Source organism: Pseudomonas sp. LBUM1662 (genome assembly GCF_059695915.1).
In genome coordinates this window covers 1495000-1608360 of the sequence record NZ_CP166793.1, presented here as the reverse complement: position 1 = coordinate 1608360, position 113361 = coordinate 1495000, and the positions used below count along the sequence as shown (strand labels likewise).

Annotated in this window: 112 protein-coding genes, 2 tRNA genes, 1 pseudogene and 1 riboswitch (2 of these 116 cut by a window edge); of the genes and pseudogenes, 52 read left to right on the top strand and 63 right to left on the bottom strand. The window is 59.2% G+C overall.

The window, feature by feature from the left end; genetic code table 11:
- From ACA049_RS07210 to ACA049_RS07165, 10 genes are all read right to left on the bottom strand, one after another.
- Positions 1-279: the start of an acetate--CoA ligase family protein gene (locus tag ACA049_RS07210; RefSeq protein WP_497334235.1), read on the bottom strand. Its footprint begins 1821 nt before the window's first position; only the first 279 of its 2100 coding nucleotides appear in the window; it begins with the start codon at positions 277-279; the stop codon falls past the left edge of the window.
- A gap of 18 nt (positions 280-297) precedes the next feature.
- Positions 298-1458 (bottom strand): acyl-CoA dehydrogenase family protein, encoded by a 1161-nt coding sequence (locus tag ACA049_RS07205; RefSeq protein WP_497334233.1) that lies wholly within the window; start codon positions 1456-1458, stop codon positions 298-300.
- 52 nt (positions 1459-1510) lie between these two features.
- Positions 1511-2302: an enoyl-CoA hydratase/isomerase family protein gene (locus tag ACA049_RS07200; RefSeq protein WP_497334231.1), complete on the bottom strand. Its 792-nt coding sequence runs from the start codon at positions 2300-2302 to the stop codon at positions 1511-1513.
- A 1623-nt stretch (positions 2303-3925) separates the two neighbouring features.
- Positions 3926-5338, bottom strand: coding sequence for an amino acid permease (locus ACA049_RS07195; RefSeq protein ID WP_497334229.1), 1413 nt, complete (start codon positions 5336-5338; stop codon positions 3926-3928).
- Between the two features lie 194 nt (positions 5339-5532).
- On the bottom strand, positions 5533-7794 hold the full coding sequence (locus ACA049_RS07190; RefSeq protein ID WP_497334227.1) for an ATP-binding protein: 2262 nt from the start codon (positions 7792-7794) through the stop codon (positions 5533-5535).
- The gene (locus ACA049_RS07185) at positions 7791-8564 is read right to left on the bottom strand and encodes a substrate-binding periplasmic protein (protein ID WP_497334225.1); all 774 of its coding nucleotides are present in this window, start codon (positions 8562-8564) and stop codon (positions 7791-7793) included. Before ACA049_RS07185 ends, ACA049_RS07190 begins: the two co-directional genes overlap by 4 nt.
- A 5-nt stretch (positions 8565-8569) precedes the next feature.
- The gene (locus ACA049_RS07180; protein WP_497334223.1) at positions 8570-9286 is read right to left on the bottom strand and encodes a response regulator; all 717 of its coding nucleotides are present in this window, start codon (positions 9284-9286) and stop codon (positions 8570-8572) included.
- Between the two features lie 92 nt (positions 9287-9378).
- Complete coding sequence (locus ACA049_RS07175) at positions 9379-10026, bottom strand: TetR family transcriptional regulator C-terminal domain-containing protein (RefSeq protein WP_497334221.1); 648 nt, start codon at positions 10024-10026, stop codon at positions 9379-9381.
- Positions 10027-10129: 103 nt separating this feature from the next.
- The gene (locus tag ACA049_RS07170; RefSeq protein WP_497334219.1) at positions 10130-11437 is read right to left on the bottom strand and encodes a Xaa-Pro dipeptidase; all 1308 of its coding nucleotides are present in this window, start codon (positions 11435-11437) and stop codon (positions 10130-10132) included.
- Between the two features lie 38 nt (positions 11438-11475).
- Entirely contained in the window at positions 11476-12756 is a 1281-nt protein-coding gene (locus tag ACA049_RS07165; RefSeq protein WP_497334217.1) for an OprD family outer membrane porin, read from the bottom strand.
- A gap of 330 nt (positions 12757-13086) precedes the next feature.
- Between ACA049_RS07165 and ACA049_RS07160 the strand changes: the two genes are divergently transcribed.
- Together ACA049_RS07160 and ACA049_RS07155 are read left to right on the top strand one after the other, a co-directional pair.
- Complete coding sequence (locus tag ACA049_RS07160) at positions 13087-15048, top strand: oxidoreductase (RefSeq protein ID WP_497334215.1); 1962 nt, start codon at positions 13087-13089, stop codon at positions 15046-15048.
- A 67-nt stretch (positions 15049-15115) separates the two neighbouring features.
- Positions 15116-15715, top strand: coding sequence for a cupin domain-containing protein (locus ACA049_RS07155; protein ID WP_497336791.1), 600 nt, complete (start codon positions 15116-15118; stop codon positions 15713-15715).
- A gap of 90 nt (positions 15716-15805) precedes the next feature.
- Here ACA049_RS07155 and ACA049_RS07150 read toward each other — a convergent pair whose 3' ends face one another.
- From ACA049_RS07150 to ACA049_RS07135, 4 genes and pseudogenes are all read right to left on the bottom strand, one after another.
- A complete protein-coding gene (locus ACA049_RS07150) occupies positions 15806-16183 on the bottom strand; it encodes a hypothetical protein (RefSeq protein ID WP_497334213.1) in 378 nt (125 codons plus the stop codon).
- Complete coding sequence (locus tag ACA049_RS07145; protein WP_497334211.1) at positions 16176-16541, bottom strand: hypothetical protein; 366 nt, start codon at positions 16539-16541, stop codon at positions 16176-16178. The genes ACA049_RS07150 and ACA049_RS07145 overlap by 8 nt, the downstream gene beginning before the upstream one ends.
- A gap of 249 nt (positions 16542-16790) precedes the next feature.
- Positions 16791-17114: a hypothetical protein gene (locus tag ACA049_RS07140; protein WP_497334209.1), complete on the bottom strand. Its 324-nt coding sequence runs from the start codon at positions 17112-17114 to the stop codon at positions 16791-16793.
- A gap of 41 nt (positions 17115-17155) precedes the next feature.
- Positions 17156-17362 (bottom strand): annotated as a pseudogene (locus tag ACA049_RS07135) (type II toxin-antitoxin system HicB family antitoxin); the annotation flags it as partial.
- Positions 17363-17908: 546 nt separating this feature from the next.
- Here ACA049_RS07135 and ACA049_RS07130 point away from each other — a divergent pair.
- Positions 17909-18205: a DUF3077 domain-containing protein gene (locus tag ACA049_RS07130; RefSeq protein ID WP_497334207.1), complete on the top strand. Its 297-nt coding sequence runs from the start codon at positions 17909-17911 to the stop codon at positions 18203-18205.
- Between the two features lie 126 nt (positions 18206-18331).
- Here ACA049_RS07130 and ACA049_RS07125 read toward each other — a convergent pair.
- The 5 genes from ACA049_RS07125 to dapA all read right to left on the bottom strand — a co-directional run bounded on the left by ACA049_RS07125 (position 18332) and on the right by dapA (position 22021).
- Positions 18332-18421, bottom strand: a tRNA-Ser gene (locus ACA049_RS07125).
- A gap of 83 nt (positions 18422-18504) precedes the next feature.
- Complete coding sequence (purC, locus tag ACA049_RS07120; RefSeq protein ID WP_008034929.1) at positions 18505-19218, bottom strand: phosphoribosylaminoimidazolesuccinocarboxamide synthase; 714 nt, start codon at positions 19216-19218, stop codon at positions 18505-18507.
- A 28-nt stretch (positions 19219-19246) separates the two neighbouring features.
- Positions 19247-20005, bottom strand: coding sequence for an MBL fold metallo-hydrolase (locus ACA049_RS07115; RefSeq protein WP_008153089.1), 759 nt, complete (start codon positions 20003-20005; stop codon positions 19247-19249).
- Between the two features lie 4 nt (positions 20006-20009).
- Positions 20010-21125 carry an NlpB/DapX family lipoprotein gene (gene bamC, locus ACA049_RS07110; RefSeq protein ID WP_497334205.1) on the bottom strand — a complete coding sequence of 372 codons (1116 nt, stop codon included), beginning with the start codon at positions 21123-21125 and terminating at the stop codon, positions 20010-20012.
- A gap of 17 nt (positions 21126-21142) precedes the next feature.
- Positions 21143-22021 carry a 4-hydroxy-tetrahydrodipicolinate synthase gene (dapA, locus tag ACA049_RS07105; RefSeq protein ID WP_497334203.1) on the bottom strand — a complete coding sequence of 293 codons (879 nt, stop codon included), beginning with the start codon at positions 22019-22021 and terminating at the stop codon, positions 21143-21145.
- A 328-nt stretch (positions 22022-22349) separates the two neighbouring features.
- Here dapA and ACA049_RS07100 point away from each other — a divergent pair, with 328 nt between their 5' ends.
- A complete protein-coding gene (locus ACA049_RS07100) occupies positions 22350-22910 on the top strand; it encodes a glycine cleavage system transcriptional repressor (protein WP_109628402.1) in 561 nt (186 codons plus the stop codon).
- A 10-nt stretch (positions 22911-22920) separates the two neighbouring features.
- Positions 22921-23394, top strand: a complete 474-nt coding sequence (locus tag ACA049_RS07095; protein WP_497334201.1) for a peroxiredoxin — start codon at positions 22921-22923, stop codon at positions 23392-23394.
- Positions 23395-23494: 100 nt separating this feature from the next.
- Here the strand turns inward: ACA049_RS07095 and ACA049_RS07090 are convergent, their stop codons facing one another.
- Entirely contained in the window at positions 23495-24565 is a 1071-nt protein-coding gene (locus ACA049_RS07090; RefSeq protein ID WP_461957629.1) for an AI-2E family transporter, read from the bottom strand.
- A gap of 31 nt (positions 24566-24596) precedes the next feature.
- Entirely contained in the window at positions 24597-24836 is a 240-nt protein-coding gene (locus tag ACA049_RS07085) for a sulfurtransferase TusA family protein (RefSeq protein WP_497334199.1), read from the bottom strand.
- A gap of 98 nt (positions 24837-24934) precedes the next feature.
- On the opposite strand from ACA049_RS07085, the gene ACA049_RS07080 reads away from it, so the two are divergent.
- Entirely contained in the window at positions 24935-26368 is a 1434-nt protein-coding gene (locus ACA049_RS07080) for a M48 family metalloprotease (RefSeq protein ID WP_497334197.1), read from the top strand.
- 78 nt (positions 26369-26446) lie between these two features.
- Here ACA049_RS07080 and ACA049_RS07075 read toward each other — a convergent pair whose 3' ends face one another.
- From ACA049_RS07075 to rpoE, 4 genes are all read right to left on the bottom strand, one after another.
- A complete protein-coding gene (locus tag ACA049_RS07075; RefSeq protein ID WP_497334195.1) occupies positions 26447-27874 on the bottom strand; it encodes a DegQ family serine endoprotease in 1428 nt (475 codons plus the stop codon).
- Between the two features lie 182 nt (positions 27875-28056).
- Entirely contained in the window at positions 28057-29013 is a 957-nt protein-coding gene (locus ACA049_RS07070) for a MucB/RseB C-terminal domain-containing protein (RefSeq protein ID WP_497334193.1), read from the bottom strand.
- A gap of 8 nt (positions 29014-29021) precedes the next feature.
- Positions 29022-29609, bottom strand: coding sequence for a sigma-E factor negative regulatory protein (locus ACA049_RS07065; protein WP_497334191.1), 588 nt, complete (start codon positions 29607-29609; stop codon positions 29022-29024).
- 30 nt (positions 29610-29639) lie between these two features.
- The gene (gene rpoE, locus ACA049_RS07060) at positions 29640-30221 is read right to left on the bottom strand and encodes an RNA polymerase sigma factor RpoE/AlgU (RefSeq protein WP_007944079.1); all 582 of its coding nucleotides are present in this window, start codon (positions 30219-30221) and stop codon (positions 29640-29642) included.
- Positions 30222-30778: 557 nt separating this feature from the next.
- Here rpoE and nadB point away from each other — a divergent pair.
- A complete protein-coding gene (gene nadB, locus ACA049_RS07055) occupies positions 30779-32395 on the top strand; it encodes an L-aspartate oxidase (protein WP_497334189.1) in 1617 nt (538 codons plus the stop codon).
- Here the strand turns inward: nadB and ACA049_RS07050 are convergent.
- Positions 32364-32816, bottom strand: a complete 453-nt coding sequence (locus tag ACA049_RS07050) for a protein YgfX (RefSeq protein WP_497334187.1) — start codon at positions 32814-32816, stop codon at positions 32364-32366. The two genes, nadB and ACA049_RS07050, sit on opposite strands and share 32 nt — an antisense overlap.
- Positions 32800-33054, bottom strand: coding sequence for an FAD assembly factor SdhE (locus tag ACA049_RS07045; RefSeq protein WP_007944081.1), 255 nt, complete (start codon positions 33052-33054; stop codon positions 32800-32802). The genes ACA049_RS07050 and ACA049_RS07045 overlap by 17 nt, the downstream gene beginning before the upstream one ends.
- Positions 33055-33203: 149 nt before the next feature.
- On the opposite strand from ACA049_RS07045, the gene ygfZ reads away from it, so the two are divergent.
- Both ygfZ and ACA049_RS07035 read left to right on the top strand, forming a co-directional pair.
- Entirely contained in the window at positions 33204-34145 is a 942-nt protein-coding gene (gene ygfZ, locus ACA049_RS07040; RefSeq protein WP_497334185.1) for a CAF17-like 4Fe-4S cluster assembly/insertion protein YgfZ, read from the top strand.
- 34 nt (positions 34146-34179) lie between these two features.
- Positions 34180-35001: an HDOD domain-containing protein gene (locus ACA049_RS07035; protein WP_497334183.1), complete on the top strand. Its 822-nt coding sequence runs from the start codon at positions 34180-34182 to the stop codon at positions 34999-35001.
- An 88-nt stretch (positions 35002-35089) separates the two neighbouring features.
- Here the strand turns inward: ACA049_RS07035 and ACA049_RS07030 are convergent, their stop codons facing one another.
- Both ACA049_RS07030 and ACA049_RS07025 read right to left on the bottom strand, forming a co-directional pair.
- Positions 35090-36478, bottom strand: a complete 1389-nt coding sequence (locus tag ACA049_RS07030; RefSeq protein ID WP_403098955.1) for a sensor histidine kinase — start codon at positions 36476-36478, stop codon at positions 35090-35092.
- Positions 36471-37142, bottom strand: a complete 672-nt coding sequence (locus ACA049_RS07025) for a response regulator (protein ID WP_007898613.1) — start codon at positions 37140-37142, stop codon at positions 36471-36473. The genes ACA049_RS07030 and ACA049_RS07025 overlap by 8 nt, the downstream gene beginning before the upstream one ends.
- Before the next feature lie 391 nt (positions 37143-37533).
- Here ACA049_RS07025 and ACA049_RS07020 point away from each other — a divergent pair, with 391 nt between their 5' ends.
- From ACA049_RS07020 to ACA049_RS07005, 4 genes are read left to right on the top strand one after another with little or no spacing between them, the layout of a single operon-like run.
- Positions 37534-38511: a Bug family tripartite tricarboxylate transporter substrate binding protein gene (locus ACA049_RS07020; RefSeq protein WP_109628390.1), complete on the top strand. Its 978-nt coding sequence runs from the start codon at positions 37534-37536 to the stop codon at positions 38509-38511.
- 59 nt (positions 38512-38570) lie between these two features.
- Positions 38571-39029: a tripartite tricarboxylate transporter TctB family protein gene (locus tag ACA049_RS07015; protein ID WP_497334181.1), complete on the top strand. Its 459-nt coding sequence runs from the start codon at positions 38571-38573 to the stop codon at positions 39027-39029.
- A 1-nt stretch (position 39030) separates the two neighbouring features.
- Positions 39031-40545, top strand: a complete 1515-nt coding sequence (locus ACA049_RS07010) for a tripartite tricarboxylate transporter permease (protein WP_497334179.1) — start codon at positions 39031-39033, stop codon at positions 40543-40545.
- Positions 40538-41581 (top strand): AbrB family transcriptional regulator, encoded by a 1044-nt coding sequence (locus ACA049_RS07005; RefSeq protein WP_497334177.1) that lies wholly within the window; start codon positions 40538-40540, stop codon positions 41579-41581. Before ACA049_RS07010 ends, ACA049_RS07005 begins: the two co-directional genes overlap by 8 nt.
- 84 nt (positions 41582-41665) lie before the next feature.
- Here ACA049_RS07005 and ung read toward each other — a convergent pair whose 3' ends face one another.
- On the bottom strand, positions 41666-42358 hold the full coding sequence (gene ung / locus ACA049_RS07000; protein WP_497334175.1) for a uracil-DNA glycosylase: 693 nt from the start codon (positions 42356-42358) through the stop codon (positions 41666-41668).
- A 132-nt stretch (positions 42359-42490) separates the two neighbouring features.
- On the opposite strand from ung, the gene dspII reads away from it, so the two are divergent.
- Positions 42491-43603 carry an enoyl-CoA hydratase/isomerase DspII gene (gene dspII / locus ACA049_RS06995; protein WP_497334173.1) on the top strand — a complete coding sequence of 371 codons (1113 nt, stop codon included), beginning with the start codon at positions 42491-42493 and terminating at the stop codon, positions 43601-43603.
- Between the two features lie 119 nt (positions 43604-43722).
- On the opposite strand, the gene ACA049_RS06990 is transcribed toward dspII, so the two are convergent.
- A complete protein-coding gene (locus ACA049_RS06990) occupies positions 43723-44163 on the bottom strand; it encodes a hypothetical protein (protein WP_497334171.1) in 441 nt (146 codons plus the stop codon).
- Between the two features lie 166 nt (positions 44164-44329).
- Complete coding sequence (locus ACA049_RS06985; RefSeq protein ID WP_497334169.1) at positions 44330-44572, bottom strand: hypothetical protein; 243 nt, start codon at positions 44570-44572, stop codon at positions 44330-44332.
- A gap of 277 nt (positions 44573-44849) precedes the next feature.
- Positions 44850-44950: riboswitch (guanidine-I (ykkC/yxkD leader) on the top strand.
- A 62-nt stretch (positions 44951-45012) separates the two neighbouring features.
- On the opposite strand from ACA049_RS06985, the gene ACA049_RS06980 reads away from it, so the two are divergent.
- From ACA049_RS06980 to ACA049_RS06875, 22 genes are all read left to right on the top strand, one after another.
- On the top strand, positions 45013-46080 hold the full coding sequence (locus ACA049_RS06980) for a putative urea ABC transporter substrate-binding protein (protein ID WP_497334167.1): 1068 nt from the start codon (positions 45013-45015) through the stop codon (positions 46078-46080).
- 15 nt (positions 46081-46095) lie between these two features.
- Positions 46096-46911, top strand: a complete 816-nt coding sequence (locus ACA049_RS06975; RefSeq protein ID WP_497334165.1) for an ABC transporter permease — start codon at positions 46096-46098, stop codon at positions 46909-46911.
- Entirely contained in the window at positions 46908-47696 is a 789-nt protein-coding gene (locus tag ACA049_RS06970) for an ABC transporter ATP-binding protein (RefSeq protein ID WP_497334163.1), read from the top strand. Before ACA049_RS06975 ends, ACA049_RS06970 begins: the two co-directional genes overlap by 4 nt.
- A 12-nt stretch (positions 47697-47708) precedes the next feature.
- On the top strand, positions 47709-48434 hold the full coding sequence (locus tag ACA049_RS06965) for an urea amidolyase associated protein UAAP1 (protein WP_497334161.1): 726 nt from the start codon (positions 47709-47711) through the stop codon (positions 48432-48434).
- An 11-nt stretch (positions 48435-48445) separates the two neighbouring features.
- On the top strand, positions 48446-49087 hold the full coding sequence (locus ACA049_RS06960) for an urea amidolyase associated protein UAAP2 (RefSeq protein WP_077749606.1): 642 nt from the start codon (positions 48446-48448) through the stop codon (positions 49085-49087).
- A gap of 284 nt (positions 49088-49371) precedes the next feature.
- On the top strand, positions 49372-53013 hold the full coding sequence (gene uca / locus ACA049_RS06955; RefSeq protein WP_497334159.1) for an urea carboxylase: 3642 nt from the start codon (positions 49372-49374) through the stop codon (positions 53011-53013).
- A gap of 25 nt (positions 53014-53038) precedes the next feature.
- Positions 53039-54811, top strand: coding sequence for an allophanate hydrolase (gene atzF / locus ACA049_RS06950; RefSeq protein ID WP_497334157.1), 1773 nt, complete (start codon positions 53039-53041; stop codon positions 54809-54811).
- A 217-nt stretch (positions 54812-55028) separates the two neighbouring features.
- Positions 55029-56516, top strand: coding sequence for a sensor domain-containing diguanylate cyclase (locus tag ACA049_RS06945; RefSeq protein WP_497334155.1), 1488 nt, complete (start codon positions 55029-55031; stop codon positions 56514-56516).
- A gap of 6 nt (positions 56517-56522) precedes the next feature.
- Positions 56523-56717 carry a cysteine-rich CWC family protein gene (locus ACA049_RS06940; RefSeq protein ID WP_094468699.1) on the top strand — a complete coding sequence of 65 codons (195 nt, stop codon included), beginning with the start codon at positions 56523-56525 and terminating at the stop codon, positions 56715-56717.
- Positions 56718-56773: 56 nt separating this feature from the next.
- A complete protein-coding gene (locus tag ACA049_RS06935; RefSeq protein WP_497334153.1) occupies positions 56774-57466 on the top strand; it encodes a pseudouridine synthase in 693 nt (230 codons plus the stop codon).
- 313 nt (positions 57467-57779) lie between these two features.
- A complete protein-coding gene (locus ACA049_RS06930) occupies positions 57780-58664 on the top strand; it encodes an alpha/beta fold hydrolase (RefSeq protein WP_109628374.1) in 885 nt (294 codons plus the stop codon).
- A 180-nt stretch (positions 58665-58844) separates the two neighbouring features.
- Positions 58845-58918 (top strand) — tRNA-Gly (locus ACA049_RS06925).
- Between the two features lie 176 nt (positions 58919-59094).
- Positions 59095-60381, top strand: coding sequence for a tyrosine-type recombinase/integrase (locus ACA049_RS06920; protein ID WP_497336789.1), 1287 nt, complete (start codon positions 59095-59097; stop codon positions 60379-60381).
- A gap of 84 nt (positions 60382-60465) precedes the next feature.
- Positions 60466-61182, top strand: coding sequence for a hypothetical protein (locus ACA049_RS06915; RefSeq protein ID WP_497334151.1), 717 nt, complete (start codon positions 60466-60468; stop codon positions 61180-61182).
- A 90-nt stretch (positions 61183-61272) separates the two neighbouring features.
- The gene (locus tag ACA049_RS06910) at positions 61273-61575 is read left to right on the top strand and encodes a hypothetical protein (RefSeq protein WP_497334149.1); all 303 of its coding nucleotides are present in this window, start codon (positions 61273-61275) and stop codon (positions 61573-61575) included.
- A 3-nt stretch (positions 61576-61578) separates the two neighbouring features.
- Positions 61579-61719 (top strand): hypothetical protein, encoded by a 141-nt coding sequence (locus ACA049_RS06905; protein ID WP_169856181.1) that lies wholly within the window; start codon positions 61579-61581, stop codon positions 61717-61719.
- The gene (locus tag ACA049_RS06900) at positions 61710-62108 is read left to right on the top strand and encodes a CHC2 zinc finger domain-containing protein (protein WP_497262387.1); all 399 of its coding nucleotides are present in this window, start codon (positions 61710-61712) and stop codon (positions 62106-62108) included. Before ACA049_RS06905 ends, ACA049_RS06900 begins: the two co-directional genes overlap by 10 nt.
- Positions 62105-63763: an AICE element replication initiation protein gene (locus ACA049_RS06895; protein WP_497334147.1), complete on the top strand. Its 1659-nt coding sequence runs from the start codon at positions 62105-62107 to the stop codon at positions 63761-63763. The genes ACA049_RS06900 and ACA049_RS06895 overlap by 4 nt, the downstream gene beginning before the upstream one ends.
- A 1-nt stretch (position 63764) precedes the next feature.
- A complete protein-coding gene (locus ACA049_RS06890; RefSeq protein WP_497262385.1) occupies positions 63765-64316 on the top strand; it encodes a hypothetical protein in 552 nt (183 codons plus the stop codon).
- Positions 64317-64372: 56 nt separating this feature from the next.
- Positions 64373-64579, top strand: a complete 207-nt coding sequence (locus tag ACA049_RS06885) for a ribbon-helix-helix domain-containing protein (protein WP_497262384.1) — start codon at positions 64373-64375, stop codon at positions 64577-64579.
- Between the two features lie 384 nt (positions 64580-64963).
- The gene (locus ACA049_RS06880) at positions 64964-69841 is read left to right on the top strand and encodes an NACHT domain-containing protein (RefSeq protein WP_497334145.1); all 4878 of its coding nucleotides are present in this window, start codon (positions 64964-64966) and stop codon (positions 69839-69841) included.
- Positions 69790-71241 (top strand): hypothetical protein, encoded by a 1452-nt coding sequence (locus ACA049_RS06875; protein WP_497334143.1) that lies wholly within the window; start codon positions 69790-69792, stop codon positions 71239-71241. Before ACA049_RS06880 ends, ACA049_RS06875 begins: the two co-directional genes overlap by 52 nt.
- 247 nt (positions 71242-71488) lie before the next feature.
- On the opposite strand, the gene ACA049_RS06870 is transcribed toward ACA049_RS06875, so the two are convergent.
- From ACA049_RS06870 to ACA049_RS06850, 5 genes are all read right to left on the bottom strand, one after another.
- Complete coding sequence (locus tag ACA049_RS06870; protein WP_497334141.1) at positions 71489-71824, bottom strand: hypothetical protein; 336 nt, start codon at positions 71822-71824, stop codon at positions 71489-71491.
- Between the two features lie 74 nt (positions 71825-71898).
- Complete coding sequence (locus tag ACA049_RS06865) at positions 71899-72459, bottom strand: SCO family protein (RefSeq protein WP_497334139.1); 561 nt, start codon at positions 72457-72459, stop codon at positions 71899-71901.
- 3 nt (positions 72460-72462) lie between these two features.
- Complete coding sequence (locus tag ACA049_RS06860) at positions 72463-73599, bottom strand: hypothetical protein (protein WP_497334137.1); 1137 nt, start codon at positions 73597-73599, stop codon at positions 72463-72465.
- 12 nt (positions 73600-73611) lie between these two features.
- Positions 73612-75144 carry a multicopper oxidase family protein gene (locus ACA049_RS06855; protein ID WP_497334135.1) on the bottom strand — a complete coding sequence of 511 codons (1533 nt, stop codon included), beginning with the start codon at positions 75142-75144 and terminating at the stop codon, positions 73612-73614.
- Between the two features lie 290 nt (positions 75145-75434).
- A complete protein-coding gene (locus ACA049_RS06850; protein WP_497334133.1) occupies positions 75435-75671 on the bottom strand; it encodes a hypothetical protein in 237 nt (78 codons plus the stop codon).
- A gap of 1119 nt (positions 75672-76790) precedes the next feature.
- On the opposite strand from ACA049_RS06850, the gene ACA049_RS06845 reads away from it, so the two are divergent.
- Entirely contained in the window at positions 76791-77054 is a 264-nt protein-coding gene (locus ACA049_RS06845; protein ID WP_010462435.1) for a hypothetical protein, read from the top strand.
- Positions 77055-77484: 430 nt separating this feature from the next.
- Positions 77485-78213: a class I SAM-dependent methyltransferase gene (locus ACA049_RS06840; protein ID WP_497334131.1), complete on the top strand. Its 729-nt coding sequence runs from the start codon at positions 77485-77487 to the stop codon at positions 78211-78213.
- A gap of 261 nt (positions 78214-78474) precedes the next feature.
- Here ACA049_RS06840 and tam read toward each other — a convergent pair whose 3' ends face one another.
- The gene (tam, locus tag ACA049_RS06835; RefSeq protein ID WP_497334129.1) at positions 78475-79245 is read right to left on the bottom strand and encodes a trans-aconitate 2-methyltransferase; all 771 of its coding nucleotides are present in this window, start codon (positions 79243-79245) and stop codon (positions 78475-78477) included.
- 394 nt (positions 79246-79639) lie between these two features.
- Between tam and ACA049_RS06830 the strand changes: the two genes are divergently transcribed.
- The 3 genes from ACA049_RS06830 (at position 79640) to ACA049_RS06820 (ending at position 81448) form a co-directional block, all read left to right on the top strand.
- Complete coding sequence (locus ACA049_RS06830; protein WP_497334127.1) at positions 79640-80143, top strand: inclusion body family protein; 504 nt, start codon at positions 79640-79642, stop codon at positions 80141-80143.
- 124 nt (positions 80144-80267) lie between these two features.
- The gene (locus ACA049_RS06825) at positions 80268-80807 is read left to right on the top strand and encodes an AidA/PixA family protein (RefSeq protein WP_497334125.1); all 540 of its coding nucleotides are present in this window, start codon (positions 80268-80270) and stop codon (positions 80805-80807) included.
- Between the two features lie 230 nt (positions 80808-81037).
- Positions 81038-81448, top strand: a complete 411-nt coding sequence (locus ACA049_RS06820) for a low affinity iron permease family protein (RefSeq protein WP_438660524.1) — start codon at positions 81038-81040, stop codon at positions 81446-81448.
- A gap of 65 nt (positions 81449-81513) precedes the next feature.
- Here ACA049_RS06820 and ACA049_RS06815 read toward each other — a convergent pair whose 3' ends face one another.
- The 6 genes from ACA049_RS06815 to ACA049_RS06790 all read right to left on the bottom strand — a co-directional run bounded on the left by ACA049_RS06815 (position 81514) and on the right by ACA049_RS06790 (position 85697).
- Positions 81514-82017, bottom strand: coding sequence for a DUF4142 domain-containing protein (locus ACA049_RS06815; protein WP_497334123.1), 504 nt, complete (start codon positions 82015-82017; stop codon positions 81514-81516).
- A 75-nt stretch (positions 82018-82092) separates the two neighbouring features.
- Entirely contained in the window at positions 82093-82251 is a 159-nt protein-coding gene (locus ACA049_RS06810) for a KGG domain-containing protein (protein ID WP_010462447.1), read from the bottom strand.
- 117 nt (positions 82252-82368) lie between these two features.
- A complete protein-coding gene (locus ACA049_RS06805; RefSeq protein WP_497334121.1) occupies positions 82369-83718 on the bottom strand; it encodes a sensor domain-containing protein in 1350 nt (449 codons plus the stop codon).
- 84 nt (positions 83719-83802) lie between these two features.
- On the bottom strand, positions 83803-84441 hold the full coding sequence (locus ACA049_RS06800; RefSeq protein ID WP_497334119.1) for a LysE family translocator: 639 nt from the start codon (positions 84439-84441) through the stop codon (positions 83803-83805).
- A 44-nt stretch (positions 84442-84485) separates the two neighbouring features.
- Positions 84486-84923 carry a fosfomycin resistance glutathione transferase gene (gene fos, locus ACA049_RS06795; protein WP_497334117.1) on the bottom strand — a complete coding sequence of 146 codons (438 nt, stop codon included), beginning with the start codon at positions 84921-84923 and terminating at the stop codon, positions 84486-84488.
- 3 nt (positions 84924-84926) lie between these two features.
- Positions 84927-85697, bottom strand: coding sequence for a PA3715 family protein (locus ACA049_RS06790; protein WP_497334115.1), 771 nt, complete (start codon positions 85695-85697; stop codon positions 84927-84929).
- A gap of 119 nt (positions 85698-85816) precedes the next feature.
- On the opposite strand from ACA049_RS06790, the gene ACA049_RS06785 reads away from it, so the two are divergent.
- Both ACA049_RS06785 and ACA049_RS06780 read left to right on the top strand, forming a co-directional pair.
- Complete coding sequence (locus ACA049_RS06785) at positions 85817-86056, top strand: CopG family ribbon-helix-helix protein (protein WP_497334113.1); 240 nt, start codon at positions 85817-85819, stop codon at positions 86054-86056.
- Positions 86046-86330 carry a type II toxin-antitoxin system RelE/ParE family toxin gene (locus tag ACA049_RS06780; protein ID WP_497297783.1) on the top strand — a complete coding sequence of 95 codons (285 nt, stop codon included), beginning with the start codon at positions 86046-86048 and terminating at the stop codon, positions 86328-86330. Before ACA049_RS06785 ends, ACA049_RS06780 begins: the two co-directional genes overlap by 11 nt.
- Positions 86331-86361: 31 nt before the next feature.
- Here the strand turns inward: ACA049_RS06780 and ACA049_RS06775 are convergent, their stop codons facing one another.
- Positions 86362-87273 (bottom strand): LysR substrate-binding domain-containing protein, encoded by a 912-nt coding sequence (locus ACA049_RS06775; protein ID WP_497336787.1) that lies wholly within the window; start codon positions 87271-87273, stop codon positions 86362-86364.
- Between the two features lie 77 nt (positions 87274-87350).
- Here ACA049_RS06775 and ACA049_RS06770 point away from each other — a divergent pair, with 77 nt between their 5' ends.
- A complete protein-coding gene (locus tag ACA049_RS06770; protein ID WP_497334111.1) occupies positions 87351-87839 on the top strand; it encodes a DMT family transporter in 489 nt (162 codons plus the stop codon).
- A gap of 120 nt (positions 87840-87959) precedes the next feature.
- Here ACA049_RS06770 and ACA049_RS06765 read toward each other — a convergent pair whose 3' ends face one another.
- The 4 genes from ACA049_RS06765 to ACA049_RS06750 all read right to left on the bottom strand — a co-directional run bounded on the left by ACA049_RS06765 (position 87960) and on the right by ACA049_RS06750 (position 92736).
- Positions 87960-89291, bottom strand: a complete 1332-nt coding sequence (locus ACA049_RS06765) for an MFS transporter (protein ID WP_497334109.1) — start codon at positions 89289-89291, stop codon at positions 87960-87962.
- A 188-nt stretch (positions 89292-89479) separates the two neighbouring features.
- The gene (locus ACA049_RS06760; protein ID WP_497334107.1) at positions 89480-90406 is read right to left on the bottom strand and encodes a hydroxymethylglutaryl-CoA lyase; all 927 of its coding nucleotides are present in this window, start codon (positions 90404-90406) and stop codon (positions 89480-89482) included.
- Positions 90403-91596, bottom strand: coding sequence for a CaiB/BaiF CoA transferase family protein (locus tag ACA049_RS06755; RefSeq protein ID WP_438660515.1), 1194 nt, complete (start codon positions 91594-91596; stop codon positions 90403-90405). The genes ACA049_RS06760 and ACA049_RS06755 overlap by 4 nt, the downstream gene beginning before the upstream one ends.
- Before the next feature lie 231 nt (positions 91597-91827).
- Positions 91828-92736: a LysR family transcriptional regulator gene (locus tag ACA049_RS06750; RefSeq protein WP_497334105.1), complete on the bottom strand. Its 909-nt coding sequence runs from the start codon at positions 92734-92736 to the stop codon at positions 91828-91830.
- A gap of 197 nt (positions 92737-92933) precedes the next feature.
- On the opposite strand from ACA049_RS06750, the gene ACA049_RS06745 reads away from it, so the two are divergent.
- Complete coding sequence (locus ACA049_RS06745; protein WP_497334103.1) at positions 92934-94100, top strand: MFS transporter; 1167 nt, start codon at positions 92934-92936, stop codon at positions 94098-94100.
- Here ACA049_RS06745 and yiaY read toward each other — a convergent pair.
- The gene (yiaY, locus tag ACA049_RS06740) at positions 94097-95245 is read right to left on the bottom strand and encodes an L-threonine dehydrogenase (protein WP_497334101.1); all 1149 of its coding nucleotides are present in this window, start codon (positions 95243-95245) and stop codon (positions 94097-94099) included. The genes ACA049_RS06745 and yiaY overlap by 4 nt on opposite strands.
- A gap of 156 nt (positions 95246-95401) precedes the next feature.
- Here yiaY and ACA049_RS06735 point away from each other — a divergent pair, with 156 nt between their 5' ends.
- A complete protein-coding gene (locus ACA049_RS06735) occupies positions 95402-96421 on the top strand; it encodes a DUF4917 family protein (protein ID WP_497334099.1) in 1020 nt (339 codons plus the stop codon).
- Between the two features lie 102 nt (positions 96422-96523).
- Here ACA049_RS06735 and ACA049_RS06730 read toward each other — a convergent pair whose 3' ends face one another.
- Positions 96524-97066, bottom strand: a complete 543-nt coding sequence (locus tag ACA049_RS06730) for a helix-turn-helix domain-containing protein (protein WP_219095235.1) — start codon at positions 97064-97066, stop codon at positions 96524-96526.
- Positions 97067-97175: 109 nt separating this feature from the next.
- Between ACA049_RS06730 and ACA049_RS06725 the strand changes: the two genes are divergently transcribed.
- Entirely contained in the window at positions 97176-97958 is a 783-nt protein-coding gene (locus ACA049_RS06725) for an aldolase (protein ID WP_109628350.1), read from the top strand.
- Positions 97959-97987: 29 nt separating this feature from the next.
- Entirely contained in the window at positions 97988-98875 is an 888-nt protein-coding gene (locus tag ACA049_RS06720; protein WP_497334097.1) for a dihydrodipicolinate synthase family protein, read from the top strand.
- Positions 98876-99006: 131 nt separating this feature from the next.
- Here ACA049_RS06720 and ACA049_RS06715 read toward each other — a convergent pair whose 3' ends face one another.
- The 3 genes from ACA049_RS06715 to ACA049_RS06705 all read right to left on the bottom strand — a co-directional run bounded on the left by ACA049_RS06715 (position 99007) and on the right by ACA049_RS06705 (position 100410).
- Positions 99007-99351: a YegP family protein gene (locus tag ACA049_RS06715; protein ID WP_497334095.1), complete on the bottom strand. Its 345-nt coding sequence runs from the start codon at positions 99349-99351 to the stop codon at positions 99007-99009.
- Positions 99352-99508: 157 nt separating this feature from the next.
- Entirely contained in the window at positions 99509-99814 is a 306-nt protein-coding gene (locus ACA049_RS06710; RefSeq protein ID WP_497334093.1) for a ribbon-helix-helix domain-containing protein, read from the bottom strand.
- A gap of 14 nt (positions 99815-99828) precedes the next feature.
- Positions 99829-100410, bottom strand: a complete 582-nt coding sequence (locus ACA049_RS06705; RefSeq protein ID WP_497334091.1) for a DJ-1/PfpI family protein — start codon at positions 100408-100410, stop codon at positions 99829-99831.
- A 277-nt stretch (positions 100411-100687) separates the two neighbouring features.
- Between ACA049_RS06705 and ACA049_RS06700 the strand changes: the two genes are divergently transcribed.
- Positions 100688-101578 (top strand): DMT family transporter, encoded by an 891-nt coding sequence (locus tag ACA049_RS06700; RefSeq protein ID WP_497334089.1) that lies wholly within the window; start codon positions 100688-100690, stop codon positions 101576-101578.
- An 83-nt stretch (positions 101579-101661) separates the two neighbouring features.
- Here ACA049_RS06700 and ACA049_RS06695 read toward each other — a convergent pair whose 3' ends face one another.
- The 4 genes from ACA049_RS06695 to ACA049_RS06680 form a co-directional block, all read right to left on the bottom strand.
- Entirely contained in the window at positions 101662-102876 is a 1215-nt protein-coding gene (locus ACA049_RS06695; RefSeq protein ID WP_497334087.1) for a class I SAM-dependent methyltransferase, read from the bottom strand.
- 245 nt (positions 102877-103121) lie between these two features.
- Positions 103122-103739, bottom strand: a complete 618-nt coding sequence (locus ACA049_RS06690; protein ID WP_497334085.1) for a TPM domain-containing protein — start codon at positions 103737-103739, stop codon at positions 103122-103124.
- 28 nt (positions 103740-103767) lie between these two features.
- A complete protein-coding gene (locus ACA049_RS06685; protein ID WP_497334083.1) occupies positions 103768-104529 on the bottom strand; it encodes a TPM domain-containing protein in 762 nt (253 codons plus the stop codon).
- A gap of 34 nt (positions 104530-104563) precedes the next feature.
- A complete protein-coding gene (locus ACA049_RS06680; protein WP_497334081.1) occupies positions 104564-105172 on the bottom strand; it encodes a LemA family protein in 609 nt (202 codons plus the stop codon).
- A gap of 237 nt (positions 105173-105409) precedes the next feature.
- Here ACA049_RS06680 and bglX point away from each other — a divergent pair, with 237 nt between their 5' ends.
- Positions 105410-107701, top strand: coding sequence for a beta-glucosidase BglX (gene bglX, locus ACA049_RS06675; protein ID WP_497334079.1), 2292 nt, complete (start codon positions 105410-105412; stop codon positions 107699-107701).
- A gap of 278 nt (positions 107702-107979) precedes the next feature.
- Here bglX and ACA049_RS06670 read toward each other — a convergent pair whose 3' ends face one another.
- From ACA049_RS06670 to ACA049_RS06650, 5 genes are all read right to left on the bottom strand, one after another.
- The gene (locus ACA049_RS06670; RefSeq protein ID WP_497334077.1) at positions 107980-109137 is read right to left on the bottom strand and encodes a phospholipase D-like domain-containing protein; all 1158 of its coding nucleotides are present in this window, start codon (positions 109135-109137) and stop codon (positions 107980-107982) included.
- A gap of 1 nt (position 109138) precedes the next feature.
- Positions 109139-109729, bottom strand: a complete 591-nt coding sequence (locus ACA049_RS06665) for a YceI family protein (protein WP_497334075.1) — start codon at positions 109727-109729, stop codon at positions 109139-109141.
- Between the two features lie 147 nt (positions 109730-109876).
- On the bottom strand, positions 109877-110206 hold the full coding sequence (locus ACA049_RS06660; protein ID WP_497334073.1) for an amidase: 330 nt from the start codon (positions 110204-110206) through the stop codon (positions 109877-109879).
- The gene (locus ACA049_RS06655; protein WP_497334071.1) at positions 110203-111297 is read right to left on the bottom strand and encodes a serine hydrolase domain-containing protein; all 1095 of its coding nucleotides are present in this window, start codon (positions 111295-111297) and stop codon (positions 110203-110205) included. Before ACA049_RS06655 ends, ACA049_RS06660 begins: the two co-directional genes overlap by 4 nt.
- A 163-nt stretch (positions 111298-111460) precedes the next feature.
- The gene (locus ACA049_RS06650) at positions 111461-112342 is read right to left on the bottom strand and encodes an acyl-CoA dehydrogenase middle domain-containing protein (RefSeq protein ID WP_497334069.1); all 882 of its coding nucleotides are present in this window, start codon (positions 112340-112342) and stop codon (positions 111461-111463) included.
- 155 nt (positions 112343-112497) lie between these two features.
- Between ACA049_RS06650 and olsB the strand changes: the two genes are divergently transcribed.
- Complete coding sequence (olsB, locus tag ACA049_RS06645) at positions 112498-113253, top strand: L-ornithine N(alpha)-acyltransferase (protein WP_208671639.1); 756 nt, start codon at positions 112498-112500, stop codon at positions 113251-113253.
- Positions 113253-113361 carry the 5' end (the start) of a lysophospholipid acyltransferase family protein gene (locus tag ACA049_RS06640; RefSeq protein ID WP_438660628.1) on the top strand. It continues 683 nt past the right edge of the window, so only the first 109 of its 792 coding nucleotides appear in the window; the start codon lies at positions 113253-113255; the stop codon falls past the right edge of the window. Before olsB ends, ACA049_RS06640 begins: the two co-directional genes overlap by 1 nt.

Below are 113361 nucleotides of genomic sequence, written 5' to 3'. Positions count from 1 at the left end.
GCCCGCCTCCTTGGCGGCCAGTTCGGCGACGCAGGTCAGGGTCAGTTCGCGGTTGGTCGCGATAAACACCGCGTCCGGGCCGCACGGCAGTTCGGCGATGCTGCGCACACACGGCACGCCTTCAAGGGTGTCGTGCTGCGGATTGACCAGCCACATTTCACCAAGGTAGCCGCCTTCAGCGCAGCGCTTGAGCGCTCGGGCCATGCTGCGGCCACCGACAAACGCCACGTGGCGCGGTGCGAGCATGCGTTTGAGATTGTCACGAATCGTCTGCGACATTGGAGTTCTCCGGCCTGATCAGCGCAGCAGCGGCCGCAGCAATTCGCGGGAAATGATGTGACGCTGGATCTCCGACGTGCCTTCCCAGACACGCTCGATCCGCGCGTTGCGCCAGATGCGTTCCACCGGGCATTCATCCATCAGGCCCATGCCGCCAAAAATCTGCACCGCTTCGTCGGCGACCTTGCCGAGCACTTCGCTGGCGAACAGCTTGGCCATGCCGGCCTCGCCATCGGTCATCGTGCCCTGGTCCAATTTCCAGGCAGTGTGCAAGGTCAGCAGTTCGGCGGCGCGGATCTGCGTGACCATGTCGGCGAGCTTGAACGAGATGCCCTGGTAGGTGCCGATCGGCTGGCCGAACTGCTTGCGATCCGCCGCCCATTGCAGCGACACGTCGAGCGCACGTTGCGCCTGACCGACGCAGTTGGCGGCGACCATCACCCGCCCGGCAGTGAGCCAGGCGTTGGCCACGTCCCAGCCCTTGCCGACTTCGCCCAGCACTTTATTGGCGGGGACGCGGCAGTCGTCGAAGAACATTTCAAAGGTGTGGTAACCGCGGTTGCTCACGCACTTGGGACCACGGCGGATGGTCATGCCAGGTGTGTCGCGGTCGACCAGGAACGAGGTCACGGCGTTGCGCTGTTTGCCGTTGTGCTCGTAGGTGTCGGTGACGGCGAAAACGATGGCGAAATCGGCGTGCCCGGCGTGGCTGATGAAGTGCTTGCTGCCATTGAGGATGAAGTCATCGCCATCGCGCACGGCGCGGGTCTTGATCGCGTTGGCGTCGGAACCGGCGCCCGGTTCGGTCAGGGCGAAGCAGTCGATCTTCTCGCCCTGGATGCACGGCAGCAGGTAGTCGTTGATCTGATCACCGGTGCAGGCCATGAGGATTTTCGACGGCCGCGCGACGAACACATGCAGCGCCCACGAGACCTTGGACAGTTCACGTTCGATCAGCGCCTGGGACAGGTAATCGAGGCCGCCACCGCCGACGTCTTCCGGCATGTTGAAGGCATAGAAACCCGCCGCGATCGCCTTGCCGCGAATCTGTGCCGCCAGCTCGGGGGAGACTTCGTCGGCGCGGTCGACCGCTTCCTCATGAGGCAGCAGTTCCTTGGCGACAAAGCTGCGTACCGCGTCCACCAACATTTCTTGTTCTTGGGTCAGTTGGAAATTCATGGCGCTACCTGTTGTTCATGTGCTGAGTAGGTGTACGGGCAAGCCGGCGGGCCTATTGGCCGCTGAAGCGTGCCGGGCGTTTTTCGATGGCAGCGCGCAAGGCTTCGGCGCCGTCTTTGCTGCGACCGCAGAGCAGGCCGGCGGCGAGCTCGGCTTGCAGTTGCTCCGGCAGGCTGCGATTGGCGCCTTCGCGCATGAGCTTTTTGGTCTGGGCGAAAGCGAACGTCGGACCGTTGGCCAGGCGCGCGGCCAGTTCAGTGGTCACGTCAAGCAACTGTTCATCGGCGCAGACTTCGCCGACGAGGCCAGCCGTCAAGGCACGATCGGCGCCCCACAGCTCGTCGAGGAACAACAGGCGCTTGGCTTGCTCGGTGCCGATCAGGCGCGGCAGATGCCAACTGGCACCGGCGTCCGGCGAGTAGGCCATGCTGGTATAGCCGGCCTTGAAACGTGCCGATTGCGCGGCGATGCGCAGGTCGCAGCACAGCGTCAGGTCCATCCCGGCGCCGACGGCGGTGCCGTTGATGGCGGCGATGGTCGGTTTTTCGAGGCTGTACAAACGGCTCATCAGTGCGTGAGCGGTTTCGGTCCAGCCGTAGCTTTCTAGGGCGCCACGGGCTTCGGCTTCGGCCCACTCGGCAAGATCCGCGCCGGAGCAGAAACTGCGACCGCTGCCGGTCAGCACCACGACCCGAACGGCAGGATCGGCGTTGAACTCATCGAGCAAGGCGTGCAAGTTTTTCAGGGTCGGAATGTCCAGCGCGTTTCGCTGAGAAGGGCGATCAAGCGTGATCCAGGCCACGCCGGCTTTTACCTGGCAGAGCAGAGAAATGTGAGTAGTCATGCGAATCCTCGAATTATTGTGTTTGGCATGAGGTGATGCGACTTGAGGCCATACTAAACGAGTGTTCAGTAAGGCGGCAATCTGTGATTGATTGGGCTGTAACAGCCTCAAAATCTATCTAAGTTATTGGTTTTAAAAGATTTGTTTTTTCAGCGGGGTTTGGCGAGGGTGGCTTTGTTACAACTTTGAACAACTGGGGACAGGATGGGATGGGATTGGGGACATATCCGTTTCCGCCCTACCGGCCGACTTGGCTCAGGCACACACATTCCCCTGTAGGAGCTGTCGAGTGCAACGAGGCTGCGATTTTTTGATCTTGTTGTGGCTTTTTATCTGCGCAGGCCGAACGCACGCAGCGTAGGGCGGACAAAAGCAACGGCAGGATCAAAAGATCGCAGCCTCGTTGCACTCGACAGCTCCTACAAAGAATGCGGAGTGAGGGGGAAACAAGCCAGCTTCTCACCACTCAACAGGCCGAGCGTTAGCTCGCCTGCCGCTTTTGATCTTGACGCACCACCCCTCGAGGTACCGAATGACAGGGGCAGCGAGGCGGCCTGGCTCACGCACACGCGCTCCCCTGTAGGAGCTGTCGAGTGAAACGAGGCTGCGATCTTTTGATCTTGTTGTGGCTTTTTATCTGCTCAGGCCGAACGCATGCATGGCGCAGGGCGGGCAAAAGCAACGGCAAGATCAAAAGATCGCAGCCTCGTTGCACTCGACAGCTCCTACAAAGAATGCGGAGTGAGGGGACACACCTGCTCCTCACCACTCAACAGGCCGAGCGTTAGCTCGCCAGCAGCTTTTGATCTCGACGCACCGCCCCCTCGAGGCACACGCGCTCCCCTGTAGGAGCTGTCGAGTGAAACGAGGCTGCGATCTTTTGATCTTGTTGTGGCTCTTGATCTGCGAAGGCCGAACGCACGCATTGCTCAGGGCGGACAAAAGCAACGGCAGGATCAAAAGATCGTAGCCTCGTTGCACTCGACAGCTCCTACAAAGAATGCGGAGTGAGGGGACACGCCTGCTTCTTACCACACAACAGGCCGAGCGTTAGCTCGCCTGCAGCTTTTGATCTTGATGCACCGCCCCCTCGAGGCACACGCGCTCCCCTGTAGGAGCTGTCGAGTGAAACGAGGCTGCGATCTTTTGATCTTGTTGTGGCTCTTGATCTGCGAAGGCCGAACGCACGCATTGCTCAGGGCGGACAAAAGCAACGGCAAGATCAAAAGATCGCAGCCTCGTTGCACTCGACAGCTCCTACAAAGAATGCGGAGTGAGGGGACACGCCTGCTATTCACCACTCAACAGGCCGAGCGTTAGCTCGCCTGCAGCTTTTGATCTTGATGCACCGTCCCCTCGAGAGGCCGAGTGGAGGTTCTGCGCAGTGGGCAACCCGGCATGGATGCCGGGTTAGCCGCCCCCGGCCAGGGATGGCCGATGGCGGCGGGCCCACGGAGCAGGACCGGAGCGAGGGCATGCCGAGCCTGGGCGAGGCACCGAACGACAGGGGCAGAAGCGCTTTGGTTACTTTCGCGCTTTTCGAAAGTGACCCGCCGTAAGGGCGGAACCAATAGCCGCCTTTACCGAAGAAACGGATATGTACACCCTCACACCCTCACACCCTCACACCGCCGGCAAGCTCCGCGCCAACGCTCCCTGACGCTTGCGTTGAGTCAAGAAATACGCGGCGTAGCACACCGCAATAAACCCAAAGCCCCAATACAGCGAAGGCCGTTGCGTCTCATCCAGCGCCAAAAACACAAACAACGAACAGCACAAAACAATGCACGTCAGCGGCACCAACGGAAACCACGGCGCGCGGTACTTCAGATCGCTGAGCTTGCCGCCATCACGCAGGTACGCCTTACGGAATTTGTACTGCGCCAGCGCAATCACAATCCAGGTCACCGTGCCCGACATCCCACTCACCGCCATCAGCACCATGAACAACGTGTCCGCCGCGACAAAACTGGTCATCAACGACACCAACGCAAAGCACAAAGTGATGCTCAACGCCCGCAACGGCACGCCGCGCTTGCTCAACGGCGACAGACTTTTCGGCGCCATGCCGGTCTTCGACATCGCCCACAGAATCCGCGTCGAGGCATACAGACCGGAGTTACCCACCGACAGAATCGCCGTGAGAATCACAAAATTCATCAGGTCAGCCGCATAAGGAATGCCGACCATGTCGAACACCTGCACAAACGGACTCTCCATCAACCCGGCCTGCTGCCACGGCACAATCGCCGACAGCACCACAATCGCCAGCACGTAAAAAATCAACACGCGAAACACCACGTTGCGAACCGCACGCGGGATGCTTTTTTCCGGCTGATCGGTTTCGCCGGCGGCCACACCCATGATCTCGCAGCCCTGGAAGGCGTAGACCACGGTCATCATCACCGCGAACACCGCCGACAAGCCGTTGGGGAACAGTGAGTCGCCAATCAGATTGGTCATCATCGGTGCCGGTGCGCCGCTGGTCAGCGGGATCGCGCCGAAAATCACCAAAACGCCAACCACAATGAACCCGAGAATCGCCGCGACCTTGATCCCGGAAAACCAGTATTCCGCTTCACCAAATGCGCGCGTCGCCAGCGCATTCAGGCCGAACAGCACCACCACGAACAGCGCCGACCAGTACCAGATCGGAATGGTCGGGAACCAGCGCTCCATCAGCATGCCTGCCGCCGTGAACTCAAGGCCCACAGTCGTCGCCCAACTCATCCAGTACACCCAGCCGATCATGAACCCGGTGGCCGGCCCGATGAACTTGGTCGCATGGGTTTGAAAAGAGCCGGAGACCGGCATTTGCACGGACAGTTCGCCCAGGCACACCATCACCAGGTACATCAGGAAACCGGCGACCAGGTAGGCCAGAATCGCCCCCACCGGTCCGCCCTGATTGATCGTCAAACCAGAGCCCATAAACAGCCCGGTGCCAATCACGCCGCCCAGCGACAACATGAAAATATGCCGGCTCTTAAGGGCGCGAGTCAGGTGGATGCCATTACGTTCGGTAGTGTCATTCATGGTCCGCGCCTCAGTACTTGATGAGGAGCGCGCCACGGCGCAAGGAGGGATGTGCTTTACGGCGGTTCATTATTATTATCTCCAATAAGCTTCGAAGACCGCGCTGTGGCGGTTGTCTCGATTATTGGAAGACCATGTAAGCTCACGTTGACCGTAGAGATCGAAGTTGTAAAAAGTCGTAACGAACTTGTAGGTCAGGTGTGCAACAGATCGGCCAAGGTCTTCTGAGAATGCTGCAATTGCGCATGAACCTGCGGCGCCAATGCCCGCAACCTTGACTCGTCATTGACCAGCGCGGCTTCTTCCAGTGCGCGCAGCACAGTGGCCAATGCCCGAAAGCCCAATGAGTCGCTGCTGCCAGCCAGGCGATGCGCCAGATGAGCGACTTCAGTGCAATCGTCGGCCTCGATCGCTTCCGTGAGCGCTTCGCGATGCTGACGGATGGAATCGCGCAACACCGCCAGCAACCCCTGCAGTTTCTGTTCACCGAGCAAGGTGCGATGAGTGTCCAGCAGCGGCCAGTCCATCGTTTCGTCATCAGGCTGCGGCGCCGGTGTGGGTGAGTTCCCGGCCAGTGCCTGACGCAGATTGTCGAGCTTCAGCGGTTTGGCAAGAATGCCGTCCATCCCGGCATCCAGATAACCGCGTACCAGCGCCGGTTGCACGCTGGCGGTCAGGGCGAAGATTCGGCAGTGGCGGTTCGGGCCTTCGGTGCGGCGGATCAGTGTGCACAACTCGACACCGCTGATGCCAGGCAGGTGCACATCGAGCAAGATCAGATCGAAGGCCTGCCCGGCACATTGCATCAGCGCCTGCTCGCCGTCTTCAGCGAGCCAGACCTGATGCCCGTCCCGTTGCAGCAAGCCGCTGACCACTTCCCGGTTCAACGCCACGTCCTCGACCACCAGAATATTCAGCGCCCTGCCGGGTTCGCTGCTGGACGCCACATCGGGGGTGCCGGTGGATGCCTGCAACGTCACTTCGAACCAGAAACAACTGCCCTGCCCGACGTCGCTTTCAACGCCCATCTGCCCGCCCAACTGCTCCACCAGATGTTTGCAAATGGCCAAACCAAGACCGGTGCCACCGAAGCGCTGCGCCACTTCCTCGCTGGCCTGAGTGAAGCGCTCGAAAATCTTCTCCTGCACCGCCGGAGCAATGCCGATGCCGTTGTCGGTCACACTCACGCGCAGCCGTTGCCCGGTCTGTTGCGGGATGGGAGCCAGCAGCACGACCTCGACTTTGACCTCCCCGCCCTCGGTGAACTTGATCGCGTTGGCCAGCAGGTTGCTCAATACCTGACGCAAGAATTGTTCGGCGCCGTGGTGCCGATCAGCGACCTGCGGATCCATCCGGCAGTGCAGCGTCGTGTCGTTGCTCAACGCACGCGGTTCCAGCAACGTCAGCACCTCGTCCAGCAACTGTCGAAGCGAAAAGTCCACAGGTTCCGGGTGGCTGACCCCTTCCTCCAATCGAGCGAAATACAGCACTTCATTGAGAATCGACAGCAACCCTTCGCCCGCCTTGTACAACGCATCCAGACGCTTGCCGTCGCGCTCATCCAGACTCGCGCCGCGCAGCAATTGCGCCATGCCGAGGATGCCGTTCAGCGGTGTGCGCAACTCATGGCTCATGGTCGCGAGAAAACGCGATTTGGCGAGATTGGCCGCCTCGGCTTCGTCCTTCGCGCGCATCAGGCTGGCGGTGCGGCGCTCGACCATTCGCAGCAGTTCATCGCGGTTATCTTGCAGGGCCAGCCGATCGGATTCCCGGCGGTCAATGTCACTGAGGATCGCCCGGCGCATGTCGTCCAGCGCGTAGGCGACGGTGTCGATCTCATCCGGGTGGGCGCTGCGGCGCTTGTCCAGATGCATCGGCTCGTACCAGTCACCGGCGGCGATGCGTCGTGCGAACTCGGCCATGACTTTCAGGTGTCGGGTCACCAGGCGGTAAAACAACCACGACAGGGCAACCGCCAACCCGCACAGAAACACGCTCATCCACAGCAAACTGGTCAAGCCGGTGGCATACAAACGCTGACGCACAGCACCCAGATCGGTGCTGACTTCCAGTTGCCCGAGATGCCGTCGCGCCCCGGACGGTGGTTGATAGTCCAATTGAAAACGCTCGATGCGCAGCGGCCCGGCCGGGTCCGGATTGCCTTGCAGCAAATCGAAATCCGGGCTGGTCAGACGCACCCGCGCCACGTCGGAAAAATCCACCAATCCGCGCAGCTGCACATTCAGTTGCTCCTGATTCAAGTCCCAGAGACTGCGTTCCAGGCTGGCCAGATACCCGGCGCGAATCAGCTCCATGCGCGAATCGATCTCGCGCATCTCGCGGCGGTATTCGAAGTACAACTGCACGGTGCTGGCGAGGACGGTGAAACACAGGCTGAACAACAGAATGAACAGCAGCAGACGCCGCAGCAGTCCACCGGGACGGGCGCGGATCATTGGGTATCGACCGGCAGTTTGATCATGTCGCGGTAGGTGACCTGGCTCTCGTGAAGCAAACGGTCGACCTCACCCGAGTCGACCATGCGCTTCAACTGCGCATCGATTTCCGGCATGCGGCCGGCCAGCGCTGAACGGCGCGACACGGCCACCCGCAGGTAATCCACACCAAAGGAATTGGGTAACGCGACAATGTCTTGCGCCCCCGGCAGGGTCTCGACACGCATCTGCCCGGTGCGCCGCTCCGAGACGATGAAATCGATGCGACCGCGAATCAGTTTTCCGAAGTTTTGACTGCTGTCAGAGACCATTTCGATGTTCTGATGCTCGGCGACGAAGCGGTCGAACACCACGCCGTAACTTTCACCGAATAACAATCCGCCACGGTAATTGGCCAGGTCCTCCAGACGCTCGATTGTCACCGGGTGACGACGATTGATGAACACCGCGACTTCTTCGCGCAACACCGGCACCGTCGAAAAGACCATGCTCTGCTCGCGCTCCGCAGTGCTGTACATCAACACCACATCAACCCGGCCTTCGGCGGCGTCCCGCACGCAGCGGTTCCAGTTGTCCAGCTCGACGATTTCGACTTCATAGCCCAGCTGTCCAAAAAGTGCTTTCACCACGCCGGGCGCAACGCCGCGCACCTGTTTGCCGTCGGTCCAGGAGATCGGGGGGTAGACCGGATAGTCGCAATAGCGGATTTTTTCCGCCGCCATCGCGCTGCCGGCGAGCAACGCCAACAGCAAGCAGAACAGGCGCGGCATCGTGGTCAGGCTGCCACGCTGGCAGTAAACAGATAACCGGCGCCGTGGATGGTGATGATCAGTTGCGGCTCGGCCGGGTCATCGTGCAACTTGCGTCGCAGGCGTCCGACGAGTACATCGATGGAGCGGTCGTTGGGCACCCATTCACGGTTGCGGATCTGATCCATCAGCTGATCGCGGCTCAGGGTGTGGCCGCTGTTGCGCAGGAATACGCTGAGCAATTGATACTCGCCGTGAGTCAGCAGGGTTTCGCTGCCGGTGTTGTCGATCAACCGGCGGCGATCCGTGTCCAGGGCCCAGGCGGCAAACTGTTTGACCGGCCTGGAAACAGACGCCACCGCTTTCGGCGTATGAGCATGACGAACCCGGCGAATCAGGTTCTTCGCCCGTGACACCAGTTCGCGTGGATTGAGTGGTTTGATCACGTAGTCATCGGCGCCGCACTCAAGGCCGACGATGCGGTCGATTTCGTCGTTGCGCCCGGTGATCAGAATGATCCCGACTTCCGAACGGACCCGCAGCTCCCGGGTCAGGGTCAGGCCGTCCTTGCCGGGCAAGCGGATATCGAGCATCACCAGATCGACTGTCTGGCTCGCCAGAAAGGTTTCGGCCAGCTCAGCGGTCGCGGCGCAATGCACCTCGTAACCTTCCTGGCTCAAGTAAGCCTGAAGCAGTTCGCGAATCAACGGATCGTCATCGACGATCAATACCCGAGGAGTCATCGCATGGTGTCCTGCGTGTGCCCGTAGGCGTGTTTCTTATTAGAGTTTTTTGCTGCACTGACGCCTGAGAGTATCCATTGCTGAACGATCGATCAACAGCCCGTCGTCTGCAAACAGAAACGCTGACGCCCACCCGCCTGCAAACCATCGACCCACGCTTCGCAAATCTGCATGCCCTGTTCAGGGGTAAAGGTGCCGGGGTTGAGCCCGGACTCCAGCCACAGACCGTCGAGTAAAGCGCTGAGGCTGATGGCCGCCAGATCGGCGTCGAAGTTTTCCCAGCCCTCCTCCTGCGCCAGCTCGGTCAGCACCTTGCGCAAAATGCCGCGATACTCGCCATAGGAATGTTCGTGCGCGAGGTTGATCGCCTCTGCCGTCTTGACCGCGCCCCAGAAGGCCAGCCAGGCGTCGAGCAGTTGCGGGTCCAGCAGTTCAGCGGAGAACGAGCCGCGAAAGAAGGCGGACAGACGCTCGCGGGCATTGGGCGCCGCCTGTTCCATGGCGGCGCGTAACAGCCCCATGACCCGACCGGTCACCGCCAGATAGGCTTCTGCGACCAGTTCGTCCTTGCCCGAATAGTGATGGCTGATCAGCCCGACCGACACACCGGCCTCGGCGGAAATCTTGCGAATGGACGCGCCCTGAAAGCCGTGGCGCTTGAGGCACACGAGCGTGGCCTCGATGAGATTGGTTTTGCGCAGCTCCGGCGCCATTCTGGAGAATCGGACTTCCTGAGTCATGGGGCGACGTTCCTGGAGGCGAGGGTTGAGCTCTGTATGAGCCGTTCGCGAGCTGAACGACTGTACAGCAACAACCCTCGTCTACTCCAGATGTTGAGGCTTTTTACATATCGGGCAGCACATCAGGCGGAACAATCGCACCGCCCTTCATCACGACCGGGGTTTTCTCAAGGATTGAGATGTCGGCGAGCGGATCACCGTCGACGGCGATCATGTCGGCGAATCGACCGGAACTGACGGCACCGACGTCCGCCTGCCAATTGAGCAGGTCAGCGGCAACGACGGTAGCGGACTGGATGGCCTGCATTGGGCTCATGCCGTATTTCACCATGTAGGCAAACTGCTTGGCGTTGGTACCAATCGGATAAACACCCGCATCGGTGCCGTAGGCGATTTTCACCCCGGCCTTGACCGCTTTACGGAATGCCTGACGTTGTACGTCGGTCGTTTCAGTGTTTTTGCGCAAGTAACTCTCAGGCCAGTTTTCCTTGCGCCCCACTTCATCGATGTAGTCGCCGTTGTAAATGTCCATGACCAGATAAGTACCGTTGTCTTTCGCCAACTTGATGCCTTCATCATCCAGCAGCGATGCATGTTCAACGGATCTGACGCCTGCGCGAATAGCGGCCTTGATGCCTTCTGCGCCATGGGCATGGACGGTGGCATAGCTTTTATGAACCTTGGCCTCCTGTACCACGGCGCGCATTTCTTCTTCGGTCATTTCCATTTGACCCGGTTCAGTACCTTCGGCCAGTACGGAGCCTGTGCCCATCATCTTGATAGTGTCGACGCCGTGCTGGAACAGATAACGGGTCTTCAACTTGGCGTCATTGGCATCACGGTAAACGCCGACGCGCATGTCCGCCGGTATCTCCACGCCCGGGGCAAACCCGGTCACTTCACCACCACCGCCGGCTACGGTGATGTAAGCCCCGACGACGTTCATCCGTGGCCCCAACACCCGATTCGCGTTGATTGCATCACGCAGTGCGACGTCGGTGAAGGCTCGATAAGTGCCCAGGTCATGCACGGTTGTAAAACCCGCCCGCAAGGTTTGGTAGGCGTGTTTCGCACCCATGAGCGCAACATCCTGAGGGGAATGCAGAAGCGGCTCAGCCACGTTGTTGGTCATGTCCCAATCGGAGATATGCGTGTGCATATCGATCAGACCCGGCAGGACAGTCTTGGCAGACCAATCAATCACTTTGCTTTCGGCTGGCGGCGCACTCCACGGTTCCACGGCAACGATGCGCTCACCGTCAATCTTGATGCGTTGATCGGTCAGTACTTTACCTTTCTCGACGTCCACTAAACGGCCGGCATGGACGTACACCGTCTCTGCGTGAGCGGACAACGCCAATGAGGAAAGTGTTACCGCTAACGCAATACATTTGATCGGAATATTTTTCATGTGAAACCTCTTGTTTTTATCGGATTCAGATGTGCACATCAAAAAAGATCGAACGGGTACTGGGTGATGATTCGCACTTGCTTGACACTGTCACCCGTGAACTGGAAGTCCGCATAACGCACACGAACCGAGAGATTCTTCAGAGGTCCGCTTTCAACGACGGTCTTGAGATCGACATCACGTTCAATTTGCTTATCGGAGCCGGCAAAGTAAGTATACAAACCTTCGGGATCAACTTGTTTATTGTCTATATCGAAACCGTAAACATAACGCACACCTAAAGTAGTCCGGATAAAGCCATTACTTCCAAAGTCGTATTGATAACCCAAGCCCACCGACTGTTCACCCGGACCGTTAAAGTCTCCGTACTGCGACGAGTTGGCCAGATAGATAGAGTCCATGTAAGTGCCGTCCGCTGCCATCAAGTAATCAAACGGTTCATCACCGTGGATTTTTTGATAAGACAGGGTAACCGTGTGCGGGCCCGTGGCGTAGGCCGTTGCCAGCGACCAGGCGGTGACGTTGATGTCGCCAGCCAGGGACTGCCCTTCATCGAGCGAGCGGTACAGGTTGAAGTCGACATTCAGCGTTTGTTCGGAGGGCAGCGCAAAGGTGTAGTTGGCGTTCATGTAGTACTGGTGCCACAAGTCTTCTGTCCGAGACACATAGAAGCCGACACTGCCTTCTTCCACTGGCTGGTACGTCAGACCGGCGTAATCGACATTGCCCCCTTTCACCCCGGCGTAGCCGGCATAGAAATCGCCGTCATGGTCCGTACTGGCAGAGCCTTTGTTGGAGAAGAAGTGCCCGGCATCGATACTGACTTTCTCGATGTCGGTGCTCAGCAGTTGGATGCCTCTTGTGGTCACCGGCATCAAGCGCGAGTCGGGGGTGGCAAGTACCGGGTTGTATGGCCGCAGATCGCCATACTGGATAATCGTATTCGACCACTTCATTTTTACCGAAGTATTCAATGTCGACGATTCAGTTCTTTCACCGTCTCCCTCCGCGGGAAACATACCCGACCCCACGGTCCCGCGCCCACCGTCAAGTTTATAAGCAGTATCGACACTGGCATCGACACCAAAGCCGATAAGGCCTTGAGTAAAACCTGACTTGTAGTCCAACAGAAACCCCTGCCCCCAACCTCGTGCATCGGGATAGCCGGAAAGGGAGTTTCGATTGAAATACATGTTTCTGGCGAGAAGAGTGGCCGAACTGTCTTCAACAAAACCGCCAGCAGCCTCTTCTGCCTGGGCTTTCATATAACTTCCGGACACCGAAATTACAGCGACACCTAACAGGGAACGCAGCTTCATGTAGACCTCAGGGCTTTGATTATTATTGTTTTCTGTCACGCCTCTACAACCACAATGTTAAGCAGACTGATCTTGTAATTAACAGTTTTAAGATGTGGAAATATGATAAGCATATGTAAGTCAAGTAACGGGATGTAATGCGCGTATTACATGTCGCATCACACACCACGCAATATCGATAAGTCTGTTTCCGCCCGTCAGGCGTGGTGGGCTAAAACACACAACCAGTAAAAAAATCAGTTGATTTTTTACTGATGGTAAATTCATATAGAAAAACAATAACGCCGAAAACCGGCCTTTCGGCTTCAGCCTGCCTGGAGTAACCGCACCATGTCGACCGCTTCCCCTGCCTTCGCGCACCTGTTCGAACCCTTGCAACTGCGTGGCAAACGCCTGAAAAACCGCATCATGTCCAGCGGTCACGACACCTCGATGCCCACCGACAACCTGGTCAACGAGCAACTGATCGCTTACCACACTGCGCGGGCCGAAGGCGGCGTCGGGCTGATCGTGCTGCAAGTGGCCGGCGTGCATGACAGCGCGCGGTATACCTCGCATGTGCTGATGGCCACCGACGACGCCTGCATCGAGGGTTATCGAAAAATCGCTGACAGTTGCCACGCTCATGGCACCGTGGTGCTGTCGCAGGTCTTCCATCCGGGTCGGGAAATCATGGAGTCCAGCGATGGCTTGCTGGCTGTCGCCTACTCACCTTCGGCGGTGCCGAACGAGCGTTTCCGGGTGATGCCGCGTGCGCTGGATCAAGCGATGATTGATGAGATCGTCGCCGGTTACGGGGCCGCGGCTCGACGTTTGTACCAGGCCGGAATCGACGGCGTGGAAGTGGTCGCCAGCCACGGTTACCTGCCGGCGCAATTCATCAATCCGCGGGTCAACCGTCGCACCGATGGCTACAACGGGGAGCTGGAGCAACGCCTGCGTTTCCTGCGTGAAGTGATCGCCGCCGTGCGCGCCAACACCGATGAACACTTCATCATCGGCTTGCGCATTTCCGCCGATGAACGTGACCCTGAAGGGTTGACCGAGGATGAATCCCTGGCCGCCGTGCAATCCCTGCAACCGCTTCTGGATTACGTGCACATCGTCGCCGGCACCTCGGCGTCATTAGGCGGTGCCGTGCACATTGTGCCGCCGATGGCGATCGAAGCCGCTTATCTGGCCAAGGAAGCCGGAACGTTCAAGGCCGGGCTGTCGATTCCACTGTTCGTCACCGGGCGCATCAACCAGCCGCAGGAAGCCGAACTGATCCTGGCGCGTGGCCAGGCCGATGTCTGCGGCATGACCCGCGCGCTGATCTGCGACCCGCAAATGCCCAACAAAACCGACACCGGCCATGTCGAGGATGTACGCGCCTGTATTGCCTGCAACCAGGCGTGCATCGGCCACTTCCACAAGGGCCTGCCGATTTCCTGCATCCAGCACCCGGAAACCGGTCGTGAGTTGATCTTCGGCCAGCGCCAACCGGCGGGGCAACGCAAACGCATCATGATCGCCGGCGGCGGACCCGCCGGAATGAAAGCCGCCGCCGTGGCGGCCCAGCGCGGACATGACGTGACCCTTTACGAAGCCAGCTCGCAACTCGGCGGCCAGGTGCTGCTGGCGCAATTGCTGCCTCGACGTGCCGAATTCGGCGGCGCCAGCACCAACCTGCAACGGGAAATGGAGCTGGCTGGCGTGCGCGTCGTACGCAACACCCGGGTGGACCGGGCGCTGGTCGAACGCGAACGCCCGGACATGGTGATCGTCGCCACTGGCGCCGAACCCTATTGGCCAGCGTTCGAACGCGGCGGCGAACTGCAGGTCGTCGACGCCTGGCAAGTGCTGCGCGATGAAGTGCAAGTCGGCCGGTCCGTGGTGGTCGTCGACTGGCGCGCCGACTGGATCGGCCCCGGTATCGCCGAACGCCTGGTACGCGCCGGGCACCAGGTGCAACTGGCCGTCAACGGCACCCATTGCGGCGAAAACCTGCCGCTGTACGTGCGCGATCAACTGGCCGGCGAGCTGCACAAACTCGGCATCCCGATCACGCCTTACGCCCGCCTGTACGGCTGCGACGACAACACTGTCTACCTGCAACACACCGCCAGCGGCGAACCCATGTTGTTCGAAAATATCGACACACTGGTGCTCTGCCAGGGCCATCAACCCGTCGATACCCTCGGCACCGAACTGCAAGGCCTGGTGGAGTTTCGCCGCATCGGCGACTGCCTCGCACCGCGCACCGCCGAAGAAGCCATCTACGAAGGTTTGAAAGTCGCCTGGGCGCTTTGAGGCTGTTTTATACTCCGGGGCTTTTAGAATCCCCGGTTTGGAGCACGCCATGAGCAACAGCAGCAAGATGCCGCCTGCCAGCAGCGCGCCCATACAAGACAGCGCCACGGCAGAACCGCATTTTCTCGGCACACGGATTCGTGGGTTGCGTAAACGTCGGGGCATGACCTTGGCGGAACTGGCGCAGATGAGCGAGCTGACGGCGGGGTATATCAGCCAGCTGGAGCGGAACCTGGCTTATCCGTCGATTCCTGCGCTGTTCAATATCGCTCGTAGCCTGGGTGTGACCATTCAATGGTTCTTTGCCAGCGAGGGCAATACGGCACCTGAAGATAACGGCGTTGTGGTGCGCAAGAACACTCGGATGAGCGTGCATTACGAGGATGGAATCGTGGATCAGCTGCTGACACCGCAGCCGAATCGACAGTTGGAAATGCTGCATTCACGGTTTCCTCCCGGGACTTACAGCCAGCAGAGTTACAGCCATGAAGGCGAAGAGGCTGGGTATTTGCTGTCGGGAAGTTTTGAGTTGTGGGTGGGGGAGCGATATTTCCAGCTGAATGAGGGGGACAGTTTCAGCTTTTCGAGCCAGGAGCCGCATCGGTACGGGAACCCTGGAGAGGTGGATGCGGTAGTGATTTGGGTGATAACGCCGCCTTCGTTTTGAAGATTCGGCCCATCTCGGTACTTGATAGATTCAGGTAGAACGACCACTACACAAAAAAAACCGGCGTCTGGCCGGTTTTTTTTCATTCGTTTACAACCACCCGAACCCTTTTCCCATCATGGCTGCCAAGCCCAGCGCCGTGGAGATCAACGCGCCGAACAGTAAACGAAAGTCCGTTCGAGCTTCTTTGCGGTACTCCCGAAAATCCGTTCGAGACTCTTCACGGTGCTCCCGAAAATCCGTTCGAGACTCTTGACGGTGCTCACGAAACTCCACGCGAAGGTCACCGAGGTCGCGCCGGACGTATTCGATATGCGTTTCAAGTTTGGATACACGCGGTTCCAATGGGTTTTCTCCTGGAGGACCTGGTGGTCTTCGTCCATTATCGTCATTGCCACTTCTTTTGTTGCTCGGGAAGCGGTCGGGGTAATGCTCATCAAGGTTTACCAGCACAAAAGGCTCACTCATCGCAGGCCTCCAGCGCAACGGTTTTGCTGCCGTCTTCGACGACGATATCTGCCAGCACACTGAGCGAATGCAGGCGAATAAATCCGCAGTACGTGCAGTTAAGCATCACCGCCGGTGTGCCGGAGCGTAAATACTCTTTGCCACACGCCCAAGGCAAGCCTACGCCCGTCGCCCCAACCTGGAGTGGCAACTCCCACTCATCATGCTCACAGAACGGGCACTCGGTATTCTTTATTCGCGCTTTGAAAATGTTGGCCAACCGCCCGATATCCAGATGAAGATCCCCAGGCATTGGCTTGCCTCGTGACACCCCGGTCTGATCATCGCCCTGAAAACCTTCTTCACTGCCGCTGTACATCGCTACCTCCTCCTTGAGGGAATAAATCATCGATTAACCGATCAACCAGAAGATGGTGCGTATCGTCCAGCCACCTGCTCGACCACGAAGTCATGACTGATGTCTTCGCTGAAAACGAATATACCTTCGATCAATCTCGGACGTATCCGCGTAGAAAGTAGGACGATTCGCTTGTTTGTGTCAGCCCGGAATTATGGCTGTGAGAATTGTCCAGGCGTGGCTCTCACTCGAAGCTGACCAGCAACAGGGTCACGGGTTTCTTAGATGAGTGGGGTCTTCAGTTGGAAAGGTCAGTGGCCGTTCCGGCGTTGCACCGGCATCGCCCTGAGGTTCGGCATGAGGTCTGGAAATGATCTGGGCCACCAATCCCGACACACCCCTTTCAATCAGTGAAAGAAGCCCAAAGGTAATGAAGCCAAAGATCAGCCCGACAACCAGTATGCTCAAAGGGTGAATCTGCACGGCGTCGGAGCTTTCCAGCATGTAGAGAAAAGCCTGAACAGCAACAGCCACGCAGGCCGCAACAGCTGCTATCAGCTTGATAATCAACCAAAGCCGCCGCCATCTGTTCATGCTCTTCCCCGCGATCCGGTGATTTAGCTCGTTATTGCATGATAGCTAATGGGCGGGATGCGCCTGGTTTCCTCGCATATCTTCAGGTAATCAGTGACGGCCTCTTCAAACGCATCTCGAAGCTCCGCTACCGACTCCCCATGAAATCCAACCACATCTTTGATACCCGCGATATGGCCGACAAACAGACCGTCTTCGTCGCTGTACTCAATTCGGGCGGTATAGCCGTGGTAATTCATTATGTTCACGGGATGGCTCCTGCTTGTTCAAGGAAAACCCACGCATCACGAACCTTGTAGGGCGTTGCTTGTTTGTCGGAGTGGGGTCGGTGCCAGAATATCCGGGTGACTCTCGATGAAGTTGTAGGCAAAATCCGAGAGTTGCGTAAGGAAGCGCGTTACTGCGCTTTTCAGCAAGCCACCGCCTTGTTGCTCCCATCTTTGCCGGGATACTCTGCAGACGTCGCTGCACATTCAGCGACCGGGCGTGAGACCCCGGGGACAATCAAGGCGCAAAGCGCCACAGAACCTATTACGGCGTTTTTTCGTCAGCGATTAGGTTTTATGGCGGCTGTGCGTGGGAGGCTTTCGGGCCTACCGGTTACCTTGATTGCCGGGTCTCACACCACGCACCGCTGCCACCCACGCTTTTGAGACAGCGAAGTGGCAGTTCTTCCAATCAAGGGAACTGATAATGAACAAACTGAATCCGTCCGAGATACGTCCTCTCACGCACCTACCTTCTGTGCGGTGCTGTTCGTCAACTCTTCAACTTTGCGTCTATGGAGGTGGCCAATGACCGAACCAACAGAAGCAAAAACCATCGGTTTCACCCCCATCTACTGTTCAGACAATGCCCTGTTCCATGTCAGCGCGGGCGTACCCGTCAGCATTGCATTGGCACAGGCCTCTGACTTCCTGTTCCTGGCCAAGGCGCTCACAGAGGACGCTGCGTACTTTAGAGACACAGACCGTCATGCCTGGACCGCGCACTATTTGACGGCGATGGGTAAAGCGCTGATTGATGATGTGGTGAAAGCGGTTTCGCCTAAGCCCGCCTGCAAGGGTAAGAAGACCGAGAATAGCGGCTAATCATTCTGAATAATTCGCCCCGAGGTCTCGGGTCCTTTGCCTTTTCAAATGCCCTAACCCAAACGCCAGAAACGAAAAAGCCCCTGAAATCTTTAACAATTTCAGGGGCTTAGTCTTATTCAATAATGGCGGAGAGATAGGGATTCGAACCCTAGGTACCGGTGAAGGTACAACGGATTTCGAATCCGTCCCATTCGGCCACTCTGGCATCTCTCCAACGGCGCGCATCATAACAACACTTTCGCCGGAAGCGAACCCCCTAAGCGAAATTTTTCCGTGCTATCAGATGCTTGCGTCGGTTAAAGCGGTACGCCCAGACGATTGGCGACTTCTTCGTAGGCTTCGATGACGTCACCGAGGCCCTGGCGGAAGCGGTCTTTGTCCATTTTCTTGCCGGTAGCCTTGTCCCACAGGCGGCAGCCGTCCGGGCTGAATTCGTCGCCCAGGACGATGGAGCCGTCGGAGAACACGCCGAATTCGAGTTTGAAGTCGACCAGCAGCAGGCCGGCGTCGTCGAACAGTTTGCTCAGGACTTCGTTGACCTTGAGCGACAGTTCTTTCATGCGAACCAGTTGCTCGGCGGTGCCCCAACCGAAGGCCACGACGTGGGATTCGTTGATAAACGGGTCGCCCTTGGCGTCGTCCTTCAGGAACAGTTCGAAGGTGTAAGGGTTGAGCTTCATGCCTTCTTCGACGCCCAGGCGCTTGACCAGGCTGCCGGCGGCGTAGTTACGCACGACGCACTCGACCGGGATCATGTCGAGTTTTTTAACCAGGCATTCGTTGTCGCCCAGCAGTTTGTCGAACTGGGTCGGCACGCCGGCGGCTTCGAGTTTCTGCATGATGAAAGCGTTGAACTTGTTGTTCACCATGCCTTTGCGGTCGAGCTGCTCGATGCGCTTGCCGTCGAACGCCGAGGTGTCGTTGCGAAACAGCAGGATCAAGCGGTCAGCGTCGTCGGTCTTGAAAACCGATTTGGCTTTGCCGCGGTAGAGTTCTTCACGTTTTTCCATGATGGGCTCCGCTTGCTAAGTAGGTGGGCTAGGCGATGTGTCGCCAGTCGAGCCCTGAATCTTGATCGGCCAGTTGCAGCCAGTCCGGGTCGCACCCGAGGGTATCGACAAAACATTGCCGGGCCAGCTGCGGCAGGTTGTTCTTGCTGCTCAGATGGGCCAGGACCAGGTGTTGCAGGCCTTGCCAGCCCAACTCAGACACCAGGAATGCCGCCTGGTGGTTGTTCAAATGTCCCAGTTCACCGCCCACCCGCTGCTTCAGGAAGTACGGGTAGTGACCGCGAGCCAGCATGTCACGGCAATGGTTGGACTCGATCATCAACGCATCGAGGTCCCGATAGCCGTCCAGCACCTTGTTGCAATAGGAGCCCAGGTCGGTCAGCAGGCCGAAGCGCCGCTCACCGTCGCTGAACACATATTGCGTCGGTTCCTGTGCATCGTGGGCCACGGCGATGACGCCGATGCTCAGTGCGCCGATCTGCAATTGCTCGCCGCCGGCCAGAAGGCCAGCCGGTTCAATCGGTTTGCGCATCCCGCGCAGGGTCCCGCGACTGAGGTAGACAGGCAGATTGTAGCGCCGAGACAGCAAACCCACGCCATGCACGTGGTCGGCATGTTCGTGGGTCACGAGTATCGCGCTCAGCTGCGCAGGGTTCACACCCAGGCGCAGCAGGCGTTTTTCGGTTTCCCGCAGGGAGAAACCACAATCCACCAGTACATACGTGTCAGCGCTGGCTATCAGCGTGCCGTTCCCTTGGCTACCGCTGCCGAGAACGGCAAAACGCATGTGATCAGCCCAGGTTGTCCTGAATCACGCTCAACACTTTGCGCGCCACTTCTGCCGGCGCCACGGTGTTGATGTTTTTCTCGACGGTGACCTGGACGTTGTCGCCCACCTTGCTCAGGCGAACCTGATAACGCTCGGCACGGGCTTCAACTTCTTCCTTGCTCGGCGCGCTGCCGAACAGGCCGCTGAAGAAGCCTGGCTTCTCGTCTTTCTTCTCGGCTTTTTCGGAGAGGTTGATGTAGTACAGGCCCAGGCTGCGGTTGATGTCTTCAACGCGCCATTCGCCCTGTTCCAGCGCACGACCGACGCTCGACCAGGCACGGTCCAGGTCATTGCCAACGTTCAGAACCGGGTTGCCGCTGCCGTCTTCGCTCAGGCTGACGCGACTTGGCGTATCAAAATCACGCGAAGCCAGCATGGAGACCGAACCGCCCTTCTCCGAAATGCGGCTCATGCTCGCGAGCATGTCGTCGACCAGTGCCGCGTCCAGGCCAGTGTTGACCGAACGGTTGGTGAAGGCCACGTCGGCGGTGCTGCCGGCAGGACGTTCGGCGCTGACCACGTAGACTTCACTGGTGTTGCGCTGCACGCCCGGCTCGATACGCACCCGAACACGGGTTTCGCTGTCGGTGCTGACACCGGCGGCGCTCAGGCGCTTGGCCATCGCTGCCGACAGTTCGTCGGCATGCTGCCAGGTGGTGGTGAATTCGCCGGTTTGCGGCTTTTGTTCGTCCAGACGGAAACCGTTGTCCTGGAAGAACTGCACAGCCACTGGCCAGACTTCGGCAGGTGGATTCTGGGCCAGGATTGAACTCGAACCACCGCTCTTCTGCAGCGAGTAGGCGCTGGCGTCAGCCGATGCCGTCAATGGCTGCGGACGCGGCACGATGTACTCGCCCTTCGCGGTGTCATCGGCCACGTTGCGCGGGATCGGCAGCAGCGGGTCCAGACGTTTGGCGGTGCTGACGTCCGGCGGCAATTGCATAGGTGCAGTCTGTTGCGCTTCCAGGTAATCGCTACCACGGTCACGGAAATAACCTTCCGGGCCCCAGACCCATCCACAGCCACTGGTGCTGGAGATAATCAAGGCAAGTGCGGAAAGTCCGGCCAATCGCTTCATGCGTAGTGCTTCCTCAATTAAACCAGTACGCCGGACTGGCGCATGGCCTGCCGCAGCGGTTCGTGACAGGCAGCGCTGAGCCAGGTGAGCGGCAGACGGATACCGTCCGGCATCAAGCCCATTTCATGCAGCGCCCATTTCACGGGGATAGGGTTGGATTCGATAAACAGGGTTTTATTGAGCGGCATCAGCTTTTCGTGAATCGCACGGGCCGTCACGGCGTCGCCTTTCAGGGCCGCGTTGCACAGGTCGCTCATGTCGCGCGGGGCGACGTTGGCGGTGACCGAGATGTTGCCTTTGCCGCCGAGCAGGATCAGCTCGACTGCGGTGGCGTCGTCACCGGAAAGCACCACGAAGTCTTTGCTGACGCCGTCGATGATGGCTTTGGCACGGGTCAGGTCGCCGGTGGCTTCCTTGATGCCGATGATGTTTTTCACGGTCGACAGGCGGATCACGGTTTCGGTCAGCATGTCGCAGGCGGTACGGCCCGGCACGTTGTACAGAATTTGCGGGATGTCGACGGCTTCGGCGATGGCCTTGAAGTGCTGGTACAAGCCTTCCTGGGTCGGCTTGTTGTAGTACGGCGTGACCAGCAGGCAAGCATCGGCGCCGGCGGTCTTCGCATTGGTGGTCAGCTCGATGGCTTCACGCGTCGAGTTGGCGCCGGTCCCGGCGATCACCGGAATACGCCCTGCCACCTGCTTCACCACGTAACGAATCACTTCGATGTGTTCGCTCACGTCGAGGGTGGCCGATTCACCTGTAGTGCCGACCGCCACGATCGCGTGGGTGCCGTTCTGCAGGTGAAAGTCCACCAGTTTGCTCAGGCTGTCCCAGTCGAGACGACCTTGTGCATCCATGGGTGTGACCAGTGCCACCATACTGCCCGCAATCATGCAACCGCTCCTGCCGGAAAAAGAGAGCGGTAATGGTACTGGCGCCAAGATGCTTGTACAAGCAAAGTACTGCGCTGCTGCCATTCCCCTTGGCGCTGCTTTTCGCTACCCTTCAGACTTTGATCGGTACTGATAAGCTCGCACGTCGGGTTTCAGCCTCCATTTTCGGCATCACAAGCCCCGATCCAGCGTTGCCACCCCTCGCTCTTGCCTTGATGGAGCATGTTGCAACCTTCGGCCCGGGTTTTCTGAATTCGCATCCGCAGGCTCGCCCCCGGTAGTAAAAGCCCGTAAAAGTATCGACCGCTCATCGCTTTAGGAATGCTGCATGTCCACCCCCACAGTTCGCGAACAATTCCTTGTCATCAGTGCCCTCGGCGCCAACCCCATGGAGCTGACTAACGTCCTGTGCCGCGCCAGCCATGAAAACCGCTGCGCCGTGGTCACCTCTCGCCTGACCCGTCATGGCGAGTGCAGCGCGTTGATCCTCGAGATCTCCGGCAGCTGGGACGCCCTGGCGCGCCTGGAAGGCAGCCTCTCGGGCCTCGCCAAGAAGCACGCATTCACCGTTAACGTGGTGCGTAGCGCGGCGCTGGAGAATCGTCCCCAGGCCCTGCCTTACGTCGCCTATGTCAGCTCGGCCTATCGCTCGGACATCATCAACGAGCTGTGCCAGTTCTTCATGGACCACAACGTCGAGCTGGAAAACCTGACCTGCGACACGTATCAGGCGCCGCAAACCGGCGGCACCATGCTCAACGCCACGTTTACCGTGACCTTGCCGGCCGGCGTGCAGATCAGCTGGCTGCGCGATCAGTTCCTGGATTTCGCCGACGCGCTGAACCTGGACGCGCTGATCGAACCGTGGCGCCCACAAAACCCAATGTAAGGAAGCTTTCATGGCCGTTGCCATCGACCAACCGGTTGCCGACTTCGAAGCACCTGCGACCAATGGACAGACCGTCAGCCTCGCGGGCCTTAAAGGCAAGCAAGTGGTGATCTACTTCTATCCGAAGGACAGCACGCCAGGCTGCACCACTCAGGGACAGGGCTTTCGCGATCAGCTTGAGGCCTTTAAAGCGGCTAACACCGAAGTCTTCGGCGTGTCGCGCGACAGCCTCAAATCCCACGAAAACTTCAAGGCCAAGCAAGCGTTCACCTTCGAGCTGATCAGCGACAAGGAAGAAGCGCTGTGCCAGTTGTTTGATGTGATCAAGCTGAAGAAGCTGTATGGCAAGGAATACATGGGCGTTGATCGCAGCACGTTCCTGATTGATAAGGACGGTGTGCTGCGCCAGGAATGGCGCGGCGTGAAGGTGCCGGGGCATGTGGATGCGGTGTTGGCTGCGGCCCAGGCGCTGAACAAGGCCTGATATTCGGCGTTCTTTCGGACGCCTTCGCGGGCAAGCCTTGCTCCTACACAGTCCCTGTAGGAGCGAGGCTTGCCCGCGAAAAGGCCCTCAAGTCTGACCGTTAAAGCAGCGGCGCCACCACCGGCTCTTTCCGCGGCCAGGCATCCAGCACAGCTTTAAACAGCGTCGCCAGCGGAATCGCAAAGAATACCCCCCAAAATCCCCACAACCCGCCAAACAACAAAACCGCGCAGATAATCGCCACCGGATGCAGGTTGACCGCCTCCGAAAACAGCAGCGGCACCAGCACATTCCCGTCCAGCGTCTGAATAATCCCGTAGACCGCCATCAAGTAAATGAACTGATCGCTCCAGCCCCACTGGAACAGCGCAATCAGCATGACCGGCACCGTCACCACCACCGCGCCGACGTAAGGCACCACCACCGACACCCCCACCAGCAATGCCAGCAGCGCTGCGTAGTTGAGACCCAGCACGACGAAACCGATGTACGTCACACCCCCGCAAATGAAAATCTCGATGACTTTGCCGCGAATGTAGTTGGCAATCTGCCGGTTCATCTCGTGGGCAACGCGGGTAATCAGCGCCCGCTCGCGCGGCAGATAGCCGCGCACCCACTGGCCGATCATCTCTCGGTCCTTGAGGAAGAAGAACACCAGGATCGGCACAAGGACGAGGTAAATCATGATGTTCACCAGTAACGGCAAACTCGACAGCGAGAACGTCAGCGCCCACTGACCAAACTTGCCGATTTCGCCCCGCGCCACTTCAATGGCCTGCAACACCTGCTCGTCCGATACCAGATGCGGATAGCGCTCGGGCAGCAGCAACAGCAGCGATTGCCACTTGGCGAGCATGCCGGGCAGTTCGTTGAACAGCGTGATCAGCTGATGCCAGAGCAACGGCACCACGACCACAATGAACACCAGCAAAACGCCCATGAACAAGGCGAAGACCAGCCCCACTGCCACCCCGCCAGGCATGCGCAGGCGTTCTAGGGTGACGACCAGGCCTTGCATCAGGTACGCCAGCACCATCCCGGCGAGTACCGGCGCGAGCATACCGCCCAACGTGAGCACGGCGGTAAAGGCCAGAAACAACAGCACGGCCAGCACCACGGCTTCTTCATCGGAAAAGTAGCGCTGAATCCAGTCGCGTAACACCTTGAACATCAATAATCCTTAGAAACGAACGCAGCAGGTTTCAGGCTTTTTTCAACCAGTAGCGGTAGACACCCGCCTCATCTTCTTCGCGAAGCAGCGTGTGACCTGCCAATCGGGCAAAGGTGCGAAAGTCGCGCTGGGAACCCGCATCGGTGGCGATGACCTTGAGCACCGCGCCACTGGCCAATTTATTGAGCTCCAGCTTGGCCTTGAGCAACGGCAACGGGCAATTCAGGCCACTGGCATCCAGTTCGGCGTCGTGGGTTACAGCGTCGGTCATTACTTCGCTCCGAGTCAGGTGGTGGAGTTGCCTAGAATATCTGGTCCCAAGCCAAGTGTCCGGCTACAGTAAGGTCTTTGTCGACTAAGGCTTTGTGCATGACTTTTTTGCGCCCTACCCTGCTGACGCTCGCTTGCCTGCTCGCCTCACCGGGCTTCGCCGACGACCTGCCGTCACTCGGCGACGCCAGTTCTGCCATTGTCTCGCCGCAACAGGAATACCAACTGGGCCGTGCGTGGCTGGCGCTGTTGCGCAGCCAGGTCTCGCAGCTCAACGATCCGCAGCTCAAGGATTACGTCGAGTCCAGCGTTTACCGACTGGTGGAAACCAGTCAGGTCAATGACCGGCGCCTGGAGTTCATCCTGATCAACAGTCCACAGCTCAACGCCTTTGCGGCGCCGGGCGGGATTGTCGGGGTCAACGGCGGCCTGTTCCTCAATGCACAGACCGAGGGCGAATACGCTTCGGTACTGGCGCACGAATTGGCTCACTTGTCGCAGCGCCACTTTGCCCGTGGTGTTGAAGCCCAACAGCGCATGCAAGTGCCGATGATGGCCGCCCTGCTGGCCGGGATCGTCATTGCGGCTGCGGGGGCTGGCGACGCCGGGATCGCGGCGATTGCGGGCACGCAGGCGGCAGCGATTCAGGAACAACGACGCTTCTCGCGCCAGAACGAACAGGAAGCCGACCGCATCGGCATCCTCAATCTGGAAAAGGCCGGTTACGATCCGCGGTCGATGCCGACCATGTTTGAACGGTTGATGCGTCAATACCGTTTCGACGCCAAGCCGCCGGAATTCCTGCTGACTCACCCGGTGACCGAATCGCGGATCGCCGACACCCGCAACCGCGCCGAACAGGCGAAACAGGGTGGCATCGAAGACACCATGCGGTATCAGCTGATTCGTGCTCGCGTTCAACTGGTCTATGAAGAAACCCCAGGCCTGGGTGCGAAGCGTTTTCGCGCGCAACTCGACGAGAACCCGAAAAACGACGTTGCCCGGTATGGCTTGGCGATCGCCCAGATCAAGGGTGGCCAGCTGAATGAGGCACGGGAGAATCTCAAGCTGCTCTTGGCCAAATCACCGAACGAGATCATCTACAACCTGGCGCAGGTGGATCTGGACATCACCAACAATCGTCTGCCCGATGCTCAAACTCGGGTTGACCGGATGCTGACTCAATACCCAGACAACTATCCGCTGAACCAGGTGCGTGTCGATCTGCTGCTGAAACAAAACCGCGCGGCAGATGCCGAGAAAGCACTCGAAGGGTTGCTCAAGTCGCGTCCGGATGATCCGGACGTGTGGTATCAGGTGGCCGAGACGCGGGGCCTGTCCGGCAACATCATCGGTTTGCATCAGGCTCGGGCGGAATACTTTGCCCTGGTTGGCGACTATCGCCAGGCCATTCAGCAACTGGACTTCGCCAAGCGTAAGGCTGGCAGCAACTTCCCGTTGTCGTCACGTATCGACGCCCGGCAGCGTGAGCTGATGGAGCAGGAGCGCATGGTCAAGGACATGATGGGCTGACCGTCTTCCGGACCATAAAACGCAGACACAAAAAAACCGCCTCTTTCGAGGCGGTTTCTTATTCAGCCGACAACCGGTTTATTCAGCCAGTTTGAAGGTGATGAAGCTGGCACGACCTTGACGCAGAACCCGCATGGACACCGAACGATTCTTCGGCAGTGCCTTGGCGATTTCAGCGAACTCCTTGCTGTCGTTGATAGCCTGGTTGTTCAGGTGAGTGATCACATCATTTGGCTGCAAGCCGATAAGCGATGCAGGACCATCCTGAACTTCCTTGATTACCACACCACCTTTAAGGTCGTAGGTTTTCTTCTGCTCAGCAGTCAGATCGGCGACGGCAACGCCCAGGCGATTGCTGTTGGTTTCAACACCGGACTTGAGTTTCGAGTCCAGCTCTTTGCCTTCGTCAGGGATAGCGCCAACGGTCAGCTCGACATTCTTGCGCTTGCCGTCGCGAATCACTTCAAGTTTGGCTTTCTCGCCTTCTTTCAGTGCGCCCACCAGGTGCGGCAGATCGGCAGACATGACGATCGGTTGACCGTTCATGCTGAGGATCACGTCGCCGACTTGCAGATCACCCTTGGCAGCCGGGCCGTCTTCCTGGATCTGGGCCACCAGCGCACCGGCTGGTTTCTCAAGACCGAACGACTCGGCCAGATCCTTGTTCACTTCCTGGATCACGACACCCAACCAGCCACGGCTGACTTTGCCGCCACTTTTCAGCTGATTGGAAACGTCCATGGCCACATCGATAGGGATCGCGAACGACACGCCCATGAAGCCACCGGATCGGGTGTAGATCTGCGAGTTGATCCCGACCACTTCACCGGCCAGGTTGAACAGCGGACCACCTGAGTTACCCGGGTTGATGGGCACGTCGGTCTGGATGAACGGCACATAGTTTTCGTTCGGCAGACTACGACCGACAGCGCTGACGATACCTTGGGTCACGGTATGGTCGAAACCGAACGGCGAACCGATCGCTACGACCCACTGGCCGGCCTTCAGGTCCTGGGATTTGCCCAGTTTCAGGACGGGCAGATCCTTGCCTTCGATTTTCAGCAGCGCCACGTCGGAACGTGGATCGGTGCCAACCAGCTTGGCTTTCAACTCACTGCGGTCGGAGAGACGAACGAGAATTTCGTCAGCATCGGCGATCACGTGGTTGTTGGTCAGGATGTAGCCGTCAGGCGAAATGATGAAACCTGAGCCCAGGGACTGCGCTTCACGCTGACGATCACCGCGAGGCGAACGTGGCTGCTGCGGCATGCCCCGCTCGAAGAACTCGCGTAGCGCGGGTGGCAGGCCCTCAAGGTCGGGCATCTGGCTGGACACTCTGCGGTCCGGCAGCTTTTGCGTGGTACTGATGTTCACCACCGCAGGCGAGGCTTGCTCGACCAGTTGGGTGAAGTCAGGCAGTTCGACTGCCTGAGCAGTGACCACCTGACCGAGCACCAGCACGGTGGCAAAAATGGATAGATAAGACTTCAAGCGAGGTATCGACATACGGCTCCCGTTACGACGAGCATGGTTAAGCGATATGGAGCAAGGAACACCGGGAAAGATACGCCGGTATTTTTGTTCCGGGAACAACAAAACAAGGCCAGAGCCGTGAGGCTCTGACCTATAGAAAAATTCAGGTTTTTTTGCAAATTGAAATGCTCACCAAACATTTCGATATCAGCTCACTACTTGGTTGCAGTGGCATCGGAGCGCATGGACAGCGCAATCCGTTCAGCAGTACCAATTGGAATCTCACCGACCACGGTCACCATCATCTCGCCTTGAGGGGTCGTCAAGCGTCGAGAAACAGCAACGGTTGGGCCTAGCTGGGTGCGGGTGTCAGTGATGGTGGCGCCGTTCAATGGCTCAAGAAATACCGAGAACCGTGCCAGACCATCGTCATACATCAGACTGTTGACCTGGGTTTTGGTCTCTGGATCCTTGCGGGCGCTGCTGCTGGTCAACTCAAAACCGGGGGGAAGCCAGTCCGAATGCCAAACCTGGGCAGCCTTTACGGCTGAAGCCTTGTCGCTGTCGAGGTTGACAGCCTTGCAATCTTCGCCTGCCTGCAAGTCACTGTCAGACGGCACGCTGGTGGTGTTCAACTGGGTGAACTGGAAACGCTCCAGCAACTGCCCTTTGTCATTGAGCAACAATGACTTCAATGGCAAGCCGGTTTCCTTATCCAGGTGAAGTTCAAAACCGTAACGATGCTGATCGCGTGGCGTCAGCGAAACAATCACTGCCGCACGCCCAGCCACACGCGACTTGCCAATGACGGCAAGCTCATACCAATTTTTCAGCTTTTGTGGATCGAGTGCACGAGCAGCAGAATTGGGTGAATCCCCAAGCCCTGCGATCAGGGCGCCGCTGACGCATTGAGTATGCCCATCAATGCGCACGACTTCCTGTGCGGAGCCATCGAGCTGGAGTAAACGCTCGCGGACTTTGCCATCCTGGACACGATGCCAGATGTTATGGGTAGAAAAACTACCGTTACGCTCGTATACGAAAGTGCCGTGAAAGCTTTGCTGTTGCTCGGCCTGACCAAGACGGGTCAACCAGTCCTGGGCTTCATCGGCGTGGGCTGGAACAACAAACCAGCCACCGAGCAGAAGCGAAAGTAGAGGGATGGCGCGCATGATCCTCCTTAACGGTTTTCCAGGCTTGCTGCACGAGCGTAAGGCAGAGCGCTCTCAGTACCTTTCAGTGCAGCTTGTTGAGCATGTTGGCGCAAGTAACCTGGCAGACGCTGATCGTGCCAGCCTGGCTGACCTTGCAATACGCCGTTGGCCATAGGGCCAGTGGCTTCCGAACTCTCATTGTAGCCTGCTAATACAGCTGGACCTTTGACCTGAGGAACGGCCAGGGCTGGCTGATTGGATTGTTGAGCAAGTTCAACACCAGCGATCTCGTCCTGGTTGTACAGACGTACACCTGCCAACACGGCAACGGTTACCGAAGCAGCGACAGCCAGACGACCCAGGCTGCGCCATGGACCACGGGAGGCTTTTGCCGGTACGGCTTCGTCAGCCAGAGCAGCAGAAACTGCCGCGGCGATGTCCAGACGTGGAAGCAGCAGATCCTTGTGCATAACTGCCCGAGCGATCTGATAACGAGCCCATGTTTCACGGGTTTCAACATCGTCAAAGGCATTCAATACCCGACGCAATTCCAGTTCGTCCGCTTCGTTATCCATCACTGCGGACAGCGATTCCTGCAGGGCTTCACGACTCATGGCGTTCCTCTCTTGGCTATCGCCGCTGTCTCAGTTTTCCTGCAACAACGGCTGCAGGGCTTTATCGATGGCCTCCCGAGCGCGGAAAATCCGGGAGCGCACGGTACCCACCGGACATTGCATGACGGCTGCAATGTCCTCGTAACTCAGACCATCGAATTCACGTAAAGTTAACGCCGTACGCAAATCTTCTGGCAGTTGCTGAATGGTTCGATGGACGGTGCCTTCGATCTCATCCCGCAGCAATGCACGCTCTGGCGACTCGAGATCCTTGAGGCCATGATCGCCATCGTAGAACTCTGCATCTTCGGAACTGACATCGCTATCCGGCGGCCGACGGCCGCGTGAAACCAGATAATTCTTCGCCGTGTTGATGGCGATGCGGTAAAGCCACGTATAAAACGCGCTGTCTCCGCGAAAGTTTCCAAGTGCGCGGTAGGCCTTGATAAAGGCTTCCTGTGCCACATCCTGGGCTTCATGGGTGTCGTGCACGAAACGCACGATCAACCCGAGAATTTTGTGCTGGTATTTCAGCACTAGCAGATCGAAAGCTCGCTTGTCGCCGCGTTGAACGCGCTCGACGAGCTGCTGATCCTCTTCCTGGGTTAGCATGAACACTCCTCGATAAGCTCGGAGGAGGCTTGCATAACTAAACGACCAGACTTGCAAACATAGACTCGGGCTTTTCGCAAAAGTTCTCCCCCTCCAAGCAAGTTTCCTGCGGGCTCTGATTTGGCACGCACGAAAAGCGCAGCTCGGCATGACCCGGCTGCGCGAATAATCTTGTCGTCGGATTCACTGCAAGGGCCAAACCACAAGCCCCGACCTGAAACCGACACTGTCCTTCTTTTCAGGCACCGTCTATTGATCTTGGGCCTTTGGCAAAAGTTCCAAATATTTATAGCCGGACGAAAGGGACATTGTGCAACCGTGAATAGAAAAAGACTGTTAAATCGTTGATACAGTCGCCTAGTCGCCGAACCGGCCGAAAAACCATCCGACGAAGCGTCGGGTATTTTCCGTCACAGTAGTTTCACAATGCCATATGCGCTCGGGTATTGTGCCGCTCCCCCCCTCTATATACTAGTGGGCTGTGTGGCTGCCTTGACTCGCCGTTCCAGGAGTCTTGCGCCAACCCCGACCCGGGTCGCTTTGAGCGGAATCCTGAAATGAGCCAACAGTTTCAACACGATGTTCTGGTCATTGGCAGCGGCGCTGCCGGTTTGAGCCTTGCGCTGACCTTGCCCGGACATTTGCGCATTGCCGTACTGAGCAAAGGCGACCTCGCCAACGGCTCCACGTTTTGGGCCCAGGGTGGCGTCGCTGCCGTTCTGGATGACACCGATACTGTCGAATCCCACGTCGACGACACCCTCAATGCCGGCGGTGGACTTTGCCACGAAGACGCCGTGCGCTTTACCGTCGAGCACAGTAAAGAAGCCATTCAATGGCTGATCGACCAAGGCGTACCGTTTACCCGCGATGAACAATCCGGCACCGAAGACGGTGGATTCGAGTTTCACCTGACCCGCGAAGGCGGTCACAGTCATCGGCGCATCATTCATGCCGCCGATGCCACGGGCGCGGCGATTTTCAGAACCCTGCTCGCCCAGGCCAGACTGAGACCGAACATCGAACTGCTGGAGCAGCGGGTCGCCATCGATCTGATCACCGAAAAACGCCTGGGCCTGGAAGGCGATCGCTGCCTCGGTGCTTACGTACTGAATCGCACCACCGGTGAAGTCGACACCTACGGCGCACGATTCGTGATCCTCGCCTCCGGCGGAGCGGCGAAGGTCTACCTCTATACCAGCAACCCCGACGGCGCCTGCGGTGACGGCATCGCCATGGCGTGGCGTTCGGGCTGCCGGGTGGCCAACCTTGAGTTCAACCAGTTCCACCCGACTTGCCTTTATCACCCGCAAGCCAAGAGTTTCCTGATCACCGAAGCCCTGCGCGGCGAAGGTGCACACCTGAAGCTGCCCAACGGCGAACGCTTCATGCAACGCTTCGACCCACGCGCCGAACTCGCGCCTCGGGACATCGTCGCCCGCGCCATCGACCATGAGATGAAGCGCCTGGGGGTCGACTGCGTCTATCTGGACATCAGCCACAAGCCCGAAGCGTTCATCAAGACTCACTTCCCGACGGTGTACGAGCGCTGCCTCGAGTTTTCCATCGACATCACCAAGCAACCGATCCCGGTGGTTCCGGCGGCGCACTACACCTGCGGCGGTGTGATGGTCGATCAGAACGGTCGCACCGACGTGCCGGGCCTGTATGCCATTGGCGAAACCAGTTTCACCGGCCTGCACGGCGCCAACCGCATGGCCAGCAACTCGCTGCTGGAGTGCTTCGTCTACGCCCGTTCGGCCGCGGCGGACATTCTGGAACAGTTGCCGCAGGTATCGATTCCGATCGCCCTGCCCGTCTGGGATGCGAGCCAGGTCACCGACTCCGATGAAGACGTGATCATTGCGCACAACTGGGATGAACTGCGGCGGTTCATGTGGGACTACGTCGGCATCGTGCGCACCAACAAGCGCTTGCAACGCGCGCAGCACCGCGTGCGGTTGTTGCTGGACGAAATCGACGAGTTCTACAGCAACTATAAGGTCAGTCGGGATTTGATCGAGCTGCGTAACCTGGCCCAGGTGGCGGAGCTGATGATTCAATCCGCCATGGAGCGCAAGGAAAGTCGCGGCCTGCATTACACCCTCGACTACCCGAACCTGCTGCCAGTCGCGCTGGACACTATTCTGGTGCCGCCCACCTACGCCGACTGAATGCAAGCCTCACGCGCAGGCGTCGGTGCACATCCGCCGCCTGCGAGTCGCGGGGAACGCAGATCGATCGGACTCGCCGCTCGCCTCGCAGTCGAAAACGCAACACCACGACCAACGGCAACGCCAGGCTGTCCGGTCGTAGCTGAACGGGTTGCCAGCCTGAGGCTTGATTCCACAACTGCCAGCCATCGGCATCTCGACGTAAACCGCGAAATGCCTGTGGATGTGTCAGCAAAATCTGTCGCGGCAGCAGCCAGACGCCGTGAGCCACGCACAGCGTAAAGCCGAGCAGAAGCGCCCAGACTGGAATCGAGAGAAGAAACAACGAACCCAGCGCGAACAGCTGGGCTACAAGATACGCCGCCAGCAACTGCCGCGAGGCATGCCAGCGGCATTCGAACGCGTTACTTGGGTTGGACACGATCCAGGATCATGCGAACCATGCGCTGAAGCTCCGGATCTTCCGACTCGGCGCGTTCCATGAACCAGCCGAACATGTCCTGATCTTCGCATTCGAGCAGCTTGCGATAGCAATCGCGGTCGACGTCGTTGAGGTGCGGGTAGACCTCTTTCACGAACGGCACCAGCAACACGTCAAGCTCGAGCATGCCGCGGCGGCTGTGCCAGTAGAGGCGATTCAGTTCAACATCTTCGACCATGGAGCGCTCCTCAAATAGGCGGCAAGTATACAGCCCCGAGCCCGGTCGAACACTCGGCTTTGGTCGGGCGCCATCGATCCTTTGTGAACTACCCATTTCAAGAGCGCCCCCTTATGATGTCCCCCAGACTCTTTACCCTGCGATGACCCATGGCCGATTCTGCTTTTTTCTGCACCCTGTCCCATGAAGGCGTTCTTGCAGTCCGCGGCGCGGACGCCAGCAAATTCCTGCAAGGCCAATTGACCTGCAACCTCAATTACCTGAGCGACACCCAGGCCAGCCTGGGTGCCCGCTGCACGCAGAAAGGCCGGATGCAGTCGAGTTTCCGCATCGTGCTGCAAGGCGACGGCGTCCTGCTGGCGATGGCCACCGAACTGCTTGAGCCACAGTTGGCGGACCTGAAAAAGTACGCCGTGTTCTCGAAATCCAAACTGACCGATGAAAGCGCCGCCTGGGTCCGCTTCGGCCTCGATCATGGAGATGCCGCACTCAGCAGCCTGGGTCTTGAGCTGCCGGCAGACACCGACAGTGTCGCGCGTCATGAAGGTCTGATGGCCATTCGCGTCTCGCCGGATCGCGCTGAACTGTGGGTCGCTGCCGATCAGGCCGACGTCACCAAGGGCAAGCTGTCCGCCCTGCTGTCCGAAGGCACGCTCAATCAATGGCTGCTGGGCCAGATCCGCGCAGGGATCGGCCAGGTCATGCCGAGTACCCGCGAGTTGTTCATCCCGCAGATGCTCAACCTGCAAGCCGTTGGTGGCGTGAGTTTCAAAAAGGGTTGCTACACCGGCCAGGAAATCGTCGCGCGCATGCAGTACCTGGGCAAACTCAAGCGCCGCTTGTATCGCCTGAGCCTGGATGCCAGCGAATTGCCTGAACCCGGCACGCCCCTGTTTTCCCCGTCCCACGGCAGTTCGATCGGCGAAGTGGTGCTGGCCGCCAACGCCGGGCAAAACATTGAACTCCTGGCCGTGCTGCAAGCCGAAGCAGCAGAAGGTGGCGACATTCATCTGGGCACCCTCGAAGGGCCGGCCCTGCACCTGCTCGACCTGCCTTATCAACTGGATCGCGATCGCGAAATCCAGCGTTAACCGCAGCACTTGTTGCAACACCTAGAGAAAAGAAATGAGCGAGCTGGCGGATAAGGTCCAACAGGATTTGGTTGAGGCCATCGATAACGATGACCTGGTTCTGCCAACGTTACCGGAAGTGGCCCTGCAGATTCGCAAGGCCGCTGAAGATCCGGAAGTCAGTGTCAGCGCCCTGAGCAAAGTGATCGGCCGTGATACGGCGTTGTCGGCGCGCCTGATCAAAGTGGTCAATAGCCCGCTGCTGCGCGCGACTCAGGAAGTCACGGACCTGCACACGGCGATCACGCGGCTGGGCGTCAACTACAGCAGCAACCTGGCGATCGGTCTGGTGATGGAACAGATTTTCCACGCCCGCTCTGAGGTGGTGGAACAGAAAATGCGCGATGTCTGGCGTAAAAGCCTGGAAATCGCTGGCGTCAGCTATGCGCTGTGCCGCAGTTACACGCAACTCAAACCAGATCAGGCAGCCCTTGGCGGACTGGTGCATCAAATTGGCGTGCTGCCGATCCTGACGTACGCCGAAGACCATTACGAATTGCTGTCTGACCCGGTCAGCCTCAACCACGTCATCGACCGCATTCATCCCTTGATCGGCGACAAGCTGCTCAGGGTCTGGGAATTTCCGGAAATGCTGGTGCAGTTGCCGGGGTTGTACCTGGATTTCAAGCGCCAGTCGGAGCGGGTCGATTATGTCGATCTGGTTCAGGTGGCAAGCCTGTATTGCCACAAGGACACCGACCACCCGCTCGCCCGTATCGATGCGTTTAACGTCCCGGCCTTCAAGAAATTGGGGATCGATCCGGAAAACGAGTCGATGTGCCGGGATCTGGAAGAATCGCGCTCGATGTTTTACTAAAAGCTTCGCGGGCAAGCCTCGCTCCTACAAGGATCGCGCAATATCTGTAGGAGCGAGGCTTACCCGCGACGAGGCCCGTACAAATACCTCACTCCCCCGCGATAAAACTCACCCGCACCTTCAACCCCGCTGACTCTCCATCATGCAGACTGATCTGCGCCAGGTGCGCGCGACAAATCTCACCCACAATCGCCAACCCCAGCCCCGAGCCTGCGACCTGCTGATTACGCCGGTAAAAGCGCTCGAACACCCGATCCCGCTCATCAATGGGAATCCCCGGTCCGTCATCTTCGACCTCCAGCACCGCCGGTGCCGTGACCCGCAGAATCACATTGCCGCCCGGCGGCGTGTGCGCGAGGGCGTTGTCCACCAGATTGCTCAGCAATTCGTTCAACAACGTCGGCTCGCCGCGCAGCCACACCGGCTCGTCCGCCTCCAGTGCCAGCGCTACGCCGCGTGCGTGGGCCAACGGCGCCATGGCCATGCCCAGCTCGCGCGCCAACTGACTCAGGTCCAACAACTGCGCGCCGCCCTCGGCAATCGCTCGAGCCCCGTTCTCAACCCGCGCCAGCGAAAGCAATTGATTGGCCAGGTGAGTCAGGCGATCGGTGCCTTGGGCAGCGGTTTCCAGGGTGCTGCGCCAGGTTTGCGGTTCGTTTGAACGCAGGCCCAGTTCGAGTCGCGCCTTGAGCGCCGCCAATGGCGTACGCAGTTCATGGGCAGCGTCGGCGATGAACTGCGCCTGGCGCTCGAACTGCCCGCGCAGGCGCTCGGTAAAGTGATTGAGCGCACGCACCAGCGGCCACAATTCATGCTGCACTTCCACCAGTGGCAATGGCCGCAAATCATCCGACTGACGCTCTTCCACCGCCGTGCGCAAGCGCTCCAGCGGACGCAACGCCGCGCTGACCGCGAACCACACCATCAGCAACGCACCGACCGCCAGCATGCCCAGACGCAGCAAGGTGTCCGCCGCCAGACTGCGGGCCATGGCGACCCGCGCCTCGTCGGTTTCGGCCACGCGGATTTCCGCCATACCGTTCATGTTCGGCTCGCTCACGGGTTTTAGCAGGCTCACCACGCGCACGTTCTGCCCACGGTATTGGGCGTTATAGAAACGTGCCAGCGCCGGATAGTCATCGGTCCGCGGCGTTCCCGGAGGCGGTGGCGGGAGGTTTTCGTAACCGGAAATCAGCTTCTGATTGATGTCGTTGACCAGATAGAAAATCCGCCCGGCGCTGTCGTAGGCGAAGGTGTCGAGGGCTACGTAAGGCACGTCGGCGCTGAGGCTGCCATCTCGCTGGGACACGCCGGCGGCAATGGTCCGCGCCGACGCCAGCAGGGTCCGGTCATACGCCGTGTCAGCAGCTTCGCGACCATTCCAGTACGCGCTCAAACCACTGGCCAGCATTAACACCACCAACAACAGCGCGAGGTTCCACAACAACCGCCAGCGCAGGCTGCTGGGCTTATGCATCGCGGCTTTCCAGCAAATAGCCGAGGCCGCGGAAGGTCACGATGGCGACCGGTTGACCGTCGAGTTTCTTGCGCAGGCGATGGACGTAGATTTCGATCGCATCCGGGCTGGCTTCCTCGTCCAGGCCAAACACTTGAGCGGCCAGTTGCTCTTTGCTCATCACCCGACCGGGCCGGGCGATCAACGCTTCGAGGACTGCCTGTTCGCGGGAGGTCAGGGTCAGCAATTCTTCACCGAGGGTGAAGCGCCGAGTGTCCAGATCATAGGCCAGCACGCCGCAGCGCTGTTGACGCTCGCCCCCCAGCACACTGCGCCGCAACAAGGCTTTGACCCGGGCTTCGAGTTCGGTCAGTTCGAACGGTTTGGCCAGGTAATCGTCGGCGCCGAGATTGAGCCCATGCACCCGGTCCTTGACGTCGCTGCGCGCGGTCAGCATCAGCACCGGCAGGTTTTTGCCCCGGGCCCGCAGGCGCGCCAGCACTTCGAAACCATCCATGCGCGGCAGGCCGACATCGAGGATCGCCACCGCGTATTCCTCGCTGCTCAAGGCCAGGTCGGCCGCCACGCCGTCGTGCAGCACATCCACGGTCAGCCCGGTGCTCTTGAGCGCCTGGGCGACACTTTCGGCGAGCTGCAGATGGTCTTCGACGAGCAGAACACGCATGGATCTTTACCTCATTCAGGGATGGTCGACGCCATTCTTTGGCGCGGAGTTTACAGCCGCATCCGCCGCTGTGAAGCCTGAAAACTGTGAAAGCCAACTGAAAGGTTAGTGAAAGGTTGGCCCGTTAGAGTCGGCCCACGGATGGTTTCGACTGCAGACCACCCGATCGTGCTTTGAAATGTAGCTCCCGAAAAACGCCTTGATGCGTTTTCGCCAATAAGAACAATAACGAGGTACTGCACCATGCTGGCCAGACAGCTTCAGGTTTACCCGCCCCGCCCGTTTATTCAATCCCCATCGTTCACGCTTGCCAGCGCCGTTACCGGCTGCACGGCGCGAAACCGCCGCACCTGAAACATCCCCAAAAACAAAAACTCCCGTGGAGACAACAATGAATCGATCACTGCGCCGTTTCGCTCTCGCCGCCAGCTGCATGCTGTTCGCCGGTCAACTGATGGCCGAACCAAAACGCCCGGAATGCATCGCCCCGGCCTCGCCAGGCGGCGGTTTCGACCTGACCTGCAAACTGGCGCAAAGCGCGCTGGTGAACGAAAAACTGCTGACCAAACCGATGCGCGTGACCTACATGCCCGGCGGTGTCGGCGCGGTGGCGTACAACGCGGTGGTTGCTCAACGTCCGGCGGATGCCGGCACGCTGGTGGCGTGGTCCAGCGGCTCGCTGCTGAACCTGGCCCAAGGCAAGTTCGGTCGTTTCGATGAAACCAACGTTCGCTGGCTGGCCGCCGTCGGCACCAGCTACGGCGCCATCGCAGTGAAAAGCGATTCGCCCTACAAGTCCCTGGACGATCTGGTGCAGGCGCTGAAGAAAGATCCGAGCAAAGTGGTGATCGGTTCCGGCGGCACCGTCGGCAGCCAGGACTGGATGCAGACCGCGCTGATCGCCAAGGCTGCCGGGATCAACCCGCGCGACCTGCGTTACGTCGCCCTCGAAGGCGGCGGTGAAATCGCCACCGCCCTGCTCGGCGGCCACATCCAGGTCGGCAGCACCGACATCTCCGACTCCATGCCGCACATCCAGAGCGGTGACATGCGCTTGCTCGCCGTGTTCTCCGAGAAGCGCCTGGACGAGCCGGAAATGAAAGACATTCCAACCGCCAAAGAGCAAGGCTACGACATCGTCTGGCCAGTGGTTCGTGGTTTCTACCTCGGGCCGAAGGTCAGCGACGAAGACTACGCCTGGTGGAAAGAGGCCTTCGACAAACTGCTGGCGTCCGAAGACTTCGCCAAGCTGCGCGATCAGCGTGAGCTCTTCCCGTTCGCCATGACCGGTCCGGAGCTGGACACCTACGTGAAGAAGCAAGTCGCGGACTACAAAGTGCTGGCCAAAGAGTTCGGCCTGATCCAGTGATCGCCTCTGTCTAGCGGCTGCGGCCCCCGATTTGCGGGGCCGTGGCACAGGAGTTTCCCATGCTCTTACAACGCATTTTTGCTTCGGTGCTGTTGCTGGCCTGTGTCGGCCTGGCACTGATGGCCTGGCCGTACCAGGCGGCTTTTTCCTACGAACCGGTGGGCCCTCGCGCGTTTCCGCTACTGATGCTCGGTTTGATGGGGCTCGGCTTGCTGTACATGATGTTTCGGCCGACGCCGATCATCCACAGCGACGACGACCCGAAACTGGACCGTGAAACGCTGATCAAGATCGGCATCTGTGTGGTGTTGTTGCTGGTGTTCGCCGGCACCTTCGAACCCCTTGGTTTTATCGTCGCCAGCATCCTGATCGGCGTCCCCATGGCTCGCCTGTATGGCGGTCGCTGGCTACCGAGCGCGTTGATCATCAGCCTGATGGCCATCGGTCTTTACCTGCTGTTCGACAAGTTGATGGACGTGCCACTGCCCTTGGGCGTACTCGACGTCCTGGAGAACTGATATGGATACTCTTGGCTATTTGGGTCAGGGCTTCGGCGTTGCGCTGACCCCGTATAACCTGGTGACCGCGCTCTGCGGCACCCTGATCGGTACCGTTGTCGGCCTGCTGCCCGGCCTGGGCCCGATCAATGGCGTGGCGTTGTTGATCCCGATCGCGTTCGCCCTGGGCCTGCCGCCGGAGTCGGCGCTGATCCTGTTGGCAGCGGTTTACCTGGGTTGCGAATACGGCGGCCGGATCAGCTCGATCCTGCTGAACATTCCCGGTGAAGCGTCCACCGTCATGACCACCCTCGACGGCTACCCGATGGCCCGCAAAGGCTTGGCCGGTGTAGCGCTGTCGCTGTCAGCGTGGAGTTCGTTCATCGGTGCGTTCATCGCCACCTGCGGCATGGTGCTGTTCGCGCCGTTGCTGGCGAAATGGGCGATTGCCTTCGGTCCGGCGGAATATTTCGTGCTGATGGTGTTTGCAATTGTCTGCCTTGGCGGCATGGCCGGCGATCGTCCGTTGAAGACGTTCATTGCCGCCCTGATCGGTCTGTTTCTGTCGACCGTCGGCATTGACGCCAACAGCGGTGTGTACCGTTTTACCGGGGACAACATCCATTTGACTGACGGCATTCAGTTCGTCGTTCTGGTATTAGGCCTGTTCTCGATCAGTGAAATTCTCCTGCTGCTGGAAAAAACCCATCGTGGCCAGGAAGCGGTGAAAGCCACCGGCCGGATGATGTTCAACTTCAAGGAAGCGTCGTCGGTGTTCGTGGTGAACATCCGGTGTGGCCTGTTGGGGTTCATCATGGGCGTGTTGCCGGGTGCGGGCGCGACCCTCGCCAGCGCTGTGGCCTACATGACCGAAAAACGCATCGCCGGCGCCAAAGGCACGTTCGGCCAAGGTGACATGCGCGGCCTCGCCGCCCCGGAAACCGCCATCGGCGGTGCGGCCTGCGGCGCGCTGGTGCCCATGCTGACCCTCGGCGTTCCAGGCTCGGGCACCACGGCGGTGATGATCGGCGCGCTGTCGCTGTACAACATCACCCCCGGACCGCTGCTGTTCCAGCAACAACCGGACATCGTCTGGGGCCTGATCGCCTCGCTGTTCGTCGCCAACGTCATGCTGGTGATCCTCAACATTCCGATGATCCGCATCTTCACCCGCATCCTTGCCGTGCCGAACTGGGCGCTGGTGCCAGTGATCGCGATCATCACCGGGATCGGCGTCTACGCGGTGCACGCCACCACCTTCGACCTGTTCCTGATGATCGGCATCGGCATCTTCGGTTACATCCTGCGCAAGCTAGACTTCCCATTATCGCCCGTGCTGCTGGGCTTCATCCTCGGTGGTTTGATGGAGCAGAACCTGCGTCGCGCGCTGTCGATCTCCAACGGTGCGCTGGAAATCCTCTGGTCGAGCCCGATCACGTTCGGCGTCTGGGTGCTGACCGCGGTCATGCTGCTGATGCCGATCCTGCGGATCTGGCGCAAACGTTCGGTTGCCCGGCGCGTTATCGCCGATGTCTGATCGAACACCCTTCAAAGCCTGGTGGGGTACGCCGCTGGTCGGCGCGCTGGGCGGTTACCTCGCCAGTCTGGTCGGCTGGCCGCTGCCGTGGATGGTCGGCTCGTTGCTGGCGATCATCCTGGTGCGCTGCCTGACGCCCTGGCAACTGGCGGAAATCCCTGGCGGCCGCAAGTGCGGCCAGTGGGTGGTCGGCATCGGTATCGGCCTGCACTTCACCCCGGTGGTGATGGAGCAGGTGTTGAGTCACTTCGGTCTGATCTTCTTCGGTGCATTGATCACCAGCCTGTCCGCCGTGGTCGGGGTCTGGTTGATGCGGCGCACCGGGGAGGATCGCGCCACCGCGTTCTTTTCCAGCATGCCGGGCGGCTCCGGCGAGATGGTCAACCTCGGCGCACGCAATGGCGCGGTGCTCAGTCGCGTGGCGGCGGGGCAAAGTTTGCGAGTGTTGGTGGTGGTGCTGTGCGTGCCGGCGGCCTTCAAATACTTGCTGGGTTACGGCGCACCGGTCTTGCACCCAAGCACCGTCAATGGGTGGTGGCTGGCCCTTCTATTCCCGGCAGGTGCGCTGGCGGCCTGGCTCTGGGAACGTCTTCGTCAACCCAATCCGTGGCTGTTCGGGCCGTTGCTGGTGAGTGCGGCGGTGAGCATTGGTTGGGATTTGCACATCGGTTTGCCCAATGGTGGCAGCCAGATTGGTCAATGGCTGATCGGCAGCGGTTTGGGTTGTCATTTCAATCGGCAGTTTTTCCGGCGGGCGCCTTCCTTTATGGGCAGGACCTTGATCGGGACGGTGTTGACCATGTTGATCGCCACGGCGGCGGCATTGGGATTGAGTGCGCTGACGCATCTGGATTTGCGTTCGCTGACGCTGGGCATGATGCCCGGCGGCATTGCTGAAATGAGCCTGACGGCGGAGACATTGCAGTTGTCGGTGCCACTGGTGACGGCGATGCAGGTGATGCGGCTGTTGTTTGTGCTGTTTTTGGCGGAGCCGTTGTTCAGGTATTGGAATCGCGAGCCGGAACCAGACCGGTAGACCGAGTTGTCACCTTCGCGGGCAAGCCTCGCTCCTACAGGTCCAGTGCAAGTCCCGTAGGAGCGAGGCTTGCCCGCGAAGCTTTTAGACTGGCGGCAACCGCCACTCGATCGGCGTTTCGCCATTCTGCTCAAGAAACTTGTTGGTCCGGCTGAAGTGCCCGCAACCGAGAAAGCCGCGATAAGCGGACAACGGTGACGGATGCACCGACGTCAGCACCAGATGCTTGGTCGCATCGATCAATTTCTGTTTGCTCTGTGCATGCGCGCCCCACAGCATGAACACCAGATGCGGTTGCTGCTCGCTGACCACTTCAATGATCCGATCCGTAAAAAACTGCCAGCCCTTGTCCTTGTGCGCATTGGCGTTGGCCCGCTCGACCGTCATGGTGGTATTGAGCATCAACACGCCCTGCTCGGCCCAGCTCTGCAGGTAGCCGTGATTGGGAATGTCGATGTTCAGGTCGCGTTTCAACTCTTTATAGATGTTCACCAGCGACGGCGGCGTCGGCACGCCCGGTTGCACCGAGAAGCACAGCCCGTGAGCCTGTCCCGGGCCGTGATACGGGTCCTGGCCGAGGATGACGACCTTGACCTTGTCCAGTGGCGTGGAGTTAAGTGCGTTGAAAATCATTGGGCCCGGCGGATAGATCTCCTTGCCGGCCGCACGCTCCTGCTGCAGGAAATTACGCAACTCTGCCATGTAGGGCTGGTCGAATTCGGCACGTAGCGCCTCCTTCCAGCTCGGTTCGAGTTTGATACGGTCGTCAGCAGTCATGGTTACATCCGGCAAAAACAATGGGGCGAACCCTAGGAAAGCCCATCACGCTTGTCAATTGATCTGACGCAGATCCGGCACTTTCCTGTACAGCGATCATACTGAACGCTCAATTTCCCTATCGAGGTCACGATGAATCTGCACTTCGAAGAACTCACCGGCACCGACGGCGCGCGCATCGGCGTTGCCAGCCTGGATGCCGAAAAGTCGCTCAACGCCCTCTCCTTGCCGATGATCAACGCCCTCAGCGATCAGATGGACGCGTGGGCCAAGGATCCGCAAATCGTCTGCGTACTGTTGCGCGGTAATGGCGCCAAGGCCTTTTGCGCCGGCGGCGAAGTGCGCAGCCTGGTCGAAGCCTGTCGCGCTCATCCGGGCGAAGTGCCGCCCTTGGCCGCGCACTTTTTTGCGGCGGAATATCGCCTGGACTTCAACCTGCACACCTACCCCAAACCGCTGATCTGTTGGGGCCATGGTTATGTGCTGGGCGGTGGCATGGGGCTGCTGCAAGGGGCAAGCATCCGGATTGTCACGCCGAGCAGCCGTCTGGCGATGCCGGAGATCAGCATCGGTCTGTACCCAGATGTCGGCGCCAGCTGGTTCCTGTCACGGCTGCCCGGCAAGCTCGGCTTGTTTCTGGGGCTGACCGGCGCGCACATGAACGGTCGCGATGCGATCGACCTGGACCTGGCCGACCGCTTCCTGCTCGATGAACAGCAAGAAGAGCTGATCGAAGGCTTGCTGCAATTGAACTGGCAGGAACAGACGCCGATGCAACTCAACAGTCTGCTCAAGGCCTTGCAGCAGGAAGCCGTCGCGCAAATGCCCGAAGCGCAGTGGCTGCCGCGACGCCAGAAAATCGATGAACTGCTGGATGTCAGCGATGTGCGCTGCGCCTGGAAAGCCATCAGCCATCTGCGTGACCATGCGGATCTGCTGTTCAGTCGAGCGGCAAAAACCATGACCGAGGGCTCGCCCCTGACCGCGCATCTGGTGTGGGAACAGATTGCCCGCGCCCGGCACATGTCGCTGGCCGAAGTCTTTCAGATGGAATACACGATGAGCCTCAATTGCTGCCGTCACCCGGAGTTCAGCGAGGGGGTGCGGGCGCGATTGATCGACAAGGATCAGAAACCTCATTGGCACTGGCAGGACGTCAACACAGTGCCGGATGCGGTGGTGGAAGCGCACTTCCATAAGGTCTGGGAAGGCCGGCATCCGTTGGCCGATCTGACGGAATACTAAACAAAATGTGGGAGCGGGCTTGCTCGCGAAGAGGGTGTGTCAGTCGACATTAATGCCGTCTGATACACCGCCTTCGCGAGCAAGCCCGCTCCCACAGGTATTGCGTTTAACTGATGAGGTTAACGGTGGCCGCCTCGGCCATCGTGATCGCCGCGACCGTTATGGTCGCCTCGTCCGCCGTGATTGCGTCCGCCGTTACCACGGTTGTCGTTGCTCCATCCACCGCGGTTACGGCCGTCCCAACCATGGGCCCGGTAGTCGCCTCGTTGCGACTGGTAATAACGAGGTGCTGGTTGATAAACCCGCGGCTGATGGTAATACCGCGGAGTTGGCTGGTAATACCGCGCAGGGGGCGCGTAGTACCGGCGTGGCTGCGTGTAATAACCCCCGCCGCCTGAATAATAAGGGCCGCCGCCGGAATAATAGGCGGGCGCTGGCGAGGTATAGACCTCGGAACTGTAGTAGCTGCCTCCTCCATCGGAATAGGGCACGCACGCACCAAGAGACAATCCCACTACTGCAATCAGAAGAATTCGGCGGAGCTGTTTTCGACAGAGCATGGCGGCCTCCTGGACCGCGAGTGAGCCACACCAGCGACGCTGGCGGGCGACAGTCAATTATTCGGTGACTGTCGAAAGATCAGACATCGATTTCGAAATCTGGTGCGTTCTTGAAACAGATTGAAACAAGTCGCCGATGAAAGGTTTTTCATCATTCAGCCACTGATTAATGGTGGCCACCTCGATATCCACCGCCGTAATAACGAGGCCCGTGTCCACCCCAATAGTAATAGCGATAACCGCCATAAAAGCGCGGACCGTAGTAGTAACGCGGTCCGTAATAGTAGGAATAGGGTGAATAGCCGGGGTAGTAATAAGGCGCGGAATAAACATCGTAGCCACCGGCGTAGTAATAGCAGCCGGACAACCCAAGACCGAAAACCACACCGAACAACAGTCGACGAAACATGGCGGCCTCCTGAAAGACCACAACCGGAACAGACCCGCTGACACCACTTTTGACTGGCAATCCCAAGACGAGTGCCGAACGGCCCGGACCTTCAGATCAGCGGCCGACCCGATCCATTGCGGTGCACCCACGCACCATCACAAGGCAACACCGCCTCCCCTGCCCAAAGCGCTGATCGCGTAACTCCCCACGCTAGAGCCCTCCAGCCGACTTGGCACGGCTCTCGCTTTAGCAAACCCGTGCAGGAGTCATCACAAGGTTCGCGGCACCACAATTTGCAATGGCTGACTAGGGTTCCGGCTCGCTTAGGCGAGTGGCTGGTCCGAGAGTTGGCGACCTCCAGTTGAGGTTACACGGCGGGAAAAAAGCCCGGGAGACAAGCCACCGTTCGCGGTGCCGCGTTGACTCCTGCCCGCCCTTGATCAACTGGAGAACCACCCATGCTCAAGCTTCGTTTACCCGCCCTGCTCGCCGCTGCATTCGCAGCCCTCGTGAGCGTCTCGTCCCAGGCCGCCCAAAAAGACCACTTCAGCGTCTGCTGGACCATCTACGCCGGCTGGATGCCGTGGGAATACGCCGGCAGCCAAGGCATCGTCGACAAATGGGCGAAGAAGTACGGCATCAAGATTGATGTGGTGCAGCTCAACGACTACGTCGAATCCATCAACCAATACACCGCTGGCCAGTTTGACGGTTGCACCATGACCAACATGGACGCACTGACCATTCCGGCGGCCGGTGGCGTCGACAGCACCGCGCTGATCGTCAGCGACTTCTCCAACGGCAACGACGGCGTCGTACTCAAGGGCGATGGCAAGAAAGTCACCGACCTCAAGGGCATGGACGTCAATCTGGTCGAACTGTCCGTCTCGCATTACCTGCTGGCACGGGCGCTGGACTCGGTCGATCTCACTGAGAAAGACCTGAAAGTGGTCAACACCTCCGACGCCGACATCTCGGCCGCCTTCAACACCGATCAGGTCAACGCCGTCACCACCTGGAACCCGATGCTCTCGGACATCAAGGCCAAGCCCGGGGTGACCGAAGTCTTCAACTCCAGCCAGATCCCCGGCGAAATCATGGACATGATGGTGGTCAACAGCGCCACCCTCAAAGACAACCCGGCCCTGGGCAAAGCGCTGACCGGCGCCTGGTTCGAAGTGGTCGCGCTGATGAACGCGAAAAACGCCGCCAGCAAGGTCGCGCTCGAACACATGGCCAAAGCCTCGGGCACTGACCTGGCCGGTTTCCAGTCGCAACTCGACACCACCAAATTGTTCGCCACACCCAAGGAAGCCCTGGACTTTTCCACCAGCAAGCAGCTGCCGGAAACCATGCGCAAAGTCGCCGAGTTTTCGTTCCAGCACGGCTTGCTGGGTGAAGGCGCCAAGGACACCAGCGCGGTCGGCATGGCCTTCGCCAATGGCGTGACCAGTGGCGACAAGACCAACCTCAAGCTGCGCTTCGACCCGACCTACGTGCAGATGGCCGCTGACGCCAAGCTGTAAACCGGAGGACTGGCCATGCGCCTGATCAATCGCCACCCGGATCGCCCGAGTCGCCTGTTGCTGGTGATCCTGCCGTTCGCCCTGGTGCTGTTCGCCTACTTCATGGGCTCGGCCGAGCGGCTGACGGACAACCCCAACGACAAGCTGTTGCCAAGCGCCTTACAGATGACCGACGCGGTGAAACGCCTGGCCTTCACCGCCGACACCCGCACCGGTGAATACCTGTTGTGGCAAGACACCGCGTCCAGCCTGCGCCGCCTGGCCATCGGCCTCGGTATCAGCGCGCTGGCCGGACTGTGCCTGGGCATCGCCGCCGGGACCTTGCCGCTGTTTGGCGCACCGTTGTCGCCGCTGTTGACGGTGTTATCGATGGTGCCGCCGCTGGCGATCCTGCCGATTCTGTTCATTGTGTTCGGGTTGGGGGAGTTGTCGAAAGTGATGCTGATCGTCATCGGCATCACCCCGTGCCTGGCCCGTGATCTGGAACAACGCGCCCGGGAAATTCCGGTCGAGTTGCTGATCAAGGCCCAGACCCTCGGCGCTTCAACCTGGACGCTGATGTTGCGCGTGGTGCTGCCGCAATTGTTGCCACGCCTGCTGATCTCGCTGCGCTTGATGCTCGGCTCGGCGTGGTTGTTCCTGATCGCGGCCGAAGCCATCGCCTCCACTGATGGACTCGGCTACCGGATCTTCCTCGTGCGCCGTTACCTGGCGATGGACGTGATTCTGCCGTACGTGGTGTGGATCACCCTGCTCGCCTGGCTGATGGATTGGGGCCTGAAGCGCCTGACTCAGCGTGCGTTCCCCTGGTATGAAGGAGCCCGCGCATGAGCTTCATCACGGTAAAAAACGTCTGGCAGCAATACGCCGATCAGGTGGTGCTGGAAGGGTTGAACCTCAGCGTCAACGAAGGTGAGTTCTGCACCTTGGTCGGCGCGTCGGGTTGCGGCAAATCGACCTTCCTGCGGTTGCTGCTCGGCCAGGAACGCGCCAGTCGCGGCGAGATTCTACTGGATGGCCAGGCCCTGGCCGGCGAGCCGGATGCCAGCCGTGGCGTGGTGTTCCAGCGCTACTCAGTGTTCCCGCACCTGACCGTGCTGGACAACGTCGCCCTCGGCCTCGAACTGCCACGCTCGCCGCTGCTCGGACGCTTGTTCGGCAGCGCTAAAAAAGAAGCCCGCGAACAGGCCTCGGTGCTGCTGCACAAAGTCGGCCTCGGCCACTCGCTGGACAAGTACCCGGCGCAGCTCTCCGGCGGCATGCAACAACGGCTGGCCATCGCCCAGGCGCTGATCATGAAACCCCGGGTGTTGCTGCTCGACGAACCGTTCGGTGCGCTCGATCCGGGCATCCGCAAAGACATGCACGCCTTGCTGCTGGAGCTGTGGCGCGAGACGCAACTGACGGTGTTCATGGTCACCCATGACCTGTCCGAGGGTTTCAGCCTCGGCACCCGTTTGCTGGTGTTCGACAAGGTCCGCGTCGACCCGCACGCCCCCGGCGCCTATGGCGCGCGCATCACCTACGACATCCCTTTGAACAGCGACCGCCGCGTCAATCGCGCCGCCGTCGACGCCTTGCCGGCTGAGCTGGCGGGCACGCTTCGCATCGCTTAGAGGAATTTTGAAATGACTGATTCGACTCAACTGTTCCCGCCCTTCGCCGAAGAAATGCTCCCCGGTGGCGGCCATCGTTCTTTCGTGTTGAAGCGCGGCCAATTGCTGCGCCTGACCGACTTGCGCGGCGGCGCCAACGTCAGCCTGACGCTGCTCAATGCCAATGAAAAAACCGAGCGCCTGAACCTGCCCGACAGCCTCAAATGCCAACACACCGCCAAGCTCACCACTGGCCATTGCCTCTACTCGGACATGGGCCGCGTGCTGGCCGCGATCACCGCCGACACCTGCGGCTGGAGCGACAGCCTCGGCGGTGTGTTGTGCGCTGAAGAAGTCGAAGAGAAATACGGCGCCGGCCGCTATCAGGAACTGCGCAACGGCTTCTTTCGCAACGGCACCGACAACCTGTTGGTGGAACTGGGCAAATGGGGGTTGGGCCTCTCCGATCTGTTGATGACCCTCAATCTGTTCAGCCGCGTGAACGTCGATGAGGCCGGGCGTTTCCACTTCGTCGAAGGCAACTCGAAGGCCGGCGACTACATCGAGTTGTACGCGCCGATGGACACGCTGGTGGTGCTGACCGCGCTGCAACATCCGATGGACCCGTCGCCGGACTACGCCCCCAAACCCTTGAAACTCAGCTGGATGAACGCCGACGCCAGCGTCGCCGAACACTGCCGCACCTCGCGCCCGGAAAACGAGCGCGGCTTCATCAACACCGACCGCTTGTTCGCCTGAGGATCGCTGCCATGTCACTTGCTATCGCTACCGCTCAACAGTCTCCCGAAACCGCGGTCTACCGCGCCACCATCCCGGCCGGCGAACCGTGGCTGATGGAAGTGAAGGCTGGCCAGACCCTGCGCATCCTCGACCTGGAAGGCAATCAGGCCGTCGATACCTTGTTCTACAGCGTCGCCAATCCCAAGGAACGTTATGACGTGCAGCGCACGTTGCGCCGGCAGAACAGCGTCTACCTGAGCACCGGCAGCGTGCTCTATTCCAATCTCGGCAAACCGATGCTGACCATCGTCGCCGACACCTGCGGGCGTCACGACACCCTCGGTGGCGCCTGCGCACAAGAGAGCAACACCGTGCGTTACGCGCTGGAAAAACGCTACATGCACAGCTGCCGCGACAACTACCTGCGCGCCTGCGTCCACGACGGGCGACTGGGCAAGGGCGACATCGGACCGAACATCAACTTTTTCATGAACGTGCCGGTCACGGCGGACGGTGGGCTGACCTTTGAAGACGGCATTTCGGCGCCGGGCAAATACGTCGACCTGCGGGCGGAGATGGATGTGATCGTGCTGATCTCCAACTGCCCGCAACTGAACAACCCGTGCAATGCCTACAACCCTACCCCCGCGGAGCTGCTGGTATGGAACTGAAAATGGCGCGGTTGCGTAGATGGTTGTTTGCCCTGTGCCAGGCGCGTTCAGGCCAGTGCCTCAAGCCTCAAAAACACCACTAATCCCACTGTGGGAGCGGGCTTGCTCGCGAAGAGGCCGTCACATTCAACATTGATGTCGACTGCCACGCCGCTTTCGCGAGCAAGCCCGCTCCCACAGGGGTTCGGTGGTGGTTTTGAGTGAAGTGATTCTGCCGTCGGGGACGACCCCGGCGCTCATCGAAAAACTGCGGGACGGCCCGCATCCCCTTCAGGGGTTATGCCATGTTCGAAAAAGTCCTGATTGCCAACCGTGGCGCCATTGCCTGCCGCATCCTGCGCACCCTGCGTGAAGTGCAGGTCAAAGGCGTTGCCGTTTACTCCGAAGCCGATGCCGCGAGCCTGCACATTTTGCAAGCCGATGAAGCCCACAGCCTCGGTGAAGGCGCGGCCGCCGGCACCTACCTGGCGGTCGACAAAATCCTCGCCATCGCCAAAGCCTCCGGCGCCACGGCGATCCACCCCGGCTACGGTTTCCTTTCGGAAAACGCCGCGTTCGCCGAGGCTTGCGAAGCCGCCGACATCGCTTTCATCGGCCCGACGCCGGAGCAGTTGCGCGTGTTCGGCCTCAAGCACACCGCGCGCGCCCTGGCCAAGCAACATGGCGTGCCAATGCTCGAGGGCACCGAGTTGCTCGACAGCCTCGACGCGGCGCTGATTGCGGGTGAACAGGTCGGCTACCCGGTGATGCTCAAAAGCACCGCCGGCGGTGGCGGCATCGGCATGCGCGTATGCCGCAGCGCGGCCGAATTGAGCGAATCCTTCGAAGCGGTCAAACGCCTTGGCCAGAACAACTTCAGCGACGCGGGTGTGTTCATCGAGAAGTACATCGAGCGCGCTCGCCATCTGGAAGTCCAGGTGTTCGGCGACGGTCGCGGCGAAGTGATTGCCCTCGGCGTGCGTGACTGCTCGGTGCAACGGCGCAACCAGAAAGTCCTCGAAGAAACCCCGGCGCCAAACCTGCCCGACGGCATGGCGGAAGAGCTCTGCGCGGCGGCGATCAAACTGGCGAAAGCGGTGAATTACCGCAGCGCCGGCACCGTAGAGTTCGTCTTCGACAGCGAAGACCAACGTTTCTACTTCCTGGAAGTGAACACCCGTTTGCAGGTGGAACACGGCGTCACCGAGCAAGTGTGGGGCGTCGATCTGGTGCGCTGGATGGTGGAATTGGCGGCCGGTGATTTGCCGTCGTTGAGCGACCTGAGCCAAGGCTTGAAAGCCGACGGTCATGCGATTCAGGCGCGCTTGTATGCCGAAGATCCGGGTCGTGATTTCCAGCCGAGCCCAGGCTTGCTGACAGCCGTGAACTTCCCTGCCGCCGATGGCAAACACCTGCGCATCGACACTTGGGTCGAGGCCGGCTGCGAGATCCCGCCGTACTTCGATCCGATGATCGCCAAGGTCATCAGCTGGGCGCCGAGCCGTGAAGAGGCGCGTGCCGATTTGCATCAGGCGCTGGGTGAAAGCTTGCTCTATGGCGTGGAAACCAACCGCGATTACCTGCGGCAAATTCTGCTCGATGCGCCGTTCGCCAGCGGCCAGCCGTGGACCCGTTGCCTGGAAGGTCTGGTCTATCAGGCCCACACCTTTGAAGTACTCAGCGCCGGCACCCAGACCAGCGTTCAGGACTATCCCGGCCGCCTCGGTTACTGGGCCGTGGGCGTGCCGCCGTCGGGCCCGATGGACAGTCGCGCGTTGCGCCTCGGCAACCTGTTGCTGGGCAATGACGAAGGCGCCGCGGCGCTGGAAATCACCATGAGCGGGCCGTTGCTGCGCTTCAATTGCGACGCGGTGGTGGCGGTCACAGGCGCGGTCATTCCGCTGAGTTTGAATGGTGAAACCGTGGCGATGAACACAGCGCTGCTGATCCCGGCCGGCGCCACGTTAAGCCTCGGCACGATTGCCGGTGCCGGCGCTCGCAGCTACCTGTGCCTGCGCGGCGGCCTGCAAGTGCCGGATTATCTGGGCAGCAAAAGCACGTTCACGCTGGGTCAGTTTGGTGGGCATGGCGGTCGTGCGTTGCGAGCGGGTGACGTGTTGCATGTGCCTGCTTTGCTCGACCGTAATGTCGGCCAGCAACTGGACCACGTCACCGAGTTGCCCACAGTGCGGCAGATCCGGGTGATTTACGGGCCGCATGGCGCGCCGGAATATTTCACCGAGAACTACATCGGCACTTTCTTCGCGACTCAATGGGAAGTGCATTTCAACTCCAGCCGTACCGGCGTGCGATTGATCGGGCCGAAGCCGGAATGGGTGCGGGCCGATGGGGGTGAAGCAGGGCTGCACCCGTCGAACATTCATGACAATCCGTATGCCATTGGGGCGGTGGATTTCACCGGGGACATGCCGGTGATCCTGGGGCCGGATGGTCCGAGTCTGGGCGGGTTCGTTTGCCCGGTGACGGTGATTGAGGCGGATCTTTGGCAGCTTGGGCAACTCAAGGCTGGAGACAAAGTGCAGTTCCACCCCGTCGATCTCAAAACCGCCCGCAACCTCGCCTTGAAATGGAATACCCCTTGTGGGAGCGGGCTTGCTCGCGAAAGCGGTGTGTCAGACACATCAATGTCGACTGACACGACCTCTTCGCGAGCAAGCCCGCTCCCACAGGGATTTGTGTCGCCTGTGGTGTTGGATTTGGGTCAGGGGGATACGCGACTCGTTGCGAGGTTGTCGGGGGATACTCACCTGCTGCTGGAAATTGGCGCACCAGAACTTGATCTGGTCCTGCGCTTCCGCGCCCACGCCCTGATGCAAGCCCTGGAAAGCAAAGCCCTGCACGGTGTCATCGACCTCACCCCGGGCATCCGCTCGTTGCAAGTGCACTATCAGCCCGAGCAACTTCCGTTGGCCGATCTGCTCGGCATTGTCGCCGGTGAATGGGACGCCGTGTGCGCCGCCAAAGACCTGCAAGTGCCCTCACGCATCGTGCATTTGCCGCTGTCCTGGGACGACCCGGCCTGCCAGTTGGCGATCGAAAAATACATGACCACCGTGCGCAAGGACGCGCCGTGGTGCCCGAGCAATCTGGAGTTCATCCGCCGCATCAACGACCTGCCGAACCTCGACGAAGTGCAGCGCACGGTGTTTGACGCCAGCTATCTGGTGATGGGTTTGGGCGACGTCTACCTCGGCGCACCGGTCGCCACCCCGCTCGATCCGCGTCATCGTCTGGTCACCACCAAGTACAACCCGGCCCGCACCTGGACCGCGGAAAACTCGGTGGGCATCGGTGGCGCCTACATGTGCGTGTACGGCATGGAAGGCCCCGGCGGTTATCAGTTCGTCGGGCGCACGTTGCAGATGTGGAATCGCTATCGTGAAGTCGCCGCGTTCGACGGCAAACCGTGGCTGCTACGCTTTTTTGACCAAATCCGTTTCTACCCGGTGAGCGCTGAGGAACTGCTGCGCATCCGTCGGGATTTCCCGCTCGGGCGCTTCAATCTGAGCATCGAGCACAGTCAGCTGAACCTCGCGGAGTACCAGGCCTTTCTGACAAAAGAAGCCGAGACCATCGCCGCGTTTCGCGATCAGCAACAAGGCGCGTTCAACGCCGAGCGCGAACGCTGGATTGCCAGCGGCCAGGCGCATTTCGACAGTGAAGAACCGGCCCCGGAAGCGGCTGAAGACGCACCGCTCGCCAGCGGTGAAATGAGCGTAGACAGCCACATCGCCGGCAATCTCTGGCAGGTTCAGGTCGAGACCGGCAGCCGCGTCGCCGCCGGGGATGTGCTGGTGATTCTGGAGTCGATGAAGATGGAAATTCCGCTGCTCGCGCCCATGGCGGGTGTGGTGCGCGAGATTCGTGTGCAACCGGGTTCGGCGGTGCGCGCCGGACAGCGCGTCGTGGTGCTGGAACTCGACTGATCCCATTTTGAAAAGGAATGACGCCATGAATATCAATCTGCAACTCGACGCCCTGCGCAGCGCTTATCGCGTCGGCAACATCACGCCCCGTCAATTGCTGCTGAGCCTGCGCGACAAAGCCGCGGCGCTGAATCCGGACTATCACCTGTTCATCCACTTGCTCAGTGTTGAAGAACTGGAACCGTACCTCGCCGCGCTCGACGGTCGCGACCTCGAGAGCCTGCCGCTGTATGGCGTGCCGTTCGCGATCAAGGACAACATCGACCTGGCGGGCATTCCCACCACGGCGGCGTGCCCGGCGTTTGCATATGTTCCGGAACGTTCGGCAACCATCGTCGAGCAGTTGCTGGCGCTGGGCGCGATTCCGCTGGGCAAGACCAACCTTGATCAGTTCGCCACCGGGCTGAATGGCAGCCGTTCGCCGTATGGCGCGTGCCCGAACAGCGTGTTGCCGGAGTATCCGTCGGGCGGGTCCAGCGCAGGATCTTCGCTGGCGGTGGCGCTGGGCGTGGCGAGTTTTTCATTGGGCACGGACACGGCGGGGTCGGGACGCGTGCCAGCGGCGCTGAACAATCTGGTCGGATTGAAAGCCACCAAAGGGCTGATCTCCACGGCGGGTGTGGTGCCGGCCTGCCGCACGCTCGATTGCGTGACGACGTTCACCGCGACCGCTCGGGAGGCCAGTCAGTTGCTGGCGCTCACCGCGCACCTCGACCCGCGAGATGAATACAGCCGCCGCAACCCGCTGTGGAATGACGGCTCGTCGTTTGGCATGCCGCGCCCCTTCCGCTTCGGTGTGCCGCGTGCGCAGGACCTGGAATTCTTCGGCTGCCCTGAAGGGCCATTGTTGTTCGGTGACGCCATCGATCGGCTCAAGGCCTTGGGGGGAGAAGCGGTGGAACTGGACCTGTCGCCGTTCCTCGAGGCGGCGCGTTTGCTCTATGAGGGCCCGTGGGTGGCCGAGCGTTACAGCGTCGCCGGCGAGTTGATGGAGCAGAATCCTGAAGCGGTGTTGCCGGTGATTCGCGCGGTGCTGGCCAAGGCACCGGCGGTGAGCGGCGTGCAGACGTTCCGTGCCCAGTATCGGCTGCAAGCCCTGAAAGCGCTGTGCGATCAGGCGCTGGAAAATCTTGATTGTGTCGTCACGCCCACCATTGGCCGCCCCGTTACGCTGGCGGAACTGGACGCCGAACCGGTGTTGCGCAATTCGGAACTGGGTTACTACACCAACTTCATGAACCTGCTCGATTACGCGGCCGTCGCCGTGCCGAGCGGTTTTATGGGCAATGGTTTGCCGTGGGGTGTGACGGTGTTTGGCCGGGCGTTTACCGACCAGTATCTGTTGGCGGTGGCGGATGCTCTGCAGCGCCGTTCGGCCGAGCCTGCACCGACGACTGTCGCTCGTAATGATCGCGCGCGGCTGGTGGTGTGTGGCGCGCATCTGGATGGGTTGGCTCTGAACTGGCAACTGAAGAAGCGTGGGGCTCGGCTGGTCGAGACGACGTTCAGTTCGCCGGATTATCAGCTGTATGCGTTGGCCGGTGGGCCGCCGTTTCGTCCGGGGATGGTGCGGGTGAAGGACGGCGGCGTGGCGATTGCGGTGGAGGTGTGGGAGTTGCCGAGCAGTGAGTTGGGCTCGTTCCTGACCGGGATCCCGGCGCCACTGGGGCTGGGCAAGGTGCAACTGGCGGATGGGCGCTGGGAGAGTGGGTTTATTTGTGAGGGGTACGGGTTGGAGGGAGCCGCCAATATCAGCCATTTGGGTGGATGGCGTGCGTATCTGAAAACCCTGCAGTGATCTCTCGATTCGCGGGCAAGCCTCGCTCCTACAGGTTTAGTGTTGTTCGCGCGATTGCGCGGAACGCAATACCTGTAGGAGCGAGGCTTGCCCGCGAAGGCGTCGGCCCAGACGCCACAGCCCCTGATCTGTGCCGATTCACCCTGCAAATGCAGGAGTCATTTCCCCGTAGTGCCTTTAGAATGCCTGCCATCCGGTCACTGCCAACGGAATCGTCATGCCGCTTCACTCGCCGCTGTATTCGCAACGTTCGTTGGTCCTCACGCTCATCGCGTTGCTGGGCGCGGGCTTTCTGGCGACTTCGTTCCTCAGTTACTACGCCTCGCGAGCGTCCATCCGCGACAGCATCGTCAACACCGAACTGCCGCTGACATCGGACACGGTCTACTCGGAAATCCAGAAAGACCTCGTCAGACCGATCCTGATTTCCTCGATGATGTCCCGCGACACCTTCATGCGTGACTGGGTGGTAAACGGCGAGCAAGACCCCGAGAAAATGACCCGTTACCTCAACGAGGTCATGACCCACTACGGCGCCTACACCGCTTTTTTCGTCTCCAACACCAGCCTCACCTACTACCACGCCAAGGGCGTGCTCAAACAGGTCAAGTCCACTGAACCCCGCGATGCCTGGTATTTCCGCGTCCGCGACATGGCCGATCCCTACGAGATCAACGTCGACCCGGACCTGGCCAACAAGGACAACCAGACCTTCTTCATCAACTACAAGGTCTACGACTACAACAACCGTTTCATCGGCGCGGCGGGCGTCGGTCTGACGGTCGATGCGGTGATCAAGCTGATCGACAAATACCAGCAGCGTTACCAGCGCAGCGTGTACTTCGTCGACAACTTCGGACGGCTGGTGCTCACCGGCGCCGAGGGTGGCCCGCAAGGCGCGCACATCGGCCAGAAACTCGGCGAGCTCGACAGCATGAAAGGCCTGGTCAGCCAGCTGCCAAAACCCCACAGCGGCAGCTACGAATATTCCGTCCACGGCCAGGGCCATTTCCTCAACGTGCGGTTCATTCCGGAGCTGAACTGGTACCTGTTCGTCGACAAACGCGAAGACGGCGCCCTCAGTGACATCCGCCAGTCGCTGTACCTCAATCTGCTGATCTGCCTGTTCGTCACGCTGATCGTGCTGGTTTTGCTCAATCGCGTGATCAAGCGCTACCAGGGCAAGATCCAGGCGCAGGCGACGCTCGACAGCCTGACCGAACTGCCAAATCGTCGGGGCTTCGACCTGTTGGCGGCGCAAGCCATGCACGAAGCCGAGCGCGAGCCCAAACCGCTGACCGCGCTGTTGCTGGACCTGGATCACTTCAAGGCCTTGAACGACACCTACGGTCACCTGGCCGGCGATCAGGTGCTGATCGGCTTTGCCCGAGACCTGGAGAGTTGCCTGCGGCATTCCGACATCGTCTGCCGCTGGGGGGGCGAAGAGTTCATCGTGCTGCTCAAGGACACTGACGGTGAGACCGGTCTGATGATCGCCGAGAAAATTCGTCAACATGTCGAACAACAGCGTTATGCCTACGACAGCAAGGAGCTGCAGCTGACAGTCAGCATCGGCCTCACCACCTTGCAGGTCGATGAAACCTTGCACACCCTGCTGTCTCGGGCCGATCATGCGATGTACCGGGCCAAACAGGCCGGCCGTAACCGAACCTGCGTGGAAATGCCTCACTCCAGTTATGAATAGTCCTGCATGAACAAACCTGACCAATGCCCCGCCTGCGGCGCCTCCAACGCCTGCACCCTGGCCGACCCGCGCACCGTCGATCAGGCGTGCTGGTGCTTTGGCGTCAGTATCGACCCGGCGGTGCTTGAAGCGCTGCCAGCCGAACTGCGTGACAAATCCTGCTTGTGCCCGCGTTGTGCCGAGGTCGAGGCGCAGTTGTAAGCAACCGCCCGGCCGATCACGTAAGATACGCGGCCCTTTCCGACTGATTCCCAGCCATGCGCGTTGACCGTTTCCTCAGCAACCTGCCGCGCTTCAACCGTAAGCAGGTGCGCCTGTTGCTGGTGGAAAAGCGCGTTCGGGTTGACGGAAAAATCGTCAGCGACCCACATGCCGAGGTGCTTGAGTTCAGTCGCGTCGAGGTCGATGAGGAAGTCCTGCAAGTCGGCAAACCTGCACGCTACTTCATGCTGCACAAGCCGCCCGGCTACGTCAGCGCCACCCGCGACCCGCAGCACCCGACCGTACTCGACCTGATCCATGAGCCGGACAGTGATGACCTGCACATCGCCGGGCGCCTGGATTTCAACACCACCGGCCTGATGCTGATCACCAATGACGGCAGCTGGTCGCGGCGCCTGACCCAACCGCAGACCAAACTGCCCAAGGTCTATTACGTCGAGACCGAGCAGGAAATTGGCCCGGAATACGCACTGAAATTCACCGAAGGCCTGTACTTCGCGTTCGAAGACCTCACTACGCAACCGGCCGGGCTGGTCGTGCTCGGGCCGAAGTCGGCGCGGCTGAGCATCGTCGAGGGCCGTTATCACCAGGTGAAGCGGATGTTCGGCCACTTCGACAACAAGGTGCTGCGCCTGCACCGCGAAAGCATGGGCCCGCTGGTCCTCGATAACGCGCTAAAACCGGGCGAGTACCGCGCATTGCGCACCGAAGAGATCCATTTGATCTAAGCAGCCTACCGCTCAGCAGAAGTTGTCGAACAATTTACGAATGACACTTGCGCGAAGACGTGACCCCTGCTTGAATCAGGACGTCGGCCGAAATGTGACCGACGAGTCACAACATACTTCTAAGAAACTTTTTGCCGGTTAGAGAACCCTCAGGTTCCGCCTCAGACCGGCAGACTGCCCGCCAATAACAATACCCGTCGACCGGACTGCATTGGATCGACATGGGCCTCCAAATTCAAGGCGTATGCCTACCTGTCACAAAGCTCGTGCAATCTCATTTGCGCGCATACCCGCTTGCTTGGAGTCTTATGACATGAGGCCAGAAATCGCTGTGCTGGATATACAGGGTCAGTATCGGGTTTACACGGAGTTCTATCGCGCAGACGCCGCAGAGAAGACCATCATCCTGGTCAACGGCTCGATGGCCACGACTGCGTCGTTTGCACAAACCGTCAAAAACCTTCACCCGCAGTTCAATGTGGTCTGCTACGACCAGCCCTACGCGGGCAAGTCAAAAGCCCACAACCTGCATGAGAAATTGCTGACCAAGGAAGTCGAAGGACAGATCCTCCTGGAGCTGATCGACCACTTCGCCGCCGAACACGTGCTGTCGTTTTCCTGGGGTGGCGCCGCGACCCTGGTCGCCTTGGCCCAACAGCCACGGCGCATCGAAAAAGCCGTGATCAGCTCGTTCTCCCCGGAGATCAACGCGCACATGCTCGACTACCTCGAGCGCGGCATCGACTACCTCGGCAGCCGGGACGGCGACCGGGTCGGCAACCTGGTGAACAGCACCATCGGCAAACACCTGCCGACACTGTTCAAGCGTTTCAACTATCGCCATGTCAGCTCGCTTGCCGAGCATGAGTACGGGCAGATGCACTTCCACATCAGCGACCTGCTGCACAGCGATCGCCAGTGCTTCCTCAAGGCTGCCGAGAAAATCAACGTGCCGGTGCTGTTCATGAACGGCGAATGGGACGAATACACCGCCGCCGATGGCGCCCGGTTGTTCGCCAACCACGTGCAAAACGCCACCTTCAGCACCCTTCAGGCCACCGGCCACTTTCTCGACATGGAGCACAAAGCCGCCTGCCGAGACAGCCGCGACGCACTGCTGGGCTTCCTGAAACCGGCGCAACACGCCAGCCGACCGCGTTACCACTACGTCCAGGACCAACATGCATTGGCCATCTGAAACGGAGTCATCGCGAGCGAGCTTCGCCCTACACCGCTAACGCAAATTTGTAGGAGCGAGGCTTGCCCGCGAACGACCGTCACACGGTCTGATGTCTTGTGTCACCTGCGCTAAACGCATTGCGCGCAAAGAAAAACTTCATTTCCATGCGCACATCTGGTACAAAGTCAGCCGCTCTGAGCGGGTGTCGTATAATGGCATTACTCCAGCTTCCCAAGCTGATAACGAGGGTTCGATTCCCTTCACCCGCTCCAACATTCTGTTTTTAGGTACTCCCGAGTAATCCTGAAAACACCGAAACCCCAAAGAAACCGGCCTATTGAGCCGGTTTTTTTATGCCTGCGTATACCCCTATACCCCTATGTATGCCTTGGCATTATGTATGCCTGCTTGTATGCTCATGCAAAAGACGAACTTAGGCATACAAAAAATGAAGCGGAAAGATATCAAGCGCCGCCCTCTATCCGACACAGCCCTGTCCGGCTTGGAGCCAGAAGCGACTGCCTACAGGGAAAAGGACGGGGACGGCTTGTACTTTCGCGTGAAACCAAACGGCACCAAGTCGTGGGAGCTTCGCTACAAGAAACCGGACGGTAAGTGGAGCTGGCACGGTCTTGGCGGTTATCCCGATCTCTCAGGTGCCATGGCGCGCGAAAAGGCACGAGAAGCTAAACGCCTGGTCGCCAGCGGCACTGATCCGGTACAGCATAAAGCCGCCCAACGGGTCGCAAAAGAAACAGCCTGTGCCGACACCTTTGGTGCTGCCGCCGAATACTGGTATCAGCGCAAAGCTCAGGACGGTCGAGCGGCCAGCACCTTGCGTCTGATGCGCGGATACTTAGACAACGATGTTCTGCCTGCCCTCGGCAGCAAATTGTTGACCGATATCACCCGGCGCGACTGCGCCAATCTTCAAGAAAGCATCGAGGCCAGGGGCGCACTGAATACACGCGACAAGATCCGCGTGGCTCTGCGCCAGATATTCAGCCAGGCGATCGCGCGCGGCCTGTGCGAACACAACCCTGCAAGCGAGTTAGGTGCTATCGCCGCTCCAACGCCGAAAGCCAAACAATACCCTCACCTGCTTGAGCCTGAACTTCCCACCTTCCTGCGAGCTCTGCGCCATAGCACGAGTCGAACGCCCGCCCGAGTGGCTACCTGGCTTGTCGTGTGGACCGCAAGTCGACCAGGTGTGGTGCGTTACGCCGAATGGAGCGAAGTCGACTTTGAGCGAGCCCTGTGGAGCATTCCTGCTGAAAAAATGAAGGCACGCCGGGACCATGTCACCCCGCTAAGCCGACAGGCACTGGATGCGCTGCGCGAATTGCACCGAATGACAGGTCGCGGACGTTATTTGTTCCCTGGTATCGGCGCCAAGAAGCCTGTTATCAGCGAGAACACCATCAACCTGACGCTCAACAAGGTCGGCTACAAAGGCCGTCTCGTAGGTCATGGCAGTCGGCATACGGCTAGCACACTCCTGCGCGAACATGGCTGGGAAAAAGACTTTGTTGAGGCCCAATTGGCGCACAAAGAGCAAGGCATGGCAGGCGTCTACAACCAGGCAGCTTACCTGGAGCAACGTCGCTCGATGCTTCAGTGGTACGCAAACTATCTCGAAGCACTCGAAACGGGCATGACTGCAGCACAACGTGCCGAGTTTGATCGCTTGGTGAATAGCTCTGGAGTCAACGTCGTAACGCTCAAGCTCGCTTGATCAAATTACCTGCCAAGCCGGATGAAAAAGATTACCTGCACACTGGCTAGCCAACCTTTGCAACAGTTCACCTACGGAGGCTTTGTGGACGAAGAAGAATTCCTGGACCTCATGGGTCTCGGTGAGACATTCGTGGACTTCGATGCTGTCGATAAGTCCATTGTCTTGGGACGAGAGGACTTCATCCGGATGGCGATGCCAACCGAAGGAGGCAAAGTGGACCTAGAAAATTTTGGCGGCTGGCTTCGAATCGGCCGCAACGGGCTATATGTGAATCTCGACCATGAGCAAACCGCCGACCTAACTCCAGAGGAAGCGGCGATCCTGTGCGCCCATCCATCCGGCGACCTTGAGGCACCGGTCCTCAGTTTCGCGTGTACTGTCGGTGAAGTGGAGCAATGCGTGGAATTTTCGATTGCAGCGGGACGGGACTTCCCGCTCAGCGGAAAGGCATTTGAACAAGTAGTCTCTTCAAAGGCACAACAGAAACTCCTTGGAAACATTGAAGCCCATCAAATAAAACCCTCCACTCTAAGTAGCAAACCCCAGACAAAGCCGGAGCAGCGCCTTGAACAAATTCGTCGCTGGTTCGAGGAGCAACGCGAATTCACCGCAGCGAATCTGCGTTCCGCCCGGAGCGGGAAGCTGGGGGCGCGTGACGCATGTTGGACCTGGCTCGAGCAGCAAGGTCTGACTGAATCAGGAAATCTCTTCTACGGCTCATATAAAACTAAAAGCAACAAAACCAATAAATTTACCGACGCTTGGAGTGATTTCCTCGAGGAAACAGCTGATAGGTAGGTGGAAAAAATAGGTGTACCTACCTACTAGCTTTCTGGCTAGTTGCTTGGCGCATCGTTCGCCTCACGGATCAACCCGAGAGCAAACGATATGAATCACCACAATCCCAATCCGCACTTCAACATCGTGGCTACCGGCTCGTCAGTACTGATCACCATGTCAGAACTGGCGGCCTTGCTGCACCGTACCCGCTCCGGCGTAGACAAGCTGCGTCAGCGTGACCCTAATTTCCCCAAGCCCCTGAAGGACGGTATCGACCGGCGTAGCCGCATCTACTTTGTGCGCCAGGAAGTCGAAGATTACTTGCAGGCCAAGCTCAACGCCCGTGAGACGGTGACCTACCTGGAAAGCGCCAGCAGCTTGTCCAGCATTCACTCGCCCCTGAAGGACTAAACCATGAATTACTTTCAACGCGACCAGTTGGCCGCGCGGGGTTCGGCTTGCCTGGAGAAAGTCTTCGCCATGTTGGTCATGTTGCCACCCAACGCCGAACTGCTGCTGATGCTGCTGGTTTTGGAGGTGCTGCCGTGGGTGTAACTTCCATCGAAAAACTGCTGTCAACTCTGGATAAAGTGAAGCTTGTGAAGGCCGGCCGCTGGATTGCCTGCTGCCCCGCGCACCACGACCGGACTCCCTCGCTGAGTATCAGCGAAGCTCAGGACGGCACTGTCCTCATCAAGTGCTGGGCCGGTTGCAATGCGTCCCAGATCGTTAAGGCTGCCGGCTTGGAGCTGCGCGATCTGTTTCCGGCGCGTGCCAGTAAGCCACGCAAGCCTAGCCCAAGTCGTGAAGCCATCAACCACGAGCGCACCGTCGTCGCTATTGGTAATGCTCAGCTCGCGAAAGGTGAGAATCTGAATTCGAAAGATCAGGCCCGCTTCAACTTGGCCCTCGCCCGCCTCGAACGCTTGGAGGTGAAGCCATGACTGGGGTGGACCTTTTCGCTAAGCAATGGGTTGAAATCGACCTGCAGCCGACCTCTTTGAATGACGGCCGCGGCGAAGATGAAACTGAAAACGAACGGCAGAGCCAGGCGTCGCAGCTGGTCGCCTATGTCCAAACCCGCGCCGAGCTGTTCCACGATGAGAACAAGGAGGTTTATGCGCAGGATCGCGGCACAGGGGAAGTGCGTCGGGTAGATGGTCGTCAGTTCCGCGACTGGCTTGTGGCGAGCTTCTACAAAGACGCTGGTAAGTCGGCACGCGACCAATCCGTGCGGGAGGCTCTGTCCACCCTTTCCGGCTTGGGTCGCTTCGATGGTCAGTGCTTGCCAGTTCACATCCGGGTCGCCGGGTCGTCCGGTCAATACTTCCTTGATCTGGCTATTCCAGGAGATAGCCGGATCATCTGCATCGAGCCTGATCGCTGGTTCATCTGCGATTCGCCGGCAGTGATGTTCACTCGCCCCGAGGCTATGCAACCGTTGCCGATGCCGATCAAAGGCGGCTCTATCAGCATGCTTTGGAAGATTGCCAACATTCCCGAAAACCAGCGTTTGCTGGTGCTGGCCTGGTTGGTCGAGTGCTTGCGCCCGGACACTCCGTTCCCGTTGATCGAGCTGATGGGTGAACAGGGCACCGCGAAGAGCACCACGCATACCGCCCTGCGTCGCCTGATCGACCCCAATGCTTGCGACTTGCGCACTGCGCCGAAGAGTGCCGAGGATGTATTTGTCGGTGCCGGGGCCTCGTGGATCGTCTGCTACGAAAATGTTAGTCACCTGTCTGCGCAGATTCAGGACGCCCTCTGTACGGTGGCGACCGGCGGCGGTTATGCCAAGCGCAAGCTGTTCACTGACGCAGACGAAAGCATCATCAACGTGAAGCGCCCTGTTGGCATCAACGGCATCTCGGCTGCCGTTACCGCACAAGACTTGATTGATCGCACGCTCAGTATCGAGATGCCCGTTGTGCGTGAGCGAGTCGAGGTGACCGGTCTGTGGCAGGCATATGAGGCCGAACGCGGCCAGCTGCTGGGCGCGCTGCTCGACATTGCGGCAAAGGCACTCGCGCTGCTGCCGTCTATGCGTTTGCCCGCTGGCGATAAGCCTCGCCTTGTGGAGTTCGCGCTGCTCGGCATGGCCGTCGCCAAAGCAGTGGGCCAATCCGGCACCGAATTTATGATGCAATTCACCGCCAGCCGGCAGGAAAGCATCGCCCGCACCATCGACGCCAGTCCGGTTGCCGGGGCAGTACTGGAATGGTTTGAACGTTACCCCTATGGTCGTCGCGCCTCGGCAAAGGCTCTGATGGGCGAGATCGAACATTTCCGCCCGACGTACTGCGATGCGTGGCCGAAGTCGGCAAAGGGTTTTGCCGATGCCCTGCGTCGTGCTGCACCGGCTCTGCGCCAGCTGGGGGTCGAATGCCGGTGTCTCGGAAAGATTGGCGGATCGGTCCAGTGGGAGATTGTTCCGAAGGAACAAGGGACTTCTTCAAGTCCTGCAAGTCCTGATGTCCTGCAAATTGATGGTCGCGATGAGGACATCAGGACGTTCAGGACTTCGAAACAGTCCTTGTTTCGCGATGAGGTGGAACAAGCAGGTGCTCAGGTCGTCGCTACCGACTATGAGGAATTCTAGTATGTCCGCATTGGACTACCTCAAAGGCTGTGGCCTAAGCGTCGAGGCTATCAACGGCAAGCTCCGCCTGAGCCCTATCAAACTCATCACGGACGACGTGCGGCGCTATGTGCAGGAGCACCGCATGGATTTGTTGACCGAGACTAAACACGCACCATTGGCCTGGCTCCACTTGCTGGTTCTGGAGTCCGGGGCTGTCGTACAGCACTTCCTCGAGCAGACTTCGGCAGAGGTCGAGCAGGATGCTCGGCGTCGCCAGGGCGCTCTCCTGCTATCCGTAGTGCCCTTGCCAGGTATCCAACGAGCGCTGACCGACGAGGAAATCGCCATGGCCCTTGCCGGCACGCTGGCAAAGCAGCAGACGCCCGTGTTGGATGGCAAAGACTGGCTGTGTCGTGTGGCCTCTCATCTGGACGCTTCACCGGACTACTTGATGAAACAAGGTTTTCTTGACCGGCATGACCTAGTGGAACAGCAACACCAAGTGCCCGAGGTAGCGGCAACTCTGATCCGCAGCAATCCAGCCTGGCGTGCTCCTCCTGTGAATCACTGATCGCTAAAACACTGCTGAGCCCACATGAAACAGCGGCATCCGTCAGGACAACAACCATGAGCAAAAACAGGATATTCAAGGAAACACCCAAGACGCGGCTGATTGTGTCCGTGGAAGCCGGCACTGTGGAGTTAATCGACGAGCTAATTCGTCGGGGGCACCCTGCCAAGGGGAACCGTTCGGAGTTCGTGCGTCTGGCTATCGAAGAGAAGCTGGAGCGTGACGTGGTTCGGTCCCAGAACCATTTTTCAGTAGTTCCCTAGACGCATCTGAAACAGTTGGAGGATTTTCGTCAGTCCTAAAGCGTGCGAATTTTGATGATTTTCAGACCAGTACGCGCATGCGCGCGTGCGCGCGTAAATAAAGCAGAACACTCATACAACTCATGGCTTTAAGTGCGTTGGATGGCGGTTACTTGTCGATTTCCTCCCATCGAGATAGTCAGCAATCGACCAGAAGCGGACGCTGAGTTAAGCATTAGGCAATGCTTTGGCGTGATTATGGTGGTTAGGAGGGGGTGCAAAAATGGGAAATGTAACGCAGATTCAAGTCCGGTCACGGTGGGCAGCCTGTGACTAGACGGGTTGCTAATGCGAGTGAACCCAGCTATCACTAACCGATTGTCAGACGTAGAACGGAAATGTGCCTTGACCCACACACCGCAAAATCCCTCCCCCAGTGACCGAATAGGTGGTGGTGGCGCTGCGACCAGCGCCGGGATACGTTTCGAACAACAGCTCGGGGCGCTCTTCTCATCATGGATTCTCGCGGGCGACAGGCTAGACGACAGCTTTCGCCTTGGAGCCGCTACTCCTGAATGGGTACGTTTCGAAACAGAGGCACCCGTCGACGATCTTCTGATCAAGACCAGCGTCGGCGGCTACATCGCCGTTCAGGCTAAGACAACTGCAAATCTTAGTGACGACCCTAGCTCACCGTTGGGGAAGACAATCTCGCAGTTCGTTCGCCATTGGCTCGTCGCTCAGCAAGGTGATGGCACTATGGGGTGGAATCGCCCCCTCGATCCGCTCCGAGACCGATTGGTGCTGGCTGTAAGCCCTCAAGCCTCAGCCCAGATTAAAAACGATTTACCGGCCGCGCTACGCCTCATTTCACAGCCAGGCGGAGGCGCACTCAACCAGGCACAGCAACGCGCTTATCAAGTGTTCTCAAGCTTGGTCGAGCGTGCTTGGGCGAGCGTCACCAAAAGTCCATTTAACGATGATCTGCTGCTGGAGCTAGCGAAACTTGTAGACATATTCACCTTTGACGGAGACCAAGGGTACGCGTTAGCGAGCGGCTCCCTTATCAAAGTCTTTGGACCAGACGTAGATGCCGCGGCAGCGTTCGCGTCCTTGTCCGATTTAAGCGGCCAGTTGATGAAGGAGCGTGGCGGCGGTGACCTGCACGTTTGGCGACAACTACTCGCCAGCCGTGGTATCGCACTCAACGCACCTCCCGAGTATCTCAGTGATATCCAGGCGCTTAAGCGACACTCCAAGCAAATCGCAGAAGCGCTCGCCAGCTATGAAAAGATCGACGTAGGCAACGGCGAATCATTGTCCGTGCGTCGCGACTGCCAAACCGCGATTGAGGCGGCAGTGCGTAGCGGTCCCTTGCTCATTATCGGTGAGCCCGGAGCTGGCAAGAGCGGTGTTCTGAATGCTCTTGCGCAGAAGTTGGACGAGGACGGTTTAGATGTCCTTCAACTTGCCGTTGATCGCTACTCAATTGAAAGCCTCGAAGGCTTATCCCGTGAAGTCGGATTAAAGCATCCGATCCTTGATGTCCTTGAAGCTTGGGACGGACCGGGGAAGGCCTATCTAATTGTGGATGCATTGGACGCAACGCGCGGCGGTCATGGCGAAAACATCTTTCGAACTCTTATCGAGCGAGTTCTTGAGCGGAAGGGGCGCTGGAGCGTTGTGGCATCGATTCGTAATTTCGACCTGCGCATGGGTCAACAGCTACGTGCTCTTTTCAGAGGAACACCGCCGCAGACGTCGCTCGCAGATCCATCCTTCTCAAACGTTTCACATATTCAGGTGCCCTCGTGGTCAGAAGCGGAGTTTGAGCAACTCCTCCAACAGTCACCTGCCTTGGCTACGTGTCTTGCAAACTCGCCGCCGCGTCTGCGTGACTTGGCCATGGTGCCGTTCAATACCCGACTTCTGAGCGAATTGATCTCGGGTACCGCGGTAAAGAAACTACACGCAGTCGCTTCCCAAGCCGACTTATTACGCCTTTATTGGGAGCACCGTGTGGAAGGCCACGGTTCACCAGCAACGAGTAGCCTCAGCCGCGTGGTGCAATTCATGGTAAAGGCGCGGGCGCTTCGCGCACCAAAATCTGAGGTGGCATTTGACGCCCCGGCCATGATCGACACCCTCTGTAGAGAGGGTGTACTCGTGGTCGTTGATAATGAACGGTGGGTACAGTTCCGACATCATCTCCTCTTCGATTATGCAGCCGCGCGGCTCTACCTGGACCCAGGCGCTATAAGTAACAGGACTTATCGATTCAGTAAGATTGACGCGCTGGGACTGATGCTATCACCAGCACTTGGATTCGTACTTCGCGAAATTTGGGAGTCTGACCCTGACCACGAACGTTTTTGGGGTGCTCTGGGCAACCTCATCAATGAAAAAGATGCCGACCCAATCATCCGCAGCACTGCTGGCCGATTGGGCGCAGAGTTTCCAACTTCGGCCAATGATTGCCTTCAACTCGGGAATCTAGCCATCGCGGGTAACAAGGGGGCTCTAGAGACCCTGTCACATGTCACAGGTGCTTTGGCTGTGCGGCTGGAAGACGAAAAAGAGGTAGTTCTGGGGCCATGGGTTTGTCTCGCCGATCGATTGGCGACTGCGCCGAGCAACGTCGCTAATACTCTTCGCTTTCTGCTCCACAATCTTATTGGAAGAACCGAAGATGACGTGTTCAAACCAATGCTTGGCCAAGCCGCACGCGCACTATTGACGTACGGGCTTATCCAGCCCGAGCCGGGGTTCATTGTCAGAAGCGCCATTGATTTCGTCATTGCCACCTACGGAAGTGACATCGCTGCGTCTCGAGGCTTGATAGCCCAGTTGTTCGACCGCGATCGACTAGACCGTTTCGGGCATGCCGAGGTACCAACGGTCTGTTACAAGATTGCAGCAATCGGAGAAGTCGACCCAGAGTTCGTCGCCACAGTTGTCTACCGGACGGTATTTGATTACGAAGTGACGGACGATCACCAGACCAGGATCAACCATAGCCAAATCCTCAACCTTACCTCCAATGCCCGGCAGGATTACGGGATGGCACGATGGTCACTGGGCGAGTACCTGCCAAAATTTCTACAACTGCATCCAAGAGCTGCAATTAGGGCTGTCGTCAATGCGATCGAAGGATACGTCGCACGTGAGCATGCAATCTCCGACGAAGCCCTAAACATAGAGTTTCAGGCTGGAGGAAGATCAATCCATCTGCGAGAAGACCGCAGCTACGTGTGGGCGCATGATCCCGACAGCACTCACGACCGTGATGCAGAGCGCCTCGTGGCCAAGTTGCGTGAGCGCCTCAAAGCCGCAACCGAGCCTGAGGCTGTGGCTTTGATCGACATCCTAATCGATGAGGCTTCTTTAGCGATCTTCTGGTCTCGGATGTTCCTCTGCGCTGTCGAGCGCTCCGATGGCCTAGTAGACCTGCTCTGGCCCATAGCAGTGACAGAGCCCTTTCTCGTTCTCCCCGATACTCGAAAGGACGCAATTGATCTCGTTGCGAAAGGCTATGTTCGACGTTCAAAGGAAGAACGGCAGGCATTCGAAGAGAGTGTGCTTCACTTCGAGTTTTCGCAGTTTACACATCACGACGAAGCTCGCCTGGCCTTCTTAGAGCGCCTTTTCGGTGCGCTCGGCAGGGAAAACTTGATCACTGGCGAAGCTCGCCGAATCTGCGACGCGTCTGCCCAAGGTCAGACCGCAACAAATGACAGGCTATTCACAATCCGTTCCGGCTGGAGCACTCCGGAGGACTTTTTCTGGATGCAAGGTCTAGACAAAGATGCGCCTGAGAACTCGCCTGTCATAAACGCGATCAAAGCCGCGGAGAGATTGCTTGGGCTTGAATCGAAGTCTGACGATGCCGCAGTGGCCTCCCTTAAAGACTCGCTCGCAGCGCTCAAATCCATACAAACCCTACTAGATGACGATGTAGCACACGTCGGTCTTAAGCGGCATGCGGAGGGGATCATTGGTCAAGGCTGCGAAGCCATCGTATCGCGACAGTTGCTGGTATCGAAGGAGGTGCCTCCTACGCTTGAACAAGATGCAGAATTTAAAGCACTGTTGAAAATAGCTGCTAGATCCGAAAGTCCTGAGCTTGAGGCTGACACGGAGGCCGAGTTCGAAAAGTCTGCTGCTTGGGGGAGCCCCGCAGCGCGGGTTGAAGCAGCACAAGCTTATTGGGATCTCTTTGCCCAACGAGCAGATCTCTACCCTCAACTGGGTGCGCAGGCGGAGGATCTGCTTTCGGATTCCCACCCAGCCGTCCGGCTGAGCGCATCGGTCCGTCTTGTCCGAATTTGGGACCTAGATCGTGATCGATTCTGGCATCTTCTGAATGGACACCTTACGAACGAACCTAATCTAAGTGTCATCGAGCATCTTCTTGGTGGGGTCGTCTCTCGCTTGATACATTCAGATCAGCATCGAAGTCTAGAGTTGTTGTTGATGCTGTCACAGCGGGAGACATCGGGGTCAGATCGAGAACGGCGTCTGCATAAAGCTATCGCAGATAACCTCACAATTCTTTGGGTCACCTATAACTCGACGGGGGCAAAGGCTGTTATCGATCAATGGGTAGGAGAGCCGTGGAAGCACTCCGAAGCAACAAATACAATCTTAGCCACATTGCGCGACGCCATTGTTGCCGGGATCGCTGATACCCCCGACAAGTACGTCAGCATCCGCCAGCGCTCTCAAACGCTTGTCTCTGACATTGTAAATGCTGCAAATACCCGCCTCGCCAGGTATGTCATGGCTCCAGATTTGGACGGGACAGCAAGCGAAGAGGTTCGGGAGTGCGCGCAGCTGATCGACACGGCAGGTATGCAGATGTTTTTTGCGACTGACGAGAACAGCAATCGGTCGGCTGACAACGACTCAGATTTCCGCTCAGGTCTGCGGGTGTTTCTACAAGAAAACGCAGATCTCCTAAAGCGGATAGGCGAGTATGCCCAACCGCACACCACATATTATCTGCTTCAGCTCGTCGAGCGCTTAGTCGATGTAGACGCGAGTGCTACCTTCGATTTAGCAATTAGCATTCTTCAATCGAGTACCCGATTAGGCTATCAAAACGATACCTTGGGCGTGGACCTACTTGTCAAACTCGTAGGTGTCTTCCTTGCTGACCACAAGGAAATCTTTGAGGACTCAGCCAGGCGCGCAGAGCTAATTGACTGCCTAGAAATCTTCATGGACGCCGGATGGCCGGCGGCACGGCGCTTGCTTTATCGTCTGCCGGAATTTATCCAGTGAATCGGGCTGCGCTACAAAACCTCTTTAAGCGGGGGCTCAGCGACCTCCTCATTATGTTAGAGCGGGAGCTAGCAAGACCGCAGCGAGACCCTTACGCAGAGCTCGACCCGAATCGCCGTCCCCACGAGCATGATACGCGTCTGCTATTCGTGGATGAATTGCTTACACACCTTGGGTGGCGACTTGGCGCATTGGGCAATGTCCTTGAAGAGGCACGCCTACAAGCGAACACCACGAGGTTCATGGACTATGTAGGTGTCGCCGACATCAGTGGGACACCACTCTTGCTGATAGAAGCCAAAGCTTGGGACAAACCTGCGATCTCGGCTCGAGGGGACGGTCAGCACAATAGTGAGGCCGCACTACTTGTCGCTGCGATCCAACATATACGGGGAGGAAAGGCCGAGGATACTTCGCCGATCATTGGAGAGTGGGACAGCTATCTGCGGCAAGTCAGCGGTTATGTCCAAACACTCAAGGAGCGTTACAGCCACAACTTACCCAGAGCCGTCATCATCAGTGGCGAGTGGATGGTGGTGTTTAAGACGCCAGTCGAAACTTTCCTAGGCGCTGCTCGGCCAGACGATATCGCGACCTTCACACGCGCACAGCTTAAGGAGCGGGCGGAGGAGATCTTCGACCTTCTCCATCGTTCGACGTTGACCATGGACGCACCGGTGCCTTTGCGTCCGGCACAACTGAGGCGATACTTGGAGCTGGGCGAAGTCTCCGGCGCCTTTCAGGGTGTGCATGTCCACTATGAGCGAACCGGCAGTAAGCTGTTCACCCCCAGACCGCGCATCCTGATCTACCCAGCACTATTCGTTACCCGCAAAGATGGTGCTCTATTCACAGTGATCCACAACGAGACTCCGGTCGAACTCGACTATCGACGGAATAATGATGACATCGAGACGCTTGCGCCGCATCTGGATGAAGTTCGTGCCCATGGCGCCACGCTGGTTGCAGCATGCGCTATGGAACTTGGTGGCGAACTGACCCTAGCTGAGCTTTCAGCCTTTCCGGGCTTCCGTAACGATCGTTTGTCGAAAGCGCCGGTTGATGCACTACCAGAAGCGGACGAATGGCTCGTCGCCACTGGTAGTGCGACGCACTTTCTCCTCGCAGAACCCCGCGTGCAAGAATGCCGATATCATAGCTGGGCCGAATGCGGAGCTGATGCCACAATGCACTCCGCAATCAGTGCTCGCACAGTCAATCCTCCAGCGTTTTTTGTTGATACTCAGCGCCACCACTGTGCACACCAAATTGTTCAGGATCGTCGCGAAGGGCGGTGCCTCATCCAAGCTATCGACAGCCGGACCTGCTGCCAAGCATGTATATTTCTGGAGCGGTGCTGGACAGAGGAGGAGCGAGCGGCTTTGCCTTGTGGTAGGTAGCAATATCTCAGCCTTCTAGCAGTATTGAATGCCCGCAACAGTTCGAAATTAGCCCTTGTGAAGGGCAGCTATTGGCCGATTTCTGCCTGTCACGAGGGGCAGAAAACGAACCTAAGCTGCCGGTGGGAGAGGCGGAATACTGCGGCACAGGGACTACCTGTCACGAAAAAAGCCGGCAATTTTTGTAGGTTTTGAATCGTGAGTTAAAGCCTGACAGGCGAGCGCAACACAGGAGTGTTTTTAACAATTACTTCAGTGTGATCGCCCACGTAATAAAGCCTGCAATGCCCGTCGTGCAGGTCAGGGCAGTCAGAAAAAGACCGTCGATTAACTTTTCCAACAAGTGATTTCGGTTCAACTGTCTGGTACGCAGCGCCCAGTACGATAAAAGTGTTGTGACCAAGTACAAAATGGCATTGATCGCAAGAAAGTCATCCCCCAGCGAATCCTCACTTCTCAACGTGGTCACCACTTGAAAAATCCCGATCACCGTAATGCATACGCCGACCATGGCGGCAGAAGCGGTAAAGATATGAACACAAACGTCTTCGTTCAAGCTGACAGGAGACTTTGTTTCGTTCATGGCATTTTTCCGCGCATGGGTTAACAACCTGATAACAGAAACGCCGCCCCATCCGTCTGACCGATACAGGCACGTCAGGCCGAGGCATCAGTCAGTGCAGCGACTATCTGTTTCTCGATTTCCTTTTCATCCAGCCCACGCCCGAAATGCTTGAGGTAGCGGCCTTGGGCATCGAGTAAAAACAGGAGGGTGGAATGATCCATCATGTATTGCCCCGGTTGATCGCCGGTCGGCACTTTTTTGTAATACACGTGATAGGCGTCGGTGATGCGGGTGATCTCTTGCGCCGAGCCGGTTAAACCTACGAAGTTGTCGGAGAAGTACTTCACGTACTCCTTGAGCTTTTTTGGTGTGTCCCGTTCCGGGTCGATGGTGACGAATACCGGTCGTACCGAAATACCCTGCTGTTGTTGTAATTGCCGACTGATGCGGGCCATTTTCGCAAGGTCAGTGGGGCAAATGGCCGGGCAGGTCATGAAGCCGAAATACAGCAGCGTGGGCTCGCCAAAACTGCGCTCCGTGACGCGCTGGCCATTCTGATTGGTCAGCTGGAATGGCCCGCCGATATCGGTGCGGGGCGCCGCTGTCGTGCAGGCTGCCAATCCGATCAAAAACAGCGTCGTTAGCCACTTCATTGCTCAGTACCCTCCCGAATAGGTCAGCGCCAAGCCCACCAGTTCGGACATCTGGCCGTCCTCTTTCTGGGTGCCGGCGGACAAGCCAAGTTTGATCTGACCAGTGATGTTGTAGGTCAGGCTCAACTCGTTGAGGTAGTCCTGCCGATCCGCGCCCCCGGTCGATTCGCGATGCTTGTCGGTGCGCGTCGCGCCCAGCGCCCAGTCGCCGAAATCGAAGGTCAGGGAAGTAGTCAGGTAGCGGGTGTCATTGCCCTTGATGCCATCTTCGCTCTCGACATCGGCAAATTCGATGAAGGGCACGATATCGAAGTAACGCCCGTCCAGTGTAGGCTCAAGATCGGTACTCGGCGCATAGGCCCAGATATAGCGGGCCGAGGCGATCTTGATGGTTTCATCGTCTTCGCCAGGTGGATCGGGCTGCGTCGTATCCTCGGCCTGTTTGTTGAACATATAGCCAGCCTGCATTTCCAGATAAGGCACCGCCGGAATCGCTATCCAGTTCACCGTCATCGCATAGGAGTCGAGCTTGCCGGTATTCGATGGCCCGCCATCGCTGCGCTGCAACTTCTCGCCATGGCGCAGGTAGGGCCGGCCGAGAAACGAATTGTCCGCGGTATACACGCTGAGGTTGGGTTCAATCATCCCCAGTTTCTGGTCGAAAAAGCGGTACGCCACTGTGCCGCCGAGCATGCCGTCGAGGTCGTAGGTGGCGACGTAATCATTGGTGTAGAGGCCGGGCGCCTGGTCCTGCGCCCGACCGAACGGCACATGGTATTTGCCGACCGAAAAGGCCGAGTTGGCGTTGTTCTGGTAGTAGTTCAAGTCATTGATCACCAGCCCCACGTCTTCGAAGAAACGCTTTTGCCCAGGTTCAGGCCCGGCTACGGGATTGATCTCGGTGGACAGCTGTATCTGCTGATCATGGGTTAAGCGAAAGTAGAACGTGGTGTTGATGTCCGGGTACGCGTCCCCGGTGTTGCGGTTGCCGCCCTGGGGCGAATCGCCATGAACGTGGTCATATTGAAACGTCGCGTCGTAATCCATGCCGACATTGGGGTACTGCCCATCATCGGCCAGCGTCGACTCAACGGCCCACACCGATCCCATCAACAACACAGCCAAGCGATAGTTGTACATGGCGTACCCCTTTTACTTGATCAGTGGGCTGGACGCTTTCGGGTCCTTTCCGGTGTTGCGCAGGTAGGAGCACAACTGGTTGTTTTCACCGTACAGCCCGCCTAGGGGTTCAAGCTTGACTGCCTGTTCGTAGTCCTCGGGCTTGACCACCTGGATCGCCTGCATCATGCCGCCGTCCTCATGTTCGAGGATGTGACAGTGGTAGACGAACTTGCCGAGAATTACCGGATCGCGAAAGGGGATTCGCACGGTGATCGAGCCTGTGGCGGGTATGAACACGTTGTCCCGATAGCCGCTGAACTGCACCGGTTTATCGTTGATTTCGGTAACCTGGAAGTCCACTTGGTGAATATGAAACTGGTGCAATTCCTGGGACGGATTGAACAGGCGCCACTCTTCGACGTCACCAAGTTTGACCGTGGTGTTGACCCGGTCCAGCTCGAAACGTGTGCCGTTGATCAGGAACGCATTGGGGTCGGTGTCAGAATCCTGGAAGGCGAACTGGCGCGTCTTGTTCACTGCGATCTTGCTTAAGTCCTCGGCCGCTGGGTAGGCGCTGGTGATCTGCCGCGTCGCGACCCGCTCACCGCTGGAGCGCAGCACGGCAAGTTTGGCTTCGGGATAGTCATCGCCCGCCGGGCCAGTGTTGCCGGAGCCGGTTTCGATTTCATAGGATCCCGCCGGCGGCCCAACCACCAACACACTGAAGCGCGCCGACGGCCCGATCAGCACTTGGTCAGTGTCGACCCTCCGCGTAACGGTGTTGCCGTCGCGCGACAGCACCTGCACCGACTGGCCGCTGATGCGAATTCGGAAGTACTGATTGGCGGCAATATTGATGAAGTGCCACAGCTGGGTTTCCCCTGGCTTTATGTCGATGATCGGCACTTCCTGGCCATTGATCGTGCGAATCGACGGCGCGCTGGTGATGATCTCGCTGGCGACTTTGCCGGTCAGTGTTTTCTGAAAATTACGCAGGACCAGGACTTGTTCCTTGATGCCCTTGAGTTCGGGGAACGGGTCAAGCATGCCATCGACCAGGATCGGTCCGGCGATCCCTGCCGACACCTGGCGCTGGGATCCGCCATGGAAATGGCTGTGATACCAGTAGGCACCCGGGCTGTGAGCCAGCGGTAGTTTGACGTTGTATATGCCAATCTGATGGGGCTGGGTCACGCGAAAAATATTATCGCCTTCGTCCAGTGGCGACACCTGCATGCCGTGAAAATGCAGGTTAGTGATTTCGTCCATACGATTATCCAGACGGATCGCCATGGTTCCGCCCGGTCGCGTGCGAATCAGCGGCGAATCGTAATCGCCGTTGAATACCAACGAAACATATCGCTCATTGCCCACATTGACCTGTTGCTCGGCCGCCGTCAGCGTGGCATGAGTCACGCCATTGCCATCATATGAAAACTCGGGGTTTTGCCGCAGAGGCTGGGACGCAGGCTCGGTGGAGCTTTGGGTCGAGCATCCGCTGAGCGCAAGAGCGACCACGCTCGCGCAGATTGCAAAGGCGCGGACGCCGAAAGCGCTTAGCATGTTTGCGACCTCCAGTAGCATGGCAGGGAATGACAGTTGTGATTCAATCCGCCCGCATGTTGCCGAAGGTGAGCAGCCCACCGCGCAATGTGAAAAACCAAGTCCTGCGTGGCCTTGAGTAGATTTGCGCGCAACGTTTTGCAGTGTAGAACAGACACGAGCAGGCGCAAGGGCCTGGATCCATGCCTACACTGATATCCCGTACTCAGTGAGAAAACGGGACTGAATCAAGATTTCTCCTGCTGGCAGGAAGAAAATCGGTCGCTTACCTTGGGCTCATCGTCAATCCCTCAAAGGTGTTTTTTCTCTTCCTTGTCTAGATGACGATCTTCTTTATGCTGTTCTTTTTCCAGTTTTTTTGCTTCTTCATCGACGTCTTTTGCATCGCGATCAACATCTTTGTCGACGTCTCTAACACCATCCCTGACATCATTGGCAACATCCCCTTCGGCAACGACGATGGCCGAATGAGAAATCAGACCTGTGATCAAAAGAAACGCTACAAGAATCAATCTGTTGGCTCGCATTGGAAAACTCCCGTTGTCGTTAACACTCTCGGCGGTGATCCGGCAAAACCATTACTCATTTTATTTCGGTACCAGGCACGAAAAGTTTGGACCGCGACGAGCGTTGCATATCGTTTCACTGGCACCCCTCCGAGACGGTTACGAAGGGCTGACTAAGCGAAAGGCCGGCATTAGAGGAAAGCTTAGCTGCCATTTTCCATCACTCCATCCGATGGCTGCTTATGGCCCGATTGCTGCCTGTTGCGAGGGGCCGCTATTGGCCGGCAGCGGACCTTCGGGAGGTGTTGGCTGGACGCTTACGAAGCTTTGGCATAAAAGAAACGAGTCCGACAATATGGCGAGGCTGGTGCCTTTGGATTACTAATGATTGGCCGGATAGTTTCCACGCTTAAGATTTGGTGATTTGCGGGGTCTTCTATTGGAGACGATATGCCTAGCAGACGGCATTTTGTATGCCCACGTGTATGCCCAACTATAAAAACCTGACATAACCAGCGATTTTACTGGATAGTTCGACTCCCTTCACCCGCTCCAATCGATTTTTGTCTCACGTTGTTTTTTGACGGGAGATGCAGTTAAAGAAAAAACCGGCCTTGATGGCCGGTTTTTTTGTGTCTGGGGTTTGTGTTTCATGGCGGAAATTAACGTTTTCGCGTAAAGCAGGGGGTTTGTTAGCGTTTTCGTTGCCCCAGTAACGGTTTTGTCGGCACCCTTTGCCCTGTATTACCAGATCAACGCGTAGCCTTTTGCTGTCGAGAGCTCATTCGCTAGTGGCACGAAAGTGGCCAATTATCGAAAAGGCAAGGTCCTACACTACGGTGGGAATTGTCCGTAGACTTGCGCATTGCTGCACTGTTGTCACGAGGCCTATAGTCCGTTCCGCGCCCAAATGGCGTATTGGGTTTGGCGACTCGATGACAACGATTCAGAAGCACTCCGAGCTTTTTCGGAGCTTTTTCTGACTGCACTTTGCTGCGCTTTTTTTGGTAGCTGTGCGTGGGAGACCTTCGGGTCTGCCGGTTTTACCGTTGTCCGGTTCGCCAACCTGCGTACAGCTGCCACCCCATTGTTTGGCGACGATTGAGTGGTAGGTCTTCCACCTACTAACGGTAATGACTCATGAACGAATATATGGCTTTAACCAGCAACGCCGACGACCTTCCCTCGCTCTACGTCAACACCACCCAACCGCTGCATTCACTGCTCAGCACCGCCAGTTACAGAATACGGGCCGTGACGCAGCTTCTTGAAAACCTCGCGATGCGAGGCGACATCACATCTGACGCGGTGATCCTCAGCGACTTTGCATTGCTGTGCTGTGTGCCCTTGCGCGACGGTTGCGATGTGCTGGACGTCATTGCTCGGCGTATGGACGCGGAATAGTTCTGACGCTACACCGGGTACCTTTCGAGGTGCCCTTTGCGTGTCATGGCCGGCCAACAATGGGCAGTAAGAGTTCGCCTGAGCGATCTATTACTGTGGCGAGGGAGCTTGCTCCCGCTGGGTCGCGAAGCGGCCCCAAAAAGGGACTGCTGCGCAGTCCGACGGGAGCAAGCTCCCTCGCCACAGGTTCGGTGTCACGCTTAACTGCCTTACATTGTTCTGGACGGCTGTTTGTAATTGAATCGAGCTTACAACCCCCCAACGCTCACCCCGTTCCCCCTCCCCGCCCAACCCGCTAGCATTTCCCTATCTTCAACCACCCTCTCCCCTGCGCGGCCATCAACGAACACGCGCCACTATTCTCCGAGGGAACCCAATCGGCCGCACATCAGGTGCCGCCCGTGAACGATCTCAACAGAGCCCACCAAACATGACTCAAAACATCTACGACGACCCAGAATTTTTCCAGGGCTACAGCCAGATGGCTCGCTCCATCGGCGGTCTCGACGCAGCCCCGGAATGGCCTGCACTCAAAGCAATGCTGCCGCCCACGAAAGGCCTGAAGGTGGTCGACCTCGGCTGCGGATACGGCTGGTTCTGTCGCTGGGCCAGTGAACACGGCGCCGAGAGCGTACTCGGCCTGGACGTTTCGGAAAAAATGCTGGAGCAGGCACGCAAGACAACGTCGCAAACCAATATCCAGTACGCCCGCGCCGATCTTGAACAACTCGATCTGCCCGCAGCCAGTTTCGATCTGGCATACAGTTCTTTGGCGCTGCACTACATCAAGGATCTCCCGGGTCTGTTCGCCAAAATCCACTCAGCCCTTAAACCCGGTTCACGCTTCGTATTTTCCATCGAACACCCAATCTTCATGGCGCCGCGTAATCCGGGCTGGCTGATTGATGGCGAAGGGAACAAGCGCTGGCCGCTAGACAGTTATCAACGGGAAGGCGAGCGGGTGACCCACTGGCTGGCCGAAGGTGTGATCAAACAGCATCGCACCATCGGTACGTTGCTTAATACGCTGATTGGCGCAGGTTTCAGCATCCGGCATGTCAACGAGTGGGGACCGACCGATGCAGAGTTGGCGGCGCAACCGGCCCTGGCCGAAGAGCGGGAGCGGCCGATGATGTTGCTGGTCAGCGTTCAGCGCTGAGGTCCATGCCGGGTCATCGTAATTTTTGCGTATGAATTCCCGATACCCGGTAAAGACAACGTATCGCCGCGTTGGGCCTGTCCACAGATGCCTTATTCTGGCGGCTCACCTTTCACCTAGAGATCAACATGGACAATTCAGAGTTGGGGATCATGATCATTTCGATGATCGGGTTGTTCGGCTTTGCTTCGTTTATTTTTGAATACCTGAGTGCCAGGCAAAGGGACAGATGACGTTCAGCGTGATCCGTCCCTTTTTGCCCTAGCGCGTCGCGACGATAAACAACCGCGGGAACGGCAGCAGCACCGAACCATCGCTCAGTGCCGGATAAGCCTGCTCGATGGCGGCGTGATACTGCTTGAGGTATTGCGCCTTCTCGGCGTCATTCAGCGGCTCGAGAAACGGCCGCAAGCCGCTGCCCTTGAACCACTCGACCACACCCGACGCCCCGCCCGCGAGGGGGTGATGGTAGGTGGTGCGCCACACGTCGACTCGCGCACAGTGCGGTCGCAGCATCGAGTAGTAATCTCCTGCGCTCGCCATGTCCGTGCGTTGCCCTGCGGCGTCCGCCAACTTGCTGGCCCACGGCCCATCGGCAGCGACTTCGCGCATCAGGCGATGGGACGGCTCGTTGAGGTTGTCAGGCATCTGGATGGCCAGGCTGCCGCCCTCGGTCAGTCGGGCGGCCAGCGAAGGCAGTAACGTCGCGTGGTCGGGCACCCACTGCAAAACAGCGTTGGCGAAAATCACATCGAACGGTCCAGGTTCGTTCCAGGTATCGATGTCAGCCGTGTCGAATTGCAGCTGCGGCAAGCGCTTGCGGGCGGCCTCGATCATATCGATCGAACTGTCCAGGCCACGCACCGTGGCATCGGCGAAGCGCTCCACCAGCAACTCGGTCGAATTGCCGGGGCCGCAACCGATGTCGATGGCCGAGCGCGCGTCCACGGGCGGAATCGCCGCGAGCAAATCACGAGCCGGACGTGTGCGTTCATCTTCAAAAGCGACGTATTGTTTGGCGGACCAACTCATTGCGTTCTCCTGTCGGTGCGTTGTTGTGGGCAGCGGCGCACAACGGGTTCGCTACGATACCGCGACCGGTGCGCCCTGCCCTATCCCACCTATGGCGAAAGAGGTTTTGAGTGAGCGGTTTTTTATCGCCAAATCATCGGAGGTCATAACTATATCGACCGTTCGTCGAGCGATAGGTCAATCAATTTTGACAGCCTATGTTTCGCATCTATAGTCCTAATCGCGGCCTGTCGGAAGGAACCCGACTTATCAGTTTGCACGCAGGAGCAAGGCCAATTTATCTCCCGTGATCGGTGGGTTCCGTCCGTAGTGTTTTCGCAGCAGCCGCAAGGCAAGCAAGCGTTGTTGCGCCTGGAAAGATGCCAGGCGCTCACTATGAACAAGGAGCTTTACTATGTCTCGAGTCACGGATGTTCTTGTTTCAATCGACACTGAAACCATTCTGAAAAACTACCCGAACATCAGCAAAAATCCCGCCTCGCCGACGCTGATCGACGTCAATCATGTGTACATGGTGACCAACCGGGACAACGTGATAAATGGTCAGGCCGGTGGTGAACTCAACTTGAAAGCCCAGGTGGGCGATCTGATTCGCTGGCGTGAAACCAGCCTGTCGCAGAGCTTCGAGACGGCAGTGATTTTCTACAAATTCATTGGCAACGTCGGCAACGAATTGATCTCCACACCCACGCCGCGCAAGGCTACAGCCTGCGTCGCCGTTCCCAACACCAGCAACCCGTCGGTGCCGAGCTGCCAGAAAGTCGATAACCATTACTGGTCTTCGGAAACCCTGTCGAGCGGCAGCGTGACCTACCACTTCCACTTCCTGATCGTGGATCGCGACTGCAAGATCGTTGGCTGCTGCTCGTGGGATCCGTTCATTACCATCCGTAACTGACGATGGTCTGGCCCCTTGGCGACAAGGGGCCTGCCAAGTTCGTTGCCGCCTCGACAGGAACGGGATGTCTTGCATGAACCGAAGCGGCTGCCGTTTTGCGTCACCATCATGAAAGGAATCCATGATGACTTCCGAACCGATCAAACCCCCTTCATCCAGCGTTGCGACGGCCCACAATGTGTTGCTGGTTGTTGATGCCGAATCCCTGCTTTTACGCTATCCAGATCCCAGCCTTGAGCCTGAAAACCCGACGTCTATTGCCGATGGTTTCATCTTCGCCATCAACGGATCTCCAACACCACAAAGTACAATAAATGACAGCTCAATTACGCTAACCCTAGGCACTGGATCGACTTTCCATATCCGCAGCAGAACCGTCAGCTTGCTCGCCGAGCACAGCGTGGTGTTCTACGGGATGTCAGCAGGCGATGCAGGCGTACTTTCAACGCCTGAACTGGTGGTCAAAGAAAACCTGACCGTGCCTGCACCCGACCCTGAAAACCCGACCGAACCGGGCAGCCATTCGGCCGATGATCATTATTGGCAGTGCACGCAATTGGCCACGGGGGTCGAGGCGTGTGAACTGAACTTCATGCTGATCGATAAAAGCTGCGCGGCGTTGGGGTACTTCCGCTGGGCGGTTGATGTGAAGGTGACACCCTGAGCGATAGGTGCCTGCGCTGTGTAGGAACTCTGTAGGAGCTGTCGAGTGAAACGAGGCTGCGATCTTTTGATCTTGCTTTTAAAAAGATCAAGATCAAAAGATCGCAGCCTCGTTTCACTCGACAGCTCCTACAGGGGTCGGGGGCGTCGCAGAATTGGGGTTTTTAAGTCGAATTTTCAACGAGCCGTCGCTGTCTGAAATTCAGGCGCATCCCAATAAGGAACACGGTAATGAAATTCGCAAAAATCTCGCAGAAACTCGCCCTGTGGGCCGGCAGTCCCAAGACGTTCATGGGGGCTTTGATTCTGATTGCGCTGTGGGGGTTGAGCGGGCCGATTTTTGATTACAACGATACCTGGCAGCTAATCATCAACACGTCCACAACCATCATCACGTTTCTGATGGTGTTCCTGATCCAGAACACGCAGAACCGCGACACCGACATCCTCCATCTGAAGATCGATGAGTTGCTGCGGGTAAACAAGGAGGCACAGAACGCGATGCTGGGGCTTGAGGCACTGGACCTCAAGCAACTGGAGGCGCTGCGTAAACACTATCGCGCCATGGGCGAAAAAGACGTGCATGGCCTGGCGGGGCTGGCGGCTTCGAGCAAGCGCAAACAGGATTTGAATGAGTGCTGAGCACAACAAAACGGCGCGTGATATGAGTCACGCGCCGTTTGCTTTGAACATCGTCAAACGCGGTGCTATCGACCGGCTTGAAGCGCCCTGGCCATTTGCAGATGGTTTTGCAATTTTGGCAGCGTTTCTTCAGCGAAAGCCTTGATTTCCGGCACGTCGGTGGTCTGTGCGGTTTGCTGAAGTTGCTCAATGGCTTCCTGAGTGGTTTTCACCTGACTGGCGGCATAGGCCTGGTCGAAGGTGGCGTCGTCCTTCACTTGCGGCATCAACGCTTTGGCCTTGTCGACCACTTCTTCGCGAGGGGCCACCGGCAAGTCCAGCTGCTTGGCGATTTTCGCCAGGTGCTGGTTGGCGGTCGTCCGGTCGTTGATGACCACGATGGTGTAGTCCTTGACCTCTTTGGATTCGGTTTTCTGGTGCGCCAGGCGACTGGCTTCGATGTCGGCCATGCCTTTGGCCGAGGCATCGTTGATGAATTCGGCGGGCGACTGGGCGAAGGCACTGTTGGCAAACAGGCCCAGCAACGTGGCAAAACTGGCAGTGCGTAATCGGGTGGCCATCCGGCTCATGGTCGCGCCCTCCTTCTGAAAAAATTCAAGCGGGAGCTTTCGCCCCCGCCTCTCAATCAAAACTACCTTCACCGACTATTTCGATTTCTGACCGCCTTTACGGCCCATATCGGGTTTCGCAGGGTCTTTGTCGACAGTCGTGGTGGTAGTTTTCCCACCTTTGCGACCGGCTTCAGACGCCTTCGTTCGATCGTTGGCGAAGTTTCCCGAGTTCGAGTTTCTTGAGTTAGGCATGATTCTCTACCTCTTGGTGATGATCGCGGCGAGCAGGAGCCCGCATAGAATCTGAATTTCGATCGCCACAAAGGTTTAGAAAAATTGAAATCGCCGCGACGAACGGTGGCCGTTTTTTCAGACCCCGAGGCGCTGGTGATTTCGGCGCTTGGCCGCGTACATGGCCTCATCGGCATGCCGGAACAGCTGCTTTTCTTCGGTGCCGTGCTCGGGGTAATGCGCGACGCCGATACTCGGCTGGATGTTCACGCTGTGCCCGTCCAGGCGCAGGGGCTGCGCCAGAACCCGAAGGATTTTTCCCGCCACGCGGTCAGCATCTTCCGACGCGTGGATGCTGTGCAATAACACTACGAACTCATCGCCACCGATGCGCGCCACCGTGTCGGTCTCACGCACGCAGCCCTTGAGCCGATTGGCGACCGCTTGCAACAGCATGTCGCCGACCGCATGACCGTGGGTGTCGTTGACTTCCTTGAAGCGGTCGAGGTCGACGTACAGCAGCGCCATTCGTCCGCAATCCGTGCGGGCCAGCGCCAGCGAGTCTTTGAGCCGGTCACGCAGCAACGCTCGGTTGGGCAGCTGAGTCAGTTGGTCGTATTGGGCCATGCGTTGCAGTCGGGCATGTAATTGCTTGCGCTCTATCGCGGTCGCGATCTGGGCGCAGACGTATTGCAGCAGTTCCTTGTCTTGCTCGGTATATCGCTCGCCACCCGGTACGCTTTTGACGATCAGCGCGCCGATGGTGCCGTTTTGCGAGTTCAACGGCACACCCAGCCAGCAAGGCGCATCCGGCCCGGCGACCAGCACCTCGAATCCTTCTGGCGGGTTGTCCTGGTCCGGGGTCAGCAAAATCGGCAGGCCGCTGCGAATGACTTCGGCGCAGAGGCGGCCGGTGACGGTTCCGGGCTGCTCGGGTTGCAGCTCATGGTCATTGACGTGATACGGGAAATTCAGCTGCGCGCAGTGTTCGTCATACAGCGCCACGGAGAAATTCAGCGCCGGCAGCCATTCGCCGATGATCAAATGGACACGCTTGAACAGCGCCAGCAAATCTTCCGCCGCGTGGGCCGCTTCGGAAATCGCATACAACGCCGCTTGCCGGGACTCGGCCTGCTTGCGCTCGGTGATGTCCCGGGCCACGGCAATGCGCAACTGATCGACTTCAGACCAGCGCGCCGACCACAGGATATGCACCACCGCGCCGTCCTTGCGCAGGTAACGGTTTTCGAAGTTGAGTTTGGGGTCACCGTCCATGATTTCGCGCGCCGCATCGAGGGTGCGCTGGCGATCGGCGGGATGCACCATGTCGATCATCGCCTGGCCGATCAGCTCGTCCGCGGTGTAGCCGAAAATACGCTCGCAGGCCGCGCTGACAAATACGAAGCGACCTTGTTTATCCACCGCACAGACGGCGTCCAGCAAGAGATCGATGTAGCTCGCCAACGGCGCGGAATTTCTGGTTGCCATGGTGCGATGAGCGTGTCCGGACAATGCAGCAAAAAGAACTCTCCCTGACCGTTCAGTACAGCTGACGCATCCGTGCGCTCAACCTCAAACCTTGTTTGTCACCAGCCCCGGTAGCGCATGAGCGAGGGCGTTGATGGCGAAACCAATAAACATCACCCCGCACAACCGGGTGATCGCCAGTTCATGGCGTTGATACAAGGTGCGCACCTGCCGCGCGCCGACAATGCCAATGAGGATAGCGTAGGCCATCAGGCCACCGACGAAGCTCAGGGCAATCAACCACGGCAACATTGACCAGTGCAGCAACTCCGCGCGGCTCGACAGCAGCGCCGTGAACGTCGCTACCGCCACGGGGTAAGCCTTCGGATTAGTCAGGCCGAACAGAATGCCGTGCCAAAAGGGCTGGCGAGCCGGGCCTTGAGGGGCATCGGCGCTGCTGCGCTTGGCCCGTATGGCGCGCAAACCGAGCCAAAACAGGTACAGACCGCTGAGCACACCCAACACATCGAACGCCGTGCTGCCGATTTCCCGTGCGCCGACAATCGCGATCAGTGCCGTGCTGCACCAGACCACGTCCCCCAGCAAGTGCCCACAGAGAAACCCCGCCCCCGCCCGCCGTCCACGCGCCGCACCAATGCCAAACACCGCCAACACACCCGGGCCCGGCGTGATGCCGTAGATAAATCCCGAGGCGAGAACGGCCATTAGCAGCGATGGAGTCATTGGAAGTCCTTTTTAACTATTCGGTGAATGGGCGCAAGTCTATATCAGGTCTCGAGAATATCGACTGACTGATCGTCGAAGAACTTCATTCCCGCGTACGGACGCTCGCGGCAGGCTGCCAGCCGGGACGCCAGGTCCCCGACGTGGGCTTCAAGCTTGTGGCCGTCCGGGTCGAGGAAATAGAAGGACGCGCCTTCGCTGCGGTTGTCGCGCCATTCCTGCACGTTGGCGGATCGCAGGTGTTCGACGAACACTGGGAAATCGGTTGCGCTGAGGGTGAAGGCGTAGTGGGAGTAATCGACGGTGGGTTCGGATTTACGCAGTGGATCTAGGGAAAGGCACAGCCACAAACCCGGTAACGAGAGGTAGGCGCCCGTGTCCCAAGAAGCTTCAAGCCGCAGTTGCAGCAGGTCGCGATAGAACGCCACGCTGCGGTTCAGGTCGGTGACGGCGAGGGTCAGGTGGTTGAGGCCGGTGAGCATGGGTCATAAACCTGTAAGAGCTTCGGGGACTACATATTGTTTACCGTCGTAACGCAAAGTGGTTATTACGGGTTTGGTTTTCGTTGATCTGGATTCACATGCTTCGCCCTCACCGTCCCCAACCGTAGTGGTAGATACCGATTTAACGATTAGGTCTGCGTAACCATGGGAACTGGTGTTGCCCATTTCGACGGTTCGAACAACTTCAGAACGCTCACCGGCACAATTGCCATCCCACTCGCCGCTGTACTGATAGGTGATCAACCTATCCATGACCGGACGCACCATTTCACCGTCTTTCACGTAGAGCGAGAGCAACGTTTGATCGAATGGATTGATGCGTGACGAGCCTTTGAACAAGGCTCGTAAACCAAAGGCGCGCAGATCGGAAGTGAGTTTGTATCGGGCCGTGTCGAGTTGCAGGTCTTCCAACGCAATCGCATCCGACTCAAAAACGGATGCGCGATGATACGTCGCCACCGGCTTCAACCCGCCAGTAGAAACCAGCGCAAGGTTGAGATCGTAGGTCCCATCGCGGCCCGAACTATCAGACGAAGGCCGGGGCTCAAGTTGTGACAAAGCGGTAATCGACAGTGCCGGATAGGCTGGCCAGTCCTTGCACACCGAATATCCGAATTCGCTCGAAAGCGGCGGCTTTTCACATCTCGCCAGCGCTTCGGTGGTCACCAGGAAACTGCACACGACAGCACAACCGATCAATCCAGACCTCAATGTCATTTTCCCTGCTCCTTTTAACGATGTGATTTCAGCCACGCACTATCCCCGGCTCGGTGCATCCGCTCAATCAGTGTTATGCCAGACGAACGGGCTAGCATCCCCCCATGCGCGACGATGTAGTATGTTGTATTACAAACCACTACATCGAGTCCGCCATGTCCGTCATGTCTTTGCGCTTGCCAGACGAAATCGCCGATACCCTCGCCAATCTTTCCAAGGCCACTGGCCGCAGCAAGTCATTTCTTGCTGTGGAAGCGCTGCGTGAATACCTCGCCCGGGAAGCCTGGCAAATAGAGGAAATTCAAAAGGCTCTGAAGGAAGCTGACGCCGAAGACTTCGCATCACCCGAGGAAGTAAAAGCAATCGCCGATAAGTGGACTGCCAATGCGCGTTGAGTGGTTGCGTACTGCATTGAAAAATCTGGATGACGAAGCCGCTTATATAGCAATAGAGAACCCGAAAGCCGCGGCAGACTTCGTCCAAGCTATCCTCGCAAGCGTCGATCACCTTTCTCGCTTTCCGGCAACCGGACGGGAAGGCCGCCTGCCCGGTACCCGCGAATGGGTCTTGCCAGATCGACCTTATCTAATCCCTTACCGAGTTCGTCAAGGATGCCTCCAGGTATTAAGGGTCTTTCATACCAGACGTCTTCCGCCTGCCAATTGGTGAACACAACAAAATCAGGGCACTGGATAGAACGTCATCCGTGCCTTATCCCCTCCCCAATCCGCCCATTCAACCAGTTCAACGCCTGATCCCCGCCCCGTCGCTTGTGCCAGACCAGCACAAACGTAAACGACGGAATATGAAACGGCGGCGGCACCACGATCAGCGAGCGTTCATCAATCTCGCGCAGCCCACGTGAAGCTACGGTAAGGATCAGGTCCGTGCCGCTGATGAATTCCGGGGCGACGCTCCAGTGCGGCAGGCTGATCGCGACGCGACGGCGTTCGCGCAACGCCGTCAGGGCTCGCTCGATTTCCGGGGTGCCGCTGCCACGCATTTCCAGCAGGACGTGTGGCCGCGCGAGGTAGGTCGGCAGGTCAAGCACGCCATCGGCAGGCAAGCTGTTGCGGTCCACCAGACAGGCGTAGTGCTCTTCGAACAGCGGCGTGCTGCGCAGCTCGTTGGGCAGTTCCGGAAAGACCCCGGCCGCAACGTCGATGTCGCCGTTGAGGACCGCGTCGAGCATGCCTTCGCGGCTGGCGTGGCTGATTTGCAGGTCGATGCCCGGCGCTTCCCGGCGCAACGTGCGAATCAGACCTGGCAGGACGATGGCCGCTCCATAGTCGGACATCGCCAGACGAAACGTGCGCTTGGCCGTGGCCGGGTCGAAGGCGTTTGGCGCCAGCAGCGATTGCACCTGGGCAAGGGCTTCGGTCAAGGGCGCGATCAACTCCAGAGCACGCGGGGTGGGTACGAGCGTGGCGCCTGCGCGCACCAGCAAAGGATCGCCCAGCACGTCGCGCAACCTGGCCAGGGCATGGCTGACCGCCGGTTGGCTCAGGTGCAAACGCTCGGCTGCCCGAGTGACGTGCTGCTCGCTGAGCAAGGCGTCGAGGATCACCAGCAAGTTGAGGTCGATGCGCCGTAGATCATTCATCTGATGCATGTTCTGCATAGCAATTCGGAATTTAAATCTGCGCGACGAATACTCTAGAGTCCAGCAAAACCTGTTGGAGAACGATCATGAGTACGTTGCATTGGGCCGGGCTGTTGCTGCTGGCCGTGGTGGCCGGGGCGGTGGTGCCGTTTCAGAGTGCGATCAACGCCAACCTCACGCGTGGGCTGGGTCATCCGTTGTGGGCGACGCTCGCGTCGTTGCTGGTGAGTATCGTGGTGTTGTTGCCGATCATGTTGGCGCTGCGCTTGCCGCTGCCGTCGCTGGCGTTCATCACCAAGGCGCCTCTGTGGATGTGGGCCGGTGGTGCGTTCGGGGTGTGTTTTATTTCGTTGGCGCTGATGCTGCTGCCCAAGCTTGGGGCGTCGGGGTTTATTGCGTTGGCGCTGGCGGGACAGGTGGTGGCTTCGCTGGTGCTGGATCACTTTGGGTTGTTCGGGTTGGTGGAACGGCAGATGACGTTGCCGCGGGTGTTGGGGGCGGTGTTGTTGATGGCGGGTGTGGCGTTGATTCAGTTCAGTGCTGCGCCAGGGAAGGGGTTGGTGACTGCGGGTTAAGCTGAGACTGTCAGGCCGCCATCGCGAGCAAGCTCGCTCCCACAGTTAATCGGCGGCGTGGCACAGATCAGTGTAGGAGCGAGCTTGCTCGCGATGGCGGCCTGAACAGCACCGCAGATTTTAGTACTTGTCGAGCGTACGCAGCTTCTGCGGCAACCCCCACAGCAGCAGCGCAACAGCGATCAGCGCGCAGACAGCAATGACGTACAGCGCCGGGGTGGTGCTGCCGGTCAGGTCTTTGATCCGCCCGACCATGACCGGGCTGACGATGCCGCCGAACTGGCCGAGGGTGTTGATCACCGCGATCCCGCCAGCCGCCCCGGCCCCGGCACCGGCCAGCAGTTTTGGCGGCAGGGTCCAGAAGCTCGGGATGGACGCGATGATCCCGGCACCGAGCAAGCCCAGCGCGACAATCAGGAAGGTCGTGTGGTTGGCGAAGATCCCCGCACAGATGAATCCAAGCGCCCCCATTGCAACCAGTCCAGCGACAAACTTGCGTCGCTCACCGGTCGAGTCGGACAGCCGCCCGATCACCACCATGCTGATGGCGCCGCAGATGTACGGAATGGCGGTCAGCAAACCGATCATCACCGGACTCTCGGTGCCGGCGCTGCGGATCAGTTGCGGCGCCCAGAAGTTCAAGCCGTAGGACGCCACCTGAATCAGGAAGTAGATCAGCCCCAAGGTCAGGAAACCCGGGATCCGCAGCGCGGCGAGCAGCGAGCCGCCACTCTTGTGCGGTTCATGGTGCGCAATGCGGCTGGCCAGCAGGGTCTTCTCCGACGGCGTCAGCCAATGGGCGTCTTCGATGCGGTCCTTGAGCAAGGTCAGCACCAGCAAGCCTAGGCCGATGCAGGGTACGCCGCCGAGCAGGAACAGCCAGTGCCAGCCGCGCATGTCCATAAAACCGTCGAGGTGTTGCAACACCAGCCCGGAGAACGGTGCGCCGACCAGGCCGGCAAATGCCGACGACAGGAACAGCATCGAAGTGATGCGCCCGCGATAGTGCTGCGGGAACCACAGCGTCAGGTAATACAGCACGCCTGGCGCAAAACCGGCTTCCATCGCGCCGATCACGAAACGCAGCGCATAGAACTGCCATTCGCTGTTGACGAAGACCATGGCGGCAGTGGCGAGGCCCCAGGACATCATGATCCGGGCGATCCAGCGCCGGGCGCCGACCTTGTACAGCATCATGTTGCTTGGCACTTCGAAGATCACGTAACCGACCACAAACAGCCCGGCGCCGAGGCCGTAGGCGGTGTCGCTCAGGCTCAGGTCGGTCTGCAGCTGGAACTTGGCGAAGCTGATGTTGATGCGGTCGAAAAAGGCGAACAGGTAGCAGACCATGATCAGCGGCATCAGGCGCCAGGCGACTTTGCTGACCAGGGCTTTTTCTTCGTCGTGGTTAATGGACGGGCTCGCGCCCGCCTCCAGTACATTGAGGCTCATGGTGCTGTCTCCAGGCGGACTTCCCTTGGGTGTCCGATTGTTTTTGTTGTCTGGTTGGGAGGATCGTTGTGAATGCTTTTTACTGTGGGAGCGGGCTTGCTCGCGAATGCAGTCTGACATTCAGGCTTGATGTCGACTGACACGCCGCCTTCGCGAGCAAGCCCGCTCCCACAGGGGGTTCGGTGTGGTCAGGAGGGGGTCGGATGCAAATCACAATTGCGTCCGGCCTTGGCCAACTGACCGGGCACTTCGTGGCCGAGCAGCGCGGGTAATCCTCGGGACAACTTCAGCAACAGCGGCAAATCGATGCCGGTGTGAATGCCGATTTCATCGCACAGGTTGACCAGGTCTTCGGTGCAGATATTGCCCGAGGCACCCGGCGCGAATGGGCAGCCGCCGAGGCCACCAAGGGCAGCGTCGAAGCGTCGGGCACCGGCCTCGTAGGCCGCCAGCACATTGCACAAACCGAGGCCGCGGGTGTTGTGGAAATGCAGGGTCAGATCAGCCGGCGAAACCCGTTGCAACACCCGCCGTACCAAGCGATCGACCTGACGCGGATTGGCCATGCCGGTGGTGTCGGCCAAGGTGATGCCCTGGATGCCGAGTTCCTGATAGGCCTCGACGATTTGCAGCACGCGATCCTCATCGATCTTGCCTTCGAACGGGCAGCCGAAAGTGGTGGCGATGCTGCCGTTGAGCTGCACCGGCGTGCCACCGACGTATTGCACGATCTCGCCGAACGCCGCCAACGAGGCTTCGCAACGCATGCGCATGTTGGCCAGGTTGTGGGTCTGGCTGGCGGACATCACCAGGTTCAGCTCATCGGCCCTGGTTGCCAGCGCCCGTTGCGCGCCTTTGAGGTTGGGGATCAGCGCGACGTAGATCACCCCCGGCTGCCGGGAGATGCCTTTGAACACCAACTCGCCATCGCGCAGCGCCGGAATGGACTTGGGCGACACGAACGAGCCGGCCTCGATGCGGCTGAAACCCGCCAGCGAGAGCTGATCGATCAAGGCAATCTTGTCGACGGTTTCGACCCAGGTCGGCTCGATCTGCAAGCCGTCGCGGGGGGAGACTTCCTGAACGATCAGGGTCTCGGAAAAATCAGTGATCATTGCACCACCCCTTCGGCTTTCAGCCGTTCGATGTCCAGCGCCGTGAGGCCCAGCCCCGCGAGAATACCGTCGGTGTGCTGGCCCAGACTCGGCCCGGACCAGTTCACGCCGCCGGGGGTTTCGGACATTTTCGGCACGATGCCGGGCATCTTCACCGTGGCGCCGCCGGGCAGGTCGGCGCTGAGCAGCATGTCCCGCGCCTGATAGTGCGGATCGGCGACGATGTCGGCGACGGAATAGATGCGCCCGGCCGGCACTTCAGCGGCTTCCAGCGCCGACAACACTTCATCGATCGGCAGGCTGCTGGTCCAGTGAGTGATCGCCGCATCGAGCACGTTACTTTTCAATGCACGACCGTCGTTATGAGCAAACTCCGGCGCTTCGGCCAGATCGCGACGACCGACCACTTCCATCAGGCGCTTGTAGATCGGGTCACTGTTGCCGGCGATCACCACGTAGGCGCCGTCGGCCGTCAGGTAAGTGTTGGACGGCGCGATGCCCGGCAAGGCGCCGCCGCTGCGCTCACGCACATGGCCAAGCATGTCGTATTCCGGCACCAGGCTTTCCATGACGTTGAACACGCTTTCGGCCAACGACACATCGACCACTTGTCCGCCGCCCTGCCCGGTCTTGACCCGCAACAACGACATCAAGGCACCGATCACCGCGTGCAGCGACGCCAGGGAATCGCCGAGGCTGACGCCGACCCGCGCCGGGGGTGAATCGGGATTGCCGGTGGTGTAGCGGATGCCGCCCATGGCCTCGCCGATGGCGCCAAAACCCGGACGGTCGCGGTACGGGCCGGTCTGGCCGTAGCCGGAAATCCGCACCAGCGTCAGGTTGGGGTTGAGGGCGTGCAACACGTCCCAACCCAAGCCGAGTTTTTCCAAAGCGCCTGGCCGCAGGTTTTCGATCAACACGTCGGCGCTGGTCGCCAGTTGCTTGACCAGTTCGATGCCTTCAGGAGATTTGAGATTGAGCGCCAGGGACTTCTTGTTGCGCGATTGCAGGTACCACCAGAGCGAGGTGCCTTCGTGCAGCTTGCGCCACTTGCGCAGCGGGTCGCCCTGGCCCATGGCTTCGATCTTGATCACTTCGGCGCCGAACTCGGCAAGCATGCGCGCGGCGAACGGCGCGGCGATCAGCGTGCCGATTTCGATCACTTTGATTGCACTCAAGGGGGCAGTCATCGCGGGGTACCTCTATGTTGTTCTTGGAATATGAGCCAAGGCTAGAGGACCTGGGGGCGATGAATCCAACCCTCAATCGGCAACGTTCGTTCGCGAAACGCGAACGCTCCGGGAAACTACCGCAACCTCAGGTCAGTCTTCGCGGGCAAGCCTCGCTCCTACAGGGATCACGAATAACCTGTAAGAGCGAGGCTTGCCCGCGAAGAGCTCAGCACATCCCACCGACATCTGTCAGACCTGCCCACGCAACTGCTCAAACAACATCCGGCTCACCGGCGACAACGCCGCTTCATCGCGCACTACCAGAATCAGCGCCCTATCCGACCAGTCATCCGTCAACGGCACCGCATGCAACCCCAGCGCCCGGCCAAACAATTCATAGGCCTTTTGCGGCAGGATGCCGATGCCCATGTTGGCCTGAACCATCCGGCACATCGCATCAAAACCCGGCACATGAATCCGCAACCGCAGCACCTTGCCGGCCTTGCGCGCCGCCGCGTGGGTGCGCATGTTGATCGAACTGGCGGAATGCAGACCGACGTAATCGCTGCCCAGCGTATCGGCGAAGGCCAGACTCGAACGACTGGCCAACGGGTGATCGGGCAGCATCAGCACCACCAGTTTGTCCTGGCGATACAGCACGCTGTGCAGGCCTTTGACGTCGCTGTCACTGGAGCAGATTCCGAGGTCCGCCACGCCATCCAGCACGCCCTGAATCACCCCACTGCTAGGCCGTTCTTCGAGGTCGGTCTTGACCTGGGGATGGCGCTCGGAAAAGTCTCGCAGGTCTTCGGGCAAGAACTGAATGATCGCCGACAGGTTCGCGAGCATCCGCACATAGCCGCGAATACCGTGGCTGTGCTCGCCCAGTTCGAGGCCCATTTTCTCGACGTTGAACAACATCTGCCGGGCATGGTGCAGCAGGGTTTCGCCGGCTGGCGTCAGGGTCATGCCTTTGGCCTGGCGCACGAACAGGCTGATACCCAGCGCCTCTTCCAACTCCATCAACCGCTTGCTGGCCGCCGACACCGCAATCGCCTCGCGGGTCGCGGCACGGGTCAGGGTGCCTTCCTCATGGACGGCGACAAACAGCTGGAGGGTGATCAGGTCGAGGCGGCGGATCAGGCTTTTTTGCAGCATGGAGGGCTCGATGACTTCAGTTCGGCTGAGTCGGCAGGATAGCCCGGTTTTGGCCCACAACGTCACCTGCCATCGCCCTACACCCAAATCTCACTGGCCGATCACAACGAGGAGATCGCTGAAAAAGTCGCGTGAATTAATGTAGCTTTACGCACCCACGACGGGGACGTCGGTTTCTGAAACCCAAGGAAGACTCAATGAAGAGCAGCACCACCCTCCTCGTCACCTGCAGCACGGTATTTCTCGCCCAACTGGGCATGAGCATTTACCTGCCGGCGCTGCCGGACATTGCCCGGGATCTGTCCGCCGAAGCTTCGCAGGTGTCCTGGGGCCTGGCGGTGTACCTGATCGGCATGGCGCTGCCGATGCTGTTCTGGGGCAGCCTCGGTCAGCGTCTTGGCCGCAAACCGGTGTTGCTCGCCGCGCTCGGGATCTACGGGTTGGGCAACCTGGCCCTGCCCTTGAGTCAGACGCTTGAATCGTTCCTGTTGTGGCGACTGGTCCAGGGGATTGGCGCCAGCGGGATTTCGGTCATGGCGCGGGTGCTGATCCGCGACAGTTTCCGTGGTGACCTGCTGGCCAAGGCGCTGTCCTGGATATCGATTTCCTTCGTGGTAGCGCTGGGCATCGGCCAGTATCTGGGGTCGATCATTCAAGTTGCGCTGGGTTGGTCGGCGATTTTCTATCTGCTGGGTGGCGTGAGCCTGTTGATGGCGCTGATCGTGTCCCGGGTCAGTTTTCCGCTGCTGGTTGAGGACAATGTTCTTTCATCCGCGTGGCCGAGTTACGGGCGCATTCTGCGTGATCGAGCCTTCCTGCTTCCGGCACTCACCGGCGGCCTCGGTTATGGCGTGATCATCGCGTTCAACACCGCAGCGCCGCTGATTCTGCAAGGCCCCTTCAACTGGTCGGCGGTGGAATACGGATTGCTGGGCTGGCCGATCAGCGCGGCGTATTTCCTGGGGGCGCTGGGGGTGAATGCTTTCGTGCTTCGCACCGGTCGACGCTGGCTGATGACGGCAGGTGTGGGGCTGGTGTTGGGCGGCTGCGCGGTGATGTTGCTGGGCAGCATCGCGGGCACATCCGTTGCGCTGCTGTTCTGGTTGCCTTACTGCTTTGCGGTGTTCGGGCAGTCGTTGAACTACCCGATCAGCCTGGCCCTGGCCAACGACGGCTCGCCGGTCGGCGGGGCTTATGCGATGGCGTTGAGCGGTTTCATTCACCAACTGATGGCCGCCGTCATCGGCGCGATTGCCAGCCTGATCGCCAGCCAGCAGGCGTGGCCACTGTCCCTGTTTTGCACCTTGCTGGCCTTGGGCGCGATGCTCTGCGTGATGCTCGCGCGCGGTCGTCAAACCGGTTAGAACGCGTTGCGGAAAATCTCCTCGATCTGGCGCTGATCCGCCACCCGTGGATTGGTCAGGCCGCAGGCGTCTTTCAGCGCGTTGGTGGCGAGAATCGGGATGTCGTTGAGTTTGGCGCCGAGTTCACGCAAACCGGCAGGAATGTCGACATCTCTGGACAGGCTGCGGATCGCCAAAATGGCTGCTTGAGCACCTTCTTCCGGGCTTAACCCGCGAGTATCAGCGCCCATCGCGTGGGCCACATCCGTCAGGCGCGGCGCGCACACCAGCGCATTGAAACTTTGTACGTGGGGCAGCAACACCGCGTTGCACACGCCATGGGGCAAGTCGTAGAAACCGCCCAACTGGTGAGCCATGGCGTGGACATAACCCAAGGAGGCGTTGTTGAACGCCATGCCCGCAAGGAACTGCGCGTAGGCCATGTTTTCCCGTGCGGCCATGTCGCTACCGTCGCGCACGGCCAGGCGCAGGTTGCTGCTGATCAACGTGATTGCCTTCAGTGCGCAGGCGTCGGTGATCGGATTGGCCGCGGTGGACACGTAGGCTTCGATGGCGTGAGTCAGCGCGTCCATGCCGGTGGCAGCCGTCAGGCCCTTGGGCATGGCGACCATCAGCACCGGGTCGTTGACCGACAAGATCGGTGTGACGTTACGGTCGACGATGGCCATTTTCACGTGGCGCGATTCGTCGGTGATGATGCAAAAACGGGTCATCTCGCTGGCGGTGCCGGCGGTGGTGTTGATCGCGATCAGCGGCAACTGCGGTTTAGTGGACCGGTCGACGCCTTCGTAGTCGCGGATCTGCCCGCCGTTGGTCGCGCACAACGCGATGCCCTTGGCACAGTCATGGGGCGAGCCGCCGCCGAGCGACACCACAAAATCACAGCGACTTTCCTTGAGCAGGCCCAGGCCGCGCTCGACGTTGGCGATGCTCGGGTTTGGTTTGGCGCCGTCAAAGATCACCGAGTCGATGTCCTGCATCGCCAGCTTCTCGGCAATCATCTTCGCCACGCCAGCCTTGGCCAGCCCGACGTCGGTGACGATCAGCGCCTTGCGAAAGCCGTACTTGCCAATGGCGTCCATGGCTTCGTCCAGGCAATCGTTGCCCATGATGTTCACGGCGGGAATGAAAAACGTGGTGCTCATGAGTGATTCTCCTGGCTGGGCCGAATCGGCAGCGCCGATCCAGCGGGTACCCACAGGATCGACCTATCGGTTACGCAGTAACTTGATCTGGCTCAAGTCCCCGTCGTGATAAAGTCGCCGCCCATCAGACCACTTGCTTTGAGACTTTGAACCGCAATGACCGATTTCCAGGATGTTGATGCCCAACTTGAAGACTGGAACGCCTTGCGCGCCACCGCCTCGTTCAGCGGCTTGCTGGTGGGCAACGGCGCCAGCCGCGCGGTGTGGGACGATTTTGGCTACGACTCGCTGTTCGAAAACGCCCGCACCGTCGAAGAAAAACCTCTGAGCCAGTCCGAGCTGAGCGTGTTCGACGCCCTGCAGACGCGCAGTTTCGAGCAAGTGCTAAGCGCGCTGAAAACCACCAGCCGGGTCAACAAGGCCCTGGCCGTCAGTTCCGCCGCGCCGCGCAATCGTTACTACGCGATCAAGGAAGCGCTGATCAACACGGTTCACGCGGTGCACATCCCTTGGCGGCTGGTGGTGCCTTCGACCCTGGCGACCATCAGTCAGGAGCTGGGCAGCTATCGGACGGTGTTCACCACCAATTACGACTTGCTGAACTACTGGGCGATCCAGCACCAGCCGGAGGCGATCACCGATCTGTTCCAGGGGGCCGAACCGGGTTTTGACCTGAGCGCCACGGCGACCGATAAAACCCGTTTGCTGTATCTGCACGGCGGCCTGCATCTGGTGCGCAATCAGGACGGCACGGCGCGCAAGCTGATGTCGACTGAGGGCACGTTGCTGGGCAGTTTCGCCATCAACAATACGATCAAGACCCTGGACGATGTGCCGCTGTTTGTTAACGAAGGGCCGGCGCAGGACAAGCTCAAGACCATTCGCAGCTCGGATTATTTGTCGTTTTGTTATGACCAGTTACTGAGCCATGGCGATGGGTTGTGCCTGTTCGGGCATGCCCTGGGCGAGCAGGACAGCCACATCATCCACGCGTTGCGCCAGGCGAAACCGAAGGTGGTGGCGATCTCGATTTACCCGCGCAGCAAGGCGTTTATCCAGCATCAGAAGCGGCATTACGCGAAGGTGTTTGAGGGGACGGGGTCAGAGCTGCGGTTTTTTGATTCGAAGACGCATGCGCTGGGTAGCCCGAAGCTGACTGTACCGGTTGAAGTTTAGCGGCGGCTAGGCTGGCCCCTTCGCGAGCAAGCCCGCTCCCACATTGGAACGCATTCTCCTTGTGGGAGCGGGCTTGCTCGCGAAGAGGCCAGTTCAATCAACCTATTCCTCAGCGCTATGCACCACCACCAGCAACTGCGCCTGCACCTCCCCCACAGACCGGATCCGGTGCGGTTTCTGCGCATTGAAGTGCAGCGCATCTCCGCGATTGAGCAGCACCCGCTCGTTCATGAAGTCCACTTCCACCTGCCCTTCGTGGACGAACAGAAACTCTTCCCCCAAGTGTTCCTTGAAGGTTTTATCCGCGAATTCTGTCGGTGGATAAATCATGAACGGCAGCAGGCTGCGCTCGCTGACCTGATGGGCCAGCACCGCGTAGCCGGGGCTTTCATCATTGGCCGCCAGGGACTGGCGTTCGTCGCTGCGCACCAGGCTGTAGCTGTCGAGGCTGATGTTGTCTTCGGAGAACAATTCCTCGACCTTCACGTTCAGTGCCTTGGCCAGTTTCAGGGCCGCCGCGATCGACGGCGTATTCAGCCCTCGCTCGACTTTCGACAGGTAGCTCTTGGTCATGCCGGATTTTTCGGCCAAGGCCTCCAGCGTCACACCAAGTTTTTTTCTCAGTAATTTCAAACGGATAGACATGAAGAACGATTAATCCATCAAGGAAGCGACGATTTGTCCTTGTCAATGACACAAAGTGTCATATAGCCTCTGCTGTGTCATTTGCATGAAACCACCCAAGGACACCGATATGGCCAAGACCTTAGCACTACCCAAAGAGCAACTGGTCAAGCAAGCGTTGACCCAGATGCAAAACACCCTGGCGGATAATACGTGGACCGACCGGCAAAAGCTGGCCCTGACCTGCCGGATTCTGTTTGAAAATGGTCACGACTCCGGCCTGGCCGGGCAAATCACCGCCCGTGGCCCTCAGCCTGGCACCTATTACACTCAACAACTGGGCCTGGGTTTCGACGAGATCACCGCGAGCAATCTGCTGCTGGTCAACGAAGACCTGGAAGTGCTTGAAGGCCACGGCATGCCCAACCCGGCCAACCGTTTCCACAGTTGGGTATACCGCGCCCGGCCCGACGTGAACTGCATCATCCACACGCACCCGACCCACGTCGCGGCGCTGTCGATGCTCGAAGTGCCGCTGCAGATTTCCCACATGGACCTCTGCCCGCTCTACGACGATTGCGCGTTCCTCGAAGGCTGGCCGGGTGTGCCGGTGGGCAACGAAGAAGGTGACTTGATCGCCGGCGCACTGGGCGACAAACGGGCCATCCTGCTGTCGCACCACGGCCAGTTGTCCACCGGCACCACCATCGAAGAAGCCTGTGTCATCGCTCAATTGATCGAGCGTGCGGCGAAGCTGCAACTGCTGGCGATGAGCGCCGGGACGATCAAGCCGATCCTGCCGGAACTGGGCCGCGAAGCCCATGACTGGATTTCGAAACCCAAGCGCCACGGCGCTGCGTTCAACTACTACGCCCGGCAGAACCTGCGTCAACACGCCGATTGCCTGAACTGAACCCGATCACTTTCTGAAGGAGACACAGCATGTCGACCCCAACCATTCACGGCATCATCGGCTACACCATCACCCCGTTCACCGCCAACGGCGAAGGCGTTGATCTCGACGCGCTCGGGCGTTCCATCGACCGCTTGATCGACGGCGGCGTCCACGCCATCGCCCCGCTGGGCAGCACCGGCGAAGGCGCTTACCTGAGTGACGCGGAGTGGGATCAGGTCAGCGAGTTCAGCATCAAGCATGTGGCCAAACGCGTGCCGACCATCGTCAGCGTGTCCGACCTGACCACCGCCAAAGCCGTGCGCCGCGCACGTTTCGCCGAAGCCCACGGGGCCGATGTGGTGATGGTGCTGCCGACCTCCTACTGGAAACTCAGCGAAGCGGAAATCCTCGCCCACTACCGCGCCATCGGCGACAGCATCGGCGTGCCGATCATGCTCTATAACAACCCGGCCACCAGCGGCACGGACATGTCGGTGGACCTGATCCTGCGGATCATCAAAGCCGTGGAAAACGTGACCATGGTCAAGGAGAGCACCGGCGACATACAGCGCATGCACAAGCTGCAACTGCTGGGCGAAGGTCAGGTGCCGTTCTACAACGGCTGCAACCCGTTGGCGCTGGAAGCGTTTGCGGCGGGTGCGAAAGGCTGGTGCACCGCCGCGCCGAACCTGATTCCACAGCTCAATCTTGATTTGTATGAAGCGGTATTGGCCAACGACCTGGGCAAGGCACGGGAGTTGTTCTATCGCCAGTTGCCGCTGCTGGACTTCATCCTCAAGGGCGGCTTGCCGGCGACGATCAAGGCAGGGTTGCGGGCGACCGGGCTGGAAGTGGGTGATCCACGATTGCCGGTGTTTCCACTCGGTGAGGCTGGCCTCGGTCAGTTACAAGCCTTGCTGAAAGCGTTGCGCTGATCTCAAGCCACACACAAAACCAAATGTGGGAGCGGGCTTGCTCGCGAAGGCGGTGTGTCAGGCAACATCCCTGCTGGATGTGACACCGCCTTCGCGAGCAAGCCCGCTCCCACATTTATTCAGTGGAGGATTCAAAGAACCGGCAAGGTCTTGTCCTTGATCACGGTGGTCGGCCCGTTGGCCTTGACGCTGGCGATACCTTTATCCATCGCGCCAGCGGACGAATAGGTCTCGCTGCTGCCGATGATCTCGTGGTTAGCGGCCTTGAGGTTGAAGTAAGGATGGCCATCCTTGGTGGTTTTCTTTTCGTAGCGTTCGTCCAGCGGACTGTTCTTCTGCACCGAAGCAATGCCGTTGTCGGCAGCGCCGCGCGTGGTGTACAGCTCGCTGGTCAGAATGGTTTCGGCGTTGGCCGCTTTCAGCACAAATTTGAACTGACCATTGCTGCTTTTGCTCACTTCGTACCATCCGGACATGCTCTTTCTCCTTGGCGATTGAGAGGTTTCGCGCTTCAGAGTAAAGACCAGCCTGGCACATCTGTCGCCTGTACCGGCCTCTTCGCGGGCAAGCCTCGCTCCTACAAGGAAGATGCAATACCTGTAGGAGCGAGGCTTGCCCGCGAAGGGGTCGTCGCTACTTCACCACCGCCCGCACCACCGACAACTCCGGCACAGCCACCCGCCGCTGACTCAAATACCGCGTGCAACTCACCCGCAAGAACGACGCGAAATTCACCACCTCGCCGCGGTAGTCCATCACCTCTTCATACAGCTTGGCGATCAACTGGTTGGTGGTCATGCCGTCGGCCTCGGCGATTTCGCTGAGGATGTCCCAGAACTGATTCTCCAGGCGCAAGGTGGTGACCACCCCGCAGATGCGCAGCGAGCGGGAGCGCGATTCGTAGAGAATCGGATCGGCTTTGACGTAGAGCTCGCACATGGAAAAGTCCCTCGTTACAGCGTGATTTTGGTGCCCAGCAACCCGAGAAAACCGGCGAGCCAGCTCGGGTGCGCCGGCCAGGCGGGCGCAGTGGCCAGATTGCCTTGTACGTGACCTTCCGTCACCGGAATATCGATGAACGTACCGCCGGCCAGACGCACTTCCGGCGCGCAGGCAGGATAAGCGCTGCACTCGCGTCCTTCGAGAACACCCGCTGCCGCCAGCAATTGCGCGCCGTGGCACACGGCGGCGATCGGTTTGCCGGCCTTGTCGAACGCACGCACCAGTTCCAGGACTTTTTCGTTCAGGCGCAGGTATTCCGGCGCACGACCGCCGGGGATCAGCAGCGCGTCGTAGTCCGATTCAGCGACTTTTGCGAAATCGAAGTTCAGGGCGAACAGGTGGCCGGGTTTTTCGCTGTAAGTCTGGTCGCCTTCGAAGTCGTGAATGGCGGTGCGCACGGTCTGGCCGGCGGATTTGTCCGGGCACACGGCGTGCACCGTGTGGCCGACCATCAGCAGCGCCTGGAACGGCACCATCACTTCATAGTCTTCGACGTAATCGCCGACCAGCATCAGAATTTTCTTGGCAGCCATGGGGAGGACTCCTCTGGGAAATACGTAGGAGTATTCAAGGTAGTCCTTATCCGTGGGGTCGGGTAATAACCACCTACTACCGATGGACCGCGTTATCGTTCTTCGCGGGCAAGCCTCGCTCCTACAGGTATGGCGGTGCCTTTGTAGGAGCGAGGCTTGCCCGCGAAGGCGTCCTGAAACTGTACGGATAACTCTGCGCCTAGCTGTAACAGCAGCAAACGCCGAGTTTATGGCTAGATGAAGACTCTTCCCGCCACCCAACATTCTGGTCCCCATCATGTCCTCGCGCGAAAACACCGGCATGGCCCTCGGCCTGCTTGGCGTTGTGATCTTCAGCCTCACCCTGCCCTTCACGCGGATCGTCGTGCAGGAACTTCATCCGCTGCTCAATGGATTGGGCCGGGCGCTGTTTGCGGCGGTACCCGCGGCGATCTTGCTGCTGTGGCGCCGGGAAAAATGGCCGACCTGGAAACAGGTCAAGGGCCTGACGCTGGTGATCGCGGGCGTGATCCTCGGCTTCCCGGTGTTGTCGGCCTGGGCGATGCAAACCCTGCCGGCCTCCCACGGCGCGCTGGTTAACGGTTTGCAGCCGCTGTGCGTCGCGCTGTACGCCGCGTGGCTGTCCCATGAGCGACCGTCAAAAGCCTTTTGGGCCTGTGCCGCGTTAGGCAGTGCACTGGTGCTGGGTTACGCGCTGATCAGCGGTGCCGGCAGCATTCAGGCCGGTGATTTGCTGATGCTCGGCGCGATTGCCGTGGGCGGTCTGGGTTATGCCGAGGGCGGCCGATTGGCCAAGGAGATGGGCGGCTGGCAGGTGATCTGCTGGGCGCTGGTGTTGTCGACGCCACTGCTGATCGGACCGGTGGTGTACCTGGCGCTGCAACACCAGGGCGAGATTTCGGCCAAGACCTGGTGGGCGTTTGGTTACGTTTCGCTGTTTTCGCAGTTCATCGGGTTCTTTGCCTGGTACGCCGGGCTGGCGATGGGCGGCATTGCCCGGGTCAGTCAGATCCAGCTGTTGCAGATCTTCTTCACCATCGCGTTTTCGGCGTTGTTCTTCGGTGAACACATCGAGCCGATCACCTGGCTGTTTGCGGCCGGGGTGATTGTGACGGTGATGCTTGGACGCAAAACCGCCATCAAACCCGCCCGCATTGCCACCGCATAACCCGTAGGAGCCAGGCTTGCCGGCGAAGGCGATCGTGAGGACGTCTTCGCCGGCAAGCCTGGCTCCTACAGGATTACTGGGGGTTAGAGGTAGCCGTCAGCCCGCAGCAGGGTTTCGAGGCAATGTTCGGTGATGTGGTAGAAATCCTTCAGCTCCTGGATCTTCACCAACAGCTGGGCCGGGTCCACCGGCTCGGCGCGTTTGACCGCCAGGATCATTTTGTTTTTGTTGGTGTGGTCCAGTGAGATGAACTCGAACACCTTGGTTTCATAACCACAGGCTTCCAGGAACAGCGCACGCAAGCTGTCGGTGACCATTTCCGCTTGCTGGCCCAGATGCAGACCGTATTGCAGCATCGGCTTGAGCAGCGCCGGGCTCTGGATTTGCAGGCGAATCTGTTTGTGGCAGCACGGCGAGCACATGATGATCGAGGCGCCGGAACGGATGCCGGTGTGGATCGCATAGTCAGTGGCGATGTCGCAAGCGTGCAGCGCGATCATCACGTCCAGTTCGCTCGGCGCCACGCTGCGCACGTCACCGCACTTGAACACCAGCCCCGGATGCTCAAGCTTGGCAGCGGCGGCATTGCACAGGTTGACCATTTCTTCGCGCAGCTCGACGCCGGTCACCACGCCTTCGGCTTTCAAGGTGTTGCGCAGGTAATCATGGATCGCGAAGGTCAGGTAGCCCTTGCCCGAGCCGAAATCCGCCACTTGCACCGGTTTGTCCAGCGCCAGCGGCGAAGTGGTCAGCGCATGGCTGAAGACTTCGATGAACTTGTTGATCTGTTTCCACTTGCGCGACATCGCCGGGATCAGCTCGTGCTTGCTGTTCGTCACGCCAAGGTCGGCGAGGAACGGCCGGCTCAGGTCGAGGAAGCGGTTTTTCTCGCGGTTGTGCTCGGCGGACGGCACTTCGCGCAATTGCTGAGGTTTGCTCTTGAACAGCGAAGACTTGCCCTTTTTGCTGTATTCGAGCTGGGCTTCGTCGGTCAGCGACAGTAAATGCGCATTTTTGAACGAGGCCGGCAGCAGCGCGGCGATGGTCGCCACGCCCTCGGCAAGCGGCAGGTTCTTGGTGATGTCGCGGGTCTTGTAGCGGTAAACGAAGGACAGGCAAGGCTGATCCTTGACCGTGAGCTGTTTGATAATCAGCCGCTGCAAGTCGACTTCGGTGCCGACGTACTTGGCCAGGACCAGTTTGATGAAGGCGTTGGCGTCGAGGCTGGTTTGCAGCAGGTCGATGAACTGGGCGTGGTGATCCGGCGCGAGGCTGGCGGGAGTGGCGGTGACAGACATGGAAAAAACGGCCTCGGGCGGAGCGAATCGGGAGTGGCGGGTATTTTAGGGGGGATGGGGATTGAGGGCACGGGTAATTTCCCGAACGGTGCGATCTGGCTTCGCCAGAAAGATCAAAAGATCGCAGCCTCGTTGCACTCGACAGCTCCTACATTGGAATGCGTGTCCCTGTAGGAGCTGTCGAGTGCAACGAGGCTGCGATCTTTTGATCTTTCTGCGACAGAGGGATGTGTTGCTGCCGAGATTCAGCCTAAAACCACCAACCGGTTCGGGAGTTCATTGCGCACGTGGGTTACTGGGACATGCACCTTGAGCAACTCGCCACACGCCTCCACGCACGTCACAAACCCCTGCAGCGTCTGCCCCTGTTTCACCTGTTGCGTGAACGCCGCAACAATCGCGTCCCAGTTCGTGTTGTCCAGCCGACTGGAAATCCCTTCATCCACCAGAATCTCCACATAACGCTCGGCTTCGCAGACGAAAATCAGCATGCCCGTGCTGCCGACCGTGTGGTGCAGGTTTTGCTCGAGGAACTGCCGCCGCGCCAGGTTTGACGCACGCCAATGACGTACCGAGCGCGGGATCAGGTGCGTGGTGACTTTCGGAATCCGGAACACCAGGCACAGCACGATGAAGCTGATCCATTGCACCAGCAGCAGGCTGTGCATGGTCAGCCAGCCCGTCAGGTAATGCACGACACCCGGTACCACCAGCGCCAGCAGGCTGGCCCAGAGCAGCGGGATGTACGCATAGTCGTCGGCGCGGGCCGCGAGCACGGTCACCAGTTCGGCGTCGGTGTCGCGCTCGACCCGGGCAATTGCTTCGGCGACTTTGCGTTGTTCGTGTTCAGTCAGTAATGCCATGTTTAAAAGTGCCTGCTCATTATTATTCTCACCAGCCGCCCGACGAACCGCCGCCCCCGAAACTGCCGCCGCCACCGCTGAAGCCCCCGCCGCCTCCACCGCCGCCGCCAAAACCGCCACCGCCGAAACCGCCGCCCGAACTGCCTCGGCCACCGCCACCACCGCTTGGCAGGATCCCGAGCATCTGGCAGACGAAGATCGTCAGGATGAACAGCATCACCAGGAACACGAACACGCCCGGATGACGGGACAGGAAGTCGTCGCCCTCATCCCCGCGCGGCTCGTAGACCGTCGACGGCTCGTCCAGCGAACTGCCGCCCAACACCACCAGCATCGCCGCGACTCCGTCGCTGATGCCTTTGCTGAAGTTGCCGGTCTTGAACGCGGGCGTGATCACCTGGTTGATGATCACCGAGCTCTGCGCATCGGTCAGGCGATCTTCCAGGCCGTAACCGACTTCGATGCGCAATTTACGATCATCACGCGCAACGATCAGCAGCGCGCCGGTGTTTTTGTCCTTCTGGCCAATGCCCCAGTAGCGCCCCAGTTGATAACCGAAGTCGGCAATGTCGGTGCCCTGCAGGTCCGGCACCGTCACCACCACCAACTGCTCGCCGGTGGCTTTTTCATGGGCCTGGAGTTGTTGCGTCAGTTGCTCGCGCACCGACGGCTCAATCATCTGGGCGTTATCGACCACCCGCCCGGTCAATGGCGGAAACGTCAACTCGGCCCGGGCTGTCAGGGCAAATACCCACAGCAACAGCACCAGGCCCACTTTCAAAACGCGCATTGGCAACCTCATCCGTGGTGATGCGTCTGGCCGATCAGAACTTCACTTCAGGCGCTTTTTCAGCATTGGGACTGGTGGCCTCGAAGGTTTCGCGGATCGGCAAATCGCTGTACATCACGGTGTGCCACAGGCGACCCGGGAAGGTGCGGATTTCGGTGTTGTACTTCTGCACCGCGAGGATGAAATCGCGACGCGCCACGGCGATGCGGTTCTCGGTGCCTTCGAGTTGCGATTGCAACGCGAGGAAATTCTGATTGGCCTTGAGGTCCGGGTAACGCTCGGACACCACCATCAAACGGCTCAAGGCACCGGTCAGTTGATCCTGCGCCTGCTGGAACTGTTTGAGCTTCTCGGGATTGTCCAGGGTGCTGGCATCGACCTGGATGGAAGTCGCCTTGGCCCGGGCTTCGATCACCGCAGTCAGGGTTTCTTCTTCGTGTTTGGCGTAACCCTTGACGGTTTCCACCAGGTTGGGGATCAGGTCGGCACGGCGCTGGTACTGGTTCTGCACCTGACCCCAGGCAGCCTTGGCCTGTTCGTCGAGGGTCGGAATGTTGTTGATGCCGCAGCCGGCCAACAGCGTGGTGAGCAGCATCAAGGCTGCAACCTGCAGGCTCGACCGATAATGATTTCGTACATTCATCTGGTTGACGCTCCCTTGCACATTCCGTTGAAAAACAACCAGCGACCTACTGAGCGGTCTCTTGGGGCATAATCGGCCGCCACCACTGGATTGCATCGAGCCAATGGGCTAAAAGATGCCCCAGCGCTAAAACACTGCGCAGTGTGCATGCATTTACCTGAACAACAATAGTCGCTCCCTAAATTTTGGCTGACCGGCGCGTATTCACTGCCGTTTAGGCCTTTGAGAAAACTATTCATGAAGAAGCTGTGTTTGCTGGGCCTGTTCGTCAGTCTGGCCAGTCATACCGTATTGGCCGCCACGACGCCCGCACCTCTGGAAAACAAGGACGCTTTCATCACTAACCTGATGAAGCAGATGACCCTCGATGAAAAGATCGGCCAGTTGCGCCTGATCAGCATCGGCCCGGAAATGCCTCGGGAGCTGATCCGCAAGGAAATCGCCGCCGGCAACATCGGCGGCACGTTCAACTCGATCACGCGCCCGGAAAACCGTCCGATGCAGGACGCGGCCATGCGCAGCCGGTTGAAGATCCCGATGTTCTTCGCCTATGACGTGATCCACGGTCACCGCACGATTTTCCCGATCCCGATTGCCCTGGCCTCGAGCTGGGACATGGACGCCATCGGCCTGTCCGGGCGCATCGCCGCCAAGGAAGCCGCGGCGGACAGCCTCGACATCACCTTCGCACCGATGGTCGACATTTCCCGCGACCCACGTTGGGGCCGCACTTCCGAAGGCTTCGGCGAAGACACGTACCTGGTGTCGCGCATTGCCGGCGTCATGGTCCGGGCCTTCCAGGGCACCGGCGCCAACGCAGCCGACAGCATCATGGCCAGCGTCAAGCACTTCGCCTTGTACGGCGCGGTCGAGGGCGGTCGCGACTACAACGTCGTCGACATGAGCCCGGTCAAAATGTACCAGGACTACCTGCCGCCGTACCGCGCCGCCATTGACGCCGGTGCTGGTGGGGTGATGGTTGCGCTGAACTCGATCAACGGCGTGCCGGCCACCGCCAACACCTGGCTGATGAACGACCTGTTGCGCAAGGAATGGGGCTTCAAGGGCCTGGCGGTCAGCGACCACGGGGCGATATTCGAGCTGATCAAGCACGGCGTCGCCGCTGACGGTCGCGAAGCCGCGAAGCTGGCGATCAAGGCCGGCATCGACATGAGCATGAACGACACCCTGTACGGCAAAGAGCTGCCGGGGCTGTTGAAGGCCGGCGAGATCGAACAGAAAGACATCGATAACGCCGTGCGTGAAGTGCTCGCCGCCAAGTACGACATGGGCCTGTTCAAGGATCCGTACCTGCGCATCGGCAAGGCTGAAGATGATCCGGCCGACACCTACGCCGAAAGCCGTCTGCACCGTGCCGAGGCCCGTGACGTCGCGCGCCGCAGCCTGGTGTTGCTGAAGAACCAGGGCGAAACCCTGCCGCTGAAGAAAACCGCGAAAATCGCCCTGGTCGGTCCGTTGGCCAAGGCGCCGATCGACATGATGGGCAGCTGGGCCGCCGCCGGCAAACCTGCGCAATCGGTCACGCTGTTCGACGGCATGACCAGCGCACTGGGCGCGCAATCGACGCTGATCTACGCCCGTGGCGCCAACATCACCAGCGACAAGAAGGTGCTGGATTACCTGAACTTCCTCAACTTCGATGCGCCGGAAGTGGTGGATGATCCGCGTTCGGCCCAAGTGCTGATCGACGAAGCGGTGAAAGCGGCCAAGGACGCTGATGTTGTCGTTGCAGCGGTCGGCGAATCCCGTGGCATGTCCCACGAGTCGTCCAGCCGTACCGACCTGAACATCCCTTCCAACCAGCGCGACCTGATCAAGGCCCTGAAAGCCACTGGCAAACCGCTGGTACTGGTGTTGATGAACGGCCGTCCGCTGTCGATTCTCGAAGAGAAGGAACAGGCTGACGCGATTCTGGAAACCTGGTTCAGCGGCACCGAAGGCGGCAACGCCATCGCGGACGTGCTGTTCGGCGACTACAACCCGTCGGGCAAACTGCCGATCACCTTCCCGCGTTCGGTGGGCCAGATTCCGACCTACTACAACCACCTGAGCATTGGCCGGCCGTTCACGCCGGGCAAACCGGGCAACTACACCTCGCAGTATTTCGATGACACTACAGGTCCGCTGTTCCCGTTTGGTTTCGGCCTGAGCTACACCGATTTCAGCCTGAGCGACATGGCCTTGTCGTCGACCACGCTGAACAAGACCGGCAAACTCGACGCCAGCGTGATGGTGAAAAATACCGGCAAGCGTGATGGCGAAACCGTGGTGCAGCTGTACATCCAGGACGTGACCGGCTCGATGATCCGCCCCGTCAAGGAACTGAAGAACTTCCAGAAAATCACGCTCAAGGCGGGTGAACAGAAAGTCGTGCACTTCACCATCACCGAGGATGACCTGAAGTTCTTCAATGCCCAGCTCAAATACGCGGCAGAGCCAGGCAAGTTCAACGTACAGATCGGCCTGGACTCCCAGGACGTAACGCAGCAGAGCTTTGAATTGCTGTAATCCCTGACACACCGCAATAAACCTGTGGGAGCGGGCTTGCTCGCGAAAGCGGACTATCAGTCGACATCATCGTTGACTGACATGGCCCCTTCGCGAGCAAGCCCGCTCCCACAATGGTTTCAAGTTGCGATCAAATTTTGTGTCAGACGCAAATCCCCTGTGGGAGCGGGCTTGCTCGCGAAAGCGGACTGTCAGTCGACATCATCGTTGACTGACATGACCCCTTCGCGAGCAAGCCCGCTCCCACATTTGATCCCAGTGTTTCTCGAAGGTTGGGCTCAGCCGCGTCGATCCAGCAGGTTCACCACCAGCCGATCCACCCATCCCCAAATCCGTTGCTTGACCCGCCGCCACAGCGGTCGGCGTTGCCATGCCTCCAGGCTGACTTCCTGGCTCTGCGCAAAGTCCTTCTCGAAGCTCGCCACCACCGCTCGTGTCAGCCCCGGGTCCAGCGCCTCAAGGTTGGCTTCCAGATTGAAGCGCAGATTCCAGTGATCGAAATTGCATGAGCCAATGCTCACCCAATCATCGATCAAGACCATTTTCAGGTGCAGGAAACACGGCTGGTATTCGAAGATTTTCACCCCGGCCTTGAGCAGCCGCGGGTAGTAGCGGTGCCCGGCGTAGCGCACCGACGGGTGATCGGTGCGCGGCCCGGTCAGCAGCAGACGCACATCGACGCCACGAGCCGCCGCCCGACGCAGTGAGCGGCGGACTTTCCAGGTCGGCAGGAAGTACGGCGTGGCCAGCCAGATGCGGCGTTGGCCGCTGTTCAGCGCACGAATTAGCGATTGCAGGATGTCGCGGTGCTGGCGGGCGTCGGCATAGGCGACCCGGCCCATGCCCTCGCCCATGGACGGCACGCGTGGCAGGCGAGGCAGGCCGAAGTGCGACGCGGGTTTCCAGGCGCGGCGATGGCGGTTGGCGATCCATTGCCGATCGAACAGCAGTTGCCAGTCGATGACCAGGGGGCCGGTGATTTCCACCATGACTTCGTGCCATTCGCTGGTGTCTTCGCCCGGCGTCCAGAACTCATCCGTGACGCCTGTGCCGCCAACCACGGCCAGGCTCTGATCGACCAATAGCAGCTTGCGGTGATCGCGATAGAAGTTACCGACCCAGCGCCGCCAGCTCAGGCGATTGTAGAAACGCAGCTCCACACCCGCCGCCGTCAGACGCTGACGCAACGTCAGGGTGAACGCGAGGCTGCCGTAGTCATCGAACAGGCAGCGCACGCGTACGCCGCGTTCGGCGGCATGGACCAACGCTTGCACCATCGCCTCGGCACAGGCCCCCGCCTCCACCAGATACAGCTCCAGCTCGACCTGTTCTTCGGCGCGGGCAATCGCGACCAACATGCGCGGAAAGAACTCCGGGCCGTCGATCAGCAGTTCGAAGTGGTTGCCTGCACGCCACGGGAAGATTGCACCGGCCATGTCAGCGCGCCGTGAAAATCAGCACCGCACCCACCGGCACCGACAGACTGATGGCCGACAATCCGGCGACCTTGCGCAAACTTTCCAGGCCCGGTGCCAGATCGAAGTCTTCGGCATTGATGACCACCGGCTCCAGAGTCACCACCTGGAAGCGACGGTCATCGAGACGGGTCGCCAGCAGTTCGGCGTTGTATTCGTGAGTTTTGCCGTGCAGGTTGACGGTCAGCGGCAAGCGCAACTCCAGTTGGGCACCGGGCGCGAGGTCGTTGATCGGGCGTAGATCGATCTGCGCGGTGATCAGCGCTTCGGGAAAGGTCTGGATCTCGAACAGCTCCTTGCGCATGCGTTCGTCGCGCAACGGGATGCCGCTGTTCACCGACTCCATCTCGACTTCCACCTCGGCCAGCCCCTTGGGACTGACCTTGCCGTGCAGCACCAGGAAACGCTGCACTTCGGAGATGTTGGCGTTTTTGGTGCTGACGAACGACAGCCGCGAGGACTCGCCGTCGAGGTACCAATTGGCCTGGGCCGACAACGAAGCGCCGGCCATTAGCAGGAAGGCGAGGGTTTTGCAGACAGAGCGGTTGAACATAGAGACTCGTGGGGCAGATAAACCTGCACGAACCTTAACCGCCCGCACGCGCATTGCAAACCGTGAAGATCAAAAGATCGCAGCCTCGTTTCACTCGACAGCTCCTACATTTGGAGCGGCGGTGGGGCGATCCCACAGGGTTTTGCGTCAGGGACTCAGGCGACAGCCTTGGCGTTCGCCGATCCATTGCGCGCTGTTGCTGCGGCCCATGCCGCTGACGGTGATGCGTTTGCTGGCGGGGTCATCGGTGAAGCCGCTGGTGGGCAGCCACTGTTTTACATAGCTGTGGCAGTACTCCGCGTCGTTATTCATGACGTAGCGGCACGAGCAATATTCCTTGGCGGTGTAGGCGCTGATGATGTCCGGGAACGCCCACAGCGCCACCCGCTCCTGCCAGACCCAGCCGAGCAAAGCGACCAGCAACACCAACAACAATGTGCTGAAAGGACGGCGACGCACGAAATGGCGGCGGCTCATGGCTGCACCTTCCCGGCAAATGCCTTGAGCGCGAGTTTGAGCAATTCGTTGTGCTGGTAGCGCTCATCGCGGTCATCGCCGTAGCGCACGATGACCAGGTTTTCACTGGGAATCACGTACATCGCCTGCCCCCAATGGCCCAGTGCGGCAAAGGTATCGGCGGGGGCATCCGGCCACGGTCTGGCGGCGCCCTCCACCGCGCGATTGAGCCACCAATGGCCGCCGGGCACCGCGTCATCCTGACTGGCTTGATAGTGGGCAAAGGGTTCGCGGTTGAAGGCGACCCAGTCTTTGGGCAGCAATTGGCGATCACCCCAGCGACCGTCGCGCGCCATCAGCAGACCAACTCGCGCCAGGTCCCGGGCGGTGAGGTAGGCGTAAGAAGAGGCGACGAAAGTGCCCGTGGCGTCGGTTTCCCAGACGGCGTGGCGGATGCCTAACGGCTCGAATAATGCTGTCCATGGATAGTCCGGATAACGTTCCGGGCCGACGATGTTTTTCAGCGCCGCGGACAACAGGTTGCTGTCACCGCTGGAATAGCGAAAGGCCTGACCCGGCCGCGCGTACTCATCGTGGTCAGCGGTGAACGCCGCCATGTCGTGATGACCTCGGGTGTAGAGCATGGCCACCACCGAGGACTTCAACGGGGCGTATTCGTAGTCTTCCTGCCAGTCCAGGCCTGAAGCCCAGTGCAACAGGTCGGCCAGGGTGATTGCCGGATGTTTTGCCAGCGGCGGATAAAACTTCAGCGCCGGGTCCTGGAGCTTGAACAGGCCTTCGCCGTAGGCGACTCCGAGGACCGTGGCCATCAGGCTTTTGCTGATGGACCAGGTCAGGTGGGGAGTGTCGGCGGTGGTCGGACCGGCGTAGCGTTCGTAGATCAGTTGCCCGTCGCGGATCACCAGCAAGGCATTGGTGCGGATGCCTTGTCGGGTGGTGTCGTCGAGGGGTGGGAAGGCGTAAGTTTCCAGGGCTTGAAGTGCTGGCCCGGTGACCGTCGGAGCGGTTGACCATTGCTCGGCCGGCCAGTTTTCGGCGTGGGCCGTGAGGCCGAGCAGCAGCATGAAAATCAGGGACAAGCCTTTGAACATGGCGGGGGCTCGCGGGGATGGGCTTGCTGAGCCTAGTCGAGGTTGATGACAGTTTTGGAGTTTGTGTCAGGCATGAGGCCGCCTTCGCGGGCAAGCCTCGCTCCTACAGATTTTGCGCTAAACCTGTAGGAGCGAGGCTTGCCCGCGAAGAGGCCCTTGAGCCTTACGACAATCCCGCGAGTGCTTTAGCCAACCGCTTCCCCCGCGCCCCCGCCGCCAGATCCATCACGCTCTGATCACGCTGCCACATCGCCGCCCAATGCTGAGGGCCTTCGGCCAGAGCCTGTTTGACCTCAGCCTTAAGCCCCTCGAACTGCGCAAACAACCCGCCCAGCAGCACATGCCCGGCCAGATTGTTCGGCGCTTGCCGACTGACTTCCGCGCAACCGGCGAGCAGCGCCAGCAAGCGCAGTTGCAGATTCTGCGGCCAGTCGCTGTCCTGACCGACGCCATACAGCCACGCCGTCATCGCGCTCAGTACATAAATGTCTTCCAGCGTGCGAAACGGTTTGACGTAGGCATCCCAGCCATCCCCCGCGAGCAATTCACACTGGGCGTTATCCAGAAACAATCGACCGTGGCTGATGTCCGGCATCAGCGCGATGGCCGGGAGTTTTTCCAGGCGCACGCCTGGCTCATCGGGATAGACCACCGCCAGACTCAGGCGCGGACTTTCGCCGGGTGCCTCACTGCGCGCGGCGATCAGCAGCCAGTCGGCCGCATCGCCAGCGGTGACGAAATCCTTGCGCCCACTCACGCGTAAATCGCTCAGGCGGGTCTGCATGTCCGCCACCCGCAGGCTGCGCTGTTCGGTGGCACACAACGCACCCAGGCTCAGCGGCGCGCTCGGCCAGAGCATGCGCAACGCCGCCTGATAACCCACCAGAAACGCCAGCCCCGGCGTCGCCATCAGCCGCCCGCCGACCACCGCCAGTTCAAATGGCGTGACCGTGCCCAACGTGTGCAACAAGGCCGCGAAACCCTCCGCCAGGTCCGGGTTGGCGGGCAGGCGATCGCGGCGATTCAACAGGTTTTGCCAGGGCATAAGAGGCTCCTTGTGGGCTGTCATATAAGCATCACCAAAGCTTCATGGCGATGACACCGGGGCTACATAGCCTGACTTTGCACAACACGGCTGCATAAAGAAAGTCGATCGGCTTGCAACCCAAGACGGGTGAACAGCCCGCACGGAGATTCCCAATGACTCAGATCGCCCGCATCAGCGACACCGGCAATGAACGCCGCCTGCAAGCCGAACGCCTGGTGGGCGCCGAGGCCTTGCAGGAAGCCCAGGCCTTGCGCTTCAACGTCTTCAGCGGCGAGTTCAACGCCAAGCTCAAAGGCGCGGAACTGGGTCTGGACATGGACGACTATGATGTTCACTGCGCCCACATCGGCGTGCGTGACTTGAACACCGGGCGCCTGGTGGCGACCACCCGTTTGCTCGATCACACGGCGGCCAGCAGCCTGGGCAAGTTCTACAGCGAAGAAGAATTCAGCCTGCATGGCCTGGTGCATTTGAAGGGCCCGATCCTGGAAATCGGTCGCACCTGCGTCGACCCGGCCTACCGCAACGGCGGCACCATCGCGGTGCTGTGGGGTGAGCTGGCCGAAGTGCTGAACCAGGGCGGCTACAGCTATTTGATGGGATGCGCGAGCATCCCGATGCAGGACGGCGGCATTCAGGCCCACGCGATCATGCAGCGCCTGCGTGAACGCTACCTGTGCACCGAACACCTGCGCGCCGAGCCGAAAAAGCCGCTGCCGGTTCTGGATATCCCGTCCAACGTGATCGCCGAAATGCCGCCGCTGCTCAAGGCCTACATGCGTCTGGGCGCGAAGATCTGTGGCGAGCCGTGCTGGGACGAAGACTTCCAGGTCGCCGACGTGTTCATCCTGCTCAAGCGCGACGAACTCTGCCCGCGTTATGCCAAGCACTTCAAGGCGGCTGTGTAATGAGCCGGCTGCGGGTGTACGCGCGGATTGCGCGAGTGTTGGTGGTGGTCGCGCTGGGGTTGAGCATGGCCAGTGTGTTCGGGTTGTTCGAGCGTCTGGGCATTGCGC

Coding starts and splice junctions, on each gene's coding strand:
- ACA049_RS07205 (WP_497334233.1), bottom strand. CDS start 1,458: ATGAATTTCCAACTGACCCAAGAACAAGAAATGTTGGTGGACGCGGTA.
- ACA049_RS07200 (WP_497334231.1), bottom strand. CDS start 2,302: ATGACTACTCACATTTCTCTGCTCTGCCAGGTAAAAGCCGGCGTGGCC.
- ACA049_RS07195 (WP_497334229.1), bottom strand. CDS start 5,338: ATGAATGACACTACCGAACGTAATGGCATCCACCTGACTCGCGCCCTT.
- ACA049_RS07190 (WP_497334227.1), bottom strand. CDS start 7,794: ATGATCCGCGCCCGTCCCGGTGGACTGCTGCGGCGTCTGCTGCTGTTC.
- ACA049_RS07185 (WP_497334225.1), bottom strand. CDS start 8,564: ATGCCGCGCCTGTTCTGCTTGCTGTTGGCGTTGCTCGCCGGCAGCGCG.
- ACA049_RS07180 (WP_497334223.1), bottom strand. CDS start 9,286: ATGACTCCTCGGGTATTGATCGTCGATGACGATCCGTTGATTCGCGAA.
- ACA049_RS07175 (WP_497334221.1), bottom strand. CDS start 10,026: ATGACTCAGGAAGTCCGATTCTCCAGAATGGCGCCGGAGCTGCGCAAA.
- ACA049_RS07170 (WP_497334219.1), bottom strand. CDS start 11,437: ATGAAAAATATTCCGATCAAATGTATTGCGTTAGCGGTAACACTTTCC.
- ACA049_RS07165 (WP_497334217.1), bottom strand. CDS start 12,756: ATGAAGCTGCGTTCCCTGTTAGGTGTCGCTGTAATTTCGGTGTCCGGA.
- ACA049_RS07160 (WP_497334215.1), top strand. CDS start 13,087: ATGTCGACCGCTTCCCCTGCCTTCGCGCACCTGTTCGAACCCTTGCAA.
- ACA049_RS07155 (WP_497336791.1), top strand. CDS start 15,116: ATGCCGCCTGCCAGCAGCGCGCCCATACAAGACAGCGCCACGGCAGAA.
- ACA049_RS07150 (WP_497334213.1), bottom strand. CDS start 16,183: ATGAGTGAGCCTTTTGTGCTGGTAAACCTTGATGAGCATTACCCCGAC.
- ACA049_RS07145 (WP_497334211.1), bottom strand. CDS start 16,541: ATGTACAGCGGCAGTGAAGAAGGTTTTCAGGGCGATGATCAGACCGGG.
- ACA049_RS07140 (WP_497334209.1), bottom strand. CDS start 17,114: ATGAACAGATGGCGGCGGCTTTGGTTGATTATCAAGCTGATAGCAGCT.
- ACA049_RS07130 (WP_497334207.1), top strand. CDS start 17,909: ATGACCGAACCAACAGAAGCAAAAACCATCGGTTTCACCCCCATCTAC.
- purC (WP_008034929.1), bottom strand. CDS start 19,218: ATGGAAAAACGTGAAGAACTCTACCGCGGCAAAGCCAAATCGGTTTTC.
- ACA049_RS07115 (WP_008153089.1), bottom strand. CDS start 20,005: ATGCGTTTTGCCGTTCTCGGCAGCGGTAGCCAAGGGAACGGCACGCTG.
- bamC (WP_497334205.1), bottom strand. CDS start 21,125: ATGAAGCGATTGGCCGGACTTTCCGCACTTGCCTTGATTATCTCCAGC.
- dapA (WP_497334203.1), bottom strand. CDS start 22,021: ATGATTGCGGGCAGTATGGTGGCACTGGTCACACCCATGGATGCACAA.
- ACA049_RS07100 (WP_109628402.1), top strand. CDS start 22,350: ATGTCCACCCCCACAGTTCGCGAACAATTCCTTGTCATCAGTGCCCTC.
- ACA049_RS07095 (WP_497334201.1), top strand. CDS start 22,921: ATGGCCGTTGCCATCGACCAACCGGTTGCCGACTTCGAAGCACCTGCG.
- ACA049_RS07090 (WP_461957629.1), bottom strand. CDS start 24,565: ATGTTCAAGGTGTTACGCGACTGGATTCAGCGCTACTTTTCCGATGAA.
- ACA049_RS07085 (WP_497334199.1), bottom strand. CDS start 24,836: ATGACCGACGCTGTAACCCACGACGCCGAACTGGATGCCAGTGGCCTG.
- ACA049_RS07080 (WP_497334197.1), top strand. CDS start 24,935: ATGACTTTTTTGCGCCCTACCCTGCTGACGCTCGCTTGCCTGCTCGCC.
- ACA049_RS07075 (WP_497334195.1), bottom strand. CDS start 27,874: ATGTCGATACCTCGCTTGAAGTCTTATCTATCCATTTTTGCCACCGTG.
- ACA049_RS07070 (WP_497334193.1), bottom strand. CDS start 29,013: ATGCGCGCCATCCCTCTACTTTCGCTTCTGCTCGGTGGCTGGTTTGTT.
- ACA049_RS07065 (WP_497334191.1), bottom strand. CDS start 29,609: ATGAGTCGTGAAGCCCTGCAGGAATCGCTGTCCGCAGTGATGGATAAC.
- rpoE (WP_007944079.1), bottom strand. CDS start 30,221: ATGCTAACCCAGGAAGAGGATCAGCAGCTCGTCGAGCGCGTTCAACGC.
- nadB (WP_497334189.1), top strand. CDS start 30,779: ATGAGCCAACAGTTTCAACACGATGTTCTGGTCATTGGCAGCGGCGCT.
- ACA049_RS07045 (WP_007944081.1), bottom strand. CDS start 33,054: ATGGTCGAAGATGTTGAACTGAATCGCCTCTACTGGCACAGCCGCCGC.
- ygfZ (WP_497334185.1), top strand. CDS start 33,204: ATGGCCGATTCTGCTTTTTTCTGCACCCTGTCCCATGAAGGCGTTCTT.
- ACA049_RS07035 (WP_497334183.1), top strand. CDS start 34,180: ATGAGCGAGCTGGCGGATAAGGTCCAACAGGATTTGGTTGAGGCCATC.
- ACA049_RS07030 (WP_403098955.1), bottom strand. CDS start 36,478: ATGCATAAGCCCAGCAGCCTGCGCTGGCGGTTGTTGTGGAACCTCGCG.
- ACA049_RS07025 (WP_007898613.1), bottom strand. CDS start 37,142: ATGCGTGTTCTGCTCGTCGAAGACCATCTGCAGCTCGCCGAAAGTGTC.
- ACA049_RS07020 (WP_109628390.1), top strand. CDS start 37,534: ATGAATCGATCACTGCGCCGTTTCGCTCTCGCCGCCAGCTGCATGCTG.
- ACA049_RS07015 (WP_497334181.1), top strand. CDS start 38,571: ATGCTCTTACAACGCATTTTTGCTTCGGTGCTGTTGCTGGCCTGTGTC.
- ACA049_RS07010 (WP_497334179.1), top strand. CDS start 39,031: ATGGATACTCTTGGCTATTTGGGTCAGGGCTTCGGCGTTGCGCTGACC.
- ACA049_RS07005 (WP_497334177.1), top strand. CDS start 40,538: ATGTCTGATCGAACACCCTTCAAAGCCTGGTGGGGTACGCCGCTGGTC.
- ung (WP_497334175.1), bottom strand. CDS start 42,358: ATGACTGCTGACGACCGTATCAAACTCGAACCGAGCTGGAAGGAGGCG.
- dspII (WP_497334173.1), top strand. CDS start 42,491: ATGAATCTGCACTTCGAAGAACTCACCGGCACCGACGGCGCGCGCATC.
- ACA049_RS06990 (WP_497334171.1), bottom strand. CDS start 44,163: ATGCTCTGTCGAAAACAGCTCCGCCGAATTCTTCTGATTGCAGTAGTG.
- ACA049_RS06985 (WP_497334169.1), bottom strand. CDS start 44,572: ATGTTTCGTCGACTGTTGTTCGGTGTGGTTTTCGGTCTTGGGTTGTCC.
- ACA049_RS06980 (WP_497334167.1), top strand. CDS start 45,013: ATGCTCAAGCTTCGTTTACCCGCCCTGCTCGCCGCTGCATTCGCAGCC.
- ACA049_RS06975 (WP_497334165.1), top strand. CDS start 46,096: ATGCGCCTGATCAATCGCCACCCGGATCGCCCGAGTCGCCTGTTGCTG.
- ACA049_RS06970 (WP_497334163.1), top strand. CDS start 46,908: ATGAGCTTCATCACGGTAAAAAACGTCTGGCAGCAATACGCCGATCAG.
- ACA049_RS06965 (WP_497334161.1), top strand. CDS start 47,709: ATGACTGATTCGACTCAACTGTTCCCGCCCTTCGCCGAAGAAATGCTC.
- ACA049_RS06960 (WP_077749606.1), top strand. CDS start 48,446: ATGTCACTTGCTATCGCTACCGCTCAACAGTCTCCCGAAACCGCGGTC.
- uca (WP_497334159.1), top strand. CDS start 49,372: ATGTTCGAAAAAGTCCTGATTGCCAACCGTGGCGCCATTGCCTGCCGC.
- atzF (WP_497334157.1), top strand. CDS start 53,039: ATGAATATCAATCTGCAACTCGACGCCCTGCGCAGCGCTTATCGCGTC.
- ACA049_RS06945 (WP_497334155.1), top strand. CDS start 55,029: ATGCCGCTTCACTCGCCGCTGTATTCGCAACGTTCGTTGGTCCTCACG.
- ACA049_RS06940 (WP_094468699.1), top strand. CDS start 56,523: ATGAACAAACCTGACCAATGCCCCGCCTGCGGCGCCTCCAACGCCTGC.
- ACA049_RS06935 (WP_497334153.1), top strand. CDS start 56,774: ATGCGCGTTGACCGTTTCCTCAGCAACCTGCCGCGCTTCAACCGTAAG.
- ACA049_RS06930 (WP_109628374.1), top strand. CDS start 57,780: ATGAGGCCAGAAATCGCTGTGCTGGATATACAGGGTCAGTATCGGGTT.
- ACA049_RS06920 (WP_497336789.1), top strand. CDS start 59,095: ATGAAGCGGAAAGATATCAAGCGCCGCCCTCTATCCGACACAGCCCTG.
- ACA049_RS06910 (WP_497334149.1), top strand. CDS start 61,273: ATGAATCACCACAATCCCAATCCGCACTTCAACATCGTGGCTACCGGC.
- ACA049_RS06905 (WP_169856181.1), top strand. CDS start 61,579: ATGAATTACTTTCAACGCGACCAGTTGGCCGCGCGGGGTTCGGCTTGC.
- ACA049_RS06895 (WP_497334147.1), top strand. CDS start 62,105: ATGACTGGGGTGGACCTTTTCGCTAAGCAATGGGTTGAAATCGACCTG.
- ACA049_RS06890 (WP_497262385.1), top strand. CDS start 63,765: ATGTCCGCATTGGACTACCTCAAAGGCTGTGGCCTAAGCGTCGAGGCT.
- ACA049_RS06885 (WP_497262384.1), top strand. CDS start 64,373: ATGAGCAAAAACAGGATATTCAAGGAAACACCCAAGACGCGGCTGATT.
- ACA049_RS06875 (WP_497334143.1), top strand. CDS start 69,790: ATGGCCGGCGGCACGGCGCTTGCTTTATCGTCTGCCGGAATTTATCCA.
- ACA049_RS06870 (WP_497334141.1), bottom strand. CDS start 71,824: ATGAACGAAACAAAGTCTCCTGTCAGCTTGAACGAAGACGTTTGTGTT.
- ACA049_RS06865 (WP_497334139.1), bottom strand. CDS start 72,459: ATGAAGTGGCTAACGACGCTGTTTTTGATCGGATTGGCAGCCTGCACG.
- ACA049_RS06860 (WP_497334137.1), bottom strand. CDS start 73,599: ATGTACAACTATCGCTTGGCTGTGTTGTTGATGGGATCGGTGTGGGCC.
- ACA049_RS06855 (WP_497334135.1), bottom strand. CDS start 75,144: ATGCTAAGCGCTTTCGGCGTCCGCGCCTTTGCAATCTGCGCGAGCGTG.
- ACA049_RS06850 (WP_497334133.1), bottom strand. CDS start 75,671: ATGCGAGCCAACAGATTGATTCTTGTAGCGTTTCTTTTGATCACAGGT.
- ACA049_RS06845 (WP_010462435.1), top strand. CDS start 76,791: ATGAACGAATATATGGCTTTAACCAGCAACGCCGACGACCTTCCCTCG.
- ACA049_RS06840 (WP_497334131.1), top strand. CDS start 77,485: ATGACTCAAAACATCTACGACGACCCAGAATTTTTCCAGGGCTACAGC.
- tam (WP_497334129.1), bottom strand. CDS start 79,245: ATGAGTTGGTCCGCCAAACAATACGTCGCTTTTGAAGATGAACGCACA.
- ACA049_RS06830 (WP_497334127.1), top strand. CDS start 79,640: ATGTCTCGAGTCACGGATGTTCTTGTTTCAATCGACACTGAAACCATT.
- ACA049_RS06825 (WP_497334125.1), top strand. CDS start 80,268: ATGACTTCCGAACCGATCAAACCCCCTTCATCCAGCGTTGCGACGGCC.
- ACA049_RS06820 (WP_438660524.1), top strand. CDS start 81,038: ATGAAATTCGCAAAAATCTCGCAGAAACTCGCCCTGTGGGCCGGCAGT.
- ACA049_RS06815 (WP_497334123.1), bottom strand. CDS start 82,017: ATGAGCCGGATGGCCACCCGATTACGCACTGCCAGTTTTGCCACGTTG.
- ACA049_RS06810 (WP_010462447.1), bottom strand. CDS start 82,251: ATGCCTAACTCAAGAAACTCGAACTCGGGAAACTTCGCCAACGATCGA.
- ACA049_RS06805 (WP_497334121.1), bottom strand. CDS start 83,718: ATGGCAACCAGAAATTCCGCGCCGTTGGCGAGCTACATCGATCTCTTG.
- ACA049_RS06800 (WP_497334119.1), bottom strand. CDS start 84,441: ATGACTCCATCGCTGCTAATGGCCGTTCTCGCCTCGGGATTTATCTAC.
- fos (WP_497334117.1), bottom strand. CDS start 84,923: ATGCTCACCGGCCTCAACCACCTGACCCTCGCCGTCACCGACCTGAAC.
- ACA049_RS06785 (WP_497334113.1), top strand. CDS start 85,817: ATGTCCGTCATGTCTTTGCGCTTGCCAGACGAAATCGCCGATACCCTC.
- ACA049_RS06780 (WP_497297783.1), top strand. CDS start 86,046: ATGCGCGTTGAGTGGTTGCGTACTGCATTGAAAAATCTGGATGACGAA.
- ACA049_RS06775 (WP_497336787.1), bottom strand. CDS start 87,273: ATGCATCAGATGAATGATCTACGGCGCATCGACCTCAACTTGCTGGTG.
- ACA049_RS06770 (WP_497334111.1), top strand. CDS start 87,351: ATGAGTACGTTGCATTGGGCCGGGCTGTTGCTGCTGGCCGTGGTGGCC.
- ACA049_RS06765 (WP_497334109.1), bottom strand. CDS start 89,291: ATGAGCCTCAATGTACTGGAGGCGGGCGCGAGCCCGTCCATTAACCAC.
- ACA049_RS06760 (WP_497334107.1), bottom strand. CDS start 90,406: ATGATCACTGATTTTTCCGAGACCCTGATCGTTCAGGAAGTCTCCCCC.
- ACA049_RS06755 (WP_438660515.1), bottom strand. CDS start 91,596: ATGACTGCCCCCTTGAGTGCAATCAAAGTGATCGAAATCGGCACGCTG.
- ACA049_RS06750 (WP_497334105.1), bottom strand. CDS start 92,736: ATGCTGCAAAAAAGCCTGATCCGCCGCCTCGACCTGATCACCCTCCAG.
- ACA049_RS06745 (WP_497334103.1), top strand. CDS start 92,934: ATGAAGAGCAGCACCACCCTCCTCGTCACCTGCAGCACGGTATTTCTC.
- yiaY (WP_497334101.1), bottom strand. CDS start 95,245: ATGAGCACCACGTTTTTCATTCCCGCCGTGAACATCATGGGCAACGAT.
- ACA049_RS06735 (WP_497334099.1), top strand. CDS start 95,402: ATGACCGATTTCCAGGATGTTGATGCCCAACTTGAAGACTGGAACGCC.
- ACA049_RS06730 (WP_219095235.1), bottom strand. CDS start 97,066: ATGTCTATCCGTTTGAAATTACTGAGAAAAAAACTTGGTGTGACGCTG.
- ACA049_RS06725 (WP_109628350.1), top strand. CDS start 97,176: ATGGCCAAGACCTTAGCACTACCCAAAGAGCAACTGGTCAAGCAAGCG.
- ACA049_RS06720 (WP_497334097.1), top strand. CDS start 97,988: ATGTCGACCCCAACCATTCACGGCATCATCGGCTACACCATCACCCCG.
- ACA049_RS06715 (WP_497334095.1), bottom strand. CDS start 99,351: ATGTCCGGATGGTACGAAGTGAGCAAAAGCAGCAATGGTCAGTTCAAA.
- ACA049_RS06710 (WP_497334093.1), bottom strand. CDS start 99,814: ATGTGCGAGCTCTACGTCAAAGCCGATCCGATTCTCTACGAATCGCGC.
- ACA049_RS06705 (WP_497334091.1), bottom strand. CDS start 100,410: ATGGCTGCCAAGAAAATTCTGATGCTGGTCGGCGATTACGTCGAAGAC.
- ACA049_RS06700 (WP_497334089.1), top strand. CDS start 100,688: ATGTCCTCGCGCGAAAACACCGGCATGGCCCTCGGCCTGCTTGGCGTT.
- ACA049_RS06695 (WP_497334087.1), bottom strand. CDS start 102,876: ATGTCTGTCACCGCCACTCCCGCCAGCCTCGCGCCGGATCACCACGCC.
- ACA049_RS06690 (WP_497334085.1), bottom strand. CDS start 103,739: ATGGCATTACTGACTGAACACGAACAACGCAAAGTCGCCGAAGCAATT.
- ACA049_RS06685 (WP_497334083.1), bottom strand. CDS start 104,529: ATGCGCGTTTTGAAAGTGGGCCTGGTGCTGTTGCTGTGGGTATTTGCC.
- ACA049_RS06680 (WP_497334081.1), bottom strand. CDS start 105,172: ATGAATGTACGAAATCATTATCGGTCGAGCCTGCAGGTTGCAGCCTTG.
- bglX (WP_497334079.1), top strand. CDS start 105,410: ATGAAGAAGCTGTGTTTGCTGGGCCTGTTCGTCAGTCTGGCCAGTCAT.
- ACA049_RS06670 (WP_497334077.1), bottom strand. CDS start 109,137: ATGGCCGGTGCAATCTTCCCGTGGCGTGCAGGCAACCACTTCGAACTG.
- ACA049_RS06665 (WP_497334075.1), bottom strand. CDS start 109,729: ATGTTCAACCGCTCTGTCTGCAAAACCCTCGCCTTCCTGCTAATGGCC.
- ACA049_RS06660 (WP_497334073.1), bottom strand. CDS start 110,206: ATGAGCCGCCGCCATTTCGTGCGTCGCCGTCCTTTCAGCACATTGTTG.
- ACA049_RS06655 (WP_497334071.1), bottom strand. CDS start 111,297: ATGTTCAAAGGCTTGTCCCTGATTTTCATGCTGCTGCTCGGCCTCACG.
- ACA049_RS06650 (WP_497334069.1), bottom strand. CDS start 112,342: ATGCCCTGGCAAAACCTGTTGAATCGCCGCGATCGCCTGCCCGCCAAC.
- olsB (WP_208671639.1), top strand. CDS start 112,498: ATGACTCAGATCGCCCGCATCAGCGACACCGGCAATGAACGCCGCCTG.